Source organism: Peptacetobacter sp. AB845 (assembly GCF_047528295.1).
Taxonomy (GTDB): domain Bacteria; phylum Bacillota; class Clostridia; order Peptostreptococcales; family Peptostreptococcaceae; genus Peptacetobacter.
In genome coordinates this window covers 2,133,844-2,249,186 of sequence record NZ_CP180001.1, presented here as the reverse complement: position 1 = coordinate 2,249,186, position 115,343 = coordinate 2,133,844, and the positions used below count along the sequence as shown (strand labels likewise).

The following is a 115,343-nucleotide window of genomic DNA, read 5'->3' as shown; positions in this document are numbered from 1 at the left end:
ATAAGAAGAAGTCAGGAAGCTACAGCAGAAGGTTTAGCTTTAGTATTTAAAGCAATGAAAGAAGCAGAAATAGACGATAATATGCTTGCATTAAAATCTATGGAAGCTTTAGAAAAATTAGGTCAGAGTGAATCAGCTAAACTTGTACTTCCATCAGATGCGGTTAATCTATTAGGTACTTTTAAAGGTATAAAAGAAGTAATGGAAGATGCAAAAGAAAAATAGTATGAGATTTTTGATTTTATTGTAGATTAAAAAATAAAAATGGTATATAATACAAGGCGAGGAAAAGAATATCCGTTTCGGGTATTCTTTTTCTTTTGTAAAGAAGATGCATAGATTGTTTTTGGAATAAGTTGGAGGGATATGTGCATGTTATAAAAAGGTTTATATTATGGAGGAGAGAAATGAAGAAAAAATTTTTATCGCTTACAGTTCCGTCTGCATTAGCTATGTTTGTAGCATCTTTTAATACGGTTCTTGATGGTATGTTTTTAGGAATAGGTGTAGGGGATGATGCTATAGCAGGAGTAAATATAGTTATACCAGTTATAATGATTTTTATAGGTATATCTAATATGGCAGCTGTTGGGGGAGGATCTCTAGTATCTAAGAATTTTGGAGAAGGTAATTCTGAGAAAGCTGTTAATATTTTTAGACAGGTTATAAAATCATTAATTGTAATGAGCTTAATTATAAGTATAGTATGTGTTGGATTTTCAGAAACAATAGTTATATTACTTGGAGCAAAGGGGAGATTAGTTCCTATAGCTGCTGAGTATTTAAGATACTATTCTATATTCTGTATATCTAGTGTACTTATGGTTGTATTTGGGAGCTTTTTAAGAAATGATAATGCTCCAAAACTGGCTATGTTTGCAAGTATGGCAGCTACAGTGATAAATATTATATTAAATTATATATTTATATTTGTATTACAGCAAGGAGTTAAGAGTGCAGCTGTTGCAACAGGTATAGGAAATAGTATTGCTATTATGATGATGTTGCCTCACTTTATATTTAAAAGAGGTCAGTTATCTTTTGGTAAGACAAATATAGGTATATCAGCTTTTGTGGAAGCTATGAAAATAGGATTCCCATCTTTCTTAGCAGAAGCAGCATTTTCTGTGATAATATTCTTCCACAATATTGCACTTTCAAATACTGTTGGGGAAAGTGGAATAGCAGCATATGCAATAATAAATTATGCTACATCAAATATATACAATATAGTTTTAGGAATAACAATGGGAGCTCAGCCTTTAATAAGCTATAACTTTGGTACAGAAAACAAAGAAAATATGCTTACTTTCTATAATATGACTATAAAAATGTGTATATTTGTATCTGCGGTTATAACATTGGCTTATGCAGGTTGTGGTAGATTTATAGCAGGAATATTCTCTAGTTCTCCTGAAGTAATAGATATGGCTGTAGTAGGACTTAATCTAACAAATGCAGCATATATATTCTTGGGAGTTAACTTAACTAGGACAATTTATTATCAAGCGATAGAGAAAACAATATACTCAAATATAATGGGACTTTTAAGATCAGTTGTTATATTACCGATAGTTTTATTTGTATTTGCTAGTAAATTTGGGGTGAATGGAATCTGGGCCAGTCAGTTAGTTGCAGAAGGTATAGTAATGCTATTTATTGGATTTACAGTAAATATATCATATAAAACTGACTTAGCTATAAAAAATAAAGATAGATATACCGGTATGAAAACTATATAAAGTTTATAAAAAATTAAGAAAAGGCTAGTTTTGAAATATTAAAATAAATGTTAAAAATATCCGAAATTTGATAAAAAAATGACAATTATATATCTATTGTGATATAATAAAATTCTAAGTTGTGAAAATAAAGTAAAAAAAGGGGTGGATATTAGTGCTTCAATTTGAAACTCAATTAAAAAAGCTTAAACATGAAGTATTAGTAGAAGTAGTAAAACTAGCAAGAGAGAACAACATAACAAAAAAGGAACTAGATAAAATTCCGAATAAAATAATAAAAGGCGATAAAGCTAGATATAGATGTTGTGTATACAAGGAAAGAGAAGTTGTAGCTGAAAGAGCTAGAATCGCGCTAGACCTAGATCCAAATGGCGAAAATAAAAAAGTAGATACAGAAAAAATAAACATAAAAGGTGGAGAACAGATAATATATGTACTAGAAGCAGCTTGTGATAGCTGCCCTATAAATGACTTTACAGTAACTGATTTATGTAGAGGTTGTTTAGCTCATAGATGTAAAGAAGCTTGTAAATTTGGAGCTATATCATATATAAATGGTAGAGCTTATATAGACCAGGATAAATGTAAATCTTGTGGTGCTTGTAAAAAGGCATGTCAGTATGATGCTATATCAGAAATGGTTAGACCTTGTAAGTCAGTATGTCCTACAGGAGCTCTTGATATAAATAAAGAAACATCAAAGGCAACAATACACGAGGAAAAATGTGTAAACTGTGGTGCGTGTATGTCTGCATGTCCATTTGGAGCTATATCAGATAGAAGTCTTATAGCACCAGTTGCTAGATTATTAGAAAAGAAAGAAAAAAATATATATGCAGTTGTTGCTCCTGCTATAACAGGTCAGGTTCCTGCTATAATAACTTATGGTCAGATTAAAAATGCAATAAAATCATTAGGGTTTAAAGATATGTACGAAGCAGCTTGTGGAGCAGATGCCGTTACAGTTCATGAAGCAAATGAATTTGTTGAAAGAATGGAAGATGGCGCGAATATAATGACAAACTCATGTTGTCCAGGATTTGTATCATATATAGATATAATGTTCCCAGATATGGATGATAAAATATCTCATACTGTATCACCGATGATTGCTACAGGAAGATACATAAAAAATATGGATCCAGATTCAGTAGTAGTATTTATAGGACCATGTACAGCTAAGAAAAAAGAAGCTTTTAGAAAAGATGTGGCTGGAGCAATTGATTATGTACTTACATTTGAAGAATTAATGGCTTTATTTGAAGGTTTTGGTATAGAATTAGCAAAATGTCAGAATGAAGATACAGATAGTGCATCTATATTCGGTAGAGGATTTGGTGCAGCAGGTGGTCTAACAAAAGCTATAGAAAATTACATAGCAGATAAAGGTGTGGATGTAGATTTTAGACCAGTTAAAGTATCTGGAGGAAAAGAAGCTAAGAAGGTATTAACACTTTCTAAAGTCAATAAAGCTGGAGGAAACTTCATAGAAGGTATGATGTGTGAAGGTGGATGTATAAATGGTGCAGGTAAATTTATATCTCTTCCAAAAGCAAAACCAGCATTTGATAAAAAGAATGCACAGTCTAGTATAAAAACTGTACTATCTAATGAAGCATTAACAGAATATGAAGAGATAGACTTAGAAAGAAATTTATAAATAAAATATAAAATTAAAAAGATTAATTTATAAAAGGAGATGTGATTAATTTCGCATCTTTTTTTATTTTTAATAAAAATATTTTCTGGGAAATAATTTTTTAACATGATTCACAAAAAAATCAAATTTAATTATTAAAAAAATGATTAAATAGGGTATAAAATTTTAAGTGAGAAAACAATCTCAAAATTTAATAACTATAATATATGTAGATATATTTAATGAAAGCTCAGGGAAATAATAAATGTATGTTGAAATGTAAATTTTTAAATTGTATAATATAAACTTGAATGGAAAATGTACGAACAAAATATTTGGTGAAAGAATGAGAGGTGCTTTATATGAAAATTGGATTTGATCATGAGAAATACTTAAAGGAACAATCTAAATATATATTAGAAAGAGTAAATAATTTTGATAAATTATATCTTGAATTTGGAGGAAAATTAATAGCAGATTTACATGCTAAGAGAGTTCTTCCAGGATTTGACGAAAATGCTAAAATAAAAGTTTTAAGCTATATGAAAGATTCAGTAGAAGTAGTTATATGTGTATACGCAGGAGACATAGAAAGAAATAAAGTAAGAGGAGATTTCGGTACAACTTACGATATGGAGGTTCTTAGATTAATAGATGATTTAAGATCTTACGACCTAGATGTAAACAGTGTAGTAATAACTAGATATGAAGGACAGCCTGCTACTACAGTATTTATAAATAAGTTAGAAAAAAGAGGAATAAAAGTATATAAACATGCACCTACAAAGGGATACCCTTCTGATGTAGACACAATAGTAAGTGAAGAAGGATTTGGAGCTAACCCATATATAGAAACTACAAAACCTATAGTAGTTATGACTGCTCCAGGACCAAACAGTGGTAAATTAGGAACTTGTTTAAGTCAGTTATATCATGAAAATAAAAGAGGAAATGAAGTTGGATATTCAAAATTTGAAACATTCCCTGTTTGGAATGTACCACTAAAACACCCTCTAAATATAGCTTATGAAGCAGCTACTGTTGATTTAAAGGATGTTAATATGATAGACTCATTCCACCTTGAAAAATACGGTGAAATGGCAGTAAACTACAATAGAGATTTAGAATTATTCCCAGTTCTTAAAAAGATAATAGAAAAAATAACTGGAAAAGAATCTATGTTCCAGTCTCCAACTGATATGGGCGTAAATAGAGTTGGATTTGGAATAGTAGACGATGATGTAGTTAAAGAAGCATCTATACAGGAAATAATAAGAAGATACTTCAATACAGCTTGTGACTACAAAAAAGGACAGGTTGATAAAGCTGCATTACAGAGAATGAAATTTATAATGGAAGAACTAGATTTAAAACCTGAAGATAGAAAGGTTGTAAATCCAGCTAGAGAATACAGTAGTGTATTAAAAGAAAAATGCGAAGATAAAAACGATATGTGTCCGGTAATGGCTATAGAGTTAGAAGATGGAACAATACTTACAGGACGTGGTTCTGATTTAATGAATGCATCTGCTGCATTAATATTAAATGCTATAAAATATTTAGGAAATATACCTGATGAAATGCACTTAATATCAAGAACAATACTTGACCCAATAGTAGAGTTAAAATCTCAGATATTATCTAGCAAAAATAATTCTTTAAGTTGTCAGGAAGTATTAGAAGCATTAAGTATATGTGCGGTAACTAATCCTAGTGCAGCTTATGCTCTTGGAAAAATATCTGAATTAAAAGGATGTCAGGCTCACTCAACAGTAATGATGACTAAAGATGATGAACAGACACTTAAAAAAATCGGTATAGATGTAACTTGCGATCCAGAATTCGCATCACAGAATCTATATTATATATAATTAAAAACTTAAATAAAAATATCAAACTGCTACGAATTTTTGTAGCAGTTTTTTTATGTAAATATTTATCAAAAATAGAACGTTTGTTTTGTATTTGCTTGTATCATAGTTTTAAATTTAGTATTATATTTTATTAGAAGACTAATTTAAAAGGTGATAATAATGAAAAAAAGAAAAATTATTCATATAGATATGGATGCTTTTTATGCGTCTATAGAACAACGTGATAATCCTTCTTTAAGGGGAAAACCACTTGTTGTAGGAGGCTCTCCAAATGGTAGAGGTGTAGTATCAACTTGTTCGTACGAGGCTAGAAAATATGGTATACACTCTGCGATGTCTTGTAAAGAAGCATATATAAGATGTCCTTATGCAGTATTTGTAAGACCTAGATTTTATGTATATAAAGAAGTATCGAATCAAATACGAAATATATTTCATAGATATACAGATTTAGTAGAGCCACTTTCTTTAGATGAGGCATTTTTGGATGTAACTGAAAATAAGAAAAAAATAAAAAGTGCTACAATAATAGCAAAATTAATAAAAGAAGATATAAAAAGGGAGACGGGACTTACTGCTTCAGCGGGTGTATCATATAATAAATTTGTTGCGAAATTGGCATCAGACTATCAAAAACCAAATGGATTGACTGTAATAACAGAAGATAATGTGCAAGAATTTTTGGATAGACTTCCTGTAAAAAAATTCTTTGGAGTTGGAAAAGTTACAGAGAAAATACTTAGAAACAATGGAATAAAAACAGGATATGATTTAAGAAATACAAGTCTTGATAAGTTAGAAAAAATGTTTAAAAATAGAGGATTGGAATTGTATAACTATTCAAGAGGAATAGATAATAGACCGGTAAATCCTACTAGGATAAGAAAGTCTATTGGAGCAGAGACAACTCTCATGGAAAATAAAAATATAGATGATGCAGAAACAGTTATAATTTTAGATGAATTGTGTGAAGAAGTTGCAGAAAGAATGGCAAAAGAGAATAAAGTAGCTAAAACCATAACTTTAAAAATAAAATTTGAGGATTTTAAAACTATAACTCGAAGTCTAAGTGTATCAGATTATATAAAAAATTATGAAGATATAAGATTTTATACAGGTGAATTATTGACACATATTGAAGATGCTAAAAAAATGATAAGATTATTTGGTGTAACTGTGTCTAATTTAGAAAATGAAGAAAAAGTTTTTAAAGAGATAACATTATTTGATTATATAGACTAAAATAATAACGTACTTTTATATTTAATTGTAATATGGTATCATAAAGATTGGATTATTTTAATATATAATAAATAAAAAATTCGACAAATCGTAAAAAAGAAACTTATATAAAAAGGAGAAAGTAAAAAAATGGCAAACGAAAATAATCAGAATGAATTAGAGACGGGTAGCGTCGGTAAATTATTAGTTAAATTGGCGGCACCTGCTATAGTAGCTCAGCTTGTAAATGTTCTCTACAATATAGTAGATAGAATGTTTATAGGAAGAATGGAAAATGGAGCAGTTGCAATGGCTGGTGTAGGACTTTCATTCCCTATAATTACTCTAATAAGTGCATTTGCGGCTCTTATAGGTATGGGTGGTGGCCCACTAGCAGCTATAAAAATGGGAGAAAAAGATAATGATGGTGCTGAAAAAATAATGGGTAATGCAGTTGCTGCATTAGTTCTTTTAGCAATTATAATTACATTAGTATTCCAAGTTTATAAAGAGCCTGTATTATGGCTATTTGGTGCAAGTAATAACACTATATCTTATGCTGTTGACTATATAGGAATATATTTAGCAGGTACTATATTTGTTATGATTGCTCTTGGATTAAATCCATTTATAACAACACAGGGATTTGCAAAGACAGGTATGATAACTGTTGCAATAGGTGCAGTGCTTAATATAGTATTAGACCCAATATTAATATTTGGGCTTAATATGGGTGTAAAGGGTGCAGCATTAGCAACTATAATATCTCAAGGTGTATCAGCTATATGGGTGCTTGTATTCCTTGCAGGTAAAAAAACTATTTTAAGAATAAAATTAAAAAATATTAGAATAAATCCTAAAATAGTAGGTGGAATGATGGCATTAGGTGTATCTCCATTTATAATGCAGTCTACAGAAAGTTTAGTTTTAATTTCTTTAAATACAAAACTTCGGATGTATGGTGGAGATATTGCGGTAACTTCTATGACAGTTATGAGTAGTATAATGCAGATGATAACACTTCCAATACTTGGAATAACTCAGGGTGCACAGCCTATAACATCTTATAATTATGGTGCTAAAAACTTTGATAGAGTAAGACAATCTTTTAAATTATGTCTTATAAGTTGTTTAACATTTACATTAGTTGCTACATCTGCTTGTTTAATATTCCCAGCATTCTTTGTAAAAATATTTAACTCAGATTCACAACTAATAGAATTTACAACTTGGGCTATGAGAATATACTTTGTTGGTATGTCTATATTTGGAATACAGATAGCTTGTCAGCAGACATTCCTAGCACTTGGTAAAGCAAAAATATCTTTAATACTTGCAATGCTTAGAAAAATAATACTTTTAATACCTTTAATATTTATACTTCCTATGTTTATGGAAAATAAATTATTTGCTGTATTATTAGCAGAACCTATAGCGGATATACTTGCTGTAGCATCTACGGCTATATGTTTCTATAATTTCTATAAGAAAAATTTAAGTGTAAATAAAGCAAAATAAGACTATAATCTAAGTATTATTGAGTGATTAAATATTATTAAGAAAAAATACGTATGAAAACAAAATAATATAATAAAAAATCAACAGAATGTAATAAAAAAATGGTATAATATTAAATATGAAAATTTTACTTGAAAGGGAGTTTCAAAAATGGAAGAATTAACTATGCAAGAAATGCTTGATCTTCAGGATCAGGAAATGGAAAAAATAAATATAGGTGCGACTATAACTGGAAAAGTAACATCAATAGATAACGACGAAATAAAATTAGAATTAGAAGACTGTGCTGGATTTGAAGGATTAGTACCAGTATCAGAATTAAACTTAGAAAAAGGAAAATACGCTGATGAAGTTTACAAAGTAGGCGACGAAATAACAGGTGTTATAACTAATGTAAGACAGAAAGACACTACTATAACAGTATCTAAATTACAGGCTGATAAAAAAGTAGATTATGCTGAATTAAAAGAAGCTTTAGAAAATCATACAATATTAACATTAGTTGGAACTAAAGCAATAGATAGAGGTGTATTTGCTACATATAAATCTCAGGAATTATTTATACCAATATCTCAGTTAGATACTAAATTTGTTCAGGATACTAAAAGCTATGTAGGAAAATCTTTAGAAGTATACGTTAAAGAACTTGATGCTAGAAGAAATAGAGCTGTAGCTTCAAGAAGAGAAGTACTTCAGGAAAGATTAGATAAAGAAAGAGCAGAAAGGAATGCTAGAATAAAAGCTGAAAGAGAAGCAGAAAGAGCAAGAATAAGAGAAGAAAAAGCTGCTGAAAAAGCTAGAATAAAAGCTGAAAAAGAAGCTATGTTTGATGCCCTTGAAGTTGGACAGAAAAAAGAAGGTAAAGTAACTAAAATAATGCCATACGGAGCATTTGTTGATATTGGTGGTATAGAAGGATTAGTGCACAAAAATAATCTTTCTTGGGACAGAGTAGAAAATGTAGAAGATTTCGTAACAGAAGGACAGGAAGTAGAAGTTTATGTTCTTAATATAGACCAGGAAAATAGAAAATTCGGTTTAGCTTTAAAAGATATAAACAATGACCCTTGGAAAATAGCTTCTGAAGAAATATCTGTTGGAGATATAATAAATGTTGAAGTATTAAGAATAATAGAAAGTGGAGCTTTTGTTAAAGTTAGAGATTATGTAGAAGCTTACCTACCAATAAGCGAACTTAGTGAAGATAGAGTTCTTAAAGTTCAGAATGTAGTAAATGAAGGAGATGAAGTAAAAGTTAAAGTAATCGAATTCAGCTACAAAAATAGAAGAATGAAAGTTTCTAAAGTAGAAGCTGAAAGAGAACCAGAAGAAGATATAAGCGAATATCTTGAAGTTGAAGATTCACTAGGTAGCCTTGGAGAATTATTCAAAGATAAATTCAAAGATTTAGATGTTGAATAATTTTTTATAAAAGTGAAAATATAACTAGATATTTATAAAACTAAAAATAATTAAAATATGCAGGATTCTGCATTTGGAGAGAGAATACGGCTGCTTTGTATCCCGATACAGGATTAAGGCAGCCTTCTTTTATAGGAGGAAAATGGTTTATGAAAAAAGCAATAATAGATATGCATACTCACACGGTTTTTGGCGGGCATGCGTATAGTACAATTAAAGAAAACATAGATGCAGCAAATGAAGTTGGCCTTAAATTTTTAGGTACATCTGAACATGGTATTAAAATGCCAGGTGGACCTCATGAATATTTCTTCCATAACTTAAAGGTAATACCTAGACAGGTTGGAAATGTAAAGATATTAAGAGGTATAGAGGCAAATATATTAGATTTTAATGGACGTATAGATATATCAGATTACGATTTAAAAAAATTAGATTATGCAATAGCAAGTTTACACAATCCTTGTATAGTTCCAGGGACTAAAGAAGAAAATACAAGAGCTCTTTTAAATGTTATGGATAATCCTTTTGTAAAAATAATAGGTCATCCAGATGATGATAGATACCCAATAGACTATGAGGCGGTTGTAAAAAAAGCGGCTGAAAAAAATATTCTATTAGAAGTAAATAATACATCATTAAACCCAACTAGCTCAAGAAGTGGAGCTGATAAAAATTATGCTGAAATGTTTGAGTACTGTAAAAAATATAATGCAAGAGTTATATTTGGTTCAGATTCACATATATGTTATTCAATCGGAAAATTTGAAAACTGTGAAAAACTTATAGAAAAATTAGATTTCCCAGAAGAATTAGTTATAAATTATTGGGAAGATCAAATTGTGGAATTTTTTGGGATAGACTTTTAAATAGTAAGATTTTGTGATGCAGGAGTGAAATAATGCTTGAGAAGGTTTTGAAAAAAATAGGGAAAGAAAAAGTATTTTCTATAATAATGCTTGTTACAGTAATGATAAATATATTTTTTATTAGCAAAGAATATATTTCTTATGAGTCTTTTTCAATAGATGGTAAAATGTATAGATATATGGGGACACAAGATAATACATCTAAAATAAAATGTGAGGATGGAACAATTTATGAACTAACTGAGACTAGAAAAGTAGTCGAAGAAATGGATAATGAGGAAATGTATCTAACGGGGAGATATAATAGCGACTATGAATTAAAAAAAGAGGGGAAACAAGTTGCAACATATATAAGTACTAATGATTCAAAAAATACAGTTGTTATGAAATTATTCAATGGAAATAAGTTTGTAATGGATGATAGACTGCATAATGAACTTTTAAAATCTGCGGTATCTATATCTAAAGATAGTGGGGATCTTGAGTATAATTTTAAATACGATAGTAAAGTTCCTTTTGAATATAGATTTATAGAATCTGCTATAATGTATCATTCTAGGGAAATGAATATGATGAATGCTCAAAATATAGTTATTATACCTTTAGTTATGACGTTTATAGGTGTAACTCTATTTGTTTATCCAGAGGAAATATTTAGACTTAAAAAGAAATTTAGCGAGGGTATAATAGAGTATACAATTGTATTTATGATTAGAATAATAGGAATCGTATTTATTGTAATGAGTTTTTCAATGAATGCGATTAGATTTTAGCGATATTTAAGTAAATTGGAGATGATTTTTTTGAAATATAAGGTATTAAAGAAACAGAATATAGGAAGAAAATGTATAGTATGTGGAAATCAGAATGATTTAGGGTTAAAATCTGATTTTTATGAGTTAGAAAATGGAGAATTATTATGTGTCTGTCATACATTAGATGAGCACCAGAGCTATCCTGGAAGAGTACATGGTGGAATATCAGCAGCTTTATTAGATGAGACAATAGGTAGAGCTGTTAGTATAGGGAATGAAGATGTATGGGGAGTAACTGTTTCTCTAGAATTAAAGTATAAAAAGCCAGTTCCTACAGATGAGACAATTTATGTAATAGGAAGAATAGATAAAGAAAATAGAAGATTGTTTGAAGGAACAGGGGAAATAATTCTTGAAAGTGGAGAGATAGCTGCTACAGCTCATGGTAAGTACATGAAAATGGCAGTTGATAAGATTACAGATGGAAGTTTCTTCTGTGAAGAAGAATGGTTTGAAAATCCGGATGATGTTAGAGAAATAGAAATTCCGGATATTAAGGATAAAAAGAAACAAGATAAGAAATAGGGGGTGATATGGTGGAAAATAAATTTTTACCTATATGCAGAGAAGATATGCTAGAAAGAGGCTGGGAGGAAGTAGATTTTGCACTTGTTACAGGAGATGCTTATGTAGACCATCACAGCTTCGGTACAGCTATTATATCTAGGGTATTAGAAGATGCTGGATATAAAATAGGTATAATATCGCAACCAGATTGGAAGAAGAACGACGATTTCATGAAGTTTGGTAGACCTAGACTTGGATTTTTAGTAAATTCAGGAAATATGGACTCTATGGTAAATCACTATTCTGTCAGCAAAAGAAGAAGAGATAAAGATTTATATTCTCCAGGTGGAAAGATGGGGAAAAGACCAGATAGAGCTGTAATAGTATATTGTAATAAAATTAGAGAAATTTATGGAGATATTCCTCTTGTAATAGGGGGGATAGAGGCTAGTTTAAGGAGATTCTCTCACTACGACTATTGGAATGACAGAGTTAGAAACTCTATATTAGTAGATAGTGGAGCAGACCTTTTAGTTTATGGAATGAGTGAAAAGCAAATTGTAGAGGTTGCAGATGCTTTAAATGATGGATTTGATCCTAAGTATATAAGACATATAAATGGAACTTGCTACTTAGCCGATTCAATAGATGAAATATATGGAGATTATATAGAAATACCTTCTCATGAGGAAACTGTTGCGGATAAGAGAAAGTATGCAGAAGCGTTTAAAGTGCAGTATGAGGAGCAGGATCCAATAAGAGGTAAGATAATAGTTCAGAAACACGGTGATAAGTATCTAGTTCAAAATGTACCGGAAAGACCTCTTACTAGAGAAGAACTAGATAGGGTGTATGACCTTCCTTATCAGAAAAACTATCATCCTATATATGAAAAAGATGGTGGAATACCAGCTATAAATGAAGTTAAATTTAGTATAGTCAGCAATAGAGGATGCTTTGGAAGCTGTTCATTCTGTGCGATAACATTCCATCAGGGAAGAATGATTCAGAGTAGAAGTAAAGAATCTATAATAAAAGAAGCAAAAGAAATGACTAAAATGCCAGATTTTAAAGGGTATATTCACGATGTTGGTGGGCCTACTGCCGACTTTAGAGAACCTGCATGTAAAAAACAGCTAAAACATGGTACTTGTAAACATAGACAGTGTTTATATCCATCACCATGTAAAAATCTGAATGCAGACCACAGTGATTATATAGACCTACTTAGAAAAGTTAGAAGTATTGAAGGTGTTAAAAAGGTATTTGTAAGATCAGGAATTAGATACGATTTCGTTATGGCAGAAAAAAATGATAAGTTCTTAAATGAGCTTATAAAATACCATGTAAGTGGTCAGTTAAAGGTTGCTCCAGAGCATATTTCTGAAAGAGTGCTTGATTATATGCAGAAGCCAGCTGGAAAAACTTACAATAGTTTTAGAAAGAAATTCTTTGATATAAATGAAAAATTAGGCTTAAAACAGTACTTAATACCATATTTAATGTCTAGTCATCCAGGGTGTGAATTAGACGATGCTATAGAGTTGGCAGAGTTTTTAAGAGATACACATTATCAGCCAGAACAGGTACAGGACTTCTATCCTACGCCAGGTACTCTTTCTACAGCTATGTATTATACAGGACTTAATCCAATGGATATGAAGCCTGTATACATTCCAAAAGATAGACATGAAAAGGCTATGCAGAGAGCTCTTCTTCAGTTCTCAAATCCTAAAAATTATGACTTAGTGCATGAAGCTCTTGTAAAAGCTCATAGAGAGGATTTGATAGGGTACGGTAGAAACTGTCTTATAAAACCTCGAAAAGGTGACTGGAGCTACGAGGAAAGAGGAAATTCTAAAGGCGGAAAATCTTCTCCAAGGGGAAAAGGAAGTAACAACAAAGGAAATTCTAGAGGAAATGATTCTAGAAATAAATCAAATAGAGTAAGAGATAACTCTAATAAAAAATCTGATAGAAACTCAAAAGCTAGAAAAAAGAGAAGATAAAGGGTGGTTATAAAAATGGCAAAGGCTAAAACAGTAAAGACTAATGCTATGAGAATTTTGGATTCTAACAAAATAGACCATAAAGAATTGACTTATCCTGTGGATAAAGATCATGTAGATGGTGTTACAGTTGCTCATAGTATTGGAAGAGATGAAAAAGAAGTGTATAAGACTTTAGTAGCCCAAGGGCATAGCAAGGAATTTTTTGTATTTGTTATACCTGTAGCTGAATCTTTAGATATGAAAAAAGCAGCTAAAGCAGCTAAAGAAAAAAACATAGAAATGATTCATGTAAAAGATATAAATAAAGTTACTGGATATATAAGAGGAGGATGCTCTCCAATAGGGATGAAAAAACAGTACAAAACATTTGTAAATGATACTGCATTAGAGTTAGAAAGTATGATTGTAAGTGCAGGAAAGATAGGGTACCAAGTAGAACTTGCTCCTAAAGATTTAGAAAAAGTTGTTGGATGCGAGTTTATAGACATAATAAAGTAAAAATCTAAAATAAAAAAATATAGAAATTATAGTTTACCAGCGTTAATTTCTGAAAGAAGGGATAATATGAGAAAAATAGACTCAAGAGTCATATCAGAAGCTGTAAAGGATATGTGTATTGAGGCAGCTATATTTTTAGGAGACGATGTAAAAAATCGGATTAAAAAAAGTATAGAAACAGAAAAAAGTGAAACAGGTAAAAATATTTTAAATATTTTACTTGAAAATACTGACAAGGCAGAGCAAAAGAATATTCCTATATGTCAGGATACAGGTATGGCTGTATTTTTTGTTAAGGTAGGTCAAGATGTAATAGTAGAGGGAGAAACATTGACAGAAGCTATAAATAGAGGTGTATCTGAAGGATACACAGAAGGATATTTAAGAAAATCTGTAGTTTCTCCTTTAGATAGAGTAAATACAAAGGATAATACTCCTGCTGTTATACACTACGACTTTGTAAAAGGGGACAAAATAGAAATAGAATTTGCAGCAAAGGGCTTTGGAAGCGAAAATATGAGTGCATTAAAAATGTTAAAGCCTTCTGATGGAATTGAAGGTATAAAAAAATTTGTTGTAGAAACAGTATCTCAAGCAGGGCCAAATCCATGCCCACCAACTGTTATTGGAGTAGGGATAGGTGGAACTATGGATAAGTGCTGTGAAATAGCTAAAAAAGCCTTATTTAGAGAGCTAGGTCAGCATAATAAAGATGAAAGTATTGCGAAATTAGAAAAAGAAATTCTAGAAGAAATAAATAATTTGGGAATAGGACCACAAGGTTTTGGTGGAACGACTACTTCCCTTGGGGTAAATATAGAAACATATCCTACCCATATAGCTGGACTTCCAGTTGCAGTAAATATAAATTGTCACGCATCAAGACATAAGAAGGCTATAATATAGGGGGGATTTAGATGAAAAAATTAGTAATGCCATTATCTACTGAGGATATTTTAGATTTAAAAGTAGGCGAAATGGTTGAGTTAAGTGGAGTTATTTATACAGGAAGAGATGCAGCACATAAAAGATTTATAAAAGCTATTGAAAACGGAGAAGAACTTCCATTTAACCCAGATGGTCAAGGTATATACTATGTAGGACCAACACCATCAAAACCGGGAGAAGTAATAGGATCTGCAGGCCCTACTACTAGCTATAGAATGGACGACTTAACTTTACCTCTACTTGAAAGAGGGCTAAAAGTTATGATTGGAAAGGGAAAAAGAGCTGATAAAGTAGTAGAAGGTATGAAAAAATATAAAGCAGTTTACTTAGCTGCTATTGGAGGTGCAGGTGCATATATATCTAATTCTATAAAGGAATGTGAAGTGATAGCATACGATGATTTAGGTGCAGAAGCAGTTAGAAAACTTAAAGTAGAGAACTTAAAGCTAACTGTTGCAATAGATTCTGAAGGAAATAATATCTACGAGGAAGGAAGAAAGAAATTTATGAAAAAAGATTTTTCAGCATTATCATTAGAATTACATGAAAAAAACAGGGGAAAAGTTCAGATGTCTAGTAAGATAGCTGTTAAGGATAGAGATGATTTATCTATAGCGTATACTCCAGGTGTAGCTGCACCTTGTGTTAAAATACATGAAAATCCAGATGATGTTTATAAATATACATTAAAAGGAAATATGGTTGCGATAGTAAGCGATGGTAGTGCAGTTTTAGGACTTGGAGATATAGGGGCTTCTGCAGGAATACCTGTAATGGAAGGAAAAGCTATATTATTTAAGGAATTTGCTGGAGTTGAGGCGTTTCCAATATGCTTAGATACTAATGATGTAGATGATATAGTTAGAACAGTTAAAAATATAGCACCTGTATTTGGAGGAATAAATTTAGAAGATATATCAGCTCCAAGATGCTTTGAGATAGAAAGAAGATTAAAAGAAGAGCTAGATATACCAGTATTCCACGATGACCAGCATGGTACAGCAATAGTTGTATCTGCAGCTATTATAAATGCAACTAAATTAATAGAAGAAAAAAATATAGAAGATTTAGAAGTTGTTATAAATGGAGCTGGTTCTGCGGGAATAGCAATAGCAAAAATGCTTTTAAATATGAATGTAAAAAATGTAATACTTTGCGATAGATTTGGAGCGATAACAGAAGAGTATGAAGGTATAAATGAAGCTCAGCTTGAAATGGCAAAAGTTACAAATAAAAATAAAGAAAAAGGTCTGTTAAAAGATGTTATAAAAGGTAAAGATGTTTTTATAGGTGTTTCAAGACCAGGCATGCTTACTAAAGAAATGGTACAGACTATGGGAGATAAACCTGTTATAATGGCAATGGCAAATCCTACACCAGAAATAATGCCTGATGAAGCTAAAGAAGGTGGAGCATTTATAGTTGGAACAGGAAGATCAGATTTCCCTAACCAGATAAACAATGTATTAGCATTCCCAGGAATATTTAGAGGTGCATTAGATGTAAGAGCAACTGATATAAATGAAGAAATGAAGGTTGCAGCCGCCTATGCAATAGCAAATTCTGTTTCTGAAAATGAATTAAATACAGAAAATATACTACCAATGGCATTTGATAAGGACGTAGCTAAAAATGTAGCTGAGGCGGTGAAAAAAGCTGCTATCGAATCTGGAGTAGTAAAAAAATAAATTAATAATCGAATTAAAAAATATATAGAGTTTAAAGATGTCAATCGTATGATAAGTTTATCAAACGGTTGGCATTTTTTATTAAAAAATTGTAATAATATAAAAGAATTTCTAAAGAAAATATTACAATTTTCTCATGGATTATGAAATTTGGTAGAAGTGATAACGAAATGATTTATTTTGTGGTATTATATTATAATGAAGATTTTTATAGAAAATTAAGATTTACATAGAAAGTAGAGGATAAAAAGTATGACGGCAACTGACAACACACAGGTCAGACCACTTGAAGAAATAGAAAGATGCATTGTAAAAAGATATAAAAAACATATATGGTCTAAATTTTTAAAGGCTATAAATGATTACAAATTAATAAGTGATGGAGATAGGATTGCTGTTGCAATATCTGGTGGAAAAGATAGCTTGCTTATGGCAAAAATGTTTCAAGAACTTAAAAAATATTCAAATATAAATTTTGAGCTTGTGTTTTTAGCAATGGACCCTGGATATAGGGATGATATAAGAGTTAAACTTGAGGAGCTTTGTGAGTATTTAAATATTCCTGTTAAAATTTTTGAATCTGGAATTTTTAGAATAACCGATGAAATAGCTAGAGATAATCCTTGTTATATGTGCGCTAGGATGAGAAGAGGAGCTTTATATAATAAGGCAGAAGAACTTGGATGTAATAAATTAGCTTTAGGACATCACTATGATGATGTAATTGAAACAACTATGATGAATATTTTATGCTCTGGAAACTTTAAAACTATGCTTCCAAAGATAAAATCGTCAAAAAGTGGAGAAATGCAGATTATTAGACCTCTTTATTATATTAGAGAGGAGTATATAAAGAGATTTGTAAGATATACTGGAATAGAGCCATTAGATTGTGCATGTACTGTAACATCTAAAAAAGCAGGAAATAAGAGATATGAGATAAAAGAGCTTATAGCAAGTCTTTCAGAGAACTTTGATAATGTTGAAAAATCTATTTTTAAAGCAGCTCAAAATGTAAATATTGATTCTGTTTTAGGATGGGAAAAAGATGGAGTAAAACATAGTTTTATGGAAGAATTTGATGAGATTTAATAAATTAGTTATATTTTATATATTGGGATTAGTAGCGAGGTGATATTATGGAACAAATGAGTATTTTCAATAATGATGAAGTGTTTATAGTGGTAGACCTTGAAACGACAGGTCTTAATCCATTTGAAGGAAATGAGATTATAGAAATAGGTATTACAGAAATAAGAAATGGTAAAATAGTTAGAAGTTATAGCAGATTTGTTAAGCCAAAAGAAGAGATACCAGCATTTATAACAGAGCTTACAGGTATTTCTAATGAAATGGTTGCTAATGAGGACTCAATAGAAGAAGTTTTACCTAGATTTAGAAAGTTTATAGGTAATAATACAATTATTGCACATAATGCAAAATTTGATATTAAGTTTTTAAATTATTATTTAAATAAATTAGGCCTTGAAGAAATTAAAGATTATATATGCACTCTAGAGTTATTAAAGAAAGTTAGTTCTTATAAAGGGAAAAATAAAAAGCTAGCAACAGCCTGTGAATACTATGGAATTGAAAATAAAAATGCACATAGAGCGAGCAGTGATACACAGGCAACAGCTGAGCTTTTCCTAAAAATAAGAGATAAGGTTGATAAATAGTTATAGTAGTAATTTTGGGGTTGATATATTAGGAGGAAATTTAATGTTCAACAACAGTAATGATAATAAAGTAAGAAGAAGGAATATATCTTCTAACAATAGTGGATCTAGTAATAGGGTTAGAAGACCTGACAATTCTTATGATGAAGAAAGATTAAGGGAAAATACAAAATCAAAGCCACTTTTTGAAAAAACGGCTAATAATGATTTTAAGAGAGGAAATGAAGGTAAATCTGCTCTTTCAAGAAAAAATGGAGAAAGATTACAGCCAAGAAGCAGAAGAGAGCAAGCCAATAGAGGAAACTCTGGAAACAATTCAAATGATAATAAAGAATATGATTATAGTATGCTTCCTTCAGAGAGAAAGAAAAGAGCAAGAGAAAATGCAAATACTTCAACTTCTGCAAATAGAACAAATTCGAGATATAATGATAGCAGAAATACTGTTTCTGATGATGTTAAGTTTAATTATGGGGCAAGGGAAAGAGAGCGAGATTTAAGCAGAGATAAAGAAATAGTTAAAAAAACAAGAAATAACAAAAAAAATAAGAGAAACAAGAAAAGAGAACTAAAAAGCAAGGTATGGTATTATACTAGTAGAATAGTAGCTGTTTTACTTGTTTTATGCATAGTTGGTGGTGCATGTGGTATAGGTTATGCTAAATACGTTACAAAAGATATGCCTGAGGTTACTGAAAAGATGATACATGAAAAATACATTTCATCTAAAGAAGTTCCTATAAAGGATATGCCTAAAAACTTGCGAAATGCTATAGTTTCTATAGAAGATGAGAGATTTTATGAACATGATGGAGTAGATAAAAAAGCCCTTTTAAGGTCGGTTATCCACAATATATTGACTGATTCCAGACAGGGGGGAAGTACTATAGAAATGCAGCTTTCTAAAAATTTACTGACTAGCTCTGAAGTTTCTATAAAGAGAAAAATAAAAGATATGTACAATGCAGTTGGAATGAATAGAGTAATGAAAAAGGATGAGATTTTAGAAGCATATTTAAATAATATTTATTTTGGTAAAAACGCATATGGTGTGGCTGCTGGTGCTGAATTATATTTTGGTAAAAATGTAAAAGATTTAGATTTAGCAGAATCAGCAATGTTAGTAGGAATTACTAATAACCCTAAAATTTATAGTAATTATAGTGCAGCAAAGACTAGACAGAAAATTATTTTGAAAAAGATGTATGAGCTGGGATATATAAAGGAAACTCAATATAAGGAAGCTGTTGCAGAAATGGTTCATTTTAGAAGTGAGATAGAGTAGGTTTATATAGAGTTGATTAAAAATAAGATAGTTTTGGAGGAATATTATGGAATTTAAATTTAATTGTGATGGAAGAGAATATGTTTTAGATTCTGATAAATGCAGTGAATTTTTCAATGATGAGGAAAAAGAAGTAACAGGATTTTCTGTTGAAGAGGCATTTAGATTAGTGTCTGAAGCTGAAAATGTAGAGTTTGCAAAAGAGTACTACCAGGAAGCTTGTCCTGACTGTATGGCAGGTGTAAAAGAAAAGCAGAAATTCTTTGCATTCTATGAATATCATTTTTATATTTTTACAAAAGATAGAAAATATATAATAAGTGATATAGATAAAGAATATAAAGGAAATTCTTTTAATAAGCTTAGTAGAGCAGGAAAAGTAGATGATAGTTATATAGTTAGTATAATAGTGTGTGCTGAATGTGGGGAATATATTGTTCAGGTTGAAAACTGTGAAGTATAATTGAATCTGAAATATAATTAAAAATAAGGTTTAGGCTATTTTATACAAAAATTTGTGTATAAACATTAAATAAGGTTTTAGATTATAAGAATAAAAATATAGTGTATGAAAGGGAAAAATTATGACATTTAGAGTTTTAGCGATAAATCCAGGATCAACTTCAACTAAGGTTGCAGTTTACGATGATGAAAATTTAATAATGAGTGAATCAATCGCACATTCTTCAGAAGAACTTTCAAAATATAAATGTAATATGGAACAATTAGAAATGAGAACTGAAGCAATAGAAAAGCTGCTTTTAGAAAAAGGAATAGATATAAAAAGTTTAAATGCTGTAGTTGGTAGAGGAGGTGCTCTTCCACCGGTTAAATCAGGTGCATACAAAGTAAATGATTTAATGATAGATACTCTTAAAAATAGACCAGTATTAGACCATGCATCAAATTTAGGTGCTGTAATAGCAAAATCTATAGCTGATTCTGTAGGTATAGATTCATTTATTTACGACTCTATTTCTGTTGATGAGATGAGCAATGTGGCTAGGATATCTGGTTTAAAAGATTTTGAAAGAACTAGTATGGGACATGCTTTAAATACTAGAGCAATGGCTTTAAAGTATGCTAAAGACAAAGGATTAGATTATAATAGTTTAAATTTAATTGTAGCTCATGTCGGTGGTGGTGCTACGGTTTATCTTCATGAACATGGTCAGATGAGCGATATGATTTCTGATGATGAAGGGCCATTTTCTCCTGATAGATCTGGTAGAATTCCTTGCATAGCCTTAATAGAAGAATGTTATGCAAATAAATTTAGCTTATATGATATGAAAAAGAAAATAAGAGGTAAAGGTGGTATATACTCTTATCTAAATACAAATGACCTAAGAAAAGTTGAAGAAATGATTGCAAATGGAGATAAGTATGCTGAGATAATATATGATGCAATGGTTTATCAGATGGCTAAAGCTATTGGTGAAATGGCAACAGTTGTAGATGGAAATGTAGATGCTATAATTGTTACAGGAGGAATAGCATACTCTAATATGTTTACAACAAAGCTTATAAAAAAGGTTGGATTTATATCTCATGTAGAGATTATGCCTGGTGAAAATGAAATGGAATCTTTAGCTTTTGGTGCATTGAGAGTACTTAAAGGTGAAGAAATAGCTAGAGAATTTAAATAGAATTTGTAGTATATAAAAATTAATAATATAATAAAAACTAAAAATTAAATTAAAGTAATAAAAATAAAAACTCTGGTAAAATTAATTACCAGAGTTTTTTTATTCCTAAGGAAATTATAATAATTTAAAATTGTGGAAAACTTATGTACAATAGTAATATGAATGTATTGAAGAAACAAAAAGATGAAAAAATCATTAAGAAAATATTAAAAAATCACTTTGAAGAATTCAAACTAAAATATTGGAATAAAGTTAGAAGAGAAATGAGAGATCAGATAGAAAATACTGTAATAAAGGCTTTAAATTGTGGAAATATAGAGAACGGATATATAAAACACAAATGTATAGACTGTGGAGAAGAGTATATCCAAGGGTTCACTTGTAAAAGTAAGTTTTGTACAAAGTGTGGAAGAAAATATTCTATGGAATGGGCAGAAAAACAGGTAGAAAATATGCTTGATGTTTCTCATAGACATGCAGTTTTCACAATTCCGGAGGAGTTGAGAGTTTATTTCTACAGAAAGCGAGAGCTTTTAAAAGATTTACAAGATGCTACATATGAGGTATTAGATAGTTTTCATAAAAATAAAACAAAGGGAAATTATGAATTAGGGGTAATTGCTGTAGTACACACCTTTGGTGGAGATTTAAAATGGAATCCTCATATACACGCCTTATACACCGAAGGTGGAATAGATAGAAATAATAAGTGGTTCAAAAAATTAGATTTCATACCATATACATATATGAAAAAGGTATGGCGAAAGTTGGTACTAGATATAATAAAAAACAATTTTAGCGATAGAAAAACTAAAAATTTGATAAATAAGCTATATAAGAAAGAATTCTATGTAAATGCAGAAAGACGTTTAACTAATATAAAACAGGCAACTCAATATATAGGTAGATATTTGGCTAGACCAGCTATCGCTGAATATAGAATAATTAATTACGATGGAAAAAATGTAACTTACTGGTATGAAAACAAAAAACCTAAGGAAAAAAGAGAAATAACTGTAAATGTATTAGAATTTATAGGTAAAATAACCCAACATATTCACCCGAAGGGTTTTAGAGTTGCAAGAAGATACGGTCTATATTCAAGAATAAAAAATAAATTAAGCATAGAAATATTGAAGTTATATAACTTTATGAGACACAGAAATATATCTAAGCTGATAAAAAAGAAGAATACAGTAAAGAAAAATTTTAAAGATAGATTGATAGAATCATTTGGAGTAAATCCTTATATTTGTAAAAATTGTGGAAAAGACATGATTCTATGGGAAATATGGCATTATAAATATGGATTAATATATAATGCACTAGATAAATCAAATTATAAAAGAATAATCTACGAAGAAATTATAGAAAAAGAAATTTCTTTGAATACAACAACACAAATAGAATTATTTTAAAAGTCTATTAATAAATAGGCTAGCTTTGCTATACTCAAATATAAATAATAGTGTATAATTAGTGTAATTAAAATTATTAGGAGAAATAGTATGTTAAAAGAATTAGAAGAAATGAGTAAAGGACAAAAGTTATATAATTATGAATGTAAGTCTTGTGGATTTGAAAAAGGAGTACCAGAATTTATAGTAGAAGAATTAAGACAAGATGCATTCTTTTCATCAGGAGCGATAGCTTCGCTAAATGAAAAAAATATGCCAGAATTAATTTGTCCTAATTGTGGAGCTAAATTTGAATACAAAAAAACTGACGACCGTTAGGTGTCAGTAAAGGTACTGTCACAAGAACACCTTTTAAAGGTGTTCTGTGGCAGTATTTTTTTATTTCAATATGTTATTTTGTCTAAATTAACGATTGTATTAAGCTAATCTTTTTCCGCCATCAGCAAGTCTTTTTTTACCTGTTCTAACAACTAAAGCTGCATATACTATTGCTAATAGAACACCACCAACGTATGCTATACTCATTGGTAATCTGAATCCTATCTGAGCATTTAAGATATATGCTGAGATAATGAATACATAGAACATACCTGGAATAAGTGATATGATGTAGTTTTTCTTATCAGATAATAAGTAAACAGTTATCATAGCAAATGCGAAACAAGCTATAGTCTGGTTAGCCCATGCGAAGTATCTCCATAATACGTTGAAACCTTCTGCATTTGATTTAGCAAATATTAATATAGCTGCAACTGGTACGAATATACAAGCTGATAAAGTGAATCTATTTCTCTTCTTAGTCTGATCTATATGAAGAGCATCACCTATCATAAGACGAACAGATCTTAATGCTGTATCTCCTGAAGTTATAGGAAGTACTATAACACCAAGTATAGCTATAAGTCCACCAACTTTACCAAGTAAGTCATTAGCAACTATACCGATAACATCTGGAGAACCAACCTGTTCTGGAGCAACAAGACCTGGAGTATTGTAAACACCCATTGCTGCTGCTGACCATATCATAGCTATTAAACCTTCAAGTATCATCATGTCGTAGAATGTGAATTTACCTTCTCTTTCATTTGTAACAGATCTAGCTATTAAAGTAGCCTGAGTTGAATGGAACCCAGAAACGATACCACAAGCAACTGTTACGAAGAATATAGGAAGTATTGGTAATCCCTGAGGATGAGAACCCATCCAGTTTTCAGCTGATAAAGGAGTTAAAGGATAACCTTTTACAAATATACCTATACCAACACCTATAGCTGATAGTAGAAGTATTATACCGAATATAGGATAAACTTTACCTATTATCTTATCTATTGGGAATAGAGTAGCTGCTAGATAGTAAGCAAATATAGCTCCATAAACTATCCAAACAACTGGGTTAGATATAGCTGATTCCTGATGAAGTATCTGAGTAACAACTAAGTCCCCTGGAGTATAGATGAAAACTGCACCAACTAATATCATTAAGAAGCAAAGGAATACGTTGTATACATTGTATACACCTTTACCTAAATATTTCTTTACGATACCTGGCATCTGTTCACCATTATTTCTTAAAGATATCATACCACTCATGTAGTCATGCATTGCACCACCAAGAACACAACCTATTGGTATAAGTATGAACGCTATAGGTCCAAATAATATACCCTGGATAGGTCCAAGGATAGGTCCTGTACCTGCTATGTTAAGTAGTTCGATTAATGCGTTCTTCATTTTTTTCATAGGAACGAAGTCAACACCATCTTCAAGAGTTATAGCTGGAGTAGGTCTATCATCTGGTCCGAATACTTTTTCGCAGTATTTACCATAAACCATACCACCAACTAGAAGCATTACTAGTCCAATTAAGAATGCTGTCATTGTAAAACACCTCTTTTAATATAAAATTTTTAAAAGAGTTATAGTATTTTATGTTAAATTTAAAATAAAGTTAATACAAAAAATAAATATAGTTGATGAAAAATCAACTAAAAAATTTATAATTTCAATAAAAAATACAATTAACGAAATTCAACATTGTATACAAAACTCTTTATATATAGTATACAACTATAAAATGACATAATCAAGAGGTGTTGTCACAAGAAAACATAGTATGAATATAAATGAAATATATAAAAATAGTTAAAAAATAAAAGTGTAATTTAAAATATTGTTGTATAATTATAAATATACGAGGAAAAGGTTTACTATTAAAATTCAAATTATTTAACAAAAAAACGATAATTAAAAATGATAATTAATATAATATCGATAGAAAAAACATATAGACAAATAATAATAAAAAATATACTAAGATAAATGATAAATAGTTATTGATAATAAAATAACAATTATATTTATTTAGAAACTCCATGTAAATAACATAATTTCAGTTGAATATGTTAAAAATTTCTTTATCATTGAAGAAAATAAAGTATAATGCTATAATATTTCTGAGTTATAATTAGAAAAAGAAAAATTTTTTTGTGAAAATGCAAAAAAAGCTAGATAAAAAAATAACAAGAAAGTGGTGTACGAACAAGATGAATGAAAATTTAGTAAGCAAAATAAAAGAGCTTAAAAAAGAGAGAAATGCTATAATACTTGCTCACTTTTATCAGCCGCCTGAGATACAGGCGATAGCAGATGAAGTTGGAGATTCTTATTATTTAAGTGAAATAGCTAGAGATTGTAAAGAAGAGGTTATAGTATTCTGTGGTGTAAAATTCATGGGAGAGAGTGCAAAAATACTTTCACCAGAAAAAACTGTACTTATGCCTGTTAAAAATGCTGGTTGCGTAATGGCAGATATGGCTAGCGAAAAGGCTGTTATAGAAATGAAAGAAAAATATCCTGAAGCATTAACAGTATGTTATATAAATTCAACAGCAGATGTTAAAGCTCATTGTGATGTATCTGTTACATCATCAAGTGCTTTAAAAATATTAGGAAATGTTGAAAATAAACAGATATTATTCTTACCAGATAGAAACTTAGGTGGATATATAGCAGAACACTTCCCAGAAAAAGAATTTATACTATGGGATGGATGTTGTACAATCCACGATAGAATAAAAGAAAGCGAAGTAACAGAATTAAAAGAAGCACATCCAGATGCTAAAGTATTAGTTCATCCAGAGTGTAGAAAAGAAATAAGAAGTATGGGAGATTTCGTTGGAAGTACTTCTGGAATAATAAAATATGCTACAGAAAGTGATTCTAAAGAATTTATAGTAGCTACAGAAGAAGGAATACTATACGAATTACAGAAAAAGAACCCTGATAAGAAATTCTATTTCCCAGGAGGAAATGGTGCAATACAGTGTGGTGACATGAAAAAAACTACATTAGAAAACTTATACAATACTTTATTAAATATGGAAAATGAAGTAATAGTAGAAGAAAATGTTAGAGTGAATGCATTAAATTCATTACTTAACATGCACAAATTATCAGAGGGATAAAAATCGAGGGATAAAAATGAAATTAGAAAAAGATGTTTTAATAGTGGGCAGTGGAGTAGCTGGGCTTTACTGTGCTCTTAATTTAGATCCAGAACTAAATGTAACAGTAATATCAAAATCAACTATGGATAATAATAATACATATCTTGCACAGGGGGGGATATCTACAGCTCTTGATGAAGCAGATATAAAACCATTTGTAGAAGATACTATGAAAGCTGGAAGATATGAAAATAGAGAAGAAGCGGTACAGGTTTTAGCTGAAGAATCTATAGAAAATATATCACAGATAGTTGAAGAATATGGTATGCCACTTGATATGGAAGATGGAAAGATAGATTATACAAGAGAAGGTGCTCATAGAGTAAATAGAATAGTTCACTGTAAAGATAATACAGGAGAAATAGTATTCAAAACTCTTTATAAAGCAGCTTTAACTAGAAACAATATAGAAATGATAGAAGATGCAACTCTTTTAGACATAATAACAGAAGATGGTAAATGTATAGGAGCTAGAGTTTTCAAAGACGGAGAAGAAGTTCATATATTTGCAAAAGATGTTGTTTTAGCTTGTGGCGGAATAGGTGGACTATTCAAAAACTCTACAAACCAGAGACATTTAACAGGAGATGGTATAGCCATAGCTCTTAAAAATGGAGTAGAGGTAGAAAATCTAAACTACATACAGATACATCCAACAGCATTCTATGAAGAAAATTCAAATGGAAGAAGAATGCTTATATCTGAATCTTTAAGGGGAGAAGGTGCACTTCTAAAAAATAAAGATGGAGAAAGATTCGTAGAAGAATTACTTCCAAGAGATGTTGTATCTCATGCAATATTCGAACAGATGAAAAAAGATGGTACAGATTATGTATATCTAGATGCTAGACATCTTGGAGAAGAATATTTAAAAAATAGATTTACATTTATATATAATGGATGCTTAGAAAGAGGTACTAATATAGGTAAGGACTTAATAAAAGTATCTCCAGCACAGCACTACTTTATGGGTGGAATCCATGTAGATCTTAATTCAAAAACTACTATGGAACACCTTTATGCTGTAGGTGAAGTAAGCTGTACAGGAGTTCACGGAGCTAATAGATTAGCAAGTAACTCTTTACTTGAAGGATTAGTATTCTCTAAAAGAGCTGCAAATGATATAAATTCACATATAAAAGATACAGAACTTGTTACTAAAGAATTACCAAATCTTGAGTGTTCTGTAGATGAATTAATGAAAGAAAATAAAATGAAAGTTATTGATGAAATAGTTAAAATTAGCGAGGATTTCGATTATGAATTATTTGATTGTAGATAAGATGATAAGAGAAGCCCTTATAGAAGATATTCCAAATGAAGATATAAGTACTAATTCTGTAGTTGGTGAAGAATCAAAATCTACAGTAGACCTTATATGTAAAGCAGATGGAGTAATAGCAGGGCTTGGAGTATACAAAAGAGTATTTGACATACTTGGAGATGTTGAAATAGAATTCTTTGTAAAAGATGGAGAAAAGGTTCAGAACAAACAGTTATTAGCTAAACTTACAGGAAGTACTAGAAATCTTCTTATGGGAGAAAGAGTTGCACTTAACTACCTTCAGAGAATGAGTGGTATAGCAACTATGACTAATAAGTTTGTAGAAAAATTAGAAGGAAGCAATACAAAACTATTAGATAGTAGAAAAACTATTCCTAACCTTAGAATATTAGACAAATATTCAGTTAAAATGGGTGGAGGAAACAACCACAGAATGAATCTATCTGATGCTGTAATGCTTAAAGATAACCATATAGGGGCTGCAGGTGGCGTTAAAGAAGCTATAGAAGCAGCTAGAAACTACGCATCTTTTGTTACTAAAATAGAGGTTGAAGTAGAAACTCTAGACATGGTTAAAGAAGCTGTAGAAGCTGGAGCAGATATAATAATGCTAGACAATATGGACATTGAAACTGCTAAAAAAGCTTTAGAGATAATAGATCATAAAGCAATAGTAGAATTCTCTGGAAATGTTACGCTAGATAATATAGAAGAGATTGGAAAAATAGGTGTTGATGTTGTATCATCAGGAGCACTTACTCACTCAGTAAAAGCACTTGATATAAGCATGAAAAACTTAAGAAATATATAATAAATTATATAAAAAAGATAGCTGTATAGGATTATTCTTATACAGCTTTTTTTGAAGGAGGCAAAATGAAATTTTCAGAGTATAAATATGAAAGACCTGATTTTGAAAAAATTAATACAAAAATAGTATCGTTAGTAAACAGTATGTCAGAATGTAAAAGCTTTGAAGCATTCGATAATAATATAGTAGAAATAAATAAAATAAGAAATCATGTAGAAAGTATGAAAACATTAGCTTCAATAAATTATAGTATAAACACACATGATGAAAGCATATCTATAGAAAATAAGTACTGGGATGAATATGGTCCAGAGTATAAAAAAATAGATAAAATATTCTATGAAGCTATTGTAAATTCAGACTTTAAAGAGGAAATAGAAAATAAATATGGAAGACATTTTTATAAACTTGTTGAATTTAGTTTAAAGGAATTTTCAGAAGAAATAGTTGAAGATTTAAAAATAGAAAATAAACTTTGCTCAGAATATACAAAATTGCTAGCATCTGCAAAAATATTATATGATGGAAAATACAATAATTTATCACAGATGAATAAGTATATGTTATCGGATAATAGAGAAGAAAGAAAAAAAGCTTCTGAACGGTTCTATAATTATTTTGAATCAATTGAAGACAAATTTAATTCTGTTTTTGAAGAATTAGTAAAAGTTAGAAATAGAATGGCTAAAAAATTAGGGTATGATGATTTTGTAGAATTAGGATATTTAAGAATGAAAAGAACAGAATACACTGAAAAAGATGTGGATAAGTTTAGAAAAGAAGTTAGAGAAAAATGGATTCCTCTTGTAGATGAGTTTAATAAACAAAAGAAAGAAAGACTAAACATTGATGAGTTGAAATATTATGACGATGATGTTGAGTATCCTGGATGGAATATGGAGCCTGTAACAGATTACGATGAAACACTAGAAGCAGCATCAAAAATGTATCATGAATTATCTAAAGAAACCGGCGAATTTTTTGACTTCATGATAGAAAATGGGTTTATGGACTTAGAAACAAAAGAATCTAAGGGATTTGGTGGATATTGTACATATATTCCAGAAATAAAAGCACCGTTTATTTTCTCTAATTTTAATAAGACTTTTGATGATGTGGATACATTGACTCATGAAGCTGGACATGCATTCCAGTTATATATGTCGAGAAATATAGATATGCCTGAAATAAATTTCCCAACTCTTGATTGTTGTGAGATACACTCTATGACTATGGAGCTTTTAACTTGGCCTTGGATGAAGTTATTCTTTAAAGATGATGAGGAAAAATTTAAAAGAACTCATATGGCAACGATTGTTAGATTGATTCCTTACTGCATGATTGTAGATGAATTTCAGCATATTATTTATAAAAATCCAAAGCTTACTCCAGAAGAGAGAAATTCAGAATGGAGAAGGTTAGAAAAAATATATACACCGTGGAAAAACTATGACGGAAATAAGTTTTTAGAAAAGGGATGTTGGTGGTTTAAACAAGGACATATATTTAAAAATCCATTTTATTATATAGATTATGCACTTGCGGAGGTATGTGCTCTACAGATTTGGAGCAATATGGAAGAAAATTATGATGAAGTTTTAGAAAATTATATGGAAATTTGTAGGGATGCAGGTAAAAGATCTTTTGTTGAAACTGTAAATGCAGGAAATTTAAAATCTCCATTTGAAGAAGGGTGTTTAGATAACATTATAGGAAAAATCTATAATTGGAGTGTTGGTAAGATAGACAGAAAGTAATTTATGCAACTTCATATAGTGCAGTTTAAATATTTACAATAGTTAAAGAATATTATGTTAAATATAATATAAATTTTAATATATATATAGAAAATAAAATAAAACAGATGAAAAAGCCAAAAAAATAAAAAAATATAACTAACAACCTTAAGAAAAATTCAAAGATGTAAGTGGTTAAAATCAAGTATATAACTAACTTTTATAAGTTATTAGAAAATAATGTGAAAAATATTTGAAAAAATAATAGAAAAAAATTAAAAAAAAGGCTTGATATTTGTATCGAAAATTTATATACTTAACTTAACAAATATAGAAACAAGCAAAAAAATATTTCTGGATGAAGCGTATAGGAGACTTCCTTAAATGGGGACCGAAGGTACAAACATCTACTATTTCCCAATAGTAAATGTGAATTTCTCAGGTGAATATACTATATAGCGGACAGATCTCTGAAAAAGAATTTTGACAGAGAAGACAAATTGGGAAATTTGTTTTCTCTGTTTTTTTGTTTAAAGTTTCTAGGATGAAAGAGAGTGTAATGATGTTTATAGTAACAAATAATTCTAAAATAAAGGATAGTTTTCCTGAAATGGATGTAAGACTTATTGATACATCTTACATAGGTGTTCTTGAAGAATGCAGAAAACATATTCACAAAGGATGTAGATTACTTTCACATCCGCTTTATGGAAGTGTTAAACCTAATGAAACTCCTTACAGAACAGTTATAATGGCTGATGGAGCTGGATTAGATTTTCAGTCAGTGGAACTAATAGAAGATGCTATAAATACAGCTTCTAAATTCCAAAATGATAAAGTAACTCCAAATTGGATAGAGAGTGTTATGGATGATTTTAGAGTTATAGACTTAGATATAATGACTAACACAATCTCGAGAATCCAGTATGAGTATTAAAAGAATAGTATTAGACGGTTAATTGGAAAACATTTACAGACATACCTGTATAACGGGAAAACATTTTTTAAGAAGTTGTACTAGTAATTACTATTCAAAATAATAATATTGTTTTAAATTTTGAATTTTAAATTAATAAAAGATTTATATTTCAATCAGGAGGATGACGAAATGGAAAATTTATATGACATAGTCATAATCGGTGGAGGACCAGCTGGACTAGCTGCAGGAATATACGGAGCTAGAGCTAAAATGAAAACTCTAATATTAGAAAAAACTAAAAATGGTGGACAGATAGTTATAACTCATGAAGTTGCAAACTATCCTGGATCTGTTGAAAATGCAAGTGGTCCATCTTTAACAGCTAGAATGGTTCAGCAGTGTGATGAATTCGGTGCTGAAATAAAAAGAGATGGTATAGTTGAAGTTCAGCTTGAAGGAGATATAAAAGTATTAAAAGGTGAAAGTGGTACAGAATATAGAACTAAAGCTGTTATAGTTGCAGCTGGTGCAAGCCCAAGAAAAATAGGATGCCCAGGAGAAGCAGAATTCACTGGTAAAGGTGTTTCTTACTGTGCAACTTGTGATGCTGACTTCTTTGAAGACTTCGAAGTATTCGTAGTTGGTGGAGGAGACAGTGCTTTAGAAGAAGCTATGTACTTAACTAAATTCGCTAGAAAAGTTACAATAGTTCACAGAAGACAGGGATTCAGATGTGCTAAGAGTATAGAAGAAAAAGCAAGAAAGAACCCTAAAATAGAATTCTTACTAGATACAGTAGTTGAAGAAATAAAAGGTGACGGAATACTAGAATCTGTAGTATTCAAAAATACAGTTACTGGAGAAACTCATGAATATTTCGCTGATGAAGAAGACGGAACAATGGGTGTATTCGTATTCATAGGTGTTATAGCTCAGACTGATTTATACAAAGGTATATTAGATATGGACGAACAGAACTACTTATTAACTGACGACCACATGAGAACTAACATACCAGGTGTATTCGCAGCTGGTGACTGCAGACAGAAACCTTTAAGACAGGTTGTAACTGCAACAGCTGATGGTGCAATAGCAGCAACTCAGGCTGAAAAATACATAGAAGAACACTTTGCTGAATAATAAGTAAAGATTAAATTTAAAAATTAAAATAATAAAAAAGCATATACTCTGGAAGCCTTTTGGCTTCCAGGTAAAATAAATAAAAAATTGGAGGAACAAAAAATGATGTTAGCATTAGACAAAGACACATTTGCAACAGAAGTATTAGAAGCAGAAGGATATGTATTCGTAGATTACTGGAGTCAGGGATGTGAACCATGTAAAGCTTTAATGCCAGAAGTACATGAATTAGCTGAAAAATATGCTGCAGGAATGAAATTCTGTGAAATGGATATAACAAAAGCAAGAAGACTTGCTATAAAACAGAAAGTTTTAGGACTTCCAACATTAGCTGTTTACAAAGACGGAGAAAAAATAGACGAAGTTACTAAAGATGATGCTACAATAGCTAACATAGAAGCTATGATCAAAAAATACGTTTAAGAGCCTATTATTAGCTTTTAATTAATTTATTTTAAAAGGTTAATTTTATACAAAATTTTATGGGAGGTGCGTTATGCGTCTTGAATTAGGAAAAATCTTTATAAAAGATGTTCAGTTTGGTGAAAAAACTGAAGTTAAAGATGGTGTTTTATTCGTAAACAAAGAAGAGATGCTACAGGAAATAGGTGGAGATGAACATATCAAATCAATAGATATAGAATTAGCTCACCCAGGTGAAAGCATAAGAATAACACCAGTTAAAGATGTTATCGAACCAAGAGTTAAGGTAGAAGGTAACGGAGGAGTATTCCCAGGTATCATATCTAAAGTTGATACAGTTGGTGAAGGTAGAACTCACGCATTAAAAGGTGTTGCTGTAGTTACAACTGGTAAAATAGTTGGTTTCCAGGAAGGTATAGTAGACATGACAGGAGAAGGAGCTAAATATACTCCATTCTCAAAATTAAACAACGTAGTTGTTATAGCTGAACCAGTAGATGGTTTAAGACAGCATGATCATGAAAAAGCTGTTAGAATGATAGGATTCAAAGCTGCTGCTTACTTAGGAAAAGTTGCTAAAGAACTTACTCCTGATGAAGTATCTGTATATGAAACTAAACCATTATTCGAACAGGCTGCAGAATATCCAGAACTTCCAAAAGTTGGATATGTTTACATGCTTCAGACTCAGGGACTATTACACGATACATACGTATACGGTGTAGATGCTAAACAGATAGTTCCAACAATACTTTACCCAACAGAAGTACTAGATACTGCTATAGTAAGTGGTAACTGTGTTTCTGCATGTGACAAAAACCCAAGTTATGTACACATGAACAATGGTGTAATAGAAGAATTATATGCTCAGCACGGAAAAGAAATAAACTTCATGGGTGTTATAATAACTAATGAAAATGTTTACTTAGCTGACAAAGAAAGATCTTCAAACTGGTCTTCAAAATTATGTAAATACCTTGGATTAGATGCTGTTATAGTATCTCAGGAAGGTTTCGGTAACCCTGATACAGACTTAATAATGAACTGTAAAAAAATAGAAATGCAGGGTGTTAAAACTGTTATAGTAACAGATGAATATGCTGGTAGAGATGGTGCTTCTCAGTCATTAGCAGATGCAGACGTTAGAGCAAATGCTGTTGTAACTGGAGGAAATGCTAACCAGGTTATAAACTTACCTAAACTTGACAAAGTTATAGGACATATAGAATATGTTGATGTAATAGCAGGTGGAGCTGCTGGAGCATTAAGACCAGACGGAACTATAGAAGTAGAAATACAGGCAATAACTGGTGCTACTAACGAAACTGGTTTCGGATACTTAACTGCAAAAGGATATTAATCAATATCTAAAATTAAAATCAACTTTACAGCAATAGACTGTAAATAAATAATAAAAATATAAAAAATAATAAAGAAAAATTTAATTTAGGAGGACTATTATGAGCGTACTTGAAAATAAAAAGGTCATGATAATAGGCGACCGTGATGGTGTGCCAGGACCTGCAATAGAAGAATGTGTTAAAACAGTTGACAGCGCAGAAGTTATATTCTCAGCAACAGAATGTTTCGTCTGAACAGCTGCTGGGGCTATGGACTTAGAAAATCAGAAGAGAGTTAAAGATGCTGCCGATAAATTCGGAGCTGAAAATCTTGTGATATTACTAGGTGCCGCTGAAGCCGAAGCTGCAGGTCTTGCAGCAGAAACAGTTACAGCAGGAGACCCTACTTTTGCTGGACCTTTAGCAGGTGTTGAATTAGGATTAGCAGTATACCATGTTGTTGAAGAAGAAGTTAAAGAATTATTCGACGAAGAAGTTTACGAAGAACAGGTTGGAATGATGGAAATGGTTCTTGAAGTAGACGAAATAGCTGACGAAATGAAAGAAATAAGAGACGAATATTGTAAATACAATTAATTCTAGGAGGACAATGAAATGGCAATAAAAGCAGTTCATTATGTAAACCAGTTCTTCGCTGGAATAGGTGGAGAAGAAAAAGCTGATACTAAGCCACATGTGGCAGAAACTTTACCTCCTATAAGCGTACAGCTTAATAGTAAATTAGGTGAAGATATAGAAGTAGTTGCTACAGTTGTTTGTGGTGACAGTTACTTCGGTGAAAATATGGATGAAGCAAGTGCAGAAGTACTTGAATTAATAAAAAGTTTCGAACCAGAATTATTCATAGCTGGTCCTGCATTCAATGCTGGTAGATACGGTGTTGCAGCAGGTACAATAACTAAAGTTGTTAAAGAAGCTTTAAATATACCTTGCTTAACAGGTATGTATATAGAAAACCCAGGTGCAGATATGTTCAAGAAAGATCTATATATAATAGAAACTTCTGACTCTGCAGCAGGAATGAGAAAAGCACTTCCTAAAATGGCTAAATTAGCTAAAAAATTAGCTAACGGAGAAGAAATAGGTTCTCCAGCTGAAGAAGGATACATAGCTAGAGGAGTTAGAGTTAACTACTTCGCAGAAGATAGAGGATCTAAGAGAGCAGTTGATATGCTTATCAAGAAAATAAAAGGTGAAGAATTCGTAACAGAATATCCAATGCCTGACTTCGATAGAGTAGACCCTAACCCAGCTGTAAAAGATTTATCTAAAGCTACAATAGCATTAGTTACTTCTGGTGGTATAGTTCCAAAAGGAAACCCAGACAGAATAGAATCTTCTTCAGCATCTAAATACGGTGAATACTGCTTAGACGGTGTAATGGATCTTACTGAAGAAACTTACGAAACTGCTCATGGTGGATTCGACCCAGTTTACTGTAACGAAGACTCTGATAGAGTTTTACCAGTAGACGTTTTAAGAGACTTAGAAAAAGAAGGCGTAATAGGAAAATTACACAACTACTTCTACTCAACAGTTGGTAATGGTACTGCAGTTGCAAGTTCTAAAAAATTCGCAGCTGAATACGCTAAAAAACTAGTTGAAGCTGGTGTAGATGCAGTTATACTAACATCTACTTGAGGTACTTGTACTCGTTGCGGTGCAACTATGGTAAAAGAAATAGAAAGAGCTGGACTACCAGTAGTACACATGTGTACAGTAGTTCCAATATCTTTAACAGTTGGAGCTAACAGAATAGTTCCTACAATAGCTATACCTCATCCTTTAGGAAACCCAGCATTAACTCCTGAAGAAGAAAAATCTTTAAGAAGAGGATTAGTAGAAAAAGCATTACACGCATTAACTGTAGAAGTTGATGGACAGACAGTATTTGAAGACTAGTCTATAAAAGCTAATAATACTTTGAAATAATAGATTTCGTGGATGCTTTCGGGCATCTGCGGAATCTATAATAATATTAAGAGAATTATATTAAGTTTTTTTTATTTTTAAATTATTTATAGATGAATGAAATTTATTGTAATTTATCTATTATAAAGTGGATTGAAATTAGAGATTAGATTATTTAAAATTTAAATCTCAAATAAAAGGGCAAAAAATTTTGCTTTTATGATTTTGAAAATAATTAATTTTATTAATTATAAATAAAATTTTTATCATAAACAAACAATAAAATAGCGGGGGTGCCGAAAAATGACTTTTCCAGTATTTAAAAGTGCAGGATATGTACTAGTTCATACACCAGATATGATAGTACAGAATGGTAGTACATGTGTAGTAGAAAGAGCTACAAATCCAGACTCTGATTTCCTAAAAGAAGTAGGAAGCCATATAAGAAGCTACGAAGATGTAGTTAACTATATGCCAAACCAGGTTTATATAGGAAACAATAGACCAGAAGAATTAAACGATATGCCTTTACCTTGGTGTGAAACAAAAGTTGAAGGAACAAGAGAAGGTAAAATGGGTGAAATAATGCCTCAGGACGAATTCATAGCTTTAATGCAGATATGTGACGTATTCGACTTAGTTGAATTATCAGAAGAATTCGTTTCAGAAGTAAAACCTAAAATAGAAGCTAACTACCCAGAATTAGCTCCTTTCATGGATAAATTAAAAGCTTGTGATATATCAAATGCAGAAGAATTAATAGCTTCTCATGCAGCAGAAGTTTTAATGCATGAAGGAAAAATGGTTGGTTACGTTAGAGCAGCTCATGATGTTGACGTTAACTTAAACGCTCATACAATGTTCGAAAACTTAGTTGTTAAAGCATCTGGTGTATTAGCAGCTTTACATATGTTAAGACATTCTTCAGTAGACAGAAATGAAATAGGATATGTTATAGAATGTTCTGAAGAAGCTTGTGGAGATATAAACCAGAGAGGTGGAGGAAACTTCGCAAAATCTATAGCTGAAATGGCTGGAATACAGAACGCAACAGGATCAGATACTAGAGGATTCTGCGCAGGACCTACTCATGCATTAATACATGCAGCAGCTCTTGTAAAAGCTGGAGTATACAAACATGTAATGGTAGTAGCTGGTGGAGCAACTGCTAAATTAGGTATGAATGCTAAAGACCACGTTAAAAAAGGTCTTCCAGTATTAGAAGACGTTGTTGGAGGATTCGCAGTACTTGTATCTGAAAACGATGGTGTTAGCCCAGTTATAAGAACTGACTTAGTTGGTAACCACACTGTTGCTACAGGATCAGCTCCTCAGGCTGTTATGGGTGCTTTAATAGCAGAAGGAATAGACAAAGGTAACTTAAAAATAACTGATATAGATGTATTCTCTGTAGAAATGCAGAACCCAGATATAACAAAACCAGCTGGTGCAGGTAACGTACCAGAAGCAAACTACAAAATGATAGGTGCTCTTGCTGTTAAACGTGGAGACTTAGAAAAGAAAGAACTTAAAAACTTCATAGCTGAACACGGACTACCAGGTTGGGCTCCAACTCAGGGTCATATACCATCAGGTGTTCCTTACATAGGATTCATGATAGATGACTTAACAACTGGTGACAAAAACAGAGCTATGATAGTTGGTAAAGGAAGTTTATTCTTAGGAAGAATGACTAACTTATTCGACGGTGTATCTGTAGTTGTTGAAAGAAATAATGGTGTAGAAGAAGAAACAGCTGGTGTTTCTAAAGACGAAATCAAAAAAATAATAGCTGAAACAATGAAAAAAATGGCATTAGATATGGTGCAGGAATAGGGGTGAAATTATGTCATCAAAAAATATAATAGCAGATGTATTCCTAGAAGTAGCTAATGCAATAGAAAGTGGAGACTTCGGACCTAAAGTAAGAATAGGTTTAACAACTCTTGGAAGTGAACACGGTGTAGAAAACTTAGTTAAAGGTGCTGAATTAGCTAAGTCAAAATTATTTGATATAGTTTTAATAGGACCAAAAGTTGACACTGACCTTGAAATAGTTGAAGTAAACGAAGAATCTGAAATGCATAAAAAAATGGAAGAACTTCTAGACAGCAAATACATAGATGCATGTGTAACTATGCACTATAATTTCCCAATAGGTGTTTCTACAGTTGGTAGAGTACTTACTCCAGGTAGAGGTAAAGAAATGATACTTGCTACTACTACAGGAACAAGTGCAACTAACAGAATAGAAGCAATGATAAGAAATGCTGTATACGGAATATCTGCAGCTAAATCAATAGGTATAAAAAATCCTAAAGTTGGTATATTAAATGTTGATGGAGCTAGACAGGTAGAAAAATTCTTAAAAGAATTACAGTCTAACGGATACGGAATAGAATTTGCTGAATCTATGAGAGCTGATGGAGGATGTGTAATGAGAGGTAACGACCTTCTTGCAGGTACTCCAGACGTAATGGTTACTGATACATTAACAGGAAACCTATTAATGAAAGTATTCTCTTCATTCACAACTGGTGGAGACTTCGAATCTCAGGGATTCGGATACGGACCTGGTGTAGGTGAAGACTACGATAGAAAAATATTCATAGTTTCTAGAGCATCAGGATCTCCTGTTGTTGCTAATGCATTAAAATATGCATACGAAGCTGTTCTTGGTAACGTAAGTGACGTTGCAAGAAATGAATATGCAGATGCTAAAAAAGCTGGCTTAGATAACATAATAGCTTCTCTAAACGCTAAAAAAGAAGATAAAGGTGAAGCTGAAGAAGTTAAAATGCCAGACAAAGAAGTTGTAACTCATCAGATAGCTGGTGTAGATATAATGGAACTTGATGATGCTGTTGCAGCATTATGGAAAAAAGGTATATATGCAGAAAGTGGAATGGGATGTACTGGACCAATAGTTTTAGTAAATGAAGCTAAAGGTGAAGAAGCAGCAGCACATCTTAAAGAAGCTGGTTTCATAGCATAGTACTATAAAAACTTATAATATTCTTAGATAAAAACTGGATTATAAAGAGGTTATTACTATTAACGTAATAGCCTCTTTTTTATTTGTAATTTTAATACATTACTCTTAATGTATTATTTTTAATGTATATGTATATGAAATAGTGGATTTTAGAAAAGCTTAGAATCTATAAATTATATAGAAATTAAATAAGAAATAATAAACAAAAGAAGAAAAATAAAAGCAAAATAAAAATAAATAAAAAAGGAGTAGATTTCTCTACTCCTAAATTACTATATATTAAATTACATCTTATAAGTTTCTATTGTCTTTTAGTAAAACGTCGTGTGCTCCACCTTCTACTATACTTGTAGCAGAAACTAGAGTTAATTTAGCGTTTTTCTGTAATTCTGGTATGCTAAGAGCACCACAGTTACACATAGTAGATCTAACTTTAGCTAAAGAAGCATTTACGTTGTCTTTTAATGAACCAGCATATGGTACATAAGAGTCAACACCTTCTTCGAATGAAAGTTTTTTATCTCCACCAAGGTCGTATCTCTGCCAGTTTCTAGCTCTTGCAGAACCTTCACCCCAGTATTCTTTCATGTAGCTTCCGTTTATATTAACTTTGTTTGTTGGAGATTCATCGAATCTAGAGAAGTATCTACCAAGCATAACGAAGTCAGAACCCATAGCAAGTGCTAATGTTATATGATGATCGTAAACTATACCACCATCTGAACATATTGGTATATAAACACCAGTTTCTTCAAAGTATTTATCTCTAGCAGCTGCAACTTCTATAACTGAAGTAGCCTGTCCTCTACCGATACCTTTCTGTTCTCTTGTTATACATATAGAACCACCACCGATACCGATTTTTATGAAGTCTGCACCAGCTTCTGCAAGGAATCTAAATCCTTCTTCGTCAACAACGTTACCAGCACCAACTTTTACAGTATCACCGTAGTGTTCTCTTATCCAATCTATTGTAAGTTTCTGCCATTCAGAGAAACCTTCAGAAGAGTCTATACATAATACGTCTACACCAGCTTCAACAAGAGCAGGAACTCTTTCTGCGTAGTCTCTAGTATTTATACCAGCACCAACAACATATCTCTTAGAATCATCTAATAATTCAAGAGGATTTTCTTTATGAGAAGCGTAGTCTTTTCTGAATACTATGTAAACTAATTTTCCTTCATCGTCAACAACTGGAAGAGAATTTAATTTATTATCCCATATTATATTGTTAGCTTCTTTTAATGTAACATCTTTAGGTGCAGATACTATCTGATCTAATGGAGTCATGAATTCAGATACTTTTGTATCTAGTTCCATTCTACTAACTCTGTAGTCACGGCTAGCAACTATACCTAATAATTTACCATGAGCAGTTCCGTCATCAGTTATAGCAACTGTAGAATGTCCAGTTTTTTCTTTTAATGCAAGAATGTCAGCTAGTGTGCTGTCTGGAGTAAGGTTAGAATCACTTTCTACGAAACCAGCTTTATAAGATTTAACTCTAGCTACCATAGCAGCCTGATCTTCTATAGTCTGAGAACCGTATATGAAAGATATACCACCTTCTTTAGCAAGTGCGATTGCCATGTTGTCATCAGAAACTGCCTGCATTATAGCAGAAGTCATAGGTATGTTCATTGATATTGGTGATTCTTCTTCACCTTTTCTAAATTTTACTAATGGTGTTTTTAAACTAACATTAGCAGGTATACATTTAGCTGAAGAATATCCTGGTACTAGTAGGTATTCACTAAAAGTATGAGATGGTGTTTCAAAATAATATGCCATTTCTTAAGTCACTCCTTATATAATTTTTATAAATGTAAATATATTTTTGTTATAAGTCAAAAAAAGACACTTGCATGGAACTACCAAACCTGTATCTTTTATAAATTGATTCAGATAATAATTATTTCTTTAAAGTTTAACATTAAAACGCAAAATAGTCAATATTTATAAGAACAATTGTTACTTTAAACAGGAAAATATTCGCATAAATTTATAATATTTATTGAAGATTTTCTGTCAATAATATATAATTTAATATTATATAAATTAAATGGATAAAAAAATATTTATATTAAAAAAATATAAAATTATAAAATGGAGGAGCGGAATTATGGAACTATTAAAGAATAAAATATTAAATGAAGGTGGAGCAAAAGGTACTGACATAATACAGGTAGGAGCATTCCTTAATCATCAGCTTGATATAAACCTTCTTAATGAAATAGGAAAAGAATTTGCAGAAAGATTTAAAGATATAGAAAAAATAGATAAAATAGTTACTATAGAAGCTTCAGGAATAGCAATAGCATCTATAGCATCTCAGTATTTTAATAATGTACCAGTTGTATTTGCTAAGAAAACAATGTCCAATAATATGGATACAGATGTATACGAAACTTCAGTATATTCATATACTAAACAGAAAGAATATTCTGTAAGAATAAACAAACAGTACTTAAATAAAGGTGATAGAGTTATAATAATAGATGACTTCCTAGCTAAAGGTGGAGCTGTAATGGGACTAAAAGATCTTATAGAACAGTCTGGAGCTATATTAGAAGGTGTAGGAATAGTAATAGAAAAAGCATACCAGGAAGGTAGACCTATATTAGAGGCAAATGGAATAAGAATAGAATCTCTTGTTTCTGTAAAATCTATAAAAGATGGAGAAATAGAATTTAACTAAATTATTTTAAATTAATAGGATATAAAAATATACAATTTATATTTATAATAGGAAAGAATCAGTTTATTTAAGCTGGTTCTTTTTTTATTCCTAAGGAAATTATAATAATTTAAAATTGTGGAAAACTTATGTACAATAGTAATATGAATGTATTGAAGAAACAAAAAGATGAAAAAATCATTAAGAAAATATTAAAAAATCACTTTGAAGAATTCAAACTAAAATATTGGAATAAAGTTAGAAGAGAAATGAGAGATCAGATAGAAAATACTGTAATAAAGGCTTTAAATTGTGGAAATATAGAGAACGGATATATAAAACACAAATGTATAGACTGTGGAGAAGAGTATATCCAAGGGTTCACTTGTAAAAGTAAGTTTTGTACAAAGTGTGGAAGAAAATATTCTATGGAATGGGCAGAAAAACAGGTAGAAAATATGCTTGATGTTTCTCATAGACATGCAGTTTTCACAATTCCGGAGGAGTTGAGAGTTTATTTCTACAGAAAGCGAGAGCTTTTAAAAGATTTACAAGATGCTACATATGAGGTATTAGATAGTTTTCATAAAAATAAAACAAAGGGAAATTATGAATTAGGGGTAATTGCTGTAGTACACACCTTTGGTGGAGATTTAAAATGGAATCCTCATATACACGCCTTATACACCGAAGGTGGAATAGATAGAAATAATAAGTGGTTCAAAAAATTAGATTTCATACCATATACATATATGAAAAAGGTATGGCGAAAGTTGGTACTAGATATAATAAAAAACAATTTTAGCGATAGAAAAACTAAAAATTTGATAAATAAGCTATATAAGAAAGAATTCTATGTAAATGCAGAAAGACGTTTAACTAATATAAAACAGGCAACTCAATATATAGGTAGATATTTGGCTAGACCAGCTATCGCTGAATATAGAATAATTAATTACGATGGAAAAAATGTAACTTACTGGTATGAAAACAAAAAACCTAAGGAAAAAAGAGAAATAACTGTAAATGTATTAGAATTTATAGGTAAAATAACCCAACATATTCACCCGAAGGGTTTTAGAGTTGCAAGAAGATACGGTCTATATTCAAGAATAAAAAATAAATTAAGCATAGAAATATTGAAGTTATATAACTTTATGAGACACAGAAATATATCTAAGCTGATAAAAAAGAAGAATACAGTAAAGAAAAATTTTAAAGATAGATTGATAGAATCATTTGGAGTAAATCCTTATATTTGTAAAAATTGTGGAAAAGACATGATTCTATGGGAAATATGGCATTATAAATATGGATTAATATATAATGCACTAGATAAATCAAATTATAAAAGAATAATCTACGAAGAAATTATAGAAAAAGAAATTTCTTTGAATACAACAACACAAATAGAATTATTTTAAAAGTCTATTAATAAATAGGCTAGCTTTGCTATACTCAAATATAAATAATAGTGTATAATTAGTGTAATTAAAATTATTAGGAGAAATAGTATGTTAAAAGAATTAGAAGAAATGAGTAAAGGACAAAAGTTATATAATTATGAATGTAAGTCTTGTGGATTTGAAAAAGGAGTACCAGAATTTATAGTAGAAGAATTAAGACAAGATGCATTCTTTTCATCAGGAGCGATAGCTTCGCTAAATGAAAAAAATATGCCAGAATTAATTTGTCCTAATTGTGGAGCTAAATTTGAATACAAAAAAACTGACGACCGTTAGGTGTCAGTAAAGGTACTGTCACAAGAACACCTTTTAAAGGTGTTCTGTGGCAGTATTTTTTTATACTCTTAAATTTTTTATACTCTTCAAAAAAAGAGCAATAGGAGTTTTCCTATTGCTTGTTTTGAATCTAAAGCTATTTTTGTTGTGTATTCAGAATATAATGATTCAAATTAAAAACATTATTGATAAATGTCGAAAATTAAAAATAAAATTTAAATTATAAAGTAAATTATAAAAAATACATAAACAGTGTCTACTGTAACTATTTGTGATTTTATGTTATCATGAAAACATTGAAAAGTCAAAAGTAAATTTCAAATATTCAATAGAAAATAATGTAATATATTATTAATAAAATCTATTTTAAATATTATTTTTTCTTGAAATTATTGCATATATCTCAAATTATTTCTATAATTAAAATGATAACTAAAATAGAGGTAGGAGAATTTATTATGGAAAAAATATATAAATTACAGAATGGAACAGATATAAGAGGGGTAGCATACCCTAATGATGAAAAAGAAGTAACTCTTACAAAAGTAGAAGTAGAAAAAATAGCTAGAGCATTCCATGTATGGTTAAAAGAAAAAACTGGAAAAGAAAAAATAGTTGTAGCTGTAGGAAATGATTCAAGAATAACTGGAGAAGAATTTAGAAATACAATAATAGAAGCATTAACATCTCAGGGATGTGATGTAGTAAATTGTAAATTATCAACAACTCCATCTATGTTTATGACAACAGTTATGGAAGGATATAAATGTGATGGTTCAATAATGATAACTGCAAGTCATTTACCATTCTTCTATAATGGATTAAAATTCTTTACAGAAAATGGTGGGCTTGAAAAAGCTGACATAAAAGCAATGCTAGATATAGTATGTGAAGGAAAAACAGTAGAAGCAGCTGAAAAAGGTTCTATATCTGAAAGAAACCTTATAAATGATTATGCAGAAGTATTAGTAGATAAAATAAGAAAAGGTGTAAACTCTGAATCTTGCTACGAAAAACCATTTAATGGAATGAAAATAATAGTGGATGCTGGAAATGGTGCAGGTGGATTCTTTGCTGAAAAAGTACTTGAAAAATTAGGTGCTGATACAAAAGGAAGCCAGTTCTTGGAACCAGACGGAATGTTCCCTAACCATATACCAAATCCAGAAAATAAAGAAGCTATGGCAAGTATAAGTAAAGCTGTTGTAGACAACAAAGCTGACTTAGGTATAATATTCGATACAGACGTAGATAGAGCTGCATTAGTTGGAAAAGATGGATCTTTCATAAACAAAAATGCTCTTATAGCTGTAATATCTGAAATATTATTAGAAGAAAATCCTAACACTACAATAGTAACAGACTCAATAACATCTGTAGGATTAGCTGAATTCATAGAAAATCATGGTGGAAAACACCACAGATTCAAAAGAGGATACAAAAATGTAATAAATGAAGCTATAAGATTAAACAACGAGGGAGAAGAATGTCATTTAGCAATAGAAACTTCTGGACATGCTGCAATAAAAGAAAACTACTTCCTTGATGACGGAGCTTATTTAATAGCTAAAATACTTATAAAAGCTGCTAAAATGGCTAAAGAAGGAAAAACTATAGAATCATTAATAGCTGATTTAAAAGAAGCGGTAGAAGAAAAAGAAGTAAGAATAGGAATAAACAAAGAAGATTTCAGACCATACGCTGAACAGATACTATCAGAATTAAGTGTATTCGTTGAAGAAAGTGAAAATTGGTCATTAGTTCCTAAAAACTATGAAGGAATAAGAGCTAACTGCACAGGAGAAGGAGAAGATGGATGGTTCTTAATAAGAATATCACTTCACGAACCTCTTTTAGCTTTAAATATAGAATCAAATGAAGTTGGCGGAACAGAAAAAATATACGCTACACTTAAATCATTCCTAGAAAACTATGATTTAAAAGGATTATAAAATAAAATTTATAGTTCAAAATTGCAAGAATAAAATTATAAGAATAAGATTACAACTAATAAAAAATTCATAAAATAAGAAATTACAAAAGATTACATTTATGCCAAAAATCGTTACAAATATGTAACTCAAAATGACAGAGGTGTAATCTTTTTTTGTACTTTTTGGTGGTAAAATAAGTATAACAAGATAAATAAAAATAAATTAAGACAAATAAATTTTTAAATGACGAAATTATAAAAGCTAACCCAAAATGCAATTATATATAGATGTCACAAATAAAGGAGTGATCGATATGAAAAAAACTACAAGAACAATAATGATAGCTACACTTTGTGCAGTATTAGTTGGAGGAATGATAGCACCAACAGTTGGAACAGTATCAGCAGCAACAAAATCAAGCAAAGTAGTTACAACAACTGTGGTTAATAAAAAAGCTAAAAAAGCCAACAAGTTAATAAACAAAAAACAGGCTTTAAATATATTAAACAAAATGGACAATAGTGTTAAATATATATACATGGGAACTGAAAAAGATTTTGATGCTTTACAGGCTAAAAAATTAAAAGGTTTCGTATTCTTACCAGATGAAGAAGGAGATATGGGATACTTTGTAAACAGTAGAAATAGACAGGTATTCTTCTTCCATCCAAGTGGATACATGGAAAGAATAAAATAAATTAGTCCTCTCAATTTTACAATCAATATATAAATCATATCAGAGGGAAGGGATGCCTTATAGGTGTTCCTTTCTTTTTATATATAGAACTATGGTCTTGCTATGGTTCTTTTTATTTTGCAAATTATATCGTTTTAAATTACCATTTAAGCACTAAAAACTACAGTTCATACAAAATGTATTGTAAAAGAAATCTAAAAGAATTAATATTTATACAAATAAAAGATAATATTTAGAAAAAATTTAGTTTTAATGAACTTTATCTTTAGTATATTACTCTATAATTATAAATAATAAAATGAGAGATAAAAAGTTATAAATAAAATTGATTGTAAAATTTGATAGAAGGGAGAGCTAGGTAATTTATAAAAATTATTATAGGCAAGTTAAATTACTGATGGCGAATATAAAAATGGTGACAGATATGTATAATGATAAAGAGAATAAAAGGGAGACAGCAGCGAATATAATAGCCATAGCGATAATATTTGCAGTTCTTCAAATAATAGGAATGATAATTTGTATGTTAGTATTTCAAAATAACCTTATAATGTCTATAATAGTTATGGCGCTATCTAACATAGTTCTATACAAATTAATGTAAAATTAGAATGAATTTAAAATAAAAAAATTATAAAAATTTAGATTTAAAATTAAATAATAAAAGAGAAAATACAGAAAACCTCTTATAAATTAAAAAGATGTATCGATTATTAGATAGAATAGTATTATAATATTCAGTACAAAGAAAATTTATGAGAGGTAATTTTTATGGGAAAAATACTAGTACTTGCAGAAAAACCATCTGTTGGAAAGGATATAGCGAATGTACTTAAATGTAAAAATGAAAAAAATGGATATATAGAGGGAGATAAATATATAGTAACGTGGGCGCTTGGTCACCTTGTTACGCTTACAGATCCAGAAGGATACAATTCAAAATATAAAGATTGGAATATGGAAGATTTGCCGATAATTCCAAAGTATTTAAAAACTGTAGTAATAAAAAAGAGTGGCAAGCAGTATCAAAAGGTAAAATCTCTTTTGGAAAGAAAAGATGTATCTGAAATAGTAATTGCTACAGATGCAGGAAGAGAAGGAGAGCTAGTTGCAAGATGGATTATAGAAAAATCTGGAGTTAAAAAGCCTATGAAAAGGTTGTGGATTTCTTCAAATACAGATAAAGCAATAAAAGAAGGTTTTACAAAGCTAGAATCATCTAAAAAATACGATAGACTTTATGATTCAGCACTTGCAAGAGCAGAGGCAGACTGGATAATAGGAATAAATGCAACAAGAGCTCTTACGGTAAAATACAATGCACAGCTATCTTGTGGTAGAGTTCAGACACCTACTCTTAATATGGTAATGAAAAGAGAAGAAGAAATAAAAAACTTTGAGCCGAAGAAATTTTATGGAGTAGAGATAAAAGTAAATAAAGCCGGAAATATTATAAAATTAAACTGGAAAAATAACAAAGGAAACACATATGTATTTGATGAGGATATAGCAGATAAAGTTATAAATAAAATAAAAGTAAAAGAAGCAGAAGTAAAAAAATACTCTGTAAAAACTAAGAAGAATTATTCTCCTCAACTTTATGATTTAAATGAGATACAGAGGGATGCAAATAAGATATATGGATATTCTGCAAAAGAGACTCTATCTACAGTTCAGAGCCTATATGAAAGACATAAGCTTCTTACATATCCAAGAACAGACACTAGATATATATCTAGTGATATAGTAGACACTTTAAAGGATAGAGTAAAGGCTGTAAATATAGGAGATTATAAAAAGATAGCAAGTGATATTATAAAAAGAAATATAAAAGTATCTAAAAGCTTTGTAGACGATTCAAAGGTAGTAGAACACTATGCAATAATTCCAACGGAAGAGAGAGCATTTTTAAACGATTTAACAGCTAAAGAAAGGAATATATATGATTTAGTTGTTAAAAGATTTCTATCAGTACTTTATGACCCTGAGGAATATGATGAAACTAGTATAGAGTGTGAAATTGCTGGAGAAAAATTTAGCACTAAGTTTAAAAATATAAAAAAACTAGGTTGGAAAGAACTTTACTCAAATCAAGATGATGATATATATTCATCAGTTGCAGCTTTTAAAGAAGGGGAAAATTTAAAAGTTGAGTCTGTATCAAAAACAGAGGGAAAAACAAATCCTCCTGCTAGATTAAATGAAGCAACTCTTTTAACATTAATGGAAAAAAATAATCTTGGGACAGTTGCAACTAGAGCGGATATAATAGATAAATTATTTTCTTCGTTTTTATTAGAGAAAAAGGACAAAGAAATAATGATTACATCTAAAGGAAAGCAGCTTTTAGGTTTAGTTCCAGAAAAGCTAAAAAGTGCTGAGATGACATCTGAATGGGAGAGAAAGCTTCAAAAAATATCAGAAAATAAATTAAATAAAAATGCTTTTATGAATGAGATAAAAGATTATTCTAAAAAAGCTATAGATGATATAAAAAATAGCGATAGTCAGTTTAAACACGATAACCTAACTAGAAATAAATGTCCAGAATGTGGACATTATATGCTAGAAGTAAAGACAAAAAGAGGAAAAATGCTAGTTTGTGAAAATAGAGAATGCAATAGTAAAAAAATGCTATCTCAAACAACAAATGCTAGATGTCCAGAGTGTCATAAAAAATTAGAGCTTAGAGGTGAAGGAGAAAATAAAATATTTATTTGTTCATGTGGATACAGAGAAAAACTATCAGCTTTTAATAATAGAAAGAAAGAAGAAAAAAATAAAGCATCTAAAAAGGATATTAATAAGTATTTAAAGAATCAAAATAAAAAAGAAAATGAAAACTTTAATAATCCGTTTGCCGATGCATTGGCTAAACTAAAAAAATAGATGCTAATTTAAGGTTAGGGGGCATTAAAATGGATAGTAAAAAATTTGGATTGAAAAAAATAACAACAATAATTTTAACTATATTCTTTATAGGTTCTCTAGGATACTTCCTATATATAAAGGATAGTATGGGAATTTCAGTATCTGTATTTTGTTTGATACTTACTGTAGTATTATATCAAATAAATAAAAGACTTCCAAAACTATTGAGTGATGGACTTTACAGTGTATTTATGTGGTATGCTTGTATAGCATCTGTTTTAGGATCTGGATATGGATTCTATGATATACCTCACTATGATGACTTTTTACATGTAACATCTGGTTTGTTGACAGTTACAGCAGCTTATACATTTATTAAATATTTTAATACAGAGGAACAAATAAGCAAAATGAACATAATATTTATAGCTATGTTTATGTTCATGTTTAGTATGGGAATTGCATCTCTTTGGGAAATAGGAGAATTTAGTATGGACCATATAATGCATACACATACTCAAGTAGGTGGACTTACTGATACAGTTATGGACATGATAGACGCACTGGTTGGATGTATAGTTTCACTTCCTTATGCATTAAAGAAAATAAAGAATAAGTAAAGATATAGTCAATTCAAAACATTTTCATAAATGTTTCATATTATATACATAAGGATAATTTATATTATAAATTAAGGAGATTGATTATTTGGAGGAATATAATGGGTAATAAAAATATTTTTTCTAAAATCAAAGAATATATATCAAAATTACTCAATTCAAAACCATTGATAATATTGGTATTGCTAATAATATTTTTTACAATGCTTTATGTATATATAAGACCTGTAGAAAGCGATACCAAAAAAAGTGAGAATAATCCAAAAGATATAGTTGCATATATCGATGGAGAAAAAATAACATTCAATGAAGTTGAGAAAAGGGCAGAAGAAATATTATATTTTGATAAAAAAAATATAATAAAAAATTTAGGCACTGATATTTATAAAAAAGAATTGTCTAAATATGTAATATATGAAGATATACTGTATAGAAAAGCTAAAGAAGAGAATATCAATGTTACTAAAGAAGAGATAAGAGACACATACCATAGTTTAGAAAATTTCATAACAGAGAATTTAAATTTAACAGGTAATGATTTAAGAAGTAAGCAATATAAAGAAAATAAAAAAATTATGAGAAGTATGAGAAAGACTATAAAGGCCTATAAGTATTTAGATGAAGAGACTAAAGTTGATGATTCTGAGGCTAAAAAATATTATAATTCCAATAAAGATAAATACAGAGTGGGAGTATACAGAGATATATTTATAAGTACAGTAGATAGTTCTGGCAAAAAATTAGCGAAAGAAGATATAAAAGAAGCTGAAAGTAGAGCCTATAGTATATATAAAAAATTAGAAGATGGTTGCAATTTTGAGGAACTAGAAAATGAGTACTCTGAGGACATAAAAGGGACTATTCCAGGTGGAATAGGAGACCTTGAGATGGACTTTAGCGATGAAGATGTAAAAAATAAAATTGCTAAGTTAAATGTAGGAGAGTATATAGAAAAACCTATAAAAAGTTCTTATGGATACCACATAATAAAAAGAATTGGAACTGAAGTAGAGCCTTTTGATAAAGTAAAAGAAGAGATAAAAAGTACACTTTCTTATAAAAAACAAATAAAACTATTTGAAGATTTAATAAAAGAATATCATGTAGAATTTACAGATGAGTATAAGTAAAAGGCGAGGTGCACTTACCTCGCTTTTTTTAATTTTTGAAAAATATTAGAAGGAATTAAAAAAGATTTAAAGAATAATAATTAATATAGTATAAAAAGTATACTTACAAAATTAATAAAAATAGAGATTATAAAAGGGGTGTTTTTATGATAAGAAAAAAATCAGAAACAGTTACACAGGTTAGAGAAGGAGTACAGAGTGGTAAAGGAAAGGGAGATTTTACTACTCTTGTAAGCCCAGAAGAACTAAGAGGACATGGTAGATTATTTAGTAGAATAGCTTTAGAAAAAGGAGCTTCAATAGGAGAACATGACCATACAAATGATTTTGAAGTGTATTATATATTAAGTGGCAAGGGCTTAGTAAATGATAATGGAGAAGAAGTTGTAGTAGAAGCAGGAGATGTTATATACACAGCAGATGGAGCAAAACATTCAATAGAAAATATAGGTGATGATGTGCTAGATTTTTTAGCAGTAGTTCTTTATGATGAAAAATAAATAGTATAAATTATACAGAATTATTTGAATGATAGTAAAAAAAGTGATATATTACTTTTAAGAATATTTTGGAAATATAAGATAAGGAGGAGAGAAAATGAAAAGTTTTAGAGAAAATAAACGATTTATACGGTTAGTAGTTATAATACCACTTCTCCTAGTTGGACAGTATTTTATGTTTTCAAAAGGGGTTATAAGTCCTATAGTTAAAGGTGTAGAGATTAAAATAATAGGTGGAAACTACATAAAAGACTTAGATAAATATATAATAAAACTTGGAGACGATGTTGAAATATCTGCCGGAAATTATGTTAAAATTCCAGGTTACGCAAAAGATCCTAAGTTATGGTTTAATGCTTTAGATGACAATGGAATTATAGAGATAAAGGATAATAAAATAACTGCATTAAAAGAAGGATATACATCTGTAGCTGTTATGAAGGGGAATAGGCTTATAAAAAAGGCGATGCTAAAAGTAGTTAATCCAGATGTTGAAAGCTTAGATATGGATTTAAGCGATGAATTAAAATATGTTGGAGACAAGGCTACAATAAGTAGTTCCGTTGCAATATCAGATTATCAAAAGTTTAAGGATACATATAAGGCAAAATATTTAAGTAGTGACGAATCTATATTAAAGATAGATGGAGATAAAGTAGAAGCTGTAGGAGTTGGAACAGCAACTATAAGTGGAGAATGTGGTGATAAGCTAGTAGAAATTCCATTAAAAATAGAAGCAAAAGTATCTAAGTTAGAGGTTGCGAATGAATTTATACTTGAAGAAGGCCAGACAACAAATATAAATCCAAAAGTTACAACATCTCCAAAAGGATTAAAGCCTCCTAAAGTAGAATATAGATACGCTGATAAAAAGAAAAATTCTGATAGAGCAGCTAAAGTATCTAGTTCTGGAAAAATATCGGCTATAAGAGAAGGAAGCGAAAAGATAGTTGTATCTTGTGGAGAAAAAGAAAGAATTATAAAAGTTACAGTTAAGAAAAGAAGTGTTAAAAATAGCACTATAAAAAATATAAATTATTCTTATGAGGTTGGAGAAGAAAATATAAAGCTAGAAGTTAGTTGGGATTCTTTAGAAGGAATAAAATCATACGATATATATGTAAAAGATTACGATGATGAAGAATATAATATTATACAATCTGTATCACAGTCTGAAGAAAAAGAAGGAAAGATTAATACAACTTTAGAAATAGGACTAAGCGAAATAGGTGAAAATCAAGATAAATCTTTAGAAATTTATATAGTAGGTGTAGGCGAAAAAGAATCTACAAAACCTAGTGATAAAATTATAATTAAATATTAAAAATACCGATATTTCGGATATAGTTAAATAAGAAAGGGACTCATGCTTATGCAAGGTCCCTTTTAAAATATTTATTAATTTATTTTTATTCTTGTTCTCTTGGATTATCGAAATTACTCATTTGTATTTCCTGAGATTTTTTTTCTACATATTCAGTAATATAAACCTTTAAAACACCCATTATAGGAGTTGATAAAATCATACCAGGTATACCAAAGAATCCACCACCTACAGTTACTGCAAGTATTGTAAGGAATGGACTTAGTCCAAGCTGTCCACCAACAACCTTAGGCTCTATAAATGCAACTTCAACTTGCTGAACTACAAGTAGGTATATTAAAGAGAATAAAGCTATTTTAGGATCTGTAAATAGGTTTATTAAAACAACAGGTGTCATACCTATTGCAGGACCAAAATATGGAATCATATTCATAAGCCCCATCAATGTACCAAATAATAATGCATACTTAGACTTCAATATGAAAAGCCCTATTCCTGAAAGTACACCAACTATTATCGAGTCAAATATCTTTCCAGTGAAATATTTTCCTACATTATCGTTAAGGTCTCTTGAAACATCTAATACAAAGCTAGCCTTTTTATCACCTAATGCTACATATATAACCTTCTTTAGAAAATCAAAGATTTTTTCTTTTTCAAGAAGAATATAGAAGCAAATAATAAATGCCAATACAAAGTTAAATATAAACTTACCGAATGAGAATGTCTTTTTAAATATTTCCCCTATAGATCCAACAAATAGGCTACTTAAATTAGGTAGCATATTAGAAGTTTTATCCCATATTTCCTGCATAGTAGCTGCATCTATATTTTCTAAGTGCTTTGAAAGATCTATTAAGAAAGCTTCTGTTTCGGCGAAGTATGTTGGAGCATGGTTGATTATATCTATAATACTTTCTATTATTACAGGTAATGTCATAACAAGTATAGAAAGTAGTACTATAATAAGTCCCCGGTAAGTTATAAATAGGGAAGCTCCTCTTTTGGCTTTAAATTTCTTTTCGAAAAACTTTATAATTGGGTTAAATATATAAGCCAAAACAAAAGCTATGACGAAAGGTGTAAGTAAGCCAATAAGAAAATCAAGCATGCCAAAGAAATATTGGTAGTTATCTATCAGTTTTATAATTAAATAGGTTAAAACTAGCGTGAAAACTACATTTAAATAAACTTTCTTTTTTTTACGTCTGCCAGTCAATATTTTTTAACTCCTTTCAAAAAATTTTAAGTTTTAAATAATTTTTAAAAAGCTATAAGGAAGATTATACATTTTTTAAGAGGTTTAGACAAGGGATTAAATATTAAGAAAAAATAAAGAAAAAGCCGAATAAAAAAATAAAGTGAAGTAAATGAATCAAAAGTTTCAAAATTCTTGACTAAATTAAAAACTACTGATATAATTGCAAATAGATAACACAATTTTTAGAAATAAGAATTGTATATATATATTTATATTAAATGCAGTGAAAAGAAGAGTAGGTATTTTCTAATAGTTACAGAGAGTCGGCGTTGCTGAGAGTCCGATTGCTAATTGTCTATACTGAATAACATCTTGGAGCAGCTGACCGAAAGCATTTGTTAGTAGGCTCAGACGGTAGGAACCGTTATATTCCATAAGCAAAAGCTTTATGAGTGGCCGAGAATATCGGCAATCAGGGTGGTACCGCGAATTGATTATTATACCTTTCGTCCCTATTATGGGATTGAAAGGTTTTTTTATTTTAAAAAAGAAAAGGTGGAGAAAAATATGCAGAAAGAATTTTTAGAAATAAAAGAGCTTTATAGAAACAAAGAAGCTCACATTGGACAGACTGTAAAAGTTGCTGGATGGATAAGAACATCAAGAATGTCAAAAAACTTCGGATTTATAGAATTAAATGACGGAAGTTTCTTCAAAAATATGCAGATAGTATTAGATGAAAAATTAGAAAACTTCAAAGAAATAGGTAAATTACCTATATCATCATCAATACTTGTAGAAGGTGAATTAGTATCAACAGAAGGTGCTAAACAGCCAGTAGAAATACACGCAACAAAAGTAGAAGTAGAAGGTATGTCAGATAGCTCATACCCACTTCAGAAAAAAAGACATACATTAGAATACTTAAGAACAATAGCACACTTAAGACCTAGAAGTAATACTTTCTCTGCAGTATTCAGAGTTAGATCTTTAGCAGCTTATGCTATACATAAATTCTTCCAGGAAAGAAACTTCGTATACGCTCACTCTCCAATCATAACAGGAAGTGACTGTGAAGGTGCTGGAGAAATGTTCAGATTAACTACTTTAGATATGGAAAATCTTCCAAGAACAGAAGAAGGAAAAATAGACTACTCTAAAGACTTCTTCGGTAAAGAAGCTAACCTTACTGTTTCTGGACAGTTAAATGCTGAAATAATGGCTCTTGCTTTCAGAAATGTTTATACATTTGGACCAACATTCAGAGCAGAAAACTCATACACTGGTAGACATGCATCTGAATTCTGGATGATAGAACCTGAAATAGTATTCGCTGACCTTGAAGATAACATGGAATTAGCAGAAGATATGATAAAATACATAATAAACTATGTAATGGAAAATGCTCCAGAAGAAATGCAGTTCTTCAATAGTTTCATAGACAAAGGATTATTAGAAAGATTAAACAACGTAGTAAACTCTGACTTCGTAAGAATAACTTACACAAAAGCTATAGAATTACTACTTGAATCAGGACATGAATTCGAAAACCCAGTAGAATGGGGATGCGACCTTCAGACTGAACACGAAAGATATATAACAGAAGAAATATACAAAGCTCCAGTATTCGTTACTGACTATCCAAAAGATATAAAAGCATTCTACATGAGAATGAATGAAGATGGTAAAACAGTAAGAGCTATGGACTTATTAGTTCCAGGAGTTGGAGAAATAGTTGGAGGATCTCAGAGGGAAGAAAGAGAAGACGTACTTCGTGCAAGAATGCAGGAAATGAACTTAAACGAAGAAGATTACTGGTGGTACCTAGAACTTAGAAAATACGGAACAGCTACTCACTCTGGTTTCGGACTAGGATTCGAAAGAATAATAATGTACATGACTGGTATGTCAAACATAAGAGACGTAATACCATTCCCAAGAACTCCAAAAAATGCAGAATTCTAATAAATAAAGCAAAAAAAGCTGTCGATGAATATTCATACGACAGCTTTTTTAAATATGTATAATAAAATAAATTGGGGTTAGAGGCAATTTTATTTACCAGATATGCATAAAGTGCTGTAGTGTTAATGTAACAACTGTTATACCTATCCAGCAAGACATTCCAAGAAGTATTGGTTTACCGCCACTTCTAACTAACTTAACTATATCTGTATTAAATCCTATTGCAGCCATAGCCATTATTATAAAGAATTTAGATAACTCTTTAAATGGTAGGAAGAATTCTGGAGATACACCAGCAGATGTAGCTACGGTAGTTATTATACTTGCTCCTATAAAGAACAGTATAAAGAATGGGAATACCTGTTTTAGTGGTATACTATTACCATTTTCCATCTCTGCTTTTCTAGCTCTTCTAAAGGCTAGGAATAGAGTTATTGGTATAATTGCTAATGTTCTAGTTAATTTTACAGTTACTGCTTTATCAAGTGTCCGGCTTCCTAACTGGTATATACTATCCCAAGTAGATGCAGCTGCTGTTACTGAAGAAGTATCATTAACTGCAGTTCCAGCAAATACTCCAAATGCTTCACCAGATGTTGTAGAGAAGCCAAGAAGAGCACCTAAACTAGGGAATATTAAAGCTGCTAGCACGTTGAATAAGAAGATGACTGATATTGCTTGAGCTACTTCCTCTTCATTGGCATCTATAACTGGTGCAGTGGCAGCTATTGCAGAACCACCGCAAATAGAAGATCCAACACCGATAAGTGTAGAGATTTTTTCAGGCATATCTAATTTTCTATGAAGTAGATATGCAATTATAAGTGAAGTAGATATTGTGCAGATTATTATAGGTAAAGACTGTTTACCTGTTTCCATAACTACTTCAAGATTCATACCGAATCCTAAAAGAACTACAGCATACTGTAAGATTTTTTTAGATGTATATTTAATTCCAGGCTCGTATGGTTCTTTATTTTTTATAAATATTGTAAGAACCATACCTATAAGTATTGCGAACACCGGACCTCCTATTATCGGGAATTTTTTTCCTAGTAGTACTGAAGGGATAGAAATTGCTAAGCATATTAAAAGACCCTTCCATTTTTCTTTTATAAAGTTCATATAAATTAATCCTCCTAAAGCTTACATTTATGAGTTGTTTTTTACATTGATGCATTTATTGCAGCTATTGTTCCGTCTGCTACAGCAGTTGCAACCTGTCTAACTGGTTTAACTCTTATATCACCAACTGCGTAAACACCTTTTATTTCAGTTTCCATATTTTCATTAACTGGTATAAAACCATTTTCTAGTTTTAACTCAGTATATAATTCTGTGTTAGGAACAGTACCTGCGTAGACAAATATACCGCATCCTGGGTCTGAGATTGTTTCTATGCTACCAGTTTTTTCATCTGATATATCAAGAGACTCAACTCTTTCCTTTCCATATACAGCGTGAAGTCTTGATTCTAATCTTACCTTTATATTGCTAGTTTTTTTGATTTTTTCTCTAAATTCTGCTATACATCCAAGAGAATCTTCAAAATGTATTATTGTAACAGTTTTAGCAAACTGTGCAAGATAAAGTGCTTCTTTAACGGCACCATCTGCACCACCTACAACATATATATTTTTTCCTATATAATCTTTACCGTCTTTAGCAGCATTTAGGCCTATTCCTTTTCCAGCTAATTCTAATTCGCCTTCTATACCAAGTTTTCTTGCTCTTGTACCATTAGCGATTATTATTTTTTTAGCTTCATAAGTATTATTATTAGTGAATACTAATTTAACATCTCCTTTAAGATTTACATTTGCTACATCTTCATAAACTATTTCTATTCCTGCGTTTTCAGCCTGTTCTTTTAATCGTTTAGAGAAACTAACTCCTGTTTCTCCACTTACTATTCCAGCGTAATGAGTTACAGTAGAAACTTTTCCTATAAGTCCGCCTATTTTTTCTTTTTCTATTATAAGTACTTTTTTACCTCTGCTTTTAGCATATACTCCAGCACTTATACCAGCTGGGCCTGCTCCTATTATTACTATATCGTACATAATTACGTTCCTCCTTTTAAAAATTAAAGTGTTTTAAATTTTTTAATTAGCTTTTGTTTTGCGTTTGTTCTTTCTATGCTTTAACTATAAACCTAAATAATCATTTTGTAAAATTATGAATAATAATATTAGGATAAATATATATTATGGTAAAAAGTTTGGCCTTCTTTATGGTAGAAAAATCAATATTAATATAAAATAAATTTATAGGCTAAAGTAATAAGATAGCTAAATAGGATAATAGGAAAGTATGTTATATAAGGTTAAAAGGATCTTTTGAAAATAAGATGTGTTAGAGGAAAGCACAAAGTTTTGGAGGCACGATATGCTTGATTTTAGAATTGAAACATTTTTAAAGGTATGCGAATATATGAATTTTACGCATGCTGCAGAAGCGCTTTGTATGACTCAGCCGGCTGTATCTCAGCATATAAAATATCTTGAAGAAAAGTACGAAGCACCATTATTTATAAGAGATAAAAAGAAATTAACTCTTACTCCAGCGGGAGAAATACTTAGATCCACTTTAGAAACGATGAGAAATGACGAAACTACAATGAAAAACAGAATGAAAGAAAGTATGATAGGAAAGAAAATCCTTACATTTGGGGTTACAATGACTATAGGAGGATATACAATAATTCCTTCTTTAATAGATTTTATAAAATCAAACCCAGATATGGACTTTCAAGTAAGATATGGAAATACTCAAACTCTACTTTCATATCTTCATGAGGGAAGTATAGATTTTGCAATTGTAGAGGGTTATTTTAAGGCAGATAATTATAACACTAGGGTGTTTAAAACAGAGGAGTATATAGCTGTAGCTGCTAAAAATCATGAATTCCAAAAGGAGATAAAAGTTTTAAAAGACCTTACAGATGAAAGACTTCTTATAAGAGAAAATGGCTCAGGAACAAGAGCAATACTTACTAAGAGCTTAGCTGTTAAAAATCTTACAGTAGATGATTTTCCTAAAACTATAGAAGTTGAAAATATACATACAATAGTAGATTTACTATGTCGGGATTGTGGAATATCTTTCCTTTATAAATCTGCTGTGGAAAAAGAAATTGAAAATGGAAATTTGAAAAAAATAGAGTTAGAAGATTTTAAAGTAAGCCATGATTTTACATTCTTATGGAATAAGGATAGTGCATTTTCAGAGGATTATCAAAAGGTATTTGAAATTTTTAAGGCTTCACTAAAATAAAATCTTTAAGCTAAAGTTAAGTTTTGTGTTGTATTATATTACTATAAAATGAAATAGGAGTGGATAAAGATGGACACAAAATTTGAATTTAAGAAACCAGATTTTGAGAATATAAAAGAAAATATGAAAGGTTTTAAGGACAAAATAAATCTAAGAAGAGAAGGAAATCAATCGCTAAAGGTAGCAAGTATAGCTTTTGTTATACTTCTTATTGTTTCAGTGATAGCAAGTTCTGTGCGGAGACAGTTTTTAGATGGTATGGGAAATGTTAATATGTTTAGCATACTTTTAGGTCTAAATCTTGTAGGAGTTAGAATAAGAAGTAATGGGATGATGATGTTCTCTTCATCTACTGTGAATATAGGTATAATAATCTTATTATTAATACCGATATTAGCTTTAGTTGTGGCAAATTTATTTATCTATAGAAGAAAAATAGAAACGATAGATAGATGTATTATTGAAGCTTTAAAAGTAGGGTTTATGTATGGATTGTTATTGGCTATAACATCAATATTTAGTACAACAAGAATAAATCTTGGAATGGGAAATATATTTGGATTTGGAAATAATTATATAGCAATAGGCTATAAATTCTTCCCAGCATTTGGAAATGGATTTTTAATAGCATTTTTAACAACAGCTATTCTAAATTATAGAAAAGAATTCCACGGAGAATACTACACAACAGATATAGTATCAGATGCAATTAGAGAGTTTTTAAAAATTTCTTTGATTGTACTTGTTATAACAGTTATAGTCGTATTTACAAAAAACTCAGCTTTATATGATTTTGGAATATCTGAGTATTCAAAAGGTGGAGCTGTAGGAGCATATATTATGCAGATTGCAGCATATTTAATTACAATAGCCACAGGTGGTATAGTACATATAGGTGATTCATCATCTATATCTATATTTAGTATATTCAATAGTGCTACATTTACAGATACAAAATTATTAATACGGATTATATTCTGTATATTTGCAATAGCTATGATTTTTGTAGGTGCAAATATATATAGAAACTATAGATTTGAAAATAGAAAAACTGTACTACATTTTAGTATAGTATTTGGATTTTTAGTTGGTTTAGTAGCTAAGTTTAGTGCTATTTCAATATCAGGATCAATGATGCAAAATATGTCATCTATTGATTTGGCAATCACTGCAGGAACATTTACAACATTTGTGATTGCAACTATATCTACTATAATCTTTACAGAAATAGGGTATAGGATAGCACCACATGTAGATGACTTATTTGGATAGAATAAAATAAATATTAGATAAAATAAATTATAAAATACAAAATATAAAAATTAAAAAATGAAAATTAGTTTCTAAGATAAAAATGAAAATAATTTTATAAAATCACTGCAAAAATGAAAATTGCAGTGATTTTTTTGTAAGAAAAGTGATTAAACAGGTAAAAAAAGTGAAAAAGGTGTATAAAAGAAATTTTATTTCAAAATTTAAAATAATTTATGAAAATATATTGCACAAAATGAAAATGCGTGGTAGAATTTAATTGTTGAAAACGATATTAGAAAAATAAAAGTTGAAATAAAATTTCAAAAGGAGGTAGATTGATGCTAGATTTAGTAAAAGGAAAATTAATAGTATCATGTCAGGCATTACCAGATGAACCACTTCACAGCTCATTCATAATGGGAAGAATGGCAAATGCAGCAAAAGAAGGTGGAGCTGCTGGTATAAGAGCACAGGGTGTTGAAGATATAAAAGAAATAAAAAGAGTAACAGGACTTCCTGTTATAGGAATAATAAAAAGAAATTACGATGATTCAGAAATATATATAACACCTACTAAAAAAGAAATAGACGAGCTTTTAACAACAGAATGTGAAATGATAGCTCTTGATTGTACAGATAGAAAAAGACCAGGAGATGAAAATCTTGCTGAGTTAATAAAATATATAAAAGAAAATAATGTACTAGTTATGGCAGATATATCTACTTATGAAGAAGCTATGGAAGCTGAAAAATTAGGTGTAGATTGTGTTTCTACAACACTTGCAGGATACACAGATTATTCAGTAAATAAAGTAGGACCTGATTTTGAATTAATAGATAGACTTGTTAGCGATTTAAAAGTACCAGTTATAGCAGAAGGAAAAATAAATACTCCTGAAGATTTAAAAGAAGTATATGCACATAATGTATTTTCTGCAGTAGTTGGTTCAGCGATAACAAGACCACAGTTAATAACAGCTAAATTTGCAAATGCAATAAAATAGCGGTAAGAGTAAGGAATTACTTACTCTTTAATTTAAAAATAAAGAATATTGCGACGTTTGGGAAAACGTTAATTAAGATGTAACTTTCATCCTTAGAGGATGCGTAAATAAAAAAATAAAATAAATTATAAAATTTTGGAGGATTGAAAAATGAAAACAACAGATATGAAAGGTATTTATTCAGCATTATTAGTTTCTTTTGATGAAAATGGAAACGTAAACGAACAGGGGACAAGAGAAATAATAAGACACAATATAGATAAAATGAAAGTTGATGGATTATATGTTGGTGGAAGTACAGGGGAAAACTTCATGCTTTCAACTGATGAAAAGAAAAGAATATTTGAAATAGCTAAAGATGAAGCTAAAGACGAAATAAAATTAATAGCTCAGGTTGGATCAGTAAACTTAAAAGAAGCTGTAGAACTTGCAAAATTCACAACAGATTTAGGATACGATGCAATAAGTGCAGTTACACCATTCTACTATAAATTCGATTTTGAAGAAATAAAACACTACTACAACACAATAATAAACTCAGTAGATAACAGATTAATAATATACTCTATACCATTCTTAACAGGTGTAAACATGAGTTTAGATCAGTTCGCTGAATTATTCGAAAATGAAAAAATAATAGGTGTTAAATTCACTGCAGCAGACTTCTACTTATTAGAAAGAATGAGAAAAGCATTCCCTAATAAATTAATATTTGCTGGATTCGACGAAATGATGTTACCAGCTACAGTTTTAGGAGTAGACGGAGCGATAGGTTCTACTTTCAATGTAAATGGTGTTAGAGCTAGACAGATATTTGAACTTGCTCAGGCTGGAAAAATAGAAGAAGCTAGAGAAATACAGCATGTAACAAATGATTTAATAACAGATATATTAGATAACGGATTATATCACACAATAAAAGCTATGTTAGAAGAAGAAGGAGTACACGCTGGTCTTTGTAGAGAACCAATGAAAAAAACAACTCCAGAAATGGCAGCAAGAGCTAAAGAAATACACAAAAAATATTTTTAATGAATAAGTAACAAACAGGGATAGATTATATATATAAGTCAACGGAGGATTATAAATAATGGTAGGATTTACTATGATTGATTTAATCGTTTTAGTAGTTTATTTACTAGCGGTTTTATTTGCAGGACTTTTCTTCTCGAAAAAAGAGATGAAGGGGAAAGAATTCTTTAAAGGTGATGGAACAATACCTTGGTGGGTTACATCAGTTTCAATATTTGCGACTTTACTAAGTCCAATATCATTCCTTTCACTAGCAGGGAACTCATATGCAGGAAGCTGGATTTTATGGTTTGCTCAGTTAGGTATGTTTATAGCAATACCTTTAACTATAAGATATTTCCTTCCTCTATACAGTAGATTAGAAATAGATACAGCTTATCAGTATCTTGAAATGAGATATGAAAGCAAAGGTCTTAGAATATTAGGTGCTCTAATGTTCATAATATATCAGATAGGACGTATGTCAATAATAATGTACCTTCCATCTGTAGTACTTTCAACATTAACAGGTATAAATGTAAATGTTCTTATAGTAGTAATGGGTATAATAGCAATAATATACTCTTACACTGGTGGTTTAAAAGCCGTTTTATGGACAGATTTCATACAGGGAATGGTTCTTATAATAGGTGTAAGTGGTGCGTTAATATACATGATAAGCCAGATAAACGGTGGATTTGGAGAAGTAATGAGTACTCTTACAACAGGTCATAAATTCTTATTACCTGATGAAAAATTATTTGATCCAAACTTCTTACACACAAGTGCATTTATAATATTCTTTGGTGCTGGTCTTAATACATTATCATCTTATGTATCAAGTCAGGACGTTGTTCAGAGATTTACAACTACAACAGATATAAAACAGTTAAATAAAATGACTTATGGTAATGGTGTACTTTCTATGGGATTAGCAACAGTATTCTATTTAATAGGAACTTGTTTATTCGTATTCTACGGACAGAACCCAGAACTAGCTCAGACTGTTCAGCAGGACCAGATATTTGCATCATATATAGCTTATGAGCTTCCAGTAGGTGTAACAGGAATACTTTTAGCAGCAATATATGCAGCATCTCAGTCAACTTTATCAACTGGATTAAACTCAGTTGCAACAAGTTGGGTTTTAGATATACAGGCATTATTATCTAAAAAAGAAATTCCAATGGAAAGACAGACAAAAATAGCACAGTACGTATCTCTAGGTGTTGGGATATTCTCAATAGTAGTAGCAATAGTACTTGCTAGTGGAAATATAAAATCAGCTTATGAATGGTTCAATAGTTTTATGGGACTTGTTCTAGGAGTTTTAGCTGGAGTATTTATACTTGGAGCATTCTCTAAAAAAGCAGATAGCAAAGGTGCTTATGCAGGATTTATAGCATCAGCAATAGTAGTAGTATACTTAAAATACTTTGTTCCAGAAGTTACTTACTGGGCATACTCTTTAATAACAATAGCTATATGTGTAGTTGTTGGATTAATAGTAAGTAAATTCACTAACAAAGATGGAAAAGAAGCAAAAGCAGAAACAACTGTATTTTACGGCAAAAATTAATTATATAAAATTGCAACCAACCAAAGTGTTTATATAATTTAAATTATATCATCTAACAATTTAGAGTAATCGCAATTGCGGTTACTCTAAAAAATTATACGGAGGAAAATAAAATGATTTTTGGAAATATAAACTATGATAAAACAAATTCAGTTTTACCAGAAGATATAAAAAAATGCTTTGAATACGCAAAAGAAAACAATCTTTTAGACTTTGAAAAAGGATCACATGTAATAGATGGAGATGATTTCTTTGTAAATATAGTTGGATACGATACAACTGTAAAAGAAGAAAGATTCTGGGAAGCTCATAGAAAATATATAGATGTGCATCTGATGCTAAGTGGAGAAGAAAGAATAGCTATTAACTTCATAGAAAACTTAGAACAGAAAGAGTTCCAGGAAGAAGGAGATTTTCTTCCATTAGAAGGAGATGCAGTTAATTCAGAAGTAGTACTTAGAAGTGGAGACTTTTTAGTATGCTATCCTGAAGATGCACATATGACAGCGCTAAAAGCTGGTGAAGAAAAAAGCTCAATAAAAAAAGCGATTTTCAAAGTTATAATAAAATAGTTTAATAGAAATATAATTAAGGAGGCTATTTTATAATTAGCCTCTTTTTTGATTGAAAGCACTTAACTTGAAGAAAAATAAATAATATGTTAATATATTAAAGATTTATAAATCGGAGGAATCAAAATGAGTAAATATGTTTGTATAGATATCGGCGGAACTTCTATAAAATACGGATTAGCTAATGAATTAGGAGAAATATTAGATAGACAGGAGATGGACACTGAAGCTCTTGAAAAAGGTGGACCTGGAATTCTTGAAAAATCTAAAAATATAAGTAGAAAATATATAGAAGAAAATGATGATATAAAAGGGATATGTGTATCTACAGCAGGAATGGTAGATCCAGAAGAAGGAAAAATCGTATATGCTATAGAAAGTATAATACCAGGATATACAGGACTTGAATTTAAGAAAGAAATAGAAAAAGAATTCAATATACCTTGTGAAGTTGAAAATGATGTAAACTGTGCAGGACTTGGAGAAGCATGGTTAGGATCTGGAAAGGGAAGTAAAACATCTGTATGTATGACTATAGGAACGGGAATCGGAGGAGCAGTAATAATAGATGGTAAAATACACAATGGTTGCTGCAATAGTGCTGGAGAAATAGGACATACAATAATAGAAGGAAATTCATTCCAGGATTTAGCTTCAACTTCTAGCCTTGTAAAAAAGGTAGCAAGATTAAAAAATATGGACTATAAAGATTTAAATGGTAAAATAATATTCGAAGAGGCAAAAGCTGGAGATGAGATATGTATACTATCTTTAAAAGAAATGATAAGAGTTTTAGCTTTAGGTATTTCTAATGTAGCATACCTTGTAAATCCAGATACTGTAATTCTAGGTGGAGGAATAATGGCTCAGGAAGAGTACATTAGACCAATCTTAGATGAAGAATTAAAGAAAATATTAGTTGGAAGAGTTTATGAAAATACAAGAATAGAATTTGCATATATGAAAAATAGTGCAGGTATGATAGGAGCTCTACGCAACTTTTTAAATAAACACGTGGAGGAATAAATGAGTATATTAAAACAGCTTGAAGAACCAAATTTTAAAGCAACGAAATCTGATAAAGTATTAATCGAGTATATAAAGGAAAATATAGAAGATGTTTTTTATAAGTCGATTTCTCAAATATCAAAAGAAAGTGGAATTGGAGAGGCCACTATAACTAGATTTTCTAAGAAAATGGGCTATAGCGGACTACAGGATTTTAAAGTTACATTAGCTCGGGAAATATCAGGATTAAAAAATAGAAAAATTATAAATAGAAGTATAGAAAATGATGAAGGTGTTATGGAAAGTGCCAGAAAATTATTTAATTCTAATATAAGAATATTAGAAAATACTTTTAATATAATAGATGGAAATGATATTGAAAAATCTACTGATATGATTATAAATGCCAAGAAAGTTTTCTTTATTGGGATAGGATATTCTGGTATGACTGCAGAGGATTCCAATTACAAGTTTTCAAGAATAGGATTTAACTGTATGGCAATGGATAGCAGTCACAATATGATTATGATGGCATCGCTTATGAATGAAGAGGATGTTGTTGTGGCAATTTCTCATTCTGGAGAAACAGATGAGATTATTAAGGCTGTGAGTATTGCAAAGGCAAATGGAGCAAGTGTTATTTCTGTTACAGAGGATAAGGGCTCTAGGCTTAGAGATATTTCAGATGTTAATCTAGGGTATTTTTCTGGAGAGAGTATACTTGAGACAGGTTCGATTTCTTCAAAGCTGGCACAGTTCTTTATTATAGATCTTGTGTATACTCAGGTTGTTAAAGAGAAGTCTGCTGAGGTTGTTGAGAGAAAGATTAAGACGACTGATGCGATAAAATTGTATAATGGGTAATAAAATAATTAATAGATATTTTATTAAAATATATTAAAAAGCCTTCTATATAAAGTAACTAGTGTTATAGTAGAAGGCTTTTTATTTTTCAATATTTTGAGGTAAGAAAAGGTTGAAATTGATAAAATTAATCGTCGATATAATATGAAAACATATATGTCATTATATAATTTAATAATTCGTTGTAAAAATCATCACTAACTCCATGAGTTTCAAACAGTTCTTTAGTAAATTCTACTAAATCATAAAAACTACAATTTCTTTCTGTGAAGTTAAAAAGTATTTCTTCTATTTTTATTGAAAAAGGGTTATATTCTGATAAATTAGAATCCAGATATTTTTTTCATAAAATAAAGTGATATAATACCACAACGAGCATTTTCAGTTACGCATGCTTGAGCATAATCATATTTTCTTAAAAAATATGATACATACAAAGGTGCTGTATTTATGGCAATATCATAAATATATTGATCAGCTTTTGTGATTATGAAATATTTTAAGTATGATTTTGCTAATTTTAAATTATAGTTAATCTTTCCTGTATTTTTATTGACAGAATAATAAACTTTATATATTCCAGCATTATCAATTCTTTCTAAAATTTTTAACATTTCTTTATCTGTTTTTTCTGTGTGAAAAGATGACATATCAAATAAAACCCTCCAAAATAAATTTTAATATTTTATATTATAATATCATAGATTTCCAAAATAAAAAATGAAATTGAAAACAGTAAAATTGAGCTTTGATATTTTATTTTATATAAATATGTGCTATAATTTTGAATATGAAAAAAATATGAAAATGGTAAACGTCAAAAGGAGTTGTACTTTTTTGTTATTAAATGTTAAAATAATCAGACAGACAGACAGACAGACAGACAGACAGACAGACAGACAGACAGACAGACAGACAGACAGACACTAACAAACATGTTAGTTTATTTTTTGTACAATTTTTTAATGACATATAAACACAGTTCTTAAAATTTATAGATAGAACTGTGTTTTTTTGTTGCATAAATTAAAAGTTATATTATTTAAAATATAGTAAAAGAAAGGAGATAAATTTATATGTATAGTGACATAAAAAACAAGTTTCAAAAGAAAAAAATAGATGAAAAATTAAATCAATCTATAAATATAGACAATGATTTAGAAAGTATTACTAGGTATTTAAGCACAATTGAATCTAATATACCAAATTTTGATCAAAACTTAAAAAAATGGCTAAAAAATGATAAAAAGAACGATAAAATAATAGAAATGTTGAATGAAGAGTTAAAAGAAAAAGATAAAGAAATATATTTAAAAGAAAAAGAATATAATGAGGAGCATAGAAAAAATTTAAAAATATATAAAAAAGTAATTGAGATTATAGACTCCATAGATGATATTTATGAGTATGCTAAAAATACTGATAATGAGGCACTTAAACTCAATATATATAATGTATATAAGAAAATAAATAGATATTTAAATGATATTGGAATTGAAGAAATAAAATCAAAAATGGAAATAATGGATCCTGAATTACATGAATGTGTAGAAGTAAAGGATATAGATGAGTTTAATAGTTTAAATGGAGAGGAAGATAAAGTAGTAGAGGATACTATAGTGGAAGTAATTAAGAAAGGATATAAATTAAATGGAAATGTTTTAAGGGTAGCTAAAGTAGCAATAGTACAAAATAAAAATAAGACATTAAAATAAAAGGAGAGTAGAAATATGGGAAATATAATAGGAATAGACTTAGGAACAACAACTTCAGAAATAGCATACATAAAAAATGGAAGACCAGAAATAATAGAAGATGAAACTGGAAAAAGAATAATTCCATCTGTAGTTTCTTATGATGCTAAAAATAATAAAATATTTGCTGGAAATAAAGCATATAATCTTAGAATATCAAATGCAGAAAATACAATACAAGAAATAAAAAGACATATGGGAGAGGATTGTAAAGTTAAATTAAATGGAGATGATTTATATCCTCATGAGGTATCAGCGATAATACTCTCTGAATTAAAAAAATATGCGGAAGATAGATTAGGAGGAAAAGTAGATGAGGCTGTTATAACTGTACCTGCTAATTTTACAAATCAACAAAGAGAGGCAACTAAAGAAGCTGGAAAACTTGCCGGATTAAGAGTAGAAAGAATAATAAATGAACCTACTGCTGCAGCTATGGCATATGGAATAGATAATCTAGATAAAGAATCTAATATTTTAGTATACGATTTAGGAGGAGGTACATTTGATGTAACTGTACTTGAACTGTATAAAGGGGTATTAGATGTTAAGGCAAGTAGGGGAAATAATTTACTTGGAGGTAAAGATTTTGATGCTGCAGTTGAAAAATATATATTAAATGAATTTAGAAAAGAATATGGTGTAGATTTATATGAAATAAAAGGAATTAATAAAGTAAAGGCAGAAGGTAGTATAAAAGCGGAAGCTAAAAGAGTAAAAGAAGAATTATCATTCCAAGAAATAGGTATGATAAATATACCGTTTTTAGCTGTATTAGATGGAGAGCCAATAGGATTAGACATAGAATTAACTAGAGGAAAATTTGAAAGATTAACAAAAGATTTAGTTGAATCTACCAGAGAACCAGTTAAAGAAGCATTAGAAGCATCTAATTTAAATTATGAAGATATAGATATCGTACTAACTGTAGGTGGTTCTAGTAGAATTGCAGCAGTGCAGAAATTAGTTGAAGAATTATTCCCTGGAAAAGTAAGACATGATATAAATCCTGATGAAGCAGTTGCAATGGGAGCAGCTATACAGGCGGGTATAAAAACAGACCAAATAGATAGTAAGAAAAGTTTAGTTGTAACAGATAAATGTAACTACAATTTAGGAACAAGAATAGTAGGAAATTTAAATGGAAGATTAATAGATGATTTATTTGATTGTATAATTCCAGTAGATAGTAGTATACCTTGTTCTAAAACTAAAAGATACTACACTTGTTCAAATGGTCAACAATCTGTAATTATAGATGTATATGAAGGATATAATGAACTTGCATCTAAAAATGAAAAAATAAGTGAATTTTCAATGGATGGAATACCAAGTGCCCCAGCTGGTCAAGAAGCAATAGATATAAACTTTACATATGATCTTAATGGTACTTTGGAAGTAATAGCAACAATAGTGAGTACAGGAAAAAAAGCAAATAAAAAAGTAGTAGATAAAAGATTAGAAATAAAATCTACAGGTAATTTAAGTAAGTATTTAACTTCAGAACCAATAAAAGTAGAGGAGTCTAATAGTTCAAATAGTAATTCTGGAGTAAATTTAAATGCATGGAAAGATAGCTCATTAGCATCAATAATAAAAAGAACTATAGAATTAGCAGAGATGAAACTAGATAAAGTTGATAAATCAGATGGTGATAAAATAAGAGATTTATTAAATGAATTAAAACAAGCGGCAATAGATGAAAATGAAGATTTAGTAGATGAATTAGATGAAAAATTAACAGATCTTTTATTTGAATTGTAAAATAATAAAAGGGAGAATTATTATGAATGATTTAATAAATATGTCCTTCATATATTATAATAGAGCCTTAGAATGTATAGATAAAAATAATATTTCTGGAGCAAAAGAAAATCTTGAAAAAGCAACAGAAATTTATTTGAAAGATACAGATATATTAAATTTATTAGGAATATGTGAATATTATTTTTGTGATTTTAATATGGCAAACTATTATTGGAATAAAAGTATAAGAATAAATAATGAAAGAAATATAGCTATAGATTATATAGATAAACTAAAAACTGATGAATTTAAGAGCTTTATGAATAGATATAATGAGGGTTTAGACTATCTTAATGGAGAAAAATATGAAGATGCAATAGAAATATTTAATGGATTATTAAAATATGAAAATAAGTTTATAGAAATATATGAAATAATGATTGTAGCATATTTAGAATCTGGAGATACTATTAATGCGCAAAGATATATAGAACTATTGAGTAAAATAGATACTGGAAATAAATCAATAGAAATATATAAATGCAAATTATTGGAAATAAAAAATAAATTTAAACCTATTGAAAAAGAAGTTAAAATAAGAAAAAGTAGTGAGAAAAATTATAAATTAGGTGCATCTGTGGGTTTTCTGATGATAATATTATTGCTAGGTTCCAACGTGATAACATATACAAATCTTCAAAAAGAAAAAAACGAAAATATAGAGATAAAACAAAAGTGGGAAAAAAGTAAAGTAGAATATGCTGAATTAGAAAAAGAGAATGATAAACTTAAAAAAGATATTTCTAATAATAAATATAATAATGTAATGGTAAAAGAACAAAGAAATGCAGAAAAATATTATTTTAATAAAAAGTACGAAAGGTCTATTAAAGAATTTAAAAATATATTAAATAATACAAGTGATAATTCTACAAAAGCAGATGCTATATATTTTATAGCTGCTGCTGAAACTAAATTAGGCGAAATGGAAAAAGCGAAGAAATATTATGAAATATATATAAATGATTATGAGAATTCTAGTGCTTATGATGAAGTTTTATATAATTATGCAATGATACTAAAAGAAGAAAATCAAATAGAAAAATCAAAAGAAATAGCAGATAGACTAAAAAGAGAGTATCCAAATAGTAAATACAATAATTCAAAAATAGCTTATATATTAAGTAAATAATAGAAGTCGTATTGCTAGAAAGGAGTTATAGTTGGAAAATTATTATGAAATTTTAGAGATAAGAAAGAATGCAACAAATGGAGAGATAAAAAATTCATATATAAAATTGCTTAGGGTTTATCCTCCTGAAAAAAATCAAGAAAAATTTTCTAAAATAAGAGAAGCATATGAAGTGTTATCAAATGAAAAAACAAAAAAAGAATATGATATATTTCTTGAATATGGTGATGATATAAAAAAATTAGAAGAAAAAGCTGATGAAGCTTTTGAAAAAGAAGACTTTAAAAAAGCTATAATTAATTTAAAAAAATATTATTATTCAATAGAGATTTAAGTTATATAAAAAATAGATTGGGATTAGCTCTTTCGTATAATGGAGAGAATGATAAAGCTATAAAGGTTTTTTTAGAACTTTTAGAAAATAATGAAGATAATCCAATATTTAATTACAATTTAGCTATTGAATATATAAAAAAAGAAGAATATATAAAAGCTGAAAAATATCTTCTAAAAGCTAATGATTTAGATTCAATAAATGATGCTATAATTTCGTCCTTGATTGGATTGTACATTGATAGGAAAAAGTACAAAAAAGCTATAATGTTTTTAAAAAGTTGCATAGGTAAATATGGTGATGATAATTTTAGAGATTTTATTTATTATATGAAAATGATAGAAGTATATATTTTAAGTAATGAAATAGATAAAATGTCTGATGTGGTTTCTGAACTAGTTAAAATAACACCTGATGATAGAGATATTAAAAATCATGTTTCATTAGAATTAGGTAGATTAGCATCAAAATTATACGATTTAAATGCGTTTAATCTAGTTATAATAATAACTGAAAAAGTGAAGAAACTTTGTGATGGAGAGTTAAATGAGATAATAAGTTCATTGTATGAGGCATCTGTTATAAAGGATGAGTACTATAAAAACTTTCCGAAATTAATGGAAGATGATAGAATTATAGGACCTCTAAAAGGACCAATATATTACTATTTTGTAGAAGATATTGAAGATGGTGATGAGGAAAAGAATTTTGATGCTATAGAATCAGCTATGAAAAATGCTCCTAAAGATGTTATTGATTCTTTAAAGATAATGAAGAAATCTTACTATAAATTGTATGAAGTAAGAAAAGAACTTTATGAAGAAATAGAGAAAATAGCAAGAAAAAATTATAAGCTAGAAGAAGAGTATATAAAAATAAAAGATGATGGGGATATAACTCATGGATTAAAAAGACTTGTAGCCTTATGGTTAGCTACAGGAATAAGTGATTACGAAAGAAAAAAATATGCATCGGATATATTAGATGAAATAAATAATGAAAATATAGATAGAATAAATAAAGCAGCAAGAAAAATAAAAAATATATATGTAAATAATTATAAACTAAATCCAGAAATAATTGATGAGTTAATAAAGGTTTCTGGTGGAAGCACACAATCTAATAATACATCTAGAAATAATTATAATACTAATAATTACAACACTAATAACAGTTCTTCAAATAACTCAACATCTAACTCTTCAGGAGGTGGATGTCTAGCTTGTATAGGATTCTTTATAGCAATTGCTTTAATTGCAAAAACTGGGATTTTTGGTGTGTTTATAGCTATTTTCCTATTAGGATTGAATTTATAGTTAGGAGGAGCTAAATGAAAAATTTATATGAAGTTTTAAATATAAATAAAAACTCTAGTGAAAAAGAAATAAAAGATCGGTATATGACTCTTGTTAGGAAATATCCTCCAGAAAAACAACCAGAAAAATTTGCAGAGATAAGAGAAGCTTATGAAATTTTATCTAATCCTAAGCAAAAACGGGAGCATGATCGTGCATTAGAAATAGAGTTAGAAAAGATAAGAACAAAATTAAAAAAAATAGAAAAAGAAGCTGATTTAGCTTTAAAAAATGGTGATTTTGAAAGAGCAATAAAAAATTATAAAAAATTACTTATAGAGGATACAAATTTTAAAAAGATAAAAAGTAAATTAGGAATTGCTTTTCTGAAAAATAATAATCTAAAAGAAGCCGAAAAAATATTCAAAGAATTAGTGGAAACAGATGATAGTTTTGAAAATAATTACAATTTATCAAAGGTATATATTTTATTAAAAAATTATAATAAAGCAGAAGAATATTTATTTAAAGCTAAAGAAAAAAATGAAAAAGAAGAAGTATATTTAGAACTTTTAGACTTAGAAAGCTATTTAAAAAATTATGAACAAGTTGAAAAACTTATACATGATTTTCTAAATAAGTACAATTCGAATTCAAAAATTGTTAAGTATTCATTAAATTTAATTGCTAAATATATAAAAGAAGAAAATGAAAGTAAAATATACAGATTATTGAAGAAGAATATAAATAAGTTAGAGAGTATTAAATTAGAAGAAGGGTTAATTAATGAATTTATAAATTTAGTTTATAAGTTATATTATTTAAATATGATGGATTCGGCTGAAGTATTATCTGAAAGATTGACATCTTTAGGATGTACTGAATTAGATGGTATTATATACGAAAAAATTGATAGAGATTATGATATAAAAGAAGAAATTTTTGATTTCATAAATGATAGAAAAGTAGTTAATATTTTAAAAATGCCTGTTCTTTTTAATTTTATTAAATATGAAGATGATATATTTGCTAGAAATAAAAAAGAAAATATTAATAATATAAAGGAATATATAAACATTGAACCAGAATTAATAGTAAGTTCTATAAAAATTGTAAAAGTTAAATATCCTAATATATATTCGAATGTAGGAAAAATATATGATAATATAGAAAGTTTAGCAAAGAAAAATATAGAATATATAACAAATAGCTTGATACAAAATGATATTGATAGAAATGTTTTTCAAAATAATAAAAATAATTCAAGAAATAGAAATGTCCCAGTAAATGATATTAATGATAAATTTGAAGAATTGGATGAAAAAATAGGAGAAAGTGTTGAAAAAATAAAAGAAAATATTTCTAATGGACTTGAAAAAGGTATTGAAGTGATAAAGCAAAAATCAATTTATGATATGGTTAATGATATAAGCCCTAAATTAGTTAATAAATTGGAGAAATTCATTCATAAAAATAAAAAGTAAAACTTTTACTTTAAGAAGGGAGTATTAAATTTGGAAAATGAATATGATAAATTAAAAAATAGCATATCTTCAGAACCACTAAATGTACAAAGGAAAGAAGAATCGTTAGAAGACGAATATATTTTTGAGTTAAATATGGATGAAGAAGATTTAAAAGAAAAATTAGAAGAAGAAAATAGAGAATGTATTAAATTATTAAAAAATGCTGAAAAAAATTCTAATTACTTAGATGAAGAAGTAGAATATATAATAAAAAATGCTAAAAAAGAAGCACATATAGTAAAAGCATTAGGAGAGATAATAAATCGAGAAATAACAAAAAATAAAAAATTAAGCATTAATTTATTAGATGATTATTTAAAATTGATAAAAGATGATAACATAAAAATAAAAAAACTTTTAAAATTAAAAAATAATAATTATCAATATAAAGAAATAATATTATTAAAAATAGCTGAGATAGAAATAGATAATTTAATGAATATATCATTAAAAGATTCTGTAAATATTGATGAAAAAATAAATTATATATTAAGTATATTAGAACAAGCAGAGCTGTTATCAAAAAATAATGGAACAAAAGTATATTTAATACATATATATAAAGGATTTAGTAAGTTATATAATTTAGATTCATATATAAAAGATGAAAATAAATCAAAAGAATACTTAAAAAAAGTAGAAAAAATAAATAATGAAATAGAAAAAAATAGACAAAGAAGAGAAGAACACTCAGAATCAACTCCTAAAAATACAACTATTGAAAATGTAAATGAAAAAAACTTTGAAAACAAAAAAACAAATAATAAAATAATATTTATTACAGTAGCAATAATAGCCATTTTAATTTGTGTGAATGCTGGAATGTATGTAGTTAATTCTAATAATATTAATGATACTGTTCAAAGTAATTTAAATGAAGGAAATCATCAAATACAAGAAGCAGTAGAGGAAGAACCTTATAGTGATGGTGGTGATGAGGAAATGGATGATGAGATGAACTCCGAATATAAAAATAATACTGAAGGAATGACATCTGAGCCAACAGTAAAAAAATCACTTCCAGCAAGATATAGTGAATATGGGGATTATAATAATCATGAAAAAGAATATTTTATGATTATTGAAGAAGCTATTACGGAATATTATAATGATTATGAAAAAGCTGTGGCTAATTCAGATTATTCATATGTACGGGATGATTTAGTTGATGATGGGCAGTTATCAAAAGAATTAAAAATAGCGATACCTCAATATAAAAATAAAAATGTTTATGTAAAGCATTTTAGTATATATAATTTTGAAATGGAAGACGACATAGCTAGATTTAATATAGATACTGTGTTTATTATAGATAATAAAAAAATACAAATAGAAACACAAAGAATGTCATTGTATTATGATGGATATTATAGTCAAAGTTGGTTAATTGATAATTATACAGATTGGGATATTATATACAAACAAGATTATAATCCTGATGTAGATTATTTTGATTTTACAAACTATAGAGATTATTTTTAAAGAGAATATATAAAAGAATTATTAGCAATTATTTTTTATTAATTGTTGATGATTCTTCTTTTTTACCTATTATCACTAAAAATTATTTTAAATGTTATATAAAAATAAATATTAATAAAAATTTAGGAGAATAAAATGAATTTAACATTAGAACAAAAGAAAATATTAAGTGAACTAGTTGAAGTTGCAACATCAGCAAGTGATATGAAAAAAATGGGAGAATTGTACAAAGTGTCAATGAAACAAATACTCAATAGAAAGTATGAAAGAGTAAGAGGGAATGAAATAGAATATAGAAATTCTCTTAAAAAAAATATACTTTATTTTTTTAACTTATCTGAGGATCAAGAAAAAATGATAAAGTTATGGATAAATAATAATAGAACATACACTATGGAAAAATTTAATTTTGAAATGGATATGTGCGAACAACGTAATAAACAAATAGATATAAACTATTCGAGAAATCATGATAAATTGAATAAATATGACAATAAAGAAATAAATATTTTAGAATTAGATTATGTTTATTTAAGTGCATATGCAGAGATATTATTAAATTCTATGTGTTTACTTGTACAAAATAGTCATATAATTAATATATTAAAAGGAGCTAGTCCAGAAAAAGTTATAGACTACATAAAAAGAATGATTTATGTTGAAATAAACATTTATATTGGTGAAAGAATATAAATATTTAAATAAGAATGGAGATATATGATGAAAAATAGAAAAATATTAATATCAATTCTAGGAATTTGCATTCTTTGCTTGAGTATAATGTTAGGTTTAAATATAAAAACATATATAGAAAAAAGAGAAAAAAATAGCATAAGGCCAATATTAGAAAGCCAAGAAACATTAGAACCAGAAGTAAAAAAAGCTATGAGCAACTTGTATAAAATAACAGGAGATAACAAAGAAAGAGTTGTTTATCAGTACAATCCAGATAAAAATTATATAATGGAGGATGTTATAAAAAATAATTATTATGCATTTAATGTAATAGATGCTGATGAAAATGGACAAATAACAAATATTAGGAAATGTAATTATTTAGTAAATAAAAATACAAATGATACCAATGTCTATTTTGCTGGTGGGCAAATGAATGCATTAGAAAAGGCAGATAGTTGGAAAGTAAGGAAAGAATATGAACAATACTACTATGAAATGCAACCTGAAATAAAAAAAGCATACGAACGGATAAAAAATACAGTAGGAGAAGATTATTATAAATATGAGTATGATCCAGAATTGGAAAAAGCAGGAAATGAAAAATATGATTTAGGTGAAAAATTCTATGTATTTTCAGATTATGGTCTAGATGAAAATGCTTACTTTAGTGATGAAGGAGATGTTGATTTAGCTGTTAAAAAAGAAAATATGGAAGTTTATGAATTTTCTATAGCAGCTTATCCTAATAATTATATATTACCATATGGAGATGAAAATCTAGGATTAGCTGATTGGCAGATAGAGTGTAAAAAAACACATGTTTCTTATGGATATAAAATGTGCTCTACTGCAGAAGATCATAGAATGATGACAAGAGATTTAAGTAGTACATCGATATTGGGAGCAAGAGGAAATACAATAGATATAGAAGTAGGTATAGATTGGTATAAAAATGAATGTATAGATCAACATGGTGGTTCGTGTGATTCTATAGGGGATCATCAAGCCAAATTAATAAATAATGATACGATTTATCAAAATTATGGGTATGCATTTGGACTAGATAAGAATATGTTTTTTGAACGGCTTTCAAGTGGATGTTATAACGGTTTCCAATATGCAAGATTATACAAAAATAATACTCCTATAACACAATATATCTATCAATTTGGACCGAATGATATAACTTTAAATGCATGGCAGTATGGATTTAATTCAGCATATGAAAAATATAAAAATTATTAAACAAAGAAGTAGGGAAGTTAAACCCTACTTTTTTATTCCTAAGGAAATTATAATAATTTAAAATTGTGGAAAACTTATGTACAATAGTAATATGAATGTATTGAAGAAACAAAAAGATGAAAAAATCATTAAGAAAATATTAAAAAATCACTTTGAAGAATTCAAACTAAAATATTGGAATAAAGTTAGAAGAGAAATGAGAGATCAGATAGAAAATACTGTAATAAAGGCTTTAAATTGTGGAAATATAGAGAACGGATATATAAAACACAAATGTATAGACTGTGGAGAAGAGTATATCCAAGGGTTCACTTGTAAAAGTAAGTTTTGTACAAAGTGTGGAAGAAAATATTCTATGGAATGGGCAGAAAAACAGGTAGAAAATATGCTTGATGTTTCTCATAGACATGCAGTTTTCACAATTCCGGAGGAGTTGAGAGTTTATTTCTACAGAAAGCGAGAGCTTTTAAAAGATTTACAAGATGCTACATATGAGGTATTAGATAGTTTTCATAAAAATAAAACAAAGGGAAATTATGAATTAGGGGTAATTGCTGTAGTACACACCTTTGGTGGAGATTTAAAATGGAATCCTCATATACACGCCTTATACACCGAAGGTGGAATAGATAGAAATAATAAGTGGTTCAAAAAATTAGATTTCATACCATATACATATATGAAAAAGGTATGGCGAAAGTTGGTACTAGATATAATAAAAAACAATTTTAGCGATAGAAAAACTAAAAATTTGATAAATAAGCTATATAAGAAAGAATTCTATGTAAATGCAGAAAGACGTTTAACTAATATAAAACAGGCAACTCAATATATAGGTAGATATTTGGCTAGACCAGCTATCGCTGAATATAGAATAATTAATTACGATGGAAAAAATGTAACTTACTGGTATGAAAACAAAAAACCTAAGGAAAAAAGAGAAATAACTGTAAATGTATTAGAATTTATAGGTAAAATAACCCAACATATTCACCCGAAGGGTTTTAGAGTTGCAAGAAGATACGGTCTATATTCAAGAATAAAAAATAAATTAAGCATAGAAATATTGAAGTTATATAACTTTATGAGACACAGAAATATATCTAAGCTGATAAAAAAGAAGAATACAGTAAAGAAAAATTTTAAAGATAGATTGATAGAATCATTTGGAGTAAATCCTTATATTTGTAAAAATTGTGGAAAAGACATGATTCTATGGGAAATATGGCATTATAAATATGGATTAATATATAATGCACTAGATAAATCAAATTATAAAAGAATAATCTACGAAGAAATTATAGAAAAAGAAATTTCTTTGAATACAACAACACAAATAGAATTATTTTAAAAGTCTATTAATAAATAGGCTAGCTTTGCTATACTCAAATATAAATAATAGTGTATAATTAGTGTAATTAAAATTATTAGGAGAAATAGTATGTTAAAAGAATTAGAAGAAATGAGTAAAGGACAAAAGTTATATAATTATGAATGTAAGTCTTGTGGATTTGAAAAAGGAGTACCAGAATTTATAGTAGAAGAATTAAGACAAGATGCATTCTTTTCATCAGGAGCGATAGCTTCGCTAAATGAAAAAAATATGCCAGAATTAATTTGTCCTAATTGTGGAGCTAAATTTGAATACAAAAAAACTGACGACCGTTAGGTGTCAGTAAAGGTACTGTCACAAGAACACCTTTTAAAGGTGTTCTGTGGCAGTATTTTTTTATTTAATAATTAAAAGTATAAAAGAACAAAATATGTATTTAATGTGAAAAACTCCATTAATATTGAAAAAAAAAACACATTAAGTTAAACTATAATAATGAACATAAAAATGGAGGAAAAGTTATGCATAGCGATAAAAGTTCAAAAATAAGAAGAAAAAAGAAAAACGAAAAAAAATACGACACTTTTAGTTTGACTATGGAACTAAATAGACCTTTAATAACTGAAGAAGAATTAAAAAAACAAAATGAAGAAAAAGAGAGACAAAGAAAAAGACAAATAAATAGAAATATATTAAAAATATTAGCATGTGTTGTAGCTATAGTGCTTGTAGGATCACTAGCATGGCTTTTAAATGCCTATGAACCACAGGACATAGCTAGAGAAAATTTAGTTTCAAACAGTGAAGTTAAAGTAGAAGAAGGAAATATAACAGAGTTTATCCCTAATGATGTAGTATCTAATACAGGGGTAATAATCTATCCAGGAGCAAGAATAGATGTAAAGGCATATGCACCTCTTGCCAATAGATTAGCTCAAAATGGATACAAGGTATTTGCAGTTGATATGCCTTTTAATATGGCAATATTCTCTTCACATAAAGCAGATAAAGTAATTGAAGAAAATAAAGACATAGAAAATTGGGTTATAGTTGGTCACTCATTAGGTGGAGCTATGGCTACAAAGGCATTAGAGACAAATAATAAAATAAAAGGAATTGTCTACCTAGCATCATATCCATCTGGAGATGCCCTTAAAAATACAGGTGCAAAAGTATTGTCTATATGGGGCAGCAAGGATGGTGTGATCAATTTTGACAATATGATAAATGCAAGAGAATATTTACCAGTAGATACTAAATATGTTGAAATAGAAGGTGGAAACCATTCAGCATTTGGAGATTATGGCCTTCAAAAGGGAGATACAAAATCTATAATACCTGAAGAAAAACAATTAGATATAACGGTAGAGAGTATCTGCAATTTTATAAGTGATAAAATAAATTAAAATATTATATTATAAATAATTAGGAGGAAATCATGAAAGATTTTGTACTAGAATGTTGTGTGGATTCAGTGGAATCAGCTTTAGAAGCTGCAAAAGGAGGAGCAGATAGAATAGAACTTGCTGCTAACCTAATAATAGGAGGTACTTCACCAAGTATAGCCCTATATAATGAAATAAGAAGACAGTCAGATATAAAAATATTTGCACTTCTAAGACCTAGATTTGGAGATTTCCATTATACAGAAAATGAATTTAAAGTGTTAAAAGAAGAAGTTGCTATGTTTAGAGATGCTGGAGCAGATGGTGTTGTTGTAGGATGCTTAAATGTAGATGGAACATTAGATTTAGAAAAAATGGAAGAATTAGTTAAAGAAGCTGGAGATATGCATGTTACATTACATAGAGCTTTTGATATGACTAGGGACCCATTTGAAACATTAGAACAGGCTAAAAAACTAGGAATAAAAACAATACTTACTTCAGGACATAAAAACCATGCTTTAGATGGGAAAGATTTAATAAAAGAATTAGTAGAAAAAGCAGGAGATGACATAGAAATATTAGTAGGAAGTGGAGTTAATGCAAATGTTATAAAAGAATTCTTAGCAGATACAAATGCTAATGCATTCCATATGTCTGGAAAAGTTACTTTAGATAGTAAAATGGAATACAGAAAAGAAGGCGTTAATATGGGACTTCCTATGATGAGTGAATATGAAATATGCCAGACTAGTGCTGAAAAAATAAGAGAAGCAAGAGAAGTATTAGACAACGCAAGAAAATAATTGAAAAAATATTATATTGACAATAAAAAATATTTAATAAAGAATATATAATTAAAGATAAAAAATAATTGAATATATAAATAAAAAATCCGTAGACATAAAATCTGCGGATTTTTTGTTTTTAAATTAAAAAAAGTTGTATTGTATTAACACAGGACTTGTAAAAATGGTTATAATATTTAATATAACGAATTACGTTTTCAAGATAAATTTTATTAATAAATTATTGGAGGAAATTTAAAATGGAAAAGAAATATATAATGGCTCTTGACCGGGGAACTACAAGTTCAAGATGTATAATATTTGATAAAGATGGAAACATAATAAAAATTGCTCAGAAAGAATTCGAACAGATATATCCAAATCCAGGTTGGGTAGAACACGATGCTATGGAAATATGGGGATCACAGAGTGGTGTTATGAGAGAGGCTGTAGACACTGCGGGAATAAATCCTGAAGAAATAGCTGCTATAGGAATAACAAACCAGAGAGAAACTACTGTAGTATGGGATAAAAAAACTGGTAAACCTATATACAATGCTATAGTTTGGCAGTGTAGAAGAACTTCTGAAATATGTGACCAGCTAAAAGAAAAAGGTCTAACTGAATGTATAAGAGAAAAAACAGGACTTATAATAGATGCGTACTTCTCTGCAACAAAAGTAAAATGGATACTAGACAATGTAGAAGGTGCTAGAGAAAGAGCAGAAAAAGGAGAATTACTTTTCGGAACAATAGATACTTGGTTAATATGGAAATTAACAGGTGGAAAAGTACATGTAACAGATTATTCAAACGCATCAAGAACTATGATGTATAATATAAATACTTTAGAATGGGATAAAGACATATTAAAAGAATTAGATATACCAGAAATAATGCTTCCTGAGGTTAAAGAATCTAGTTGCATATATGGATACACAGATTCAGGGTTATTTGCGGATACAAGAATTCCGATAGCAGGATGTGCTGGAGATCAGCAGTCAGCTTTATTTGGTCAGAATTGCTTTGAAGAAGGAACAGCAAAAAATACTTATGGAACAGGATGTTTCTTACTTATGAATACAGGTGAAAAACCTGTTAAATCAGAAAATGGACTTTTAACAACTATTTCTTGGGGAGTAGATGGAAAAGTAGAGTATGCGTTAGAAGGAAGTATATTCATGGGAGGTGCATCTATTCAGTGGCTTAGAGATGAGCTTAGAATGATAAAAAGTGCAGCTGACAGCGAAAAATATGCTATGAGAGTAGAAAATACTAATGGAGTATATGTAGTGCCTGCATTTACTGGACTTGGAGCACCATATTGGGATATGTATGCAAGAGGAACAATTGTTGGACTTACTAGAGGAGCTAAAAAAGAACATTTAATAAGAGCAACTCTAGAATCTATAGCATATCAGACAAAAGATGTACTAGAAGCTATGCAGAATGATTCAGGAATAGAACTAAAATCATTAAAAGTTGATGGAGGAGCTAGTAACAACAACTTCTTAATGCAGTTCCAGTCAGATATATTAAACGTAAAAATAGATAGACCTAAAATAGTTGAAACTACAGCTCTAGGTGCAGCTTATTTAGCAGGACTTGCTGTTGGATTCTTCAAAAGTAAAGAAGATATAAAGAAAAGATGGGTTTGCGATAGAGAATTCGAACCTAAAATGAGTGAAGAAGTTAGAGAAAAATCTTACAAAGATTGGAAAAGAGCAGTTGAAAGATCTCTTGCCTGGGAAGAATAAAAAATAGATATTTAATTCTATTAGACTCAATTGGAGGAAAAAATGATAGAAGTTAAAGAATTATGTAAAGTATTTACAAGAATTACCAGTGACGGGGAGAAAAAAAGATTCGGTAAGAGAGTTAAAGTAAAGGAAGTAGAATTTCTTGCTGTCGATCATATTTCTTTCAAAGCTGAAAAAGGGGAAATAGTTGGTATACTTGGCCCAAATGGAGCAGGAAAGACTACGCTTCTTAGAATGTTGGCTGGAATACTAACACCTTCGTCTGGAAGTATAGAAATTTGCGGATATAATTATGAAGATGATAAAAATCTTGCAAAAAGAGAAATAGGCTATTTATCAGGGAATACTAGATTATATGCTAGATTTTCTCCAAGAGAAATCATGACGATATTCGGAAAAATGTATGGGATGGACGAGCAAAGTATAAAAAAATCTATAGATAGAATATCTGAAATAATGAGTATGGATGATTTTATAGATAATAGAATAGAAAATCTTTCAACAGGTCAAACTCAAAGAACATCTATTGCAAGATGCCTTATACATTCACCAAGTGTGTATATTTTTGATGAGCCAACGTTAGGGCTTGATATTTTGAGTAGTAGAGCAATAATAGATTTTATGCTTAGAGAAAAAGAAAATGGGAAAACTGTTCTATACTCTACTCACTATATGAAAGAAGCTGAAACTTTATGCGATAGGATAATTCTTATATACGAAGGAAAAATTATTGCTGAAGGTAAACCAGCAGACCTTATGAGAGAAACAAACTCAAAATCTTTAAGACAGGTGTTTATAAAATTAGCTGATAAAGAGGTGGGTTTGAATGAGGATTAAGATAATAAAAGAGATTTTTAAAAAAGAAATTTTGGATATAGTAAGGGATAGAAAAAGTATATTTATGATGATTGTTGTGCCTATACTTTTATATCCAATAATAATGGTTTTATTGATGGGGATAATGAATACATCAATAAATAAAATGACATCGGAAACAATAACACTAGGTTTATCTTCTGCTCCAAATACAGAATTTGTAGAAATTGTAGATAATGAAAATGCAGCAAGGAAAAAAGAGGATACACTAGGAAGTATAGAAATAAAAACAAATATTAAAGATTATAAAAAAGAATTAGAAAAAGGCGAAATAGACGCTTATATAGACAATTCTATAAATGATAATGACTACAAAGTTATTATAAATTCAGCATCTGATGAATCGGGTATAAAGACTGATGTTATATTCGATGTAATGAATAAATACAAAAGAAAGATGTCTGAAAGAGAAATAGAAAAACATGGCCTTGATACAGAAAAAATACTTGAGCCAGTAAAATATGAGAAAGTAGATATAACAAATAGTGCTAAAAAGGCAGGAATGCTTTTAGGACAGGTAATACCATTTATATTGATAATAGGGGTGTTATTTGGTTCTATCTATCCTGCTATAGATGTTATGGCTGGAGAAAAGGAAAGAGGTACACTTGAGACACTGTTCTCTCTTCCTATATCTAATATGGAGCTTGTAATAGGAAAATATATGGCAGTATCTGCAAGTGCAATTATAACATCTCTTTTAAATATCATTTCTATGAGTTGTACTTTAGGATATTTTATGAAGGCTGAGTCAATATACAATCCGTCTACGTTACATATAAATTACTCTGTACTATCTGGAGCTATATTTGTAACGGTTATAAGTGTAATTTTATTTGCCATGGTTGTTTCGGCACTTGCGATGTGTGTCTGTTCATTTGCTAAGACTTTTAAAGAAGCTCAAAACTATATAACACCGCTTATGCTTATAATAATGGTTCCTGCTTATATTTCAATGATACCTAATGTATCGTTGAGTAGGATAACTGCAACAATACCGGTTGTAAATATTTCCCTACTTATAAAAAGTGTAATATCTTTAAGAGCAAATATGAAGATGATAAGCCTTGTACTTATTGTAAATCTAATATTTGTATGTATATCTTTAGTATTACTTTCTAAAATTTTCAATTCAGAGGATATTTTATTCGGCGAAAAAAGAAACTTTAAGCTAATACAAAGTAGAAGTAGTATAAAAGAGGGAAGTATGCCAGGAATAAGCGATGGATTTATGGTCTATGTATTGGCATTTGTATGTTTGATATACGTATCTCCTATATTAACAATGAAAATGGGAATAATGGGAAATACTATAAATCAATTTTTAATGCCTCTAATTCCAATTTTAGTTGCATTATATATAAAGGCAGACTTCAAAAAATTATTTAGCATAAAAAAAATTAAACTAAAAGATATAATAAGAGCAGCTCTAACTTGGTTTGCGGGAAGTTTAGTAATGTCTATATTTGTGATGATACTATTAAAATTATTCCCAGATCAAATGAAGGTGTCTGAGCAGTTGAATAATATTATAAAATCTAGTGGAGGATTATTCACTCAGATAGTATTATTTGCATTGGTGCCTGCAATATGTGAAGAAACATTGTTTAGAGGATTTATACTATCTGCATTTAGAGATAAAAAAACTTTTGGGCAGAAAAATGAAAAGCATGTGATGTTTGCCATTGTGGGAAGTGGAATATTATTTGGGATAATGCACTTAGATTTTATTAGAATAATACCTACTTCTATACTAGGAATGGTAATGGCATACAATGTATATAAATCAAAATCAATATTTACATCAGTTGGAATACACTTTTTCAATAATTTACTATCAGTTTTATCAGTAAACTTTGGAGTACAAGCAATGCTACTATTTATATAGAAAAAATATAGAGATTATCAGGTTTTAACTTGATAATCTCTTTTTTTGGATTGTTGTAATTTATGCAACAGTCTCTTTTATTTTTTGAGAAAATCAAAAATATATTGCAATATTCATTGTATTATAGTATTATTGTATTAACAACTTAATACAATAATAAAAAGGAGGGAAAGTTATGAGCTGGGAGTTCGATAATAGCAAGCCTATCTATATTCAACTAGTGGACACTCTAAAGATGAAGATTGTATCCGGAGAGTTTCAACCGGGATCAAAAATGCTAACAGTTAGAGCTTTAGCCGCAGAAGCTGAAGTAAATCCAAATACAATGCAGAGAGCATTATCTGAGTTAGAGAGGGAAGAGCTTATGTATAGTCAAAGAACAAAAGGCAGATTTGTAACTGATGATATAGATAAAATAAATAAAATGAAAAAAGATATGGCAAATGAAAGAATAGACGGTTTAAAGGAATTTCTTATACAGCTAGGATACAGTCGGGATGAGATAATTTCTCTAATAGCCGAGAATGTGAAAGGAGAATAATTATGGAAAATACTATAATAAAATTAGAAAATGTAGTAAAAAGATACGGTAAAAAAGAAGCATTAAAAGGTATAAACCTTGATATTCCAAAAGGTAAGATAGTAGGTTTACTTGGACCTAATGGAAGTGGAAAGAGTACAATGATAAAACTATTAAATGGACTGCTACAGCCAGATGAAGGTAATATAGAAATAGCTGGTATGAAACCTTCTATAGAAACTAAAAAAATAGTATCATACTTACCAGAAAGAACTTATTTAAGTGAATGGATGAAGATGAAAGACCTTTTAAAATTCTTTAGTGATTTCTATGAAGATTTTGATTTAGAAAAAGCAGAGGAAATGATAGAGGCGCTAAACATAAATGTAGATGAAAAGATAAAAGATATGTCAAAAGGTACTAAGGAAAAAGTACAATTAATATTAGTAATGTCTAGAAATGCGGATGTTTACATACTAGATGAGCCAATAGGTGGTGTTGACCCTGCTGCAAGATCATTTATTATGAGAACAATACTTCAGAATTTCTCTGAAGAAAGCACACTTATAATAGCAACACACTTAATAAGTGAAATAGAAAATATATGTGATGAGATAATATTCTTATCATACGGAGAAATAAAACTACAGGGTAATGTAGATGAAATAAGAGAAGAAAAAGGTAAATCAATAGATGCCTTATTTAGGGAGGAATTTAGATGTTAGGTAAACTTATAAAATATGAATTTAAAGCGACAATGAGAAGCTTCTTGGCAATATATGCGAGTTTAATACTTACTGGTATCCTAATAGGAATATTTATGTTTGCAAATGTGGAAGTAGGCATGAGTTTAGGTATGCTAATAATGGTAGCTTTAATGATTACACTAGGGGTTTTAACTGTAACTGTTATTATAAAAAGATTTAGTAAAAACTTACTTGGTGATGAAGGTTATTTGATGATGACACTTCCTGTAAGCACAAAGAAAATAGTAGCATCTAAAATAATAACATCTGTTGTTTATTTAATTTTAAGTACTATAGTAGTATTTTTAGTATTTGTTGTAATAATGCTTCCATCAGGTGTAAACACAATGGCAGACTTTATACAGTCTATGGGAAATGTTTGGAACTACATGGTTATGAACTTAATGAGTGCTAGAGATATAATATTAAATATTATAATAACATTTATAATAGGTATAGTAGATTATGTGTCTTTTATACTAGTTATATACACTTCATTATCAATAGGACAGTTAAAACCATTTAACAAACACAGAACTCCTGTTGCGATAATAGCATTTTTCATAATAAATATGATAGTATCAGTTATAAGTGATGGACTTTCAAATCTATTAGAAAGTATGAATATACTAACAGCTCCACAGAGTATGTCTATGTTAAATGCAGTATCATTATACACATTAACATTCTATAGTGTAGTTTCTATTGTGTTATTTATGATAACTTCTTACATACTTGAAAAGAAATTAAATCTTGAATAAAATAATTAAATTTAAAAGGACTGTTGCAAATCGCAGCAGTCCAATTTTTTTATTTACAATCTTTAAATATATCGTAATCTGGTTTTACATATTTACTTCCCTGGAAAGTACCTCTTCTTTTCATTTCATCATCAATCCGGTTAAGAACTTCCCATTTTTTTAGGCTCCAAAGAGGTGCTAAAAGTTCATCCCTCTTACCATCTCCAGTAAGTCTGTGGATAACCATCTCTTCAGGTAAGATTTCAAGCTGATCACATACTAAATTAATATACTCTTCTTGTTCCATAGGTACTATTTGTCCATTATTTAAGAAATCCCGTAGAGGAGTATCTTTTATTATATGAAGAAGGTGGATTTTTATACCATCTGCACCTATATCTGCAACGGCTTTTGCTGTCTGCATCATCATTTCTTTATCTTCACCAGGAAGTCCATTTATTATATGTACTACAGTTTTTATGTTTCTATCTTTTAATTTTTTGAAACCATCTAAGAAATCTTGATATGTGTGTCCTCTGTTTATTATGTCAGATGTTTCATCGTGAATAGTCTGTAGTCCAAGTTCTACCCAAAGATTAGTTCTTTCGTTTAATTCAGCTAAATAATCTACAACATCATCTGGCAAGCAGTCAGGTCTAGTAGAGATTGAAAGACCTATAACATCTTCAAATCCTAAGACAGTTTCATATCTTTCTTTTAATACTTCCAAAGGAGCATAAGTATTTGTAAATGCCTGGAAGTAGCCTATATATTTTGCATTAGGCCATTTTTTTAGCATCATAGCTTTTATTTCATCAAACTGTTTTCTTAAATTATCGTTTGGATTACCTGCAAAATCTCCAGAACCTTCTCTACTACAGTAGATACATCCACCGTAACCTAAAGTTCCGTCTACATTTGGACAAGTAAATCCTGCATTTAGAGAAACTTTAAATATTTTTTCTCCAAATTTCTGTCTTAAATAGTAGTTCCATGTATGGTATCTTTTATTTTTATCAAAAGCGTATTTGAATTTTTCCATTATAAATTCCTTTCTAAAATTTTAAATACTAAATTTTTATTTATATTTTATTAATTTTTAATATATAATTTTTGTAAATTTATATAATCAATAATAACACATATCGAGGTACAAATGAAGTTGTTAGTATTGAGATTGATATTATATAATAAAAAATGTATAAGGATTAGAGTTTAATAGATAAAATAAAGAATTATAAAAACAAATAAGGAGATTTTATAAAATGGAATATAATATGGGAAGGTTTGTTACTTCGTTTAGTGGAGGAAAAGACTGTGCTTTATCAATGTATATAATGGAAGAAAATGGATATATTCCAGATTCTATAATTATAACTGTAAATGAAACAGATTCTTGGACTCATGGGATAAATTTAAAAATGATAGAAGAATATGAAAATGTACTTGGATTAAAAGTATATCCAGTATTTTGTAGAATGGATAATTATGAGGAAGAATTTGAAAATACATTAAGAAGAATAAAAGAAGAAAGAGGAGTAAATATCTGTGTATTTGGAGATATAGATATAGAGCAGCACCTGAATTGGAATAGGTCTAGGTGTGAAAATATAGGTATGAAAGCTGTTATGCCCTTAGAAAAGATAGATAGAGAAGAAGCTGTATCAAAATTTATAGATTCTGGATTTAAAGCGATTATAAAAAAAGTGAATTTAAATTATTTAGATAAGAGCTTTTTAGGAAGAGAATTAAACAGAGAAACTATTGAGGATATAAAAAGATACTCTAAAGAAAAAAATATAGAAATAGACTTATGCGGCGAAAATGGAGAGTATCATACAGTTGTAGTCGATGGGCCTTTATTTGATAAAAAATTAAACTATAATTTAGGAGAAATAAAAGAGGAATATCAAAGTGCAATAATAGAAGTAGATATAGTCTAAGATATGGATTATTTATAATAGAAGATTTGACAACAACAAAGGAGGACAATATGAAAGATTACTATAAAATAGGAGAAATTTCAAAAATATATGGTTTTAGCAAAGATTCTTTGATGTACTATGAGGATTTAGGAATTTTAAAACCTGATAGAGATACAAATGGATATAGGATGTATAGTATACAGGATTTATATCGTCTAAACCTTATAAAAGAACTAAGAACATTAGGCTTTTCTATGAAAAAGATAAAAGAATATCTTGAAAATAGAAATCTTAAAACTACAGAAGAGATTTTAAATGAAGAGCTTATTTTGACAGAGACAAAAATTAAAGAGTTAAATTCTCAGAAAAATAATATAATAAATAGATTAAAAGCTATAGCCGAATCTAAGGAAATAACTGATTTTGAAAATATAGAATTAAAATACATTAAAAAAAGAAAAGCAATAGAGTTAAATGCAAATATAACTAGAGATGAGGAATTTGACTTCTGTGTTCAAAGACTTCAAAACGAATATGAAGGAAGATTTGATATTTTAGGAAATAATAATATAGGATCATTTTTCTCTGAAGAGGCATTAAAAAAAGGGTTAAACAACGTATTTAAATCAGTATTTTGCTTAATAGACGATGATGAGGAAACTTATAACATAACATTAGAAGAAGGATATTATGTAACATTTACTTATAAAGGTGATTATATATACAATCATGAGCATTTAAAAAAATTAGAAAAATATATAAACGAAAATAATTTAGAGGCAATAGGTGGCCCTCTTGAAATATATAAAATAGATATACATGAAACAGGAAATCCAGATGAATTTGTTACAGAAATACAAATTCCTGTAAAAAAATTATAGAAAAAATATAAAAAATTATAGAAAAATTTTGTTAAACCTCTTGACTATAGTATTATACCATAGTTTATCATTTTAGATAAGAAGAGAGGAGAGTATATAAAATGGATTCGAAATTGTTATCAAATGAAAACATGAGCTTAAAGGCAAAATTTTTAAGGTATATGATACCTTCAGTTGTATCTATGTGGGTTTTCTCACTTTATACAATGGTAGACGGTATATTCGTTGCAAGAGGAGTAGGTGAAACAGCACTAGCAGCTGTAAACATCTCAATGCCTTTTGTAAACTTTATATTCGCGTTATCACTGATGTTCTCAACAGGGGCATCTACAATAATAGCTGTATATCTAGGTAAAAAGGATATAGACTCAGCTAATAAAATATTCACTATGAATACAGTAGTAATAATAATATTCTCATTAGTAATAATGGGCGGAGTTTTATTAAATTTAGAAAAAGTAGCTACAATGTTAGGTGCTACTGCTTCTACTATGGATTATGTAAAACACTATCTAGGAATAATAGTACTATTCAATGGATTCTTTATGGTATCGTATTCGCTTGAAGTAATTATAAAAACAGATGGATTCCCAGTTTTAGCAACTTGTGGGGTTATAATATCGGCACTTAGTAACATTGTACTTGACTACTTATTTATAATGGTATTCCATTGGGAAGTAATGGGTGCAGCAATTGCAACAGGTTTATCACAGGTATTTTCTACAGTGTTCTTCTTAGTTCACTTCTTTAGAAAAAATTCAACACTTAATTTCTCAAGATTTAAGTTTGATTTCCCAGAATTTAAGAAAATAGCATTTATAGGTATACCAGACTCAACTACAGAGCTTAGTTGTGGGATAGTAGTAATGCTTTTCAACTTAAACATAATAAAATATATAGGTGAGCAGGGAGTAGTTTATTACAGTATTATAAACTATGTAAATACATTGGTACTTATGACTATGATGGGGATAGCACAGGGTATGCAGCCATTAGTAAGTTATTACTTTGGAGCAGAGAACTCTACTAATATGAAAAAACTGTTTAAAATGTCTGCTATAGCAGGCGTAATAGCATCGGTAGCATTCGTTATAATATGTCATGTTATACCTGATTTTATAGTAGGATTATTTATAGATCCAACAGAAACAGCGATATTTACAGAAGCAATAAGAGTTCTTCAGATTTATTCTTATGCGTTTGCATTTATGGGAGTAAACGTAATAGTTTCAGCATTCTTCGTATCAGTTGAAAGACCAGGAATAGCAGCAGTAGTATCTCTTGGAAGAGGTTTCTTCTTAATATTAGCAGCATTATATTTAATGATAGCTATACTTGGAGGAGAAGGAATATGGTACTCTGCAATACTTGCAGAAGGAACTTGTATGATAGTAGCGATAGTATTGTTTAAAACTAAAATTAAGGCAGTTTATAATGATATGAAATCGCCTAAATCAAAAAAAGAAAAACTGAATGAATGCTATTAAGAATTAAGAAATCAAGATAAGGCAGCAAACACCTCTAACAAAAATAATCAATGACATAAAAAAGAAAAACTGTTAGAATAGTAAAAGTGAAAAGACCAAATTATTAATAATTTTTAATACCATTACAAAATATTGGAGGTGTTTGTTTGGCTAAAAAGAAATTTTATGCAGTTAGAAAAGGTTATAAAACAGGTGTATTTTTAACTTGGACTGAATGCAGTAAACAAATAAGTGGATATAAAGGAGCAGAGTTTAAAAGCTTTCCAACTATGGAGGAGGCTGAAAACTTTGTTCAGGGAATAAAAAAAGAAATAAAAGTTGATGAAAATACAATAGAGGTTTATGTAGATGGAAGTTATGAACACTCTATTAAAAAGTATGGTTCTGGAGCTGTTATATTGAAAAATAGAGAAGTTATACATACAGAAAGCTTCGGTGGAAATGATGAAGAGTATGTAAGTATGAGAAATGTTGCTGGAGAAATAAAGGCATCAGAATATGCTATGAGATATTGCATTGAAAATAAAATACCTAAGTTGATTTTATATTATGACTATCAAGGTATTGAAAAATGGTGCACAGGAGAATGGAAGGCTAATAAAAAAGGTACTATGGAATATAGAGATTATTACAATTCTATAAAAGATAGACTAGATGTTAGCTTTGTAAAAGTAGCAGCTCATACGGGAGATAAATATAATGAAATGGCAGATCAACTTGCCAAGGACGGACTAAATAAATAAAATAAAAAGATGCAATAATATAAATGGGAAAATATTATTGCATCTTTTTTTATGGATATTTAAGGAATTATAACTGAATATTCTATTTTATGCAGCGAAGTATTACATTGTAAAGAACTAATCCTGCTATAAAATTCAAAATAACTGCTGGTATAACAACAGATATGAAAAGTAAACTAAATCCTGTAGGTAATCCAACTATATACTGAGCAGAAAGTAGGAATATAGATCCACTTACAAGAGTACCTAGTGGGAATAAGAATATAGAAACTATTTTGCCTGCTTTTTTCATATCCATTTTTCTTAAGAAAGGTATGCTATACATTAAGTAAACAAGTAAGTATGCGAAGTTTACAGATACTATTTTGTCTATAACATTAGGAAGCTGACCACCAGGGAATTTAGTTGTAAGTGCTGTGAATACACCAGTAACTATTCCTGCTAATAAGCAACTTTTGTAATCATTTTTATTTATTAAAACTACTATAAACATTGTAAGTAGTGCAAAGTCTGGCTGCATAGGAAGCCCTAGAGCAGGTGTAATCTGATGAAGTATAAGACCTATTGCAAGAAGTATTGAATTTAGAACCATTTTTCTTGTATTTAATTTTGTAGTTGTATTTGTTGTTGCTATTGCTTTCATTGTATTTTCCTCCAAGTATTTTAAATTTATTATTTTGCCATTCTGATTCGATATTATCTTCTAGTAAAGTTCATACCATAGTTTACACCTCCTTTTCTGTAAAATAAAAAAACTTCGTCCTATACATAGGACGAAGTATTAATTCGCGTTGCCACCTAAATTCGTATTCCTTATAAATTTATACAAGAAATACATCTCTCAAGAATACTAACATATTCTGTGTGTTGTAACGTACACCAAACGCCGGAGTCTACTTTAAAAATATTTCAATCCGGTTCTCTGAGGCCCATTCACTATTTTCCTTCTTGCTAACTCTCACCAACGCCAACTCTCTGTATTGAACCTAAAAACAGCTACTCTTCCTCGTCAAAGAATTTACTGAAAATTTATTATTTTTAACTTGTATTAATCATAATCTAAAAAACAATTTCTGTCAACGATTATTTTTGAATTTTTTGAAATATAATACAAAAAATGAAAAATAATATTTCTAAATAAAGAAATTTTAAATAAAGGAAAAATATAATATGCATAGAATATATATAAATAAGAATCAAAAGAAAAAATAGTTTGATAAGCTAAAAATTTAAATATATGAAATAAAAAAGGAGTGGTTTAAATGTTCAGAGATATGAGAAGAGTTGATAGAGATAAAGGAAGTTTGGCTGGGATAGAAATACTAAAAAATTCAGATGTAAGTTTTTTATCTACAGTATCTGTAGATGATGGATATCCTTATTCAGTTCCGATGAATCATGTTTATCTTGATGGAAATATTTACTATCATTGCTCAAAAAAAGGACATAAAATCGACAATATAAATAATAATTCAAAAGTATGTATAAGTGCAGTTTCAGAATATGAATTTATTCCAGAAAAATTTACTGTAGGATATAAAAGCGTTGTGATTTTTGGACAGGCGTCTATTGTAACTGACGATGATGAAAAAAGAAAAGTTTTAAGAGAAGTTATAAAAACATACTCAACAGATTATGTAGATGCTGGAAATGAATATATAGAAAAACTTTTTGAAATAACAGATATAATTAAGGTTGTGCCTGAAAAAATTTCAGGAAAAGCTTCTAAAGAATTTTAAAAATATTGTATTTATATAGTAAAAATATAATGTTTATATAGTAAAAATATTGTGTTCATATAATAATGTAAAACAATGATACCATAATACACAATAATAGTGTGAAAGTTCTTGCAAAGCTTGATTTTTTTTGATATAGTTAAACTATATTATGTTAATTTAAAATGCATGTAGTAAATACAGTGGAGGTGATTTCTTGAAAAGGTTAAGAGCAAAAGTAAAAAGTATAAAAAGAACTTGTAAAAAAATATTTAAATACACTGCTATGTCATTTATAATATCTTATGGTTCAGCAGTTGTTTTAAGAGTAATAAACGCTTTTTTAGATATTAATACTCCAGATGTTTGGTGGTACTTTGTTCCAGCTACACTTGTAGGACTTGGATTGAGTATCATTATGCTATTTGTTAATGGTGATAAAATATTTAGAAAACCTGCTAAGAAGAAAGTGGTATCTAAACCAAAAGTTCGTAAAAAGAGCACACCAGCAGTATCTACTCCAGAAAGAGAATACAGAAGAAAGGTATCATAGTATTATTACATTTATTTAGAAAATACAAGATATTTATTTGCTCGGAAAAATGCAATTGTATATACAAAAATAAACACAGTTGTTACTGTGTTTTATTTTTTTTACGGACAAAAGCTTAAAATAGAATATATTTAAAAATTATAAAAGGAGATTATGAAGGGGAAAATCTATGAAAATTGATGGATGGTTAAATGATTCGGGTGAAAAAGAACCGGATTATAGAAGAAAAAAGAAGCGAGAAAAAAGAAACCTACCCAAATTCGAGAATTTTAATAAAAAAAGTGCAGTAAAGATAGTTGTGGTATTAGTATTAATATTTGCTGTATGGAACCATTTTAGATACTATTCAGAAATAGGTCATATGATGGATTATATTGAAGCTAGACAATATGCAATAGCAATAGATTACTACTCATCTCTTGAAAAAGAATTTTCAGAAAGTAAGATGGATAGTTTTAATGCTAAACTATCTAAAAAAATAAATAAATTCCTAGAAAATACAGGAAATGATTTCTTTAATGGAAGTATTTCTAAAGAGCAGTTTACTGGATTTGTAAATATGGTAAATTCATTGGATAGGATAACAATAAAAAATGAACATTTACTAGATCAGTGTAAAAAAGCAACTGATATGTATAGCAATGATGAGATAAGTTATGAAACTGCAAAATCATTTGTGGATTCAATATCTGCACTTCAAGGTATGGAAGTAGGTACAGAAGAGTATAGACAGGAAATAGAGTCTATATACGATTCAAGGATGTTATACGAACAGGGACGTGAATATCAAAACAAGTTCCAGTATGAAAAGGCAATAGAAAATTATGAAAAAGTTCTTGAAAGAGACAAGAAATACTATAAAAAAGCAGAGGATAATAAAAAAGAATGTATAGAAAAAATGTACGATTATTATCTTCAAGAAGCATACTCTGCAGCAAAAGTAGGAAACTATGAACTAGCAACTGAATATATTGAATATGTAAAAAAATATTATCCTGATGATGAAAAAGTAGAAAAAGTTTTAAAAGATTATCAGAAAAAATTAGATGAATACACTTTAGGATCAGAGGATATAAAAAATATATACTGCAAAAAAACAGAGACAGAACCTGAAGGAATAACAATAAGCCCACTACCTCAAATGGTAAATGGGGAAAAATATTACTATGCTGAAATATTAAAGGATGGTAAAAGAATAAATGAGGTTCTGATAAATGCAGAGAATAAAAAGTTGTATTTATATAAGGATGGAGAAAGATCTTATAAAAGTAAAGATGGTTTAAACTTCTTTAGACTTAATACTAACGGACAGATTGAATTTGCCATATCTGAGAAAGATGCAACAGAAAATTTAAAAACTGAATTAGAAAAGAATAAAAGGGTATATAAAAAGTTAGAGACTATAGAGGTTGATAAAGCTGATAGATATTCTAAGTCAGACAAAAAAATAAGAGAATTACTTGATAAAAAAGAAAATACATATTTCTTCTTTATAGGTAATAAAGGGTTCTTAAGAGGAAAGGACTTATACTGTGTAGATATGTACAGCGGTATGGTTTATTCTTTCGAGGATAATAAACTAGTAAGAATTTAATAGGGGAGGAATTTATACTAGTTAAAAATTTATTCAGGTATAATCTGAAAATAACCAAAAGGAGAAGTTTAATGTCGAAAAAAATAAAAGTATTATTAATAGCCATATTGGTTATTATACTGGGAACAATAGGATTTATGTTTTCTAAAGTCAAAAGCGATAAGATTGCAGAAAATGTAATTATAAATGGAATGAATGTCGGAGGAATGACTAAAGAACAGGCAAAAGATAAAGTTAAAGTATTTGATGTAAGTGATTTTACTTTAAAAAATGCCGAAAGAAGTTGGAAACTAAATTTAGATGAAGTAAACTTTAAATATAATATAGATAAAACTGTAGAAAATGCATATAAGATAAACAGAGAAGGGAATATATTCTCTAATATGTTTGGAATGGCTAAATCTATGTTTGGTAAAGAAAATAAAGTTTATATCTCTATAAACTATGATAAATCAAAGTTAAAAGAAGAGCTTGAAAAGATTGAAAAAGAAGTAAATAGAAAAAAAGAAAATGCAAGTATAAACACAGATAATGACAAGATAACTATAGTTCCAGAAAAGAATGGAGTAGTTCTTAATATGGAAGATACAAGTAAAAAAATAGAAAAACGGTTATCTTCAAATAAGTTTGATACAGAGGCTGTTGTAACACTTGATGAGCCTAAAATAAAAAAAGCAGACCTTGAAGGAATTGATACAGCTCTAGGAACATCTGTAACAACATTTAAAAATAATTATAATAGAACTGAAAATATAAAAGTTGCAACAAAAGCATCTAGTGGTGTTATTTTAAAACCAGGTCAAGAGTATTCTTTTAATACTATAGTTGGAAAAAGAAACAAGGCAAATGGATATAAAAGTGCACCTGTCATAGTACAAGGTGAGATGCAGGAGGACTTAGGTGGAGGAGTCTGCCAGGTTTCTTCAACTTTATACAACGCAGCTCTTAAGTCTGGAATGGAAATTGTAAATGTAAAAAATCACTCTATACCATCTTCTTATGTTGGTATGGGTAGGGATGCTACAGTTACAGATAGTGGAATAGACTTTGTATTTAAAAATCCATACAAACATAATGTATATATTCAGAACTATGTAACAGGTGGCTCAATAGTATGTCAGGTATTTGGAAGTAAGGCAGATGATCATGATATAGAAATAGAAACTAAGACAATATCTGTATCACAGGCTACACCAGAAAGAGTAGAAAAAAGCGATTTACCAGCAGGTAAAGAGGAAGTTGATAAACCTAGTAGAAACGGATATGTTGTAGAAACATATAGAATTTACAAAGACAAAAATGGAAAACAGATTAAAAAAGAAAAAATAGCTACATCTAGTTATCCTAAAAAGAATGGTGTTATATTTGTAGGAACTGCACCAGTAGAGCAAAAACCAACTGAGCCACAGGAACCAGGCGGAAACAACTCTGGAAATAATGGAAATACACAAAAGCCAGATAATAATTCAGGAAATTCAGGTGGGGAAGCTCAAAAACCTGAGACTGATAAAAAAGAAGTAAAAAACATAGATAAAAATTAAATAAGAATTTTATAGGGGTTGTTGAAAAAATTTAGCAACCTCTTTCTTTTTATTCAAATAAATATAATAATATATTAAGAGATTAATTTTAGAGGTGGCAAAATGAAAAGATATAATGAGGTAGTAAGTAATCAAAGGGAGTTTTTTAAATCAGGAAAAACTATAGATGTAAATTACAGAAAAAAATATTTAAATAGTTTAAAAAATACTATTGATAAATACGAAGATAAAATATTATATGCTTTAAGACTTGATTTGGGGAAATCAAAGTTTGAAGGATATGAAACAGAGCTTGGAATCGTAAAGAGTGAATTGAAAAATATAATAAAAAACTTAGAAAAATGGTCAAAGCCTAAAAAGGTAAGTGCTTCTATGATGAATCCATTATCTGATAATAAGATATACAATCAACCTTATGGAGTATGTCTTATATTATCGCCTTGGAATTACCCATTTCAATTAGCACTTATGCCTCTAATAGGTAGCATTGCAGCTGGAAATTGTAGCATATTGAAGTTATCAGAGCTATCTCCATTTACATCAGGAGTTGTTAGAGAAATAATTGAAGAAGTATTTGATGAAGAATATGTTTCAGTATTTTCAGGAGAAGCGGATGAGGCAATAAGTTTGATAGAATCAGATGTGGATTTTATTTTCTACACAGGTAATCCTAAAATAGGTGCATCTGTTGCAGAGTCTGCAGGAAAAAGACTGATACCATGTGTGTTAGAATTAGGAGGGAAAAGCCCATGCATAATAGATAGAAGTGCAGATTTAGATAATGCCGCTAAGAAAATAGTGTGGGGAAAATTTATGAATGCAGGTCAAACTTGTGTAGCTCCGGATTATATAATAGCCGATAGACTAGTATTTTTAGAACTTAGAGATAAAATTATATACTATATTAAGAAATTTTATGGAGAAAATCCTATAGAATCTAAGGATTATCCTAAGATAATAAATAAAAGAAACTTTGATAGAGTTTGTGGATTATTTGAAGATAAAAAACTTATATATGGTGGTAAATGCGATGAGGAGCAATTAAAAATAGAGCCGACTATATTAGAGGTATACAATACAGATGAAAAAATAATGCAGGAAGAAATATTTGGGCCGATTCTTCCAATTATTGTATATAAAAATAAAAATGAAATATTTAATATTATAGAAAAAAATAAAAATCCACTAGCTTTATATTTATTTACAGAAGATAAAAATTTTGAAAAGGAAATAATCGAAAAAGTTTCTTTTGGTGGAGGATGTGTAAATGATACTATAATTCATTGTACTTCTGAAGGACTTCCTTTTGGGGGAATTGGTAGAAGTGGACTTGGAAATTATCATGGCAAAGCTAGTTTTGATGCATTTAGTCATCAAAAATCTATTGTAAAATCTAAAAAAATTGCGGATATAAGTATGAAATATCCACCATTTGATGAAAGAAAGTTTAAATTAATAAAAAAGGTATTTAACATATTGTAACTTCTAGTAAAAATAAAAGTATATAATGTTATAATTAATATATCTTTGACTATTGTATACAATATGTGGTATTTTGTTTAAGGGGAAAGGAGGAATGATTAATGAAAATATTTAATCAGTTAGCAATAATTCTTGGAATTTGGGCAGTTGGAGAGTATATAAGCTCTATAATATCAGGATTTGTATTAATTCCAGGAAGCATAGTTGGTATGATTCTGTTATTTTTAATGCTACAGTTTAAAATTATAAGTATAGAAAGTATAGACAGTATATCTGGTTTCTTTTTAGATAATATGGCGTTATTTTTCGTACCAGCAGGAGTATCACTTATAAAATCTATGGATCTTATAAAACAAAATATAATACTTCTAGTATTAGCAATATTCGTCACTACAGTTATAGTTATGTGGTGCACAGGTATTGTGGTTGAGATAATGATGAAAAGAAAGGAAAATAAATCTAATGTATGATGTAACACAAACGCCAATATTTGGTCTTCTTTTGACTATAATTTTTTATAATTTGGGAAGGTTTATTCAAAGAAAAACAGGAAATCCTATATTTAATCCATTACTTATAGCGATAATATGTATAATCGCTTTCTTAAGCATTACAAAAATACCTTATGAGGCGTATAAAATAGGTGGAGATAGTATAAACTTTTTCTTATCTCCAGTAACAGTTGTTCTAGCAGTACCTCTTTACAAACAGTTTGAATTATTTAAAGAAAATATGTTAGAGATAATAATAGGGATAACAGCAGGTGTTTTAGTATCATTTGTATCTATAAAGATACTTGGAGGAGCTTTAAATGCAGATTCATCTCTTTTAAATTCTCTTATACCAAAATCAATAACTACTCCAATGGGTATATCTCTTACAAATTCACTTGGAGGAGTAGAGGCAATAACTGTTGTTGCTATAATTTGTACAGGAATATTGGGTGCTATAATCTCTCCACTAGTATTTAAAATAGGTGGAATAAAGCATCCTATAGCTAGGGGAATAGCTCTTGGAACAGCATCTCATGCACTTGGAACAACAAAAGCCATAGAAATGGGAGAAGTTGAAGGAGCTATGAGTGGTTTATCAATAGGTATATCTGGAACTCTTACTGTTATATTGATTCCTATTTTGATAAAATTCTTATAAAAAATTGTTTATATACTCCTTCAAAAATTTGATAAATAAATTTTTTTTAGGAAGAAAAATAAAAAATTTTTAATATAATTAAATTTACCTTCAATTTATAAAATTGAAAAGTTAGCAAAAATAATTTCAATAAATCTATAGAATAGCAAGAAAAGTGGCAAAAAAATGCAAGATATAAAAAATATAATTCATTAATTTAATCTAAAAAGATAAAATATGTAATAATCAAAGTCAAAAATGAATATATTGCTAAAAAAGTATAGCTATTTTGGACTAGACAATAAGAAAAATTTGATTATAATATATATGTGAAGTTAGAAAGTGCTAATTTACAGTTTGGGATTAGTATAAAATAATTATTAAATTGAGGAAATTGAAGGGAGAAAAAGATGAGTGAAGTAAAAGATACTCTAAAAGAGCATCCTAGTTTAAGATTTTTAACGATGATAGTAGGAATGTTGATAACGTCTATAGGAGTAAATGGATTCTTAAGACCAGCAGGACTTCTAAGTGGAGGGGCGACAGGTATATCAACAGCAATCAACTACCTTACAGGGATGAACATAGGGTTCTTAACATTTGTTGTAAATATTCCAGTATTTATATTAGGATTTATATATCTTGAAAAAGAATTCTGCATATTAAGTTTAATTAATATGGCAATATTTTCATTTTTATTAGGTATAACATCTGATATATCTCAGTATATAGCTATAAATGATATGATTCTACAGGCTATATACGGTGGATTATTATCAGGAGCAGGAGTTGGACTTGTATTTAGAGCAAAAGCATCTACTGGTGGTACAGATATAATAGCTGCTATTTTAAAAGTAAAGAAAAATATAGAAATAAAGGATACTGCAATGGCAATAAATGCTGTAATAGTATTTATAGGAAGTTTCTTATTTGGACTTGATTTAGCACTTTATACATTAATAGATATATTTATGAATGCAACAGCTATGAACTTCGTAAAAGATGCGATGAATTCACAGAAGGCTGTTATGGTTGTATCTGATAAAGCTGAAGAAATATCTGAGATAATAATGAAGAAACTAGTAAGAGGTGTAACATTCCTTGAAGCAGAAGGAGCTTACACACATCAGAAGAAGAAAATAATATATACTATAGTTTCTACAAGTGAAATCCCTCAGATAAAAGAAATTTCTCTTAGCTGCGATAACAAAGCATTTATTTCTGTAAATGATATAACAGAGGTAAAAGGTAGAGGATTCAAAGCAAAAGATCTTTAAAATTAAATTATATTATATGGGAAATTAAAATCCTCGTGTTAAAAACATGAGGATTTATTTTTTTGCTTTTATAAGAAAGAAATTAGTATTATAATAATATAAGAAAGTAATTTAAATAATATATAATAAACATGTTTTACTTTGGAGGAAAAGTTATGAATTTACCTAGAAGATATAAAGAAATATTTAATAGATATAATAGAGAAATAGGGGCAATTGAAAAAAAGGTTAGAGCTTTTGAAGTAAAGAGGGAAAAATTAATAAAAAGAGAAGAATATGCAACAGAATTTGAAGTTAATGAAATAGAGATGCGGAGAAAATTATCTGAAGAAGAGGAGGAAAGAGAAAAAGAGTACTACCAAAATTCAGAGTTTTATGTTGAAAAAAATACTCCAATCGATGAAGAATCTAGTTATGAAAATATAGATTTAGATGTAGATGACGATTATGGAATGAATGCAGAGGATGTTGTAAAGGCTTTAAATCTTTTAAAAGATAGTGAAGAGGATGATTTTTTAGAAGATATGGGAATAGTAGATACAGATGTTTACGATGATATAGAGTATGAAGAGGAAATTTTAGATGATGATATTCTTTACCTAGATGATTTAGATAACAATCCGGAGGCTGAAGATTTTGAGGAAGATGAATATTTAGAAGAGGAATTTGAGGAAGAAAGAGAATATGGAATGGATATGGAGGTAGACTCATACACTCCTAACCCAGATGGTAAAAATGTAAAACCTGTAGAGAGAATATATGAATTTTCAAATGGGGACATATACATTGGTAAAATGATAAACAATAAAATGCATGGAATGGGGAATTATATCTTCTACTCTGAAAGAGAAATAAAAAATGAGTATGTTGGAGATTTTAGAAATAACAACAGAGAAGGTAAAGGAATATACAAATTCTCAAATGGAGACGAATACACAGGAAACTTCAGAAGAGAGATGGCAAATGGAATAGGCAGAATGGTTTACAATAGTGGAGCTGAATACCTTGGAGAATGGAAAGATAGTAGAAAAGACGGATATGGATTCTATCAGTGGAGAGAAGGAGACATATATATAGGTGAGTTTAAATCAGGAAGATTTAATGGACGTGGAAGTTGCTTTGATAGAAATGGAGACTTAGTATACGAAGGACAGTGGGAAAATAATATAATAAATGGAAAAGGTAGATTTATCTGGGAAGATGGAAAGAGCTACGAAGGTGATTTTGTATATGGTAAAAAACATGGAGAAGGAACTTTCTACGATGAACATGGAGAAATTTTATACAGCGGAACTTGGGAGAATGATAAACCGGTAATTTTTGGAATGTCATTTGAAGAAGTTTTTTCAGGAAGAAAATAGACAAAAAGAAAATAAATTAAATAAAATAGATGAAATGGGGAATTTATAAAGTAAGTTCCCTATTTTTGTACTTTGAAAATATGTGATAAACTGATAAAATAAATCACAAAATATAAATAAAATAAAAAAATTTAAAATAAAAAGAGGAAATAAAAAAAATTTATAGAAATGTATATAGTACTGCCTAAAATAGAATCGGTTTAGGAGGTGTAAGAAATGGGAAAAAAAGAAGTAGATGCATTTAATTTTGTTGTAGATAGATTAAAAGAAGATGATAATAATACACTAATTATGCTAGTAGGTTCGGCAAAGTATAAAAATTTATCAGATGAAGATTTATCTATAAATGATATAGATTTATTTGTTATAAGAGAAAAACAGATATCTGATCAGATAAGAGAGTTTTCAAATTATTATGGTGTAGAGTTTGATATTAATTATTTTTCTATAGAAAGTGCGTATAAATACATAGAAAAAGAAGAAAAATTCTTTATAAAAGCAATTTCAAACCCTGTTGTAATATTTGAAAAGGAAAAAATTTCTGAGAAGATGATTGAAAAATGTAAAATAATGTATGAAAAAATAAATAAAAACTAATAAAAAGGAAGTGTTTTAGATGTTAGATTCAAAAGAAAATATGGAACTAAAAGAAGGCAAAATGGATAAGGAGAAAATAAAAAGAGCAGTTAGGGATATTTTAGAAGCTATAGGAGAAGATCCAGATAGAGAAGGACTTAAAGAGACTCCAAACAGAGTAGCTAGAATGTATGAAGAAATATTCTGCGGTATTTTCCAAGATCCAAGAGAGCATTTAAAAGTAACTTTCCCTGAGGAGTCACACGAAGAAATGGTTATAGTAAAAGATATACCATTTTACTCTTGCTGTGAACATCATTTAGTTCCGTTCTTTGGAAAAGCTCATGTTGTATATATTCCAAAGGGTGGTAGACTTACAGGACTTTCAAAATTAGCTAGAGTGGTTGAGACAATAGCAAAAAGACCTCAATTACAGGAAAGAATAGCAAAAGAGACTGCGGATATAATAATGGAAGAATTAAGACCTTATGGTGTTATGGTAGTTATAGAGGCTGAACATATGTGTATGACAATGAGAGGTGTTAAAAAACCTGGCTCAAAGACAGTTACTTCAGCGGTAAGAGGTGTATTTGCAAAAGATATTGCAACTAGAACAGAAGCGATGAATTTAATACTTATGAAATAGGAGGTATAGATAGATGTTAGATTATGGAAAAAGAACTTATATAATGGGGATATTAAATGTTACACCAGACAGTTTTTCTGATGGAGGAGATTTTAATTCAGTTGAAAAAGCATTAAAACATGCTAAAGAAATGGTAGCAGAAGGTGCTGATATGGTAGATATTGGTGGAGAATCTACAAGACCAGGACATACTTACGTAGATAGTGAAGAAGAAATAAGAAGGGTAGTTCCAGTTATAAAGGCTTTAAGAGAGGAAATATCAGTTCCTATGTCTATAGACACATATAAGGCAGATGTTGCTGAAGAGGCACTAAAATTAGGCGTAGAAATGGTAAATGATGTTTGGGGTCTTAGAAGAGACGAAAATATGGCAAATGTAGTAGCTAAATACGATGCAGAAGTTTGTATAATGCACAATCAGGACGGAACAGAATACGATAAGGATATAATGGAATCAATAAAAGATTTCTTAAACGAAAGTATAAAAATGGCACTAGATGCAGGTGTTAAAAAAGAAAAAATAGTTTTAGACCCAGGTATAGGATTTGGTAAAACATTTGAGCAGAATTTAGAAGTATTAAGAAGACTTGGAGAACTTAGAGATTTAGGATATCCTATACTTTTAGGTACTTCAAGAAAATCTGTTATAGGAAATGTACTACACTTAGAACCAAAGGATAGAGTTGAAGGAACAGTTGCAACTACTGTACTTGGGGTTAGAGATGGCGTTGATATAGTAAGAGTTCACGATATAACTGAAAACCTAAGAGCTGCAAAAATGGCAGATGCTATATATAGATAGTAATCTTTTAAAGAGGTGAGAGTTATGGATAAAATTATTTTAAAGGATATGGCATTTTATGGATACCATGGACTTTTAAAAGAAGAGAGTGTTTTAGGACAGAAATTTTTTATAGATATAGAAATCGAAACTAGTACTAAAGAGGCCGGATTAAATGACGATTTTACAAAAACTATAAATTATGCTGAAGTTTATGAAATAACTAGATCTTTTACAGAAGATAAAAGATTTAATTTAATAGAAGCCTTAGCAGAAAATATAGCAACGGAAATATTAAACAGATTCGAAAGTGCATTTTCTGTTATGGTTAGAGTAAGAAAAAAAGAAGCTCCCGTTAAAGGAATTTTCGATTATATGGGAGTAGAAATAAGGAGATATAAGAATGAACAAAGTTTATCTTAGTCTTGGAACTAATATGGGAAATAGACTTGGCTATCTGAATAGAGCGTGCGAAATGATTGAAGATAGTGTATATGTTTTTTCTGTTAAAAAGTCAAAGATATACGAAACAAAGGCATGGGGATATACAGAACAGCCAGATTTTTTAAATATATGTTTAGAGGTAGAAACTAGCTTTAATCCACAGGAAATGCTTAGATTTTGCCAAAATATAGAAACAAAATTAAATAGAAAAAGAATAATAAAATGGGGGCCTAGAACTATAGATGTCGACATACTTCTTTATAATGATGAAGTGATAGACACAGAAAATTTAAAGGTTCCTCATCCTCTTATGAAGGAAAGAGCTTTTGTGCTTAGACCATTGTTAGATTTAAGTACAGAACTTGATATAAATGGAGAAAATGTATCGGATACATTTAATAACCTTCCTGATGGAGAAAAAAGAAATATAGAAGAATTTGAAATAGATGAAAATAACCCATTTTCTCAGCAGAAAAAAATTGTTATAAATAGAGAAAAAGGAATAGAGTTCGGAAAAGATAAGATTGTAATAGCTGGACCTTGTGCGATTGAAAGTTATGAACAGTTTTTAAAAACTGCGGAATTTGTAAAAAGTCAAGGAGCGGATATTTTAAGAGGTGGAGCTTATAAACCTAGAACATCTTCTTTTTCATTTAATGGACTTAAGGAAGAAGGGCTTGAGATTTTAAAAGAAGTAAGAAAAAAAACAAAAATGCCCGTTATAACAGAATTAATGGACATTAGAGATTTAGAAAAGGTATATGATGCTACGGATATAATTCAGATTGGTTCTAGAAATATGCAGAACTTTCCACTTTTATCAGAGGCAGGTAAACAGGATAAGCCTGTTATGTTAAAAAGAGGACTTGCTGCTACAATAAAAGAATGGATTTGCTCTGCTGAATATATATCAGTTGAAGGAAATGAAAAAATTATAATGTGTGAAAGAGGAATAAGAACTTACGATGATTATACTAGAAATACATTAGATTTAGCAGCTGTCCCAATAATAAAGAAAGAAACTGGTTTACCTGTAATAGTAGATCCAAGCCATGGTACTGGGATAAGAGAATTAGTAAAACCTATGTCTTATGCTGCAATGGCGTGTGGTGCTGATGGAATAATGGTAGAAGTACATCCTAATCCAGATGAAGCTCTTTCTGATGGAGAACAATCTTTAGATTTTGATGATTTTAAAGAATTAATGGAAAAGATTAGAAAATTTTAGAAAAAATTATAAATAAAAGAAGGATATTCTTAAAAAAAGTCGAATTATTTATATTATTAACATTGACAAAGATAAAAATTCGTGTAAAATAGAAATGTTAAGACAAAAAACAGAGGGATGTGTTAATATGAACGATATGAAAGAGATTATAGAGGAAATCAAGGCTAGATGCGATATAGCCAGCGTAATAGGCGACTATATAAAAATACAGCCTTCAGGTCAAAATTATAAAGCTTTATGTCCTTTTCATGTCGAAAAAACACCGTCTTTTCATATAAGTACAGCAAAACAGGTTTATAAATGTTTTGGCTGTGGGGAGGGCGGAGATGTTATAAATTTTGTCATGAAAATGGAAAATCTAGATTTTATGGATGCAGTTAGAATGCTTGCAACTAGATGTGGAATAGACATAAATTTTAACATCGATGAAGACACAAAAAGAAAAATTGAATTAAGTAAAAAATATCAAGATATACATACAGAAGCAGCGAGATACTATTTTGCAAACCTCTTACAAACTAAAAACAGAGGATATGAATATTTAAAAAATAGAGGTCTCGATGATAGAACTATAAAAAAATTCGGGTTGGGATATTCTCCAGATTCTTGGAGTAGTCTAATGGATTATTTAATGAATGAAAAAGGTTATAGTAGAGAAGAGCTTTTGGAATGTGGCTTGATAGGAAAAAGTACAAAAACAGATAAATATTATGATAAATTTAGAAATAGAGTTATGTTCCCAATATTCGATTATAGAGGGAATGTAATCGGATTTGGTGGAAGGGTGTTAGACGATTCACTACCTAAGTACCTAAATTCGCCAGATACGTTAATCTTTAATAAAAGGCATAATTTGTATGGATTAAATTTTGCTAGAAAAAATCTTTCTTCAAGAACAGTTATTCTTGTAGAGGGGTATATGGATTTAATATCGTTATATCAATATGGTATACAAATAGCAGTGGCTACACTTGGAACAGCTCTTACAAGTCAACAGGCTCATTTGATAAAGAGATATGCAGACAACGTTATAATATCGTATGATTCTGATGGACCAGGAATAAAAGCAAGTCTTAGAGCAATTGATATTTTAGTCGAAGCTGGATTATCAGTTAAAGTACTAAATTTAAAGGATTCAAAGGATCCAGATGAATATGTTAGAAAATACGGAACTGACGAATACAAAAAGGCTATGAGAGATGCTGTACCACGGATTAAGTTTAAAATAGATAACTTAAAGGATTCTTTTGACTTATCAAGAGATGGAGATAACATAAAATTTGCAAAAGAAGCGGTTAATATAATAAAACAATTAAAAAGTCCTGTTGAGATAGATTATTATATAAAATATCTGAGCGGAATAGTTCAGTTGGATGAAGATGCGGTAAAAAGAGAAATATACGGCAAATCCTATAATTCTAAAATTTCATCTAATAAAAAATTTAATAGATATACTCAAGATGAAAAGCCGAATATAGAAAAAATGGACGCTATTCAGCATGGAGAAGAACTTACTGAAATAATGTTAATAAAAATAATGATGAATATTCCGGCTGCTAGAGAAAAAATACTATTAAAAATAGATGAAAATGAATTTTTAATGGAAGAAAGTAAAAAAATAACTAGGTATCTTTCTAAAGTTGATTCTGAAAAGGTTGTTGATTCAAGTGAATTAGCAGATATAGATGAAAAATATATAGAATCTTTAAAGAAAGTATCGTTGGATAGTATAGATACAAAAAATTTAAAAGAAATCGAAGAAACTGTAAAAAGTGTAAAAAGAAATTCTTTGAAAAATAAAATAAACAATCTGAGAAGAAAACAATCAGAACTTGAAGAAAAAAGAAAAAATCTAGATAATAATGAAAAAGAATTATTAAAAGAACTAGATGTTGAGATTATGAATATAGCTTTACAAGCAGTAGATTTGAATAAAAGATTGAGAAATTTATAAAGGGGGTTTAAGTGTGGATAAAGTTAAAGCAGAAAACAAAAACAAAGAGCTAAAAGAAAAGGCAAACGCACTGATATTAAAAGGGAAGAAGAACGGGTCTCTTACATTTGAAGAAATAGGTGATGCTTTTGAAACAGTTGAAATGAACAAAGAGCAGATGGATAACCTTTATGATACACTTCAGAGTGTAGGAATAGAGTTAGTAGATGAAAAATCTAAGAAAAACAATGCAACTTTTGTTGCAAGCAATAATGATGATATGGGATTCGATCATATAGATGATTCTATTTCAGATGATGATGACAAAGATGGAGAATCTGAAGAATTAGATTTATCACTTCCAAAAGGAATAAGCATCGATGACCCAGTTAGAATGTACCTTAAAGAAATAGGTAAAATCCCACTACTTAAACCACATGAAGAAGTTGAATATGCTAAGAGAATGCATGAAGGTGATGAGTTAGCAAAACAGAGACTAGTAGAGGCGAACTTAAGACTAGTTGTAAGTATAGCTAAAAGATACGTAGGTAGAGGAATGTTATTCCTTGATTTAATTCAGGAAGGTAACCTAGGTCTTATAAAAGCAGTTGAAAAATTCGACTATGAAAAAGGATTTAAATTCAGTACATATGCGACTTGGTGGATAAGACAGGCCATAACTCGTGCAATAGCAGACCAGGCAAGAACAATAAGAATACCTGTACACATGGTTGAAACAATAAACAAACTTATGAGAGTTTCAAGACAGTTACTTCAGGAATTAGGTAGAGATGCAAAACCTGAAGAAATAGCTAAAGAAATGGATCTTTCAGAAGAAAAAGTAAGAGAAATAATGAAAATAGCACAGGATCCAGTATCATTAGAAACTCCAATAGGTGAAGAAGAAGATTCTCACTTAGGAGATTTCATACCAGATGATGATGCTCCAGCTCCAGATATATCAGCTGCATATTCATTATTAAAAGAACAGATAGATGAAGTTTTAGGTTCATTAAATGAAAGAGAACAGAAAGTTCTTAAATTAAGATTTGGACTTGAAGATGGTAGAGCAAGAACTCTTGAAGAAGTTGGTAAAGAGTTTGATGTTACAAGAGAAAGAATAAGACAGATAGAAGCTAAAGCACTTAGAAAATTAAGACATCCTAGTAGATCTAAGAAACTTAGAGATTATCTTGATTAATAAAATTCTTGATTAATAAAAATAAAGAGAAAATACGTCTTGAAAAAAGACGTATTTTTTCTATCCAGAATAAATAATATAATTAAAAAATTAAATTTAGAAATAATAGATAAATTGAAAGGAATGAATTTATGAAGCTTACAGATAGATTATATAAAATAGCCTCTTTTGTATCTGAGGGGAAGAGAGTTGCGGATATAGGTACAGACCACGGATATATCCCCGTATATTTATTAAATAAAGGAACAATTCCATTTGCTATTTTAGCAGATATAAACAAAGGGCCTTTAGAAAATGCAAGAAAAGAAGTTAGACACAACGGATTAGAGGATAAAACAGAGCTAAGACTTGGTTCAGGTATAGAAGTACTTGAAAAAGGCGAAGTAGATGAAATTATAATAGCAGGAATGGGAGGGGCTTTAATAGCTGATATATTAGAAGCTAAAAAAGAAGTTGCTCAGAGTACAGAAAAATTAATACTTCAGCCAATGCAGGCTCAGGAGGAGCTTAGAAAATATCTGTTAAATAATGGATATGAAATAATGGAAGAAGTATTAGAAAATGAGGACTTTAGAATATATGAAATAATGACTGCTAGATATACAGGTGAAAACAATGCACCTTCAGATGAGATATATTATGAAGTTGGAGAAAAACTATTAAATAATAAGAATGAATTATTTAAGGAGTTTGTAGAAAAGAAAATAAGAACAAATAGGGCTATTTTAGAAAAATTTGAAGGAATAGACAACGAAAATATAAGAAAAAGAAGAGAAGAAGTAGAATCTAAAATAGAAAAATTAGAAAAAATGTTATAATAATACATTTCAATGAAAATTAATAAAATAATTATAATTAGAAAAGGTGATAATTGTGAAATTAAAAGATATAACTAAAAAAATTGAATGTAAATATCCGGTGTGTTTAGCTTATGATTGGGATAATGTAGGTCTTTTGGTTGGAGATTTTGATTCAGATGTTAAAAAAGTAATGACAGTACTTGAAGCAAATGAAGCGGTTGTGTATGAGGCTATAGAAAAAGGTGTAGACCTTGTAGTTACTCATCATCCATTCATATTTGGGAAAATAAACAGAGTAAATACAGGAGATTTAAAAGGAAATTTAATCCACAAGCTTATAAAAAATGATATTGCAGTTTACTCAATGCATACTAACTTTGATATAGCATTTGACGGCTTAAACGACTATTTTATGGAAGTTATGGAATTTAAAAATACAAAGGTGTTAGATAAAATAGATTCTGATGATAATTACTGTGAAGGAAAAGTATATGGACTTGGTAGAATTGGTGAATTAGAAGAGTCTGTTAGCTTAAAAGAACTTTGTAATAAATTAAAAAGTGTATTAAATATAGAGTGTCTTAAAGTTGTTGGAGATTTAGATAAAGAAATATCTAAAGTAGCAGTTGTAACTGGCTCTGGCTCAGAATTTGCAAAACTAGCTGCTAAAGAAGGGGCAGATGTTATTTTAACAGGAGATGTTAAATATCATGAAGCTCAGGATGTGTTCGATATGGGAATGAATTTAGTAGACTGTGGACATTTTGATAGCGAAAATATATTTAAGGATGTTATGTATAACTTTTTATCAAATGAATTGGATGGAGTAGAAGTGATTAAGAGTGAAACTAATTTAAATCCATTTAAGATAGTATAATAAATTAAAATTTACATATTATTTGTCAGTATACTCTTATGTATTATAACACTATACTTGCTTAAATCAATTTTTATAGGGATAATAGCTAACTTAGTGGCTTGAAGCCATAGACAAAACGAACTCGACAATGCAACTAGATTGCCTGGAGAGGAGTTTGTCTATGGCTTTTTAATCCACAAGATGTATTATCCCTATAAATTTATTTAAGCTGCAAATTTAAAACTTACATAAAGTGTTATAACTAACATAAGTACAATGCAAGCAACCATAAGTTTTCCTTTAGTACTTCCTAAATTGACAGTCCAACCAATTCCAAATCTTTTCTGAACAAATGCTGAAGGTTCATTTGGATTGTAGTAGAAACAACCTAAAACCCAGTATTTGTCATCATCATCCACAGTATATGAAACATCTGAATAGTTACCTTTCTTTAATTTAGATGATGTATAAATTAAATGAACTATTGATGCTAGAAGTATTACAGTTGATAAAATTACAAGAATTTGATTTACTTCTTGATTAACAAGTCCAAATGAAATTGAACTGAAAAGTAAAGCCATTGCAAATAGCATAAGGAATGATTCGCTAGCTAAATGGTTTAGGTACTTAATAGTATTAGCTATATCAGATTTAGAATCACTTTTATCTATTTTTATTCTAGCTTTTAAAGAGTAAACTGAGCCGAAATAAACTAAAACCATTACTACTATTTGCATACCTATCTGTGTAAAGAAAGAAGCCTTAGTTTTTACAGTAAATCCATCTGCAATTCCTTGGAAGTTGAAGTGTGTAGGCATCATTTCAGGGATTTTATCATAGTTAATAAAAGCATAAGCTGAAGAAGCTACAACTAAAAGTATAGGAATAATATAGATTAAGCTGTATTTTTTTACTAATTTATCTCTTTCATGTATAAAATCTACATCAAGTATCTGAGTTCTTTCTGATTTAAGCTCTGAATTTATTGTAGAAATATGTTCTTTTTTAAATTCGAGTACCTTTTTGTAGCTACCATAGTATATAAAGTAGTACAAAATAACAGTAAGTATTATAGGCACTGTAACAGCTGTAAGATAAAGATTTTCGTTTAGTGTGAAATTAGCATATAAAGATAATCCAATTTGAATTATAAGTACAGCAGCGGTAGAGATTAGTATACATCTCTTGTAGCTTTTATCTATATGCTTTAATTCTTCAAAATCTCTATATTTTTCTGGAATATTAACACCATAAAACACTTTCTTACTTGTAAATTTTTGCATATTGTAGTCTACAACTGCAAGTAAAATAATTATAGGAACCATAACCATTAATTCTATATTATAGTTAGTCATTTTTAACAACCTCACATTCATTGTAAATTTTTTCTGCTAATTTTAGGAATTCATCCTTTTGAATACCTGATAAGAATGAATTAGATATTAGTATTTCTAGCTCATCAAATAATTCTTTTTCCTTGATTTCGTTCTTTTCCATTGGAAGATCTGCTACAACAGCACCTTTTCTTCTATCGATATTTAGATAACCTCTGTCTTTAAGCTCGTTATAGGCTTTGTTGACGGTGTGAAGGTTTACACCAATATCTTCAGCCATACTTCTGACAGAAGGTAGAGATTCTCCTATTTTGAGTTCACCCTTTGCTATTGATTTTATAAGATTATCTTCTATTTGTAGGTAGATGGATTTACTACTGCTAAAGTCTAATTCTAATTTCATAGTTTATAACCTCCTTTAAAAAATTATTATATTTATCTGTTAGATAAGTTATATTTGTTATATATAATATATAACATACAGAACAAAAAGACAATATATTTTTGTGAAAATTTAAATTGTAAAAATTTAAATATAGATATGAAGATGAAACTATTGGTTATGTTTTGTGTATAATATAAGATAAAATATTACATTTTTAACGAGATGATTATAAAAAATTATTGTAAACTATTAAAATATGATTGAATAAAAGGTTAATCTTATTATGATTTTAAAAAGTAAAAATATATAACATATAAGTATAAAAAAGAAATTAAAAAGTAGTTAAATGTATTTAAAGTTTATTAAATCGATTTGAAAAAATGTAAAAGATATGTTATTATTTAATTAAAGATAGATTGGGATGTCGCACGAGATGACGGGTGATATTCTGAGAAATCATTTATAAGAGATTATAAGAGGAGTGAAACACGAGGTGACGGGTTTCACTTTTTTTCTGCAATTGAGACTAATAGTTTCGATTTTTGTTATAATTTAAAGTTTCTTCTTTTCTAAATTCAAATCACTATATAAATTAGCAACCATTAAAATAGTTTATTTAATGTATTATTATTTTCTATAACAGTAAATAATTCTTCAGCAATCTTCTTATGTTTGTAATTATCCTTCTTAATATTATGCATAAGTTTCATGTTAGTTGTATATGCACACACATCTGCAAGCTGGATATTTACACTATCATAGCTTTTCTTCTGCATAATCTCAGAGCTAATTCTAGAACATGGATTTTCACGAAGATATGGAATCATATAATTTGAAACAGTATAATTTCCTTCATCTGCTATTATACATGCCTGCTCGTTGTTTTTTTCAAGATAATAAGAAATCATATCTAAGAGTTCTTCTGTCATTTTTCTATTTAAAAGCTCTTCGGACTCACTTCCTTTTCCATGTCTACTTAAAAATTCCTGTTTATCACAGTATACAGTGAATATAGGGAGATTATAATTTTCTACAATTCTTAAAGTTCTTTTGATAGTGTTTATTCTATCGTCTTTATCAAGAATTATATAAGGAATATCCCCTCTTATAATTTCTGAACAGTGCAGTTCAAAGTTTTCGCTGATGACTAAATCAGTTAAAAGTTTTGACATTTTATTAGCCCTATTAGAAGTATATGTATTATTATCAAAAGATGATTGCAGTGTATTTTCTATTTTAAATTTAAATCTATCTGTTATAACTCTGATTTTTTCACTAACATCTCCAAAATATCTGTTATCTATACAAACAGCAGTTAAAAGATATACAGGCTGATCCAAATCTTTAAGGCTGCGACTTCCTGAATCGTCTATGTAAATATTTATCAAATTTGTTCCTCCATTTCCTATTAATAATTATATAATAACATATTTTTTCTAATAATATTATTGAAAAAGTATGTTGAATTTGTATTAGTAAAACTTTTAAATAAATAGTATAAAAAATATATTTATCATAAAATGTTAAATATGTGATAAAATAGTTGACTTAAAACACAAAAAGATTTAAAATAGAATGACAGGATGATTTTTAACTTGGTAACTGGTAACATTAAGTCAAAGTTACATAATCCCTAAAGGCAGCTGAGTATTTTATATACGAGGCTGCTTTTTAATTTAATAAATTAAATTAACTTTATCTATGTTGAAAATATACTATTGTAATGATATTATATGTTAAACAGAATACTGAACTTAGAAAGGTGTGAATAATTATGTACGAAAAAATTATAGAGGCTACTGAATATATACAAAATATAACTGATATAAAACCAGAGATAGCTCTTATACTCGGATCAGGGCTTGGAGCTATGGCTGAAAAAATAGAAAATACAGTAAAAATAAAATACAGTGATATACCTAATTTTCCTGTATCTACTGTTGTAGGACACGCAGGAGAGCTTATTATAGGTGAGTTAGAAGGAAAAAATGTTGTTGCTATGCAGGGAAGATTTCATTATTACGAAGGATACTCTCAGTCTCTTACAACAATGCCTGTAAGAGTTATGAAGA

General features: G+C 29.3%; 106 protein-coding genes, 1 pseudogene, 1 riboswitch and 2 other annotated features (2 of these 110 only partly in view). Of the genes and pseudogenes, 96 read left to right on the top strand and 11 right to left on the bottom strand.

Annotation, left to right across the window (positions count from 1 at the left end):
• From ACK2WO_RS10630 to ACK2WO_RS10525, 22 genes and pseudogenes are all read left to right on the top strand, one after another.
• Positions 1-225: the final stretch of an SPFH domain-containing protein gene (locus tag ACK2WO_RS10630; RefSeq protein WP_414697819.1), read on the top strand. Its footprint begins 777 nt before the window's first position; the window shows 225 of its 1,002 coding nt (coding positions 778-1,002); the start codon falls outside the window, past its left edge; the stop codon is at positions 223-225.
• A gap of 182 nt (positions 226-407) precedes the next feature.
• On the top strand, positions 408-1,742 hold the full coding sequence (locus ACK2WO_RS10625; protein WP_414697818.1) for an MATE family efflux transporter: 1,335 nt from the start codon (positions 408-410) through the stop codon (positions 1,740-1,742).
• Positions 1,743-1,896: 154 nt separating this feature from the next.
• Positions 1,897-3,402, top strand: coding sequence for a 4Fe-4S dicluster domain-containing protein (locus ACK2WO_RS10620; protein ID WP_414697817.1), 1,506 nt, complete (start codon positions 1,897-1,899; stop codon positions 3,400-3,402).
• A 341-nt stretch (positions 3,403-3,743) separates the two neighbouring features.
• The gene (locus tag ACK2WO_RS10615) at positions 3,744-5,252 is read left to right on the top strand and encodes a DUF1846 domain-containing protein (RefSeq protein ID WP_006439058.1); all 1,509 of its coding nucleotides are present in this window, start codon (positions 3,744-3,746) and stop codon (positions 5,250-5,252) included.
• Between the two features lie 162 nt (positions 5,253-5,414).
• Positions 5,415-6,497 carry a DNA polymerase IV gene (dinB, locus tag ACK2WO_RS10610; RefSeq protein WP_414697816.1) on the top strand — a complete coding sequence of 361 codons (1,083 nt, stop codon included), beginning with the start codon at positions 5,415-5,417 and terminating at the stop codon, positions 6,495-6,497.
• A 129-nt stretch (positions 6,498-6,626) separates the two neighbouring features.
• Positions 6,627-7,994 carry an MATE family efflux transporter gene (locus ACK2WO_RS10605; protein WP_414697815.1) on the top strand — a complete coding sequence of 456 codons (1,368 nt, stop codon included), beginning with the start codon at positions 6,627-6,629 and terminating at the stop codon, positions 7,992-7,994.
• 150 nt (positions 7,995-8,144) lie between these two features.
• Positions 8,145-9,416, top strand: a complete 1,272-nt coding sequence (locus ACK2WO_RS10600) for a 30S ribosomal protein S1 (RefSeq protein WP_414697814.1) — start codon at positions 8,145-8,147, stop codon at positions 9,414-9,416.
• 149 nt (positions 9,417-9,565) lie between these two features.
• Positions 9,566-10,285 (top strand): phosphatase, encoded by a 720-nt coding sequence (locus ACK2WO_RS10595; RefSeq protein ID WP_414697813.1) that lies wholly within the window; start codon positions 9,566-9,568, stop codon positions 10,283-10,285.
• Positions 10,286-10,317: 32 nt separating this feature from the next.
• On the top strand, positions 10,318-11,058 hold the full coding sequence (locus tag ACK2WO_RS10590; RefSeq protein WP_414697812.1) for a hypothetical protein: 741 nt from the start codon (positions 10,318-10,320) through the stop codon (positions 11,056-11,058).
• 21 nt (positions 11,059-11,079) lie between these two features.
• Entirely contained in the window at positions 11,080-11,625 is a 546-nt protein-coding gene (locus tag ACK2WO_RS10585) for a PaaI family thioesterase (protein ID WP_178411624.1), read from the top strand.
• Positions 11,626-11,636: 11 nt separating this feature from the next.
• Complete coding sequence (locus ACK2WO_RS10580) at positions 11,637-13,616, top strand: YgiQ family radical SAM protein (protein WP_414697811.1); 1,980 nt, start codon at positions 11,637-11,639, stop codon at positions 13,614-13,616.
• A 15-nt stretch (positions 13,617-13,631) separates the two neighbouring features.
• Positions 13,632-14,117: a Cys-tRNA(Pro) deacylase gene (gene ybaK / locus ACK2WO_RS10575; RefSeq protein ID WP_178411622.1), complete on the top strand. Its 486-nt coding sequence runs from the start codon at positions 13,632-13,634 to the stop codon at positions 14,115-14,117.
• 66 nt (positions 14,118-14,183) lie between these two features.
• On the top strand, positions 14,184-15,023 hold the full coding sequence (locus ACK2WO_RS10570) for a fumarate hydratase (RefSeq protein ID WP_414697810.1): 840 nt from the start codon (positions 14,184-14,186) through the stop codon (positions 15,021-15,023).
• Positions 15,024-15,034: 11 nt separating this feature from the next.
• Positions 15,035-15,580 (top strand): annotated as a pseudogene (locus tag ACK2WO_RS10565) (Fe-S-containing hydro-lyase); the annotation flags it as partial.
• Positions 15,572-16,753, top strand: a complete 1,182-nt coding sequence (locus tag ACK2WO_RS10560) for an NAD(P)-dependent malic enzyme (protein WP_414698747.1) — start codon at positions 15,572-15,574, stop codon at positions 16,751-16,753. The pseudogene ACK2WO_RS10565 and the gene ACK2WO_RS10560, both read left to right, overlap by 9 nt.
• Before the next feature lie 252 nt (positions 16,754-17,005).
• On the top strand, positions 17,006-17,845 hold the full coding sequence (locus ACK2WO_RS10555; protein WP_178411619.1) for an ATP-binding protein: 840 nt from the start codon (positions 17,006-17,008) through the stop codon (positions 17,843-17,845).
• A 47-nt stretch (positions 17,846-17,892) separates the two neighbouring features.
• Positions 17,893-18,432, top strand: a complete 540-nt coding sequence (locus ACK2WO_RS10550) for an exonuclease domain-containing protein (RefSeq protein WP_178411618.1) — start codon at positions 17,893-17,895, stop codon at positions 18,430-18,432.
• Positions 18,433-18,475: 43 nt separating this feature from the next.
• Positions 18,476-19,717 (top strand): transglycosylase domain-containing protein, encoded by a 1,242-nt coding sequence (locus ACK2WO_RS10545; RefSeq protein ID WP_414697809.1) that lies wholly within the window; start codon positions 18,476-18,478, stop codon positions 19,715-19,717.
• A gap of 46 nt (positions 19,718-19,763) precedes the next feature.
• Entirely contained in the window at positions 19,764-20,180 is a 417-nt protein-coding gene (locus tag ACK2WO_RS10540) for a DUF3785 family protein (RefSeq protein WP_414697808.1), read from the top strand.
• Positions 20,181-20,301: 121 nt separating this feature from the next.
• Complete coding sequence (gene buk / locus ACK2WO_RS10535) at positions 20,302-21,366, top strand: butyrate kinase (protein ID WP_414697806.1); 1,065 nt, start codon at positions 20,302-20,304, stop codon at positions 21,364-21,366.
• A 143-nt stretch (positions 21,367-21,509) separates the two neighbouring features.
• A complete protein-coding gene (locus ACK2WO_RS10530) occupies positions 21,510-22,784 on the top strand; it encodes a transposase (protein WP_414697469.1) in 1,275 nt (424 codons plus the stop codon).
• 90 nt (positions 22,785-22,874) lie between these two features.
• A complete protein-coding gene (locus tag ACK2WO_RS10525; RefSeq protein ID WP_414697468.1) occupies positions 22,875-23,102 on the top strand; it encodes a hypothetical protein in 228 nt (75 codons plus the stop codon).
• 99 nt (positions 23,103-23,201) lie between these two features.
• On the opposite strand, the gene ACK2WO_RS10520 is transcribed toward ACK2WO_RS10525, so the two are convergent.
• Entirely contained in the window at positions 23,202-24,662 is a 1,461-nt protein-coding gene (locus ACK2WO_RS10520; RefSeq protein WP_178412354.1) for a carbon starvation protein A, read from the bottom strand.
• A gap of 665 nt (positions 24,663-25,327) precedes the next feature.
• On the opposite strand from ACK2WO_RS10520, the gene nadA reads away from it, so the two are divergent.
• The 12 genes from nadA to grdD all read left to right on the top strand — a co-directional run bounded on the left by nadA (position 25,328) and on the right by grdD (position 38,871).
• Positions 25,328-26,248 carry a quinolinate synthase NadA gene (gene nadA / locus ACK2WO_RS10515; protein WP_178411978.1) on the top strand — a complete coding sequence of 307 codons (921 nt, stop codon included), beginning with the start codon at positions 25,328-25,330 and terminating at the stop codon, positions 26,246-26,248.
• 16 nt (positions 26,249-26,264) lie between these two features.
• Positions 26,265-27,572, top strand: coding sequence for an L-aspartate oxidase (locus ACK2WO_RS10510; RefSeq protein ID WP_414697805.1), 1,308 nt, complete (start codon positions 26,265-26,267; stop codon positions 27,570-27,572).
• Positions 27,550-28,386 carry a carboxylating nicotinate-nucleotide diphosphorylase gene (gene nadC / locus ACK2WO_RS10505; protein ID WP_414697804.1) on the top strand — a complete coding sequence of 279 codons (837 nt, stop codon included), beginning with the start codon at positions 27,550-27,552 and terminating at the stop codon, positions 28,384-28,386. The genes ACK2WO_RS10510 and nadC overlap by 23 nt, the downstream gene beginning before the upstream one ends.
• A gap of 65 nt (positions 28,387-28,451) precedes the next feature.
• A complete protein-coding gene (locus ACK2WO_RS10500) occupies positions 28,452-30,143 on the top strand; it encodes a M3 family oligoendopeptidase (protein ID WP_414697803.1) in 1,692 nt (563 codons plus the stop codon).
• Positions 30,144-30,480: 337 nt separating this feature from the next.
• Positions 30,481-30,586: riboswitch (glycine riboswitch) on the top strand.
• A 95-nt stretch (positions 30,587-30,681) separates the two neighbouring features.
• Entirely contained in the window at positions 30,682-31,059 is a 378-nt protein-coding gene (locus tag ACK2WO_RS10495; protein WP_414697802.1) for a GrdX family protein, read from the top strand.
• Between the two features lie 171 nt (positions 31,060-31,230).
• Positions 31,231-32,181 (top strand): thioredoxin-disulfide reductase, encoded by a 951-nt coding sequence (gene trxB / locus ACK2WO_RS10490; protein WP_414697801.1) that lies wholly within the window; start codon positions 31,231-31,233, stop codon positions 32,179-32,181.
• Between the two features lie 105 nt (positions 32,182-32,286).
• A complete protein-coding gene (gene trxA, locus ACK2WO_RS10485) occupies positions 32,287-32,604 on the top strand; it encodes a thioredoxin TrxA (protein ID WP_040410274.1) in 318 nt (105 codons plus the stop codon).
• A gap of 73 nt (positions 32,605-32,677) precedes the next feature.
• A complete protein-coding gene (locus ACK2WO_RS10480) occupies positions 32,678-33,964 on the top strand; it encodes a glycine/sarcosine/betaine reductase component B subunit (protein WP_006439082.1) in 1,287 nt (428 codons plus the stop codon).
• Positions 33,965-34,064: 100 nt separating this feature from the next.
• Positions 34,065-34,541 carry a glycine/sarcosine/betaine reductase complex selenoprotein A gene (grdA, locus tag ACK2WO_RS10475; protein WP_083780535.1) on the top strand — a complete coding sequence of 159 codons (477 nt, stop codon included), beginning with the start codon at positions 34,065-34,067 and terminating at the stop codon, positions 34,539-34,541.
• A gap of 18 nt (positions 34,542-34,559) precedes the next feature.
• Entirely contained in the window at positions 34,560-35,867 is a 1,308-nt protein-coding gene (grdB, locus tag ACK2WO_RS10470) for a glycine reductase complex selenoprotein B (RefSeq protein WP_178412914.1), read from the top strand.
• A 312-nt stretch (positions 35,868-36,179) separates the two neighbouring features.
• Positions 36,180-37,712, top strand: coding sequence for a glycine/sarcosine/betaine reductase complex component C subunit beta (gene grdC / locus ACK2WO_RS10465; RefSeq protein WP_178412915.1), 1,533 nt, complete (start codon positions 36,180-36,182; stop codon positions 37,710-37,712).
• A gap of 10 nt (positions 37,713-37,722) precedes the next feature.
• On the top strand, positions 37,723-38,871 hold the full coding sequence (gene grdD / locus ACK2WO_RS10460; protein ID WP_006439088.1) for a glycine/sarcosine/betaine reductase complex component C subunit alpha: 1,149 nt from the start codon (positions 37,723-37,725) through the stop codon (positions 38,869-38,871).
• Between the two features lie 291 nt (positions 38,872-39,162).
• Here grdD and ACK2WO_RS10455 read toward each other — a convergent pair whose 3' ends face one another.
• Complete coding sequence (locus tag ACK2WO_RS10455) at positions 39,163-40,665, bottom strand: IMP dehydrogenase (RefSeq protein WP_178412916.1); 1,503 nt, start codon at positions 40,663-40,665, stop codon at positions 39,163-39,165.
• Positions 40,666-40,996: 331 nt separating this feature from the next.
• Between ACK2WO_RS10455 and ACK2WO_RS10450 the strand changes: the two genes are divergently transcribed.
• The 11 genes from ACK2WO_RS10450 (at position 40,997) to ACK2WO_RS10400 (ending at position 52,369) form a co-directional block, all read left to right on the top strand.
• Positions 40,997-41,572: a xanthine phosphoribosyltransferase gene (locus tag ACK2WO_RS10450; protein ID WP_414697800.1), complete on the top strand. Its 576-nt coding sequence runs from the start codon at positions 40,997-40,999 to the stop codon at positions 41,570-41,572.
• 128 nt (positions 41,573-41,700) lie between these two features.
• Positions 41,701-42,975: a transposase gene (locus tag ACK2WO_RS10445; RefSeq protein ID WP_414697469.1), complete on the top strand. Its 1,275-nt coding sequence runs from the start codon at positions 41,701-41,703 to the stop codon at positions 42,973-42,975.
• A gap of 90 nt (positions 42,976-43,065) precedes the next feature.
• Complete coding sequence (locus tag ACK2WO_RS10440) at positions 43,066-43,293, top strand: hypothetical protein (protein WP_414697468.1); 228 nt, start codon at positions 43,066-43,068, stop codon at positions 43,291-43,293.
• A gap of 458 nt (positions 43,294-43,751) precedes the next feature.
• Positions 43,752-45,245 (top strand): phosphomannomutase/phosphoglucomutase, encoded by a 1,494-nt coding sequence (locus ACK2WO_RS10435; protein ID WP_414697799.1) that lies wholly within the window; start codon positions 43,752-43,754, stop codon positions 45,243-45,245.
• A gap of 295 nt (positions 45,246-45,540) precedes the next feature.
• Positions 45,541-45,924 (top strand): hypothetical protein, encoded by a 384-nt coding sequence (locus ACK2WO_RS10430; protein WP_178411204.1) that lies wholly within the window; start codon positions 45,541-45,543, stop codon positions 45,922-45,924.
• Between the two features lie 412 nt (positions 45,925-46,336).
• Positions 46,337-46,528: a hypothetical protein gene (locus ACK2WO_RS10425; RefSeq protein WP_414697798.1), complete on the top strand. Its 192-nt coding sequence runs from the start codon at positions 46,337-46,339 to the stop codon at positions 46,526-46,528.
• 167 nt (positions 46,529-46,695) lie between these two features.
• On the top strand, positions 46,696-48,813 hold the full coding sequence (locus ACK2WO_RS10420) for a DNA topoisomerase III (protein ID WP_414697797.1): 2,118 nt from the start codon (positions 46,696-46,698) through the stop codon (positions 48,811-48,813).
• A gap of 29 nt (positions 48,814-48,842) precedes the next feature.
• Positions 48,843-49,415 (top strand): hypothetical protein, encoded by a 573-nt coding sequence (locus tag ACK2WO_RS10415; RefSeq protein WP_414697796.1) that lies wholly within the window; start codon positions 48,843-48,845, stop codon positions 49,413-49,415.
• A gap of 101 nt (positions 49,416-49,516) precedes the next feature.
• Positions 49,517-50,545, top strand: coding sequence for a peptidyl-prolyl cis-trans isomerase (locus ACK2WO_RS10410; RefSeq protein WP_414697795.1), 1,029 nt, complete (start codon positions 49,517-49,519; stop codon positions 50,543-50,545).
• Positions 50,546-50,691: 146 nt separating this feature from the next.
• The gene (locus ACK2WO_RS10405; protein ID WP_414697794.1) at positions 50,692-51,045 is read left to right on the top strand and encodes a cupin domain-containing protein; all 354 of its coding nucleotides are present in this window, start codon (positions 50,692-50,694) and stop codon (positions 51,043-51,045) included.
• Positions 51,046-51,142: 97 nt separating this feature from the next.
• Entirely contained in the window at positions 51,143-52,369 is a 1,227-nt protein-coding gene (locus ACK2WO_RS10400) for a hypothetical protein (protein ID WP_414697793.1), read from the top strand.
• Positions 52,370-52,454: 85 nt separating this feature from the next.
• On the opposite strand, the gene ACK2WO_RS10395 is transcribed toward ACK2WO_RS10400, so the two are convergent.
• Positions 52,455-53,588 (bottom strand): AI-2E family transporter, encoded by a 1,134-nt coding sequence (locus ACK2WO_RS10395; protein WP_414697792.1) that lies wholly within the window; start codon positions 53,586-53,588, stop codon positions 52,455-52,457.
• 256 nt (positions 53,589-53,844) lie between these two features.
• Positions 53,845-54,087, top strand: a binding site (T-box leader).
• A gap of 50 nt (positions 54,088-54,137) precedes the next feature.
• Here ACK2WO_RS10395 and asnS point away from each other — a divergent pair.
• Positions 54,138-55,535, top strand: a complete 1,398-nt coding sequence (gene asnS, locus ACK2WO_RS10390; protein ID WP_178411458.1) for an asparagine--tRNA ligase — start codon at positions 54,138-54,140, stop codon at positions 55,533-55,535.
• A 93-nt stretch (positions 55,536-55,628) separates the two neighbouring features.
• Here the strand turns inward: asnS and ACK2WO_RS10385 are convergent, their stop codons facing one another.
• Both ACK2WO_RS10385 and ACK2WO_RS10380 read right to left on the bottom strand, forming a co-directional pair.
• On the bottom strand, positions 55,629-56,660 hold the full coding sequence (locus ACK2WO_RS10385; protein ID WP_414697791.1) for a YeiH family protein: 1,032 nt from the start codon (positions 56,658-56,660) through the stop codon (positions 55,629-55,631).
• A 41-nt stretch (positions 56,661-56,701) separates the two neighbouring features.
• Positions 56,702-57,598: an NAD(P)/FAD-dependent oxidoreductase gene (locus ACK2WO_RS10380; RefSeq protein WP_414697790.1), complete on the bottom strand. Its 897-nt coding sequence runs from the start codon at positions 57,596-57,598 to the stop codon at positions 56,702-56,704.
• A 325-nt stretch (positions 57,599-57,923) separates the two neighbouring features.
• Here ACK2WO_RS10380 and ACK2WO_RS10375 point away from each other — a divergent pair, with 325 nt between their 5' ends.
• The 8 genes from ACK2WO_RS10375 to ACK2WO_RS10340 all read left to right on the top strand — a co-directional run bounded on the left by ACK2WO_RS10375 (position 57,924) and on the right by ACK2WO_RS10340 (position 66,103).
• A complete protein-coding gene (locus ACK2WO_RS10375) occupies positions 57,924-58,811 on the top strand; it encodes a LysR substrate-binding domain-containing protein (RefSeq protein WP_414697789.1) in 888 nt (295 codons plus the stop codon).
• 69 nt (positions 58,812-58,880) lie between these two features.
• Positions 58,881-60,083, top strand: coding sequence for a hypothetical protein (locus ACK2WO_RS10370; RefSeq protein WP_414697788.1), 1,203 nt, complete (start codon positions 58,881-58,883; stop codon positions 60,081-60,083).
• A 320-nt stretch (positions 60,084-60,403) separates the two neighbouring features.
• Positions 60,404-61,069: a putative N-acetylmannosamine-6-phosphate 2-epimerase gene (locus ACK2WO_RS10365; protein WP_178411870.1), complete on the top strand. Its 666-nt coding sequence runs from the start codon at positions 60,404-60,406 to the stop codon at positions 61,067-61,069.
• Positions 61,070-61,219: 150 nt separating this feature from the next.
• Positions 61,220-62,101 carry an N-acetylneuraminate lyase gene (locus ACK2WO_RS10360; RefSeq protein WP_040410204.1) on the top strand — a complete coding sequence of 294 codons (882 nt, stop codon included), beginning with the start codon at positions 61,220-61,222 and terminating at the stop codon, positions 62,099-62,101.
• 58 nt (positions 62,102-62,159) lie between these two features.
• The gene (locus tag ACK2WO_RS10355; protein WP_414697787.1) at positions 62,160-63,659 is read left to right on the top strand and encodes a sodium:solute symporter; all 1,500 of its coding nucleotides are present in this window, start codon (positions 62,160-62,162) and stop codon (positions 63,657-63,659) included.
• 113 nt (positions 63,660-63,772) lie between these two features.
• Positions 63,773-64,231, top strand: a complete 459-nt coding sequence (locus tag ACK2WO_RS10350) for a YhcH/YjgK/YiaL family protein (RefSeq protein ID WP_178411872.1) — start codon at positions 63,773-63,775, stop codon at positions 64,229-64,231.
• 126 nt (positions 64,232-64,357) lie between these two features.
• Positions 64,358-65,257, top strand: coding sequence for an ROK family protein (locus tag ACK2WO_RS10345; protein ID WP_414697786.1), 900 nt, complete (start codon positions 64,358-64,360; stop codon positions 65,255-65,257).
• Positions 65,258-66,103, top strand: a complete 846-nt coding sequence (locus ACK2WO_RS10340; RefSeq protein WP_414697785.1) for a MurR/RpiR family transcriptional regulator — start codon at positions 65,258-65,260, stop codon at positions 66,101-66,103. It abuts the gene before it with no gap.
• 323 nt (positions 66,104-66,426) lie between these two features.
• Here ACK2WO_RS10340 and ACK2WO_RS10335 read toward each other — a convergent pair whose 3' ends face one another.
• Positions 66,427-66,753, bottom strand: coding sequence for a hypothetical protein (locus ACK2WO_RS10335; RefSeq protein ID WP_414697784.1), 327 nt, complete (start codon positions 66,751-66,753; stop codon positions 66,427-66,429).
• A 426-nt stretch (positions 66,754-67,179) separates the two neighbouring features.
• Between ACK2WO_RS10335 and grpE the strand changes: the two genes are divergently transcribed.
• From grpE to ACK2WO_RS10240, 19 genes are all read left to right on the top strand, one after another.
• Positions 67,180-67,818 carry a nucleotide exchange factor GrpE gene (gene grpE / locus ACK2WO_RS10330; RefSeq protein WP_414697782.1) on the top strand — a complete coding sequence of 213 codons (639 nt, stop codon included), beginning with the start codon at positions 67,180-67,182 and terminating at the stop codon, positions 67,816-67,818.
• Between the two features lie 15 nt (positions 67,819-67,833).
• Entirely contained in the window at positions 67,834-69,621 is a 1,788-nt protein-coding gene (locus tag ACK2WO_RS10325) for an Hsp70 family protein (RefSeq protein WP_414697781.1), read from the top strand.
• Between the two features lie 22 nt (positions 69,622-69,643).
• Positions 69,644-70,795 carry a tetratricopeptide repeat protein gene (locus ACK2WO_RS10320; RefSeq protein WP_414697780.1) on the top strand — a complete coding sequence of 384 codons (1,152 nt, stop codon included), beginning with the start codon at positions 69,644-69,646 and terminating at the stop codon, positions 70,793-70,795.
• Positions 70,796-70,826: 31 nt separating this feature from the next.
• Positions 70,827-71,129, top strand: coding sequence for a DnaJ domain-containing protein (locus ACK2WO_RS10315; protein WP_414697779.1), 303 nt, complete (start codon positions 70,827-70,829; stop codon positions 71,127-71,129).
• A 17-nt stretch (positions 71,130-71,146) separates the two neighbouring features.
• Positions 71,147-72,445, top strand: a complete 1,299-nt coding sequence (locus tag ACK2WO_RS10310; RefSeq protein ID WP_414697778.1) for a tetratricopeptide repeat protein — start codon at positions 71,147-71,149, stop codon at positions 72,443-72,445.
• A gap of 14 nt (positions 72,446-72,459) precedes the next feature.
• The gene (locus ACK2WO_RS10305; RefSeq protein ID WP_414697777.1) at positions 72,460-73,908 is read left to right on the top strand and encodes a J domain-containing protein; all 1,449 of its coding nucleotides are present in this window, start codon (positions 72,460-72,462) and stop codon (positions 73,906-73,908) included.
• 30 nt (positions 73,909-73,938) lie between these two features.
• Positions 73,939-75,432, top strand: coding sequence for a hypothetical protein (locus tag ACK2WO_RS10300; RefSeq protein WP_414697776.1), 1,494 nt, complete (start codon positions 73,939-73,941; stop codon positions 75,430-75,432).
• 135 nt (positions 75,433-75,567) lie between these two features.
• The gene (locus ACK2WO_RS10295) at positions 75,568-76,125 is read left to right on the top strand and encodes a hypothetical protein (RefSeq protein WP_414697775.1); all 558 of its coding nucleotides are present in this window, start codon (positions 75,568-75,570) and stop codon (positions 76,123-76,125) included.
• A 27-nt stretch (positions 76,126-76,152) separates the two neighbouring features.
• Positions 76,153-77,355, top strand: coding sequence for a hypothetical protein (locus ACK2WO_RS10290; RefSeq protein ID WP_414697774.1), 1,203 nt, complete (start codon positions 76,153-76,155; stop codon positions 77,353-77,355).
• A gap of 76 nt (positions 77,356-77,431) precedes the next feature.
• Complete coding sequence (locus tag ACK2WO_RS10285; RefSeq protein WP_414697469.1) at positions 77,432-78,706, top strand: transposase; 1,275 nt, start codon at positions 77,432-77,434, stop codon at positions 78,704-78,706.
• Between the two features lie 90 nt (positions 78,707-78,796).
• On the top strand, positions 78,797-79,024 hold the full coding sequence (locus ACK2WO_RS10280) for a hypothetical protein (protein WP_414697468.1): 228 nt from the start codon (positions 78,797-78,799) through the stop codon (positions 79,022-79,024).
• A 185-nt stretch (positions 79,025-79,209) separates the two neighbouring features.
• Positions 79,210-80,094, top strand: coding sequence for an alpha/beta hydrolase (locus ACK2WO_RS10275; RefSeq protein ID WP_414697773.1), 885 nt, complete (start codon positions 79,210-79,212; stop codon positions 80,092-80,094).
• A 32-nt stretch (positions 80,095-80,126) separates the two neighbouring features.
• Positions 80,127-80,879 carry a copper homeostasis protein CutC gene (locus ACK2WO_RS10270; protein ID WP_414697772.1) on the top strand — a complete coding sequence of 251 codons (753 nt, stop codon included), beginning with the start codon at positions 80,127-80,129 and terminating at the stop codon, positions 80,877-80,879.
• 242 nt (positions 80,880-81,121) lie between these two features.
• Complete coding sequence (gene glpK, locus ACK2WO_RS10265; protein WP_178411358.1) at positions 81,122-82,618, top strand: glycerol kinase GlpK; 1,497 nt, start codon at positions 81,122-81,124, stop codon at positions 82,616-82,618.
• A 42-nt stretch (positions 82,619-82,660) separates the two neighbouring features.
• Positions 82,661-83,458, top strand: coding sequence for an ABC transporter ATP-binding protein (locus ACK2WO_RS10260; RefSeq protein WP_414697771.1), 798 nt, complete (start codon positions 82,661-82,663; stop codon positions 83,456-83,458).
• On the top strand, positions 83,448-85,385 hold the full coding sequence (locus ACK2WO_RS10255) for an ABC transporter permease subunit/CPBP intramembrane protease (RefSeq protein ID WP_414697770.1): 1,938 nt from the start codon (positions 83,448-83,450) through the stop codon (positions 85,383-85,385). The genes ACK2WO_RS10260 and ACK2WO_RS10255 overlap by 11 nt, the downstream gene beginning before the upstream one ends.
• 175 nt (positions 85,386-85,560) lie before the next feature.
• Positions 85,561-85,926 (top strand): GntR family transcriptional regulator, encoded by a 366-nt coding sequence (locus tag ACK2WO_RS10250; RefSeq protein ID WP_178412213.1) that lies wholly within the window; start codon positions 85,561-85,563, stop codon positions 85,924-85,926.
• A gap of 2 nt (positions 85,927-85,928) precedes the next feature.
• Positions 85,929-86,630: an ABC transporter ATP-binding protein gene (locus tag ACK2WO_RS10245; protein WP_270838708.1), complete on the top strand. Its 702-nt coding sequence runs from the start codon at positions 85,929-85,931 to the stop codon at positions 86,628-86,630.
• Positions 86,624-87,412: an ABC transporter permease gene (locus ACK2WO_RS10240; protein ID WP_414697769.1), complete on the top strand. Its 789-nt coding sequence runs from the start codon at positions 86,624-86,626 to the stop codon at positions 87,410-87,412. Before ACK2WO_RS10245 ends, ACK2WO_RS10240 begins: the two co-directional genes overlap by 7 nt.
• Before the next feature lie 49 nt (positions 87,413-87,461).
• On the opposite strand, the gene ACK2WO_RS10235 is transcribed toward ACK2WO_RS10240, so the two are convergent.
• The gene (locus ACK2WO_RS10235) at positions 87,462-88,433 is read right to left on the bottom strand and encodes a TIGR01212 family radical SAM protein (RefSeq protein ID WP_414697768.1); all 972 of its coding nucleotides are present in this window, start codon (positions 88,431-88,433) and stop codon (positions 87,462-87,464) included.
• A gap of 223 nt (positions 88,434-88,656) precedes the next feature.
• Here ACK2WO_RS10235 and ACK2WO_RS10230 point away from each other — a divergent pair, with 223 nt between their 5' ends.
• The 4 genes from ACK2WO_RS10230 (at position 88,657) to ACK2WO_RS10215 (ending at position 92,427) form a co-directional block, all read left to right on the top strand.
• Complete coding sequence (locus ACK2WO_RS10230; protein WP_414697767.1) at positions 88,657-89,334, top strand: diphthine--ammonia ligase; 678 nt, start codon at positions 88,657-88,659, stop codon at positions 89,332-89,334.
• Between the two features lie 50 nt (positions 89,335-89,384).
• The gene (locus ACK2WO_RS10225) at positions 89,385-90,197 is read left to right on the top strand and encodes a MerR family transcriptional regulator (protein ID WP_414697766.1); all 813 of its coding nucleotides are present in this window, start codon (positions 89,385-89,387) and stop codon (positions 90,195-90,197) included.
• Between the two features lie 101 nt (positions 90,198-90,298).
• Entirely contained in the window at positions 90,299-91,684 is a 1,386-nt protein-coding gene (locus ACK2WO_RS10220) for an MATE family efflux transporter (protein ID WP_414697765.1), read from the top strand.
• 146 nt (positions 91,685-91,830) lie between these two features.
• Positions 91,831-92,427: a viroplasmin family protein gene (locus tag ACK2WO_RS10215; RefSeq protein WP_178411542.1), complete on the top strand. Its 597-nt coding sequence runs from the start codon at positions 91,831-91,833 to the stop codon at positions 92,425-92,427.
• 82 nt (positions 92,428-92,509) lie between these two features.
• Here the strand turns inward: ACK2WO_RS10215 and ACK2WO_RS10210 are convergent, their stop codons facing one another.
• A complete protein-coding gene (locus tag ACK2WO_RS10210) occupies positions 92,510-93,070 on the bottom strand; it encodes a tryptophan transporter (protein ID WP_414697764.1) in 561 nt (186 codons plus the stop codon).
• A gap of 123 nt (positions 93,071-93,193) precedes the next feature.
• Positions 93,194-93,449: a binding site (T-box leader), on the bottom strand.
• 240 nt (positions 93,450-93,689) lie between these two features.
• Between ACK2WO_RS10210 and ACK2WO_RS10205 the strand changes: the two genes are divergently transcribed.
• The 18 genes from ACK2WO_RS10205 (at position 93,690) to ACK2WO_RS10120 (ending at position 111,570) form a co-directional block, all read left to right on the top strand.
• Entirely contained in the window at positions 93,690-94,166 is a 477-nt protein-coding gene (locus tag ACK2WO_RS10205) for a pyridoxamine 5'-phosphate oxidase family protein (protein ID WP_414697763.1), read from the top strand.
• Positions 94,167-94,362: 196 nt separating this feature from the next.
• On the top strand, positions 94,363-94,698 hold the full coding sequence (locus ACK2WO_RS10200; protein WP_414697762.1) for a hypothetical protein: 336 nt from the start codon (positions 94,363-94,365) through the stop codon (positions 94,696-94,698).
• 169 nt (positions 94,699-94,867) lie between these two features.
• Entirely contained in the window at positions 94,868-96,292 is a 1,425-nt protein-coding gene (locus ACK2WO_RS10195) for a UbiD family decarboxylase (RefSeq protein ID WP_414697761.1), read from the top strand.
• A gap of 71 nt (positions 96,293-96,363) precedes the next feature.
• A complete protein-coding gene (locus ACK2WO_RS10190; RefSeq protein ID WP_414697760.1) occupies positions 96,364-97,833 on the top strand; it encodes a VanW family protein in 1,470 nt (489 codons plus the stop codon).
• Between the two features lie 102 nt (positions 97,834-97,935).
• Positions 97,936-99,315 (top strand): aldehyde dehydrogenase family protein, encoded by a 1,380-nt coding sequence (locus tag ACK2WO_RS10185; protein WP_414697759.1) that lies wholly within the window; start codon positions 97,936-97,938, stop codon positions 99,313-99,315.
• 101 nt (positions 99,316-99,416) lie between these two features.
• Entirely contained in the window at positions 99,417-99,785 is a 369-nt protein-coding gene (locus ACK2WO_RS10180; protein ID WP_414697758.1) for a CidA/LrgA family protein, read from the top strand.
• Positions 99,778-100,467, top strand: coding sequence for an LrgB family protein (locus ACK2WO_RS10175; RefSeq protein ID WP_414697757.1), 690 nt, complete (start codon positions 99,778-99,780; stop codon positions 100,465-100,467). The genes ACK2WO_RS10180 and ACK2WO_RS10175 overlap by 8 nt, the downstream gene beginning before the upstream one ends.
• A gap of 389 nt (positions 100,468-100,856) precedes the next feature.
• Complete coding sequence (locus tag ACK2WO_RS10170) at positions 100,857-101,723, top strand: YitT family protein (RefSeq protein WP_178412888.1); 867 nt, start codon at positions 100,857-100,859, stop codon at positions 101,721-101,723.
• Between the two features lie 155 nt (positions 101,724-101,878).
• Positions 101,879-103,084 (top strand): MORN repeat-containing protein, encoded by a 1,206-nt coding sequence (locus tag ACK2WO_RS10165; protein WP_414697756.1) that lies wholly within the window; start codon positions 101,879-101,881, stop codon positions 103,082-103,084.
• Between the two features lie 216 nt (positions 103,085-103,300).
• The gene (locus ACK2WO_RS10160) at positions 103,301-103,681 is read left to right on the top strand and encodes a hypothetical protein (protein WP_414697755.1); all 381 of its coding nucleotides are present in this window, start codon (positions 103,301-103,303) and stop codon (positions 103,679-103,681) included.
• A gap of 19 nt (positions 103,682-103,700) precedes the next feature.
• Entirely contained in the window at positions 103,701-104,306 is a 606-nt protein-coding gene (gene folE / locus ACK2WO_RS10155) for a GTP cyclohydrolase I FolE (RefSeq protein WP_414697754.1), read from the top strand.
• Positions 104,307-104,319: 13 nt separating this feature from the next.
• Complete coding sequence (gene folP / locus ACK2WO_RS10150; protein ID WP_414697753.1) at positions 104,320-105,108, top strand: dihydropteroate synthase; 789 nt, start codon at positions 104,320-104,322, stop codon at positions 105,106-105,108.
• Between the two features lie 24 nt (positions 105,109-105,132).
• Positions 105,133-105,510 carry a dihydroneopterin aldolase gene (folB, locus tag ACK2WO_RS10145; protein WP_414697752.1) on the top strand — a complete coding sequence of 126 codons (378 nt, stop codon included), beginning with the start codon at positions 105,133-105,135 and terminating at the stop codon, positions 105,508-105,510.
• Positions 105,491-106,759 (top strand): 3-deoxy-7-phosphoheptulonate synthase, encoded by a 1,269-nt coding sequence (gene aroF, locus ACK2WO_RS10140; RefSeq protein ID WP_414697751.1) that lies wholly within the window; start codon positions 105,491-105,493, stop codon positions 106,757-106,759. Before folB ends, aroF begins: the two co-directional genes overlap by 20 nt.
• A gap of 127 nt (positions 106,760-106,886) precedes the next feature.
• Positions 106,887-108,713: a DNA primase gene (gene dnaG / locus ACK2WO_RS10135; RefSeq protein ID WP_414697750.1), complete on the top strand. Its 1,827-nt coding sequence runs from the start codon at positions 106,887-106,889 to the stop codon at positions 108,711-108,713.
• Positions 108,714-108,726: 13 nt separating this feature from the next.
• Positions 108,727-109,893 (top strand): RNA polymerase sigma factor RpoD, encoded by a 1,167-nt coding sequence (gene rpoD / locus ACK2WO_RS10130; RefSeq protein ID WP_414697749.1) that lies wholly within the window; start codon positions 108,727-108,729, stop codon positions 109,891-109,893.
• A 131-nt stretch (positions 109,894-110,024) separates the two neighbouring features.
• Entirely contained in the window at positions 110,025-110,711 is a 687-nt protein-coding gene (locus ACK2WO_RS10125; protein ID WP_414697748.1) for a tRNA (adenine(22)-N(1))-methyltransferase, read from the top strand.
• A 55-nt stretch (positions 110,712-110,766) separates the two neighbouring features.
• A complete protein-coding gene (locus ACK2WO_RS10120; RefSeq protein WP_414697747.1) occupies positions 110,767-111,570 on the top strand; it encodes a Nif3-like dinuclear metal center hexameric protein in 804 nt (267 codons plus the stop codon).
• Between the two features lie 206 nt (positions 111,571-111,776).
• Here the strand turns inward: ACK2WO_RS10120 and ACK2WO_RS10115 are convergent, their stop codons facing one another.
• The 3 genes from ACK2WO_RS10115 to ACK2WO_RS10105 all read right to left on the bottom strand — a co-directional run bounded on the left by ACK2WO_RS10115 (position 111,777) and on the right by ACK2WO_RS10105 (position 114,659).
• Positions 111,777-112,907, bottom strand: a complete 1,131-nt coding sequence (locus tag ACK2WO_RS10115; RefSeq protein WP_414697746.1) for a DUF1648 domain-containing protein — start codon at positions 112,905-112,907, stop codon at positions 111,777-111,779.
• The gene (locus ACK2WO_RS10110; protein ID WP_414697745.1) at positions 112,900-113,289 is read right to left on the bottom strand and encodes a GntR family transcriptional regulator; all 390 of its coding nucleotides are present in this window, start codon (positions 113,287-113,289) and stop codon (positions 112,900-112,902) included. The genes ACK2WO_RS10115 and ACK2WO_RS10110 overlap by 8 nt, the downstream gene beginning before the upstream one ends.
• Positions 113,290-113,873: 584 nt before the next feature.
• On the bottom strand, positions 113,874-114,659 hold the full coding sequence (locus ACK2WO_RS10105) for a DUF3800 domain-containing protein (RefSeq protein WP_414697744.1): 786 nt from the start codon (positions 114,657-114,659) through the stop codon (positions 113,874-113,876).
• A gap of 386 nt (positions 114,660-115,045) precedes the next feature.
• Between ACK2WO_RS10105 and ACK2WO_RS10100 the strand changes: the two genes are divergently transcribed.
• Positions 115,046-115,343, top strand: the 5' portion of a protein-coding gene (locus ACK2WO_RS10100; RefSeq protein ID WP_414697743.1) for a purine-nucleoside phosphorylase. It continues 515 nt past the right edge of the window; the window shows 298 of its 813 coding nt (coding positions 1-298); its start codon is at positions 115,046-115,048; the stop codon falls past the right edge of the window.

Excerpts from the sequence above, each read along its gene's own strand:
- ACK2WO_RS10625 (WP_414697818.1), top strand. The coding sequence starts at position 408 with ATGAAGAAAAAATTTTTATCGCTTACAGTTCCGTCTGCATTAGCTATG.
- ACK2WO_RS10615 (WP_006439058.1), top strand. The coding sequence starts at position 3,744 with ATGAAAATTGGATTTGATCATGAGAAATACTTAAAGGAACAATCTAAA.
- dinB (WP_414697816.1), top strand. The coding sequence starts at position 5,415 with ATGAAAAAAAGAAAAATTATTCATATAGATATGGATGCTTTTTATGCG.
- ACK2WO_RS10605 (WP_414697815.1), top strand. The coding sequence starts at position 6,627 with ATGGCAAACGAAAATAATCAGAATGAATTAGAGACGGGTAGCGTCGGT.
- ACK2WO_RS10600 (WP_414697814.1), top strand. The coding sequence starts at position 8,145 with ATGGAAGAATTAACTATGCAAGAAATGCTTGATCTTCAGGATCAGGAA.
- ACK2WO_RS10595 (WP_414697813.1), top strand. The coding sequence starts at position 9,566 with ATGAAAAAAGCAATAATAGATATGCATACTCACACGGTTTTTGGCGGG.
- ACK2WO_RS10590 (WP_414697812.1), top strand. The coding sequence starts at position 10,318 with ATGCTTGAGAAGGTTTTGAAAAAAATAGGGAAAGAAAAAGTATTTTCT.
- ACK2WO_RS10585 (WP_178411624.1), top strand. The coding sequence starts at position 11,080 with ATGATTTTTTTGAAATATAAGGTATTAAAGAAACAGAATATAGGAAGA.
- ybaK (WP_178411622.1), top strand. The coding sequence starts at position 13,632 with ATGGCAAAGGCTAAAACAGTAAAGACTAATGCTATGAGAATTTTGGAT.
- ACK2WO_RS10570 (WP_414697810.1), top strand. The coding sequence starts at position 14,184 with ATGAGAAAAATAGACTCAAGAGTCATATCAGAAGCTGTAAAGGATATG.
- ACK2WO_RS10560 (WP_414698747.1), top strand. The coding sequence starts at position 15,572 with ATGAAAAAAGATTTTTCAGCATTATCATTAGAATTACATGAAAAAAAC.
- ACK2WO_RS10555 (WP_178411619.1), top strand. The coding sequence starts at position 17,006 with ATGACGGCAACTGACAACACACAGGTCAGACCACTTGAAGAAATAGAA.
- ACK2WO_RS10550 (WP_178411618.1), top strand. The coding sequence starts at position 17,893 with ATGGAACAAATGAGTATTTTCAATAATGATGAAGTGTTTATAGTGGTA.
- ACK2WO_RS10545 (WP_414697809.1), top strand. The coding sequence starts at position 18,476 with ATGTTCAACAACAGTAATGATAATAAAGTAAGAAGAAGGAATATATCT.
- ACK2WO_RS10540 (WP_414697808.1), top strand. The coding sequence starts at position 19,764 with ATGGAATTTAAATTTAATTGTGATGGAAGAGAATATGTTTTAGATTCT.
- buk (WP_414697806.1), top strand. The coding sequence starts at position 20,302 with ATGACATTTAGAGTTTTAGCGATAAATCCAGGATCAACTTCAACTAAG.
- ACK2WO_RS10530 (WP_414697469.1), top strand. The coding sequence starts at position 21,510 with ATGTACAATAGTAATATGAATGTATTGAAGAAACAAAAAGATGAAAAA.
- ACK2WO_RS10525 (WP_414697468.1), top strand. The coding sequence starts at position 22,875 with ATGTTAAAAGAATTAGAAGAAATGAGTAAAGGACAAAAGTTATATAAT.
- ACK2WO_RS10520 (WP_178412354.1), bottom strand. The coding sequence starts at position 24,662 with ATGACAGCATTCTTAATTGGACTAGTAATGCTTCTAGTTGGTGGTATG.
- nadA (WP_178411978.1), top strand. The coding sequence starts at position 25,328 with ATGAATGAAAATTTAGTAAGCAAAATAAAAGAGCTTAAAAAAGAGAGA.
- ACK2WO_RS10510 (WP_414697805.1), top strand. The coding sequence starts at position 26,265 with ATGAAATTAGAAAAAGATGTTTTAATAGTGGGCAGTGGAGTAGCTGGG.
- nadC (WP_414697804.1), top strand. The coding sequence starts at position 27,550 with ATGAATTATTTGATTGTAGATAAGATGATAAGAGAAGCCCTTATAGAA.
- ACK2WO_RS10500 (WP_414697803.1), top strand. The coding sequence starts at position 28,452 with ATGAAATTTTCAGAGTATAAATATGAAAGACCTGATTTTGAAAAAATT.
- ACK2WO_RS10495 (WP_414697802.1), top strand. The coding sequence starts at position 30,682 with ATGATGTTTATAGTAACAAATAATTCTAAAATAAAGGATAGTTTTCCT.
- trxB (WP_414697801.1), top strand. The coding sequence starts at position 31,231 with ATGGAAAATTTATATGACATAGTCATAATCGGTGGAGGACCAGCTGGA.
- trxA (WP_040410274.1), top strand. The coding sequence starts at position 32,287 with ATGTTAGCATTAGACAAAGACACATTTGCAACAGAAGTATTAGAAGCA.
- ACK2WO_RS10480 (WP_006439082.1), top strand. The coding sequence starts at position 32,678 with ATGCGTCTTGAATTAGGAAAAATCTTTATAAAAGATGTTCAGTTTGGT.
- grdC (WP_178412915.1), top strand. The coding sequence starts at position 36,180 with ATGACTTTTCCAGTATTTAAAAGTGCAGGATATGTACTAGTTCATACA.
- grdD (WP_006439088.1), top strand. The coding sequence starts at position 37,723 with ATGTCATCAAAAAATATAATAGCAGATGTATTCCTAGAAGTAGCTAAT.
- ACK2WO_RS10455 (WP_178412916.1), bottom strand. The coding sequence starts at position 40,665 with ATGGCATATTATTTTGAAACACCATCTCATACTTTTAGTGAATACCTA.
- ACK2WO_RS10450 (WP_414697800.1), top strand. The coding sequence starts at position 40,997 with ATGGAACTATTAAAGAATAAAATATTAAATGAAGGTGGAGCAAAAGGT.
- ACK2WO_RS10445 (WP_414697469.1), top strand. The coding sequence starts at position 41,701 with ATGTACAATAGTAATATGAATGTATTGAAGAAACAAAAAGATGAAAAA.
- ACK2WO_RS10440 (WP_414697468.1), top strand. The coding sequence starts at position 43,066 with ATGTTAAAAGAATTAGAAGAAATGAGTAAAGGACAAAAGTTATATAAT.
- ACK2WO_RS10435 (WP_414697799.1), top strand. The coding sequence starts at position 43,752 with ATGGAAAAAATATATAAATTACAGAATGGAACAGATATAAGAGGGGTA.
- ACK2WO_RS10430 (WP_178411204.1), top strand. The coding sequence starts at position 45,541 with ATGAAAAAAACTACAAGAACAATAATGATAGCTACACTTTGTGCAGTA.
- ACK2WO_RS10425 (WP_414697798.1), top strand. The coding sequence starts at position 46,337 with ATGGTGACAGATATGTATAATGATAAAGAGAATAAAAGGGAGACAGCA.
- ACK2WO_RS10420 (WP_414697797.1), top strand. The coding sequence starts at position 46,696 with ATGGGAAAAATACTAGTACTTGCAGAAAAACCATCTGTTGGAAAGGAT.
- ACK2WO_RS10415 (WP_414697796.1), top strand. The coding sequence starts at position 48,843 with ATGGATAGTAAAAAATTTGGATTGAAAAAAATAACAACAATAATTTTA.
- ACK2WO_RS10410 (WP_414697795.1), top strand. The coding sequence starts at position 49,517 with ATGGGTAATAAAAATATTTTTTCTAAAATCAAAGAATATATATCAAAA.
- ACK2WO_RS10405 (WP_414697794.1), top strand. The coding sequence starts at position 50,692 with ATGATAAGAAAAAAATCAGAAACAGTTACACAGGTTAGAGAAGGAGTA.
- ACK2WO_RS10400 (WP_414697793.1), top strand. The coding sequence starts at position 51,143 with ATGAAAAGTTTTAGAGAAAATAAACGATTTATACGGTTAGTAGTTATA.
- asnS (WP_178411458.1), top strand. The coding sequence starts at position 54,138 with ATGCAGAAAGAATTTTTAGAAATAAAAGAGCTTTATAGAAACAAAGAA.
- ACK2WO_RS10385 (WP_414697791.1), bottom strand. The coding sequence starts at position 56,660 with ATGAACTTTATAAAAGAAAAATGGAAGGGTCTTTTAATATGCTTAGCA.
- ACK2WO_RS10380 (WP_414697790.1), bottom strand. The coding sequence starts at position 57,598 with ATGTACGATATAGTAATAATAGGAGCAGGCCCAGCTGGTATAAGTGCT.
- ACK2WO_RS10375 (WP_414697789.1), top strand. The coding sequence starts at position 57,924 with ATGCTTGATTTTAGAATTGAAACATTTTTAAAGGTATGCGAATATATG.
- ACK2WO_RS10370 (WP_414697788.1), top strand. The coding sequence starts at position 58,881 with ATGGACACAAAATTTGAATTTAAGAAACCAGATTTTGAGAATATAAAA.
- ACK2WO_RS10365 (WP_178411870.1), top strand. The coding sequence starts at position 60,404 with ATGCTAGATTTAGTAAAAGGAAAATTAATAGTATCATGTCAGGCATTA.
- ACK2WO_RS10360 (WP_040410204.1), top strand. The coding sequence starts at position 61,220 with ATGAAAACAACAGATATGAAAGGTATTTATTCAGCATTATTAGTTTCT.
- ACK2WO_RS10355 (WP_414697787.1), top strand. The coding sequence starts at position 62,160 with ATGGTAGGATTTACTATGATTGATTTAATCGTTTTAGTAGTTTATTTA.
- ACK2WO_RS10350 (WP_178411872.1), top strand. The coding sequence starts at position 63,773 with ATGATTTTTGGAAATATAAACTATGATAAAACAAATTCAGTTTTACCA.
- ACK2WO_RS10345 (WP_414697786.1), top strand. The coding sequence starts at position 64,358 with ATGAGTAAATATGTTTGTATAGATATCGGCGGAACTTCTATAAAATAC.
- ACK2WO_RS10340 (WP_414697785.1), top strand. The coding sequence starts at position 65,258 with ATGAGTATATTAAAACAGCTTGAAGAACCAAATTTTAAAGCAACGAAA.
- ACK2WO_RS10335 (WP_414697784.1), bottom strand. The coding sequence starts at position 66,753 with ATGTCATCTTTTCACACAGAAAAAACAGATAAAGAAATGTTAAAAATT.
- grpE (WP_414697782.1), top strand. The coding sequence starts at position 67,180 with ATGTATAGTGACATAAAAAACAAGTTTCAAAAGAAAAAAATAGATGAA.
- ACK2WO_RS10325 (WP_414697781.1), top strand. The coding sequence starts at position 67,834 with ATGGGAAATATAATAGGAATAGACTTAGGAACAACAACTTCAGAAATA.
- ACK2WO_RS10320 (WP_414697780.1), top strand. The coding sequence starts at position 69,644 with ATGAATGATTTAATAAATATGTCCTTCATATATTATAATAGAGCCTTA.
- ACK2WO_RS10305 (WP_414697777.1), top strand. The coding sequence starts at position 72,460 with ATGAAAAATTTATATGAAGTTTTAAATATAAATAAAAACTCTAGTGAA.
- ACK2WO_RS10295 (WP_414697775.1), top strand. The coding sequence starts at position 75,568 with ATGAATTTAACATTAGAACAAAAGAAAATATTAAGTGAACTAGTTGAA.
- ACK2WO_RS10290 (WP_414697774.1), top strand. The coding sequence starts at position 76,153 with ATGAAAAATAGAAAAATATTAATATCAATTCTAGGAATTTGCATTCTT.
- ACK2WO_RS10285 (WP_414697469.1), top strand. The coding sequence starts at position 77,432 with ATGTACAATAGTAATATGAATGTATTGAAGAAACAAAAAGATGAAAAA.
- ACK2WO_RS10280 (WP_414697468.1), top strand. The coding sequence starts at position 78,797 with ATGTTAAAAGAATTAGAAGAAATGAGTAAAGGACAAAAGTTATATAAT.
- ACK2WO_RS10275 (WP_414697773.1), top strand. The coding sequence starts at position 79,210 with ATGCATAGCGATAAAAGTTCAAAAATAAGAAGAAAAAAGAAAAACGAA.
- ACK2WO_RS10270 (WP_414697772.1), top strand. The coding sequence starts at position 80,127 with ATGAAAGATTTTGTACTAGAATGTTGTGTGGATTCAGTGGAATCAGCT.
- glpK (WP_178411358.1), top strand. The coding sequence starts at position 81,122 with ATGGAAAAGAAATATATAATGGCTCTTGACCGGGGAACTACAAGTTCA.
- ACK2WO_RS10260 (WP_414697771.1), top strand. The coding sequence starts at position 82,661 with ATGATAGAAGTTAAAGAATTATGTAAAGTATTTACAAGAATTACCAGT.
- ACK2WO_RS10255 (WP_414697770.1), top strand. The coding sequence starts at position 83,448 with ATGAGGATTAAGATAATAAAAGAGATTTTTAAAAAAGAAATTTTGGAT.
- ACK2WO_RS10250 (WP_178412213.1), top strand. The coding sequence starts at position 85,561 with ATGAGCTGGGAGTTCGATAATAGCAAGCCTATCTATATTCAACTAGTG.
- ACK2WO_RS10245 (WP_270838708.1), top strand. The coding sequence starts at position 85,929 with ATGGAAAATACTATAATAAAATTAGAAAATGTAGTAAAAAGATACGGT.
- ACK2WO_RS10240 (WP_414697769.1), top strand. The coding sequence starts at position 86,624 with ATGTTAGGTAAACTTATAAAATATGAATTTAAAGCGACAATGAGAAGC.
- ACK2WO_RS10235 (WP_414697768.1), bottom strand. The coding sequence starts at position 88,433 with ATGGAAAAATTCAAATACGCTTTTGATAAAAATAAAAGATACCATACA.
- ACK2WO_RS10230 (WP_414697767.1), top strand. The coding sequence starts at position 88,657 with ATGGAATATAATATGGGAAGGTTTGTTACTTCGTTTAGTGGAGGAAAA.
- ACK2WO_RS10225 (WP_414697766.1), top strand. The coding sequence starts at position 89,385 with ATGAAAGATTACTATAAAATAGGAGAAATTTCAAAAATATATGGTTTT.
- ACK2WO_RS10220 (WP_414697765.1), top strand. The coding sequence starts at position 90,299 with ATGGATTCGAAATTGTTATCAAATGAAAACATGAGCTTAAAGGCAAAA.
- ACK2WO_RS10210 (WP_414697764.1), bottom strand. The coding sequence starts at position 93,070 with ATGAAAGCAATAGCAACAACAAATACAACTACAAAATTAAATACAAGA.
- ACK2WO_RS10205 (WP_414697763.1), top strand. The coding sequence starts at position 93,690 with ATGTTCAGAGATATGAGAAGAGTTGATAGAGATAAAGGAAGTTTGGCT.
- ACK2WO_RS10195 (WP_414697761.1), top strand. The coding sequence starts at position 94,868 with ATGAAAATTGATGGATGGTTAAATGATTCGGGTGAAAAAGAACCGGAT.
- ACK2WO_RS10190 (WP_414697760.1), top strand. The coding sequence starts at position 96,364 with ATGTCGAAAAAAATAAAAGTATTATTAATAGCCATATTGGTTATTATA.
- ACK2WO_RS10185 (WP_414697759.1), top strand. The coding sequence starts at position 97,936 with ATGAAAAGATATAATGAGGTAGTAAGTAATCAAAGGGAGTTTTTTAAA.
- ACK2WO_RS10180 (WP_414697758.1), top strand. The coding sequence starts at position 99,417 with ATGAAAATATTTAATCAGTTAGCAATAATTCTTGGAATTTGGGCAGTT.
- ACK2WO_RS10175 (WP_414697757.1), top strand. The coding sequence starts at position 99,778 with ATGTATGATGTAACACAAACGCCAATATTTGGTCTTCTTTTGACTATA.
- ACK2WO_RS10170 (WP_178412888.1), top strand. The coding sequence starts at position 100,857 with ATGAGTGAAGTAAAAGATACTCTAAAAGAGCATCCTAGTTTAAGATTT.
- ACK2WO_RS10165 (WP_414697756.1), top strand. The coding sequence starts at position 101,879 with ATGAATTTACCTAGAAGATATAAAGAAATATTTAATAGATATAATAGA.
- ACK2WO_RS10160 (WP_414697755.1), top strand. The coding sequence starts at position 103,301 with ATGGGAAAAAAAGAAGTAGATGCATTTAATTTTGTTGTAGATAGATTA.
- folE (WP_414697754.1), top strand. The coding sequence starts at position 103,701 with ATGTTAGATTCAAAAGAAAATATGGAACTAAAAGAAGGCAAAATGGAT.
- folP (WP_414697753.1), top strand. The coding sequence starts at position 104,320 with ATGTTAGATTATGGAAAAAGAACTTATATAATGGGGATATTAAATGTT.
- folB (WP_414697752.1), top strand. The coding sequence starts at position 105,133 with ATGGATAAAATTATTTTAAAGGATATGGCATTTTATGGATACCATGGA.
- aroF (WP_414697751.1), top strand. The coding sequence starts at position 105,491 with ATGAACAAAGTTTATCTTAGTCTTGGAACTAATATGGGAAATAGACTT.
- dnaG (WP_414697750.1), top strand. The coding sequence starts at position 106,887 with ATGAACGATATGAAAGAGATTATAGAGGAAATCAAGGCTAGATGCGAT.
- ACK2WO_RS10125 (WP_414697748.1), top strand. The coding sequence starts at position 110,025 with ATGAAGCTTACAGATAGATTATATAAAATAGCCTCTTTTGTATCTGAG.
- ACK2WO_RS10115 (WP_414697746.1), bottom strand. The coding sequence starts at position 112,907 with ATGACTAACTATAATATAGAATTAATGGTTATGGTTCCTATAATTATT.
- ACK2WO_RS10110 (WP_414697745.1), bottom strand. The coding sequence starts at position 113,289 with ATGAAATTAGAATTAGACTTTAGCAGTAGTAAATCCATCTACCTACAA.